Origin of the sequence: Streptomyces durhamensis, assembly GCF_000725475.1 — a bacterium.
GTDB classification, from domain to species: domain Bacteria; phylum Actinomycetota; class Actinomycetes; order Streptomycetales; family Streptomycetaceae; genus Streptomyces; species Streptomyces filipinensis.
Genome location: NZ_JNXR01000031.1, coordinates 1 through 87103, shown reverse-complemented (window position 1 = coordinate 87103; position 87103 = coordinate 1). Strand labels below are relative to the sequence as shown.

77 protein-coding genes, 1 tRNA gene and 3 pseudogenes are annotated in these 87103 nt (G+C 71.6%); 31 read left to right on the top strand and 50 right to left on the bottom strand.

What is annotated here, in order from left to right; all coding sequences use genetic code 11:
• The 13 genes and pseudogenes from IO33_RS51845 to IO33_RS0134990 all read right to left on the bottom strand — a co-directional run.
• Nucleotides 1-255: pseudogene (locus IO33_RS51845) on the bottom strand (hypothetical protein); the annotation flags it as partial.
• 322 nt (nucleotides 256-577) lie between these two features.
• Nucleotides 578-1480: an alpha/beta hydrolase gene (locus IO33_RS0135045; protein ID WP_031172628.1), complete on the bottom strand. Its 903-nt coding sequence runs from the start codon at nucleotides 1478-1480 to the stop codon at nucleotides 578-580.
• 644 nt (nucleotides 1481-2124) lie between these two features.
• Complete coding sequence (kynU, locus tag IO33_RS0135040; protein WP_031172626.1) at nucleotides 2125-3315, bottom strand: kynureninase; 1191 nt, start codon at nucleotides 3313-3315, stop codon at nucleotides 2125-2127.
• A complete protein-coding gene (locus tag IO33_RS0135035) occupies nucleotides 3308-4189 on the bottom strand; it encodes a tryptophan 2,3-dioxygenase family protein (RefSeq protein WP_031172624.1) in 882 nt (293 codons plus the stop codon). Before IO33_RS0135035 ends, kynU begins: the two co-directional genes overlap by 8 nt.
• A 162-nt stretch (nucleotides 4190-4351) precedes the next feature.
• Entirely contained in the window at nucleotides 4352-4765 is a 414-nt protein-coding gene (locus IO33_RS0135030) for a DUF3151 domain-containing protein (RefSeq protein ID WP_031172622.1), read from the bottom strand.
• 247 nt (nucleotides 4766-5012) lie between these two features.
• Nucleotides 5013-6470: an MFS transporter gene (locus IO33_RS0135025; protein WP_031172620.1), complete on the bottom strand. Its 1458-nt coding sequence runs from the start codon at nucleotides 6468-6470 to the stop codon at nucleotides 5013-5015.
• A gap of 84 nt (nucleotides 6471-6554) precedes the next feature.
• Nucleotides 6555-7577: a class II fructose-bisphosphate aldolase gene (gene fbaA, locus IO33_RS0135020; protein WP_031172618.1), complete on the bottom strand. Its 1023-nt coding sequence runs from the start codon at nucleotides 7575-7577 to the stop codon at nucleotides 6555-6557.
• A 143-nt stretch (nucleotides 7578-7720) separates the two neighbouring features.
• Entirely contained in the window at nucleotides 7721-8269 is a 549-nt protein-coding gene (pyrE, locus tag IO33_RS0135015) for an orotate phosphoribosyltransferase (RefSeq protein WP_031172616.1), read from the bottom strand.
• A 10-nt stretch (nucleotides 8270-8279) separates the two neighbouring features.
• Nucleotides 8280-9068 carry an aldose epimerase family protein gene (locus IO33_RS0135010; protein WP_031172614.1) on the bottom strand — a complete coding sequence of 263 codons (789 nt, stop codon included), beginning with the start codon at nucleotides 9066-9068 and terminating at the stop codon, nucleotides 8280-8282.
• Nucleotides 9069-9307: 239 nt separating this feature from the next.
• Complete coding sequence (locus IO33_RS0135005; RefSeq protein ID WP_031172612.1) at nucleotides 9308-10102, bottom strand: SRPBCC family protein; 795 nt, start codon at nucleotides 10100-10102, stop codon at nucleotides 9308-9310.
• A 54-nt stretch (nucleotides 10103-10156) separates the two neighbouring features.
• Complete coding sequence (locus IO33_RS0135000; RefSeq protein WP_031172611.1) at nucleotides 10157-11794, bottom strand: polyamine aminopropyltransferase; 1638 nt, start codon at nucleotides 11792-11794, stop codon at nucleotides 10157-10159.
• Between the two features lie 80 nt (nucleotides 11795-11874).
• Nucleotides 11875-12417 (bottom strand): DUF2617 family protein, encoded by a 543-nt coding sequence (locus tag IO33_RS0134995; RefSeq protein ID WP_031172608.1) that lies wholly within the window; start codon nucleotides 12415-12417, stop codon nucleotides 11875-11877.
• Between the two features lie 316 nt (nucleotides 12418-12733).
• Nucleotides 12734-13081, bottom strand: a complete 348-nt coding sequence (locus tag IO33_RS0134990) for a hypothetical protein (protein ID WP_031172606.1) — start codon at nucleotides 13079-13081, stop codon at nucleotides 12734-12736.
• A 118-nt stretch (nucleotides 13082-13199) separates the two neighbouring features.
• Here IO33_RS0134990 and IO33_RS0134985 point away from each other — a divergent pair, with 118 nt between their 5' ends.
• Both IO33_RS0134985 and IO33_RS0134980 read left to right on the top strand, forming a co-directional pair.
• Nucleotides 13200-14393 (top strand): pyridoxal phosphate-dependent aminotransferase, encoded by a 1194-nt coding sequence (locus IO33_RS0134985; protein WP_031172603.1) that lies wholly within the window; start codon nucleotides 13200-13202, stop codon nucleotides 14391-14393.
• Between the two features lie 90 nt (nucleotides 14394-14483).
• Complete coding sequence (locus IO33_RS0134980; protein ID WP_078964015.1) at nucleotides 14484-15665, top strand: hypothetical protein; 1182 nt, start codon at nucleotides 14484-14486, stop codon at nucleotides 15663-15665.
• Between the two features lie 15 nt (nucleotides 15666-15680).
• Here the strand turns inward: IO33_RS0134980 and IO33_RS0134975 are convergent, their stop codons facing one another.
• Entirely contained in the window at nucleotides 15681-16211 is a 531-nt protein-coding gene (locus IO33_RS0134975) for a type III secretion system chaperone family protein (protein ID WP_031172599.1), read from the bottom strand.
• Between the two features lie 115 nt (nucleotides 16212-16326).
• The gene (clpB, locus tag IO33_RS0134970) at nucleotides 16327-18924 is read right to left on the bottom strand and encodes an ATP-dependent chaperone ClpB (protein WP_031172597.1); all 2598 of its coding nucleotides are present in this window, start codon (nucleotides 18922-18924) and stop codon (nucleotides 16327-16329) included.
• 128 nt (nucleotides 18925-19052) lie between these two features.
• On the opposite strand from clpB, the gene IO33_RS0134965 reads away from it, so the two are divergent.
• Entirely contained in the window at nucleotides 19053-19445 is a 393-nt protein-coding gene (locus IO33_RS0134965) for a PPOX class F420-dependent oxidoreductase (protein WP_031172595.1), read from the top strand.
• Nucleotides 19446-19593: 148 nt separating this feature from the next.
• Here IO33_RS0134965 and IO33_RS0134960 read toward each other — a convergent pair whose 3' ends face one another.
• Nucleotides 19594-19929: a Rieske (2Fe-2S) protein gene (locus IO33_RS0134960; protein ID WP_031172594.1), complete on the bottom strand. Its 336-nt coding sequence runs from the start codon at nucleotides 19927-19929 to the stop codon at nucleotides 19594-19596.
• Between the two features lie 377 nt (nucleotides 19930-20306).
• Between IO33_RS0134960 and IO33_RS0134950 the strand changes: the two genes are divergently transcribed.
• Nucleotides 20307-21251 carry a helix-turn-helix domain-containing protein gene (locus IO33_RS0134950; protein ID WP_245235953.1) on the top strand — a complete coding sequence of 315 codons (945 nt, stop codon included), beginning with the start codon at nucleotides 20307-20309 and terminating at the stop codon, nucleotides 21249-21251.
• Nucleotides 21252-21255: 4 nt separating this feature from the next.
• Nucleotides 21256-22308, top strand: coding sequence for a helix-turn-helix transcriptional regulator (locus IO33_RS0134945; RefSeq protein WP_107069457.1), 1053 nt, complete (start codon nucleotides 21256-21258; stop codon nucleotides 22306-22308).
• Here IO33_RS0134945 and IO33_RS0134940 read toward each other — a convergent pair.
• The 11 genes from IO33_RS0134940 to lxmA form a co-directional block, all read right to left on the bottom strand.
• Entirely contained in the window at nucleotides 22271-23317 is a 1047-nt protein-coding gene (locus tag IO33_RS0134940) for a helix-turn-helix transcriptional regulator (protein ID WP_078964014.1), read from the bottom strand. The genes IO33_RS0134945 and IO33_RS0134940 overlap by 38 nt on opposite strands.
• Before the next feature lie 358 nt (nucleotides 23318-23675).
• Complete coding sequence (locus IO33_RS0134935; RefSeq protein ID WP_031172585.1) at nucleotides 23676-24782, bottom strand: sugar ABC transporter substrate-binding protein; 1107 nt, start codon at nucleotides 24780-24782, stop codon at nucleotides 23676-23678.
• A gap of 237 nt (nucleotides 24783-25019) precedes the next feature.
• A complete protein-coding gene (gene lxmJ, locus IO33_RS0134930) occupies nucleotides 25020-26033 on the bottom strand; it encodes a F420-dependent peptide dehydroalanine reductase LxmJ (protein WP_037686747.1) in 1014 nt (337 codons plus the stop codon).
• A 10-nt stretch (nucleotides 26034-26043) separates the two neighbouring features.
• Nucleotides 26044-27303: a M16 family metallopeptidase gene (locus tag IO33_RS0134925; RefSeq protein WP_051927137.1), complete on the bottom strand. Its 1260-nt coding sequence runs from the start codon at nucleotides 27301-27303 to the stop codon at nucleotides 26044-26046.
• On the bottom strand, nucleotides 27300-28658 hold the full coding sequence (locus IO33_RS44725) for a M16 family metallopeptidase (RefSeq protein WP_037686745.1): 1359 nt from the start codon (nucleotides 28656-28658) through the stop codon (nucleotides 27300-27302). Before IO33_RS44725 ends, IO33_RS0134925 begins: the two co-directional genes overlap by 4 nt.
• Nucleotides 28655-29542 carry a class I SAM-dependent methyltransferase gene (locus IO33_RS0134915; RefSeq protein WP_031172580.1) on the bottom strand — a complete coding sequence of 296 codons (888 nt, stop codon included), beginning with the start codon at nucleotides 29540-29542 and terminating at the stop codon, nucleotides 28655-28657. The genes IO33_RS44725 and IO33_RS0134915 overlap by 4 nt, the downstream gene beginning before the upstream one ends.
• On the bottom strand, nucleotides 29539-30492 hold the full coding sequence (locus IO33_RS44720; protein WP_245235952.1) for a T3SS effector HopA1 family protein: 954 nt from the start codon (nucleotides 30490-30492) through the stop codon (nucleotides 29539-29541). Before IO33_RS44720 ends, IO33_RS0134915 begins: the two co-directional genes overlap by 4 nt.
• A 602-nt stretch (nucleotides 30493-31094) precedes the next feature.
• Complete coding sequence (lxmK, locus tag IO33_RS0134905) at nucleotides 31095-32249, bottom strand: class V lanthionine synthetase subunit LxmK (protein ID WP_031172575.1); 1155 nt, start codon at nucleotides 32247-32249, stop codon at nucleotides 31095-31097.
• Nucleotides 32246-33445 (bottom strand): hypothetical protein, encoded by a 1200-nt coding sequence (locus tag IO33_RS0134900; protein WP_245235951.1) that lies wholly within the window; start codon nucleotides 33443-33445, stop codon nucleotides 32246-32248. The genes lxmK and IO33_RS0134900 overlap by 4 nt, the downstream gene beginning before the upstream one ends.
• Nucleotides 33442-34050, bottom strand: a complete 609-nt coding sequence (gene lxmD, locus IO33_RS0134895; protein WP_209438969.1) for a flavoprotein — start codon at nucleotides 34048-34050, stop codon at nucleotides 33442-33444. The genes IO33_RS0134900 and lxmD overlap by 4 nt, the downstream gene beginning before the upstream one ends.
• A gap of 100 nt (nucleotides 34051-34150) precedes the next feature.
• The gene (lxmA, locus tag IO33_RS0134890; protein WP_031172570.1) at nucleotides 34151-34369 is read right to left on the bottom strand and encodes a lexapeptide family class V lantibiotic; all 219 of its coding nucleotides are present in this window, start codon (nucleotides 34367-34369) and stop codon (nucleotides 34151-34153) included.
• A gap of 206 nt (nucleotides 34370-34575) precedes the next feature.
• Here lxmA and IO33_RS0134885 point away from each other — a divergent pair, with 206 nt between their 5' ends.
• A complete protein-coding gene (locus tag IO33_RS0134885; RefSeq protein WP_031172568.1) occupies nucleotides 34576-36345 on the top strand; it encodes an ABC transporter ATP-binding protein in 1770 nt (589 codons plus the stop codon).
• Between the two features lie 92 nt (nucleotides 36346-36437).
• Nucleotides 36438-37088 (top strand): hypothetical protein, encoded by a 651-nt coding sequence (locus tag IO33_RS0134880; RefSeq protein WP_342448380.1) that lies wholly within the window; start codon nucleotides 36438-36440, stop codon nucleotides 37086-37088.
• Nucleotides 37089-37155: 67 nt separating this feature from the next.
• Here IO33_RS0134880 and IO33_RS0134875 read toward each other — a convergent pair whose 3' ends face one another.
• The gene (locus IO33_RS0134875) at nucleotides 37156-37401 is read right to left on the bottom strand and encodes a helix-turn-helix domain-containing protein (RefSeq protein WP_031172565.1); all 246 of its coding nucleotides are present in this window, start codon (nucleotides 37399-37401) and stop codon (nucleotides 37156-37158) included.
• Between the two features lie 252 nt (nucleotides 37402-37653).
• Between IO33_RS0134875 and IO33_RS0134870 the strand changes: the two genes are divergently transcribed.
• Entirely contained in the window at nucleotides 37654-38661 is a 1008-nt protein-coding gene (locus IO33_RS0134870) for a helix-turn-helix transcriptional regulator (protein WP_037686741.1), read from the top strand.
• Here IO33_RS0134870 and IO33_RS0134865 read toward each other — a convergent pair.
• Nucleotides 38632-38919 carry a hypothetical protein gene (locus IO33_RS0134865; RefSeq protein ID WP_031172561.1) on the bottom strand — a complete coding sequence of 96 codons (288 nt, stop codon included), beginning with the start codon at nucleotides 38917-38919 and terminating at the stop codon, nucleotides 38632-38634. The genes IO33_RS0134870 and IO33_RS0134865 overlap by 30 nt on opposite strands.
• A gap of 294 nt (nucleotides 38920-39213) precedes the next feature.
• On the opposite strand from IO33_RS0134865, the gene IO33_RS0134860 reads away from it, so the two are divergent.
• The gene (locus IO33_RS0134860) at nucleotides 39214-40890 is read left to right on the top strand and encodes a PA14 domain-containing protein (protein WP_031172559.1); all 1677 of its coding nucleotides are present in this window, start codon (nucleotides 39214-39216) and stop codon (nucleotides 40888-40890) included.
• A 52-nt stretch (nucleotides 40891-40942) separates the two neighbouring features.
• On the opposite strand, the gene IO33_RS0134855 is transcribed toward IO33_RS0134860, so the two are convergent.
• The 9 genes from IO33_RS0134855 to IO33_RS0134815 form a co-directional block, all read right to left on the bottom strand.
• The gene (locus tag IO33_RS0134855) at nucleotides 40943-41215 is read right to left on the bottom strand and encodes a DUF6406 domain-containing protein (RefSeq protein WP_031172557.1); all 273 of its coding nucleotides are present in this window, start codon (nucleotides 41213-41215) and stop codon (nucleotides 40943-40945) included.
• A complete protein-coding gene (locus IO33_RS0134850) occupies nucleotides 41212-42942 on the bottom strand; it encodes a type IV secretory system conjugative DNA transfer family protein (protein WP_031172555.1) in 1731 nt (576 codons plus the stop codon). Before IO33_RS0134850 ends, IO33_RS0134855 begins: the two co-directional genes overlap by 4 nt.
• A 4-nt stretch (nucleotides 42943-42946) precedes the next feature.
• Nucleotides 42947-44365 carry a PQQ-binding-like beta-propeller repeat protein gene (locus IO33_RS0134845; RefSeq protein WP_031172553.1) on the bottom strand — a complete coding sequence of 473 codons (1419 nt, stop codon included), beginning with the start codon at nucleotides 44363-44365 and terminating at the stop codon, nucleotides 42947-42949.
• Entirely contained in the window at nucleotides 44366-46432 is a 2067-nt protein-coding gene (locus IO33_RS0134840) for a peptidoglycan DD-metalloendopeptidase family protein (RefSeq protein ID WP_031172551.1), read from the bottom strand.
• Between the two features lie 6 nt (nucleotides 46433-46438).
• Nucleotides 46439-47113, bottom strand: a complete 675-nt coding sequence (locus IO33_RS0134835) for a hypothetical protein (RefSeq protein ID WP_031172549.1) — start codon at nucleotides 47111-47113, stop codon at nucleotides 46439-46441.
• A gap of 261 nt (nucleotides 47114-47374) precedes the next feature.
• A complete protein-coding gene (locus tag IO33_RS0134830; RefSeq protein ID WP_031172547.1) occupies nucleotides 47375-47740 on the bottom strand; it encodes a DUF4913 domain-containing protein in 366 nt (121 codons plus the stop codon).
• Nucleotides 47737-48759: a hypothetical protein gene (locus IO33_RS0134825; RefSeq protein WP_031172546.1), complete on the bottom strand. Its 1023-nt coding sequence runs from the start codon at nucleotides 48757-48759 to the stop codon at nucleotides 47737-47739. The genes IO33_RS0134830 and IO33_RS0134825 overlap by 4 nt, the downstream gene beginning before the upstream one ends.
• Nucleotides 48756-49370, bottom strand: a complete 615-nt coding sequence (locus tag IO33_RS0134820) for a hypothetical protein (protein ID WP_051927133.1) — start codon at nucleotides 49368-49370, stop codon at nucleotides 48756-48758. Before IO33_RS0134820 ends, IO33_RS0134825 begins: the two co-directional genes overlap by 4 nt.
• A gap of 30 nt (nucleotides 49371-49400) precedes the next feature.
• Nucleotides 49401-49946, bottom strand: a complete 546-nt coding sequence (locus tag IO33_RS0134815; RefSeq protein WP_031172542.1) for a hypothetical protein — start codon at nucleotides 49944-49946, stop codon at nucleotides 49401-49403.
• A 315-nt stretch (nucleotides 49947-50261) separates the two neighbouring features.
• Here IO33_RS0134815 and IO33_RS49725 point away from each other — a divergent pair, with 315 nt between their 5' ends.
• The 12 genes from IO33_RS49725 (at nucleotide 50262) to IO33_RS0134755 (ending at nucleotide 63575) form a co-directional block, all read left to right on the top strand.
• Entirely contained in the window at nucleotides 50262-51899 is a 1638-nt protein-coding gene (locus IO33_RS49725; RefSeq protein ID WP_107069455.1) for a conjugal transfer protein, read from the top strand.
• A gap of 62 nt (nucleotides 51900-51961) precedes the next feature.
• A complete protein-coding gene (locus IO33_RS0134805; protein ID WP_031172539.1) occupies nucleotides 51962-52225 on the top strand; it encodes a TrbC/VirB2 family protein in 264 nt (87 codons plus the stop codon).
• A 40-nt stretch (nucleotides 52226-52265) separates the two neighbouring features.
• Complete coding sequence (locus IO33_RS0134800) at nucleotides 52266-52748, top strand: hypothetical protein (protein WP_031172537.1); 483 nt, start codon at nucleotides 52266-52268, stop codon at nucleotides 52746-52748.
• Between the two features lie 54 nt (nucleotides 52749-52802).
• Nucleotides 52803-55790, top strand: a complete 2988-nt coding sequence (locus IO33_RS0134795) for an ATP-binding protein (protein ID WP_031172535.1) — start codon at nucleotides 52803-52805, stop codon at nucleotides 55788-55790.
• A gap of 63 nt (nucleotides 55791-55853) precedes the next feature.
• Nucleotides 55854-56462 (top strand): hypothetical protein, encoded by a 609-nt coding sequence (locus tag IO33_RS0134790; protein ID WP_031172533.1) that lies wholly within the window; start codon nucleotides 55854-55856, stop codon nucleotides 56460-56462.
• Between the two features lie 19 nt (nucleotides 56463-56481).
• Entirely contained in the window at nucleotides 56482-58689 is a 2208-nt protein-coding gene (locus IO33_RS0134785; protein WP_031172531.1) for a hypothetical protein, read from the top strand.
• A gap of 39 nt (nucleotides 58690-58728) precedes the next feature.
• The gene (locus IO33_RS0134780) at nucleotides 58729-59346 is read left to right on the top strand and encodes a hypothetical protein (protein WP_031172530.1); all 618 of its coding nucleotides are present in this window, start codon (nucleotides 58729-58731) and stop codon (nucleotides 59344-59346) included.
• 28 nt (nucleotides 59347-59374) lie between these two features.
• Nucleotides 59375-59986: a hypothetical protein gene (locus IO33_RS0134775; protein ID WP_031172528.1), complete on the top strand. Its 612-nt coding sequence runs from the start codon at nucleotides 59375-59377 to the stop codon at nucleotides 59984-59986.
• Nucleotides 59983-61095, top strand: a complete 1113-nt coding sequence (locus IO33_RS0134770; protein WP_031172526.1) for a hypothetical protein — start codon at nucleotides 59983-59985, stop codon at nucleotides 61093-61095. Before IO33_RS0134775 ends, IO33_RS0134770 begins: the two co-directional genes overlap by 4 nt.
• A 5-nt stretch (nucleotides 61096-61100) precedes the next feature.
• Nucleotides 61101-61706 carry a hypothetical protein gene (locus IO33_RS0134765; RefSeq protein ID WP_031172524.1) on the top strand — a complete coding sequence of 202 codons (606 nt, stop codon included), beginning with the start codon at nucleotides 61101-61103 and terminating at the stop codon, nucleotides 61704-61706.
• Nucleotides 61707-61866: 160 nt separating this feature from the next.
• Nucleotides 61867-63270 carry a WhiB family transcriptional regulator gene (locus tag IO33_RS0134760; RefSeq protein ID WP_078964016.1) on the top strand — a complete coding sequence of 468 codons (1404 nt, stop codon included), beginning with the start codon at nucleotides 61867-61869 and terminating at the stop codon, nucleotides 63268-63270.
• A 38-nt stretch (nucleotides 63271-63308) separates the two neighbouring features.
• Nucleotides 63309-63575 (top strand): hypothetical protein, encoded by a 267-nt coding sequence (locus IO33_RS0134755; protein WP_031172520.1) that lies wholly within the window; start codon nucleotides 63309-63311, stop codon nucleotides 63573-63575.
• 9 nt (nucleotides 63576-63584) lie between these two features.
• Here the strand turns inward: IO33_RS0134755 and IO33_RS0134750 are convergent, their stop codons facing one another.
• Nucleotides 63585-64148, bottom strand: coding sequence for a hypothetical protein (locus IO33_RS0134750; RefSeq protein WP_031172518.1), 564 nt, complete (start codon nucleotides 64146-64148; stop codon nucleotides 63585-63587).
• Nucleotides 64149-64205: 57 nt separating this feature from the next.
• Between IO33_RS0134750 and IO33_RS0134745 the strand changes: the two genes are divergently transcribed.
• Nucleotides 64206-67025, top strand: coding sequence for a hypothetical protein (locus IO33_RS0134745; RefSeq protein ID WP_031172516.1), 2820 nt, complete (start codon nucleotides 64206-64208; stop codon nucleotides 67023-67025).
• A gap of 64 nt (nucleotides 67026-67089) precedes the next feature.
• Here the strand turns inward: IO33_RS0134745 and IO33_RS0134740 are convergent, their stop codons facing one another.
• From IO33_RS0134740 to IO33_RS0134720, 5 genes are all read right to left on the bottom strand, one after another.
• The gene (locus IO33_RS0134740; RefSeq protein WP_031172514.1) at nucleotides 67090-67542 is read right to left on the bottom strand and encodes a heat shock protein transcriptional repressor HspR; all 453 of its coding nucleotides are present in this window, start codon (nucleotides 67540-67542) and stop codon (nucleotides 67090-67092) included.
• Nucleotides 67543-67547: 5 nt separating this feature from the next.
• Nucleotides 67548-68720 (bottom strand): molecular chaperone DnaJ, encoded by a 1173-nt coding sequence (gene dnaJ / locus IO33_RS0134735; RefSeq protein ID WP_031172512.1) that lies wholly within the window; start codon nucleotides 68718-68720, stop codon nucleotides 67548-67550.
• A 36-nt stretch (nucleotides 68721-68756) separates the two neighbouring features.
• A complete protein-coding gene (gene grpE, locus IO33_RS0134730; protein ID WP_031172510.1) occupies nucleotides 68757-69428 on the bottom strand; it encodes a nucleotide exchange factor GrpE in 672 nt (223 codons plus the stop codon).
• Nucleotides 69425-71272, bottom strand: coding sequence for a molecular chaperone DnaK (gene dnaK, locus IO33_RS0134725; RefSeq protein ID WP_031172508.1), 1848 nt, complete (start codon nucleotides 71270-71272; stop codon nucleotides 69425-69427). Before dnaK ends, grpE begins: the two co-directional genes overlap by 4 nt.
• A 94-nt stretch (nucleotides 71273-71366) precedes the next feature.
• A complete protein-coding gene (locus IO33_RS0134720; RefSeq protein WP_031172506.1) occupies nucleotides 71367-72386 on the bottom strand; it encodes an MraY family glycosyltransferase in 1020 nt (339 codons plus the stop codon).
• A gap of 199 nt (nucleotides 72387-72585) precedes the next feature.
• On the opposite strand from IO33_RS0134720, the gene IO33_RS0134715 reads away from it, so the two are divergent.
• From IO33_RS0134715 to IO33_RS0134705, 3 genes are all read left to right on the top strand, one after another.
• Complete coding sequence (locus IO33_RS0134715; RefSeq protein ID WP_031172505.1) at nucleotides 72586-74853, top strand: (Fe-S)-binding protein; 2268 nt, start codon at nucleotides 72586-72588, stop codon at nucleotides 74851-74853.
• Between the two features lie 298 nt (nucleotides 74854-75151).
• Complete coding sequence (locus tag IO33_RS0134710; protein WP_063765843.1) at nucleotides 75152-75820, top strand: VC0807 family protein; 669 nt, start codon at nucleotides 75152-75154, stop codon at nucleotides 75818-75820.
• Nucleotides 75821-75852: 32 nt separating this feature from the next.
• Nucleotides 75853-76596, top strand: a complete 744-nt coding sequence (locus IO33_RS0134705) for an SDR family NAD(P)-dependent oxidoreductase (RefSeq protein ID WP_031172501.1) — start codon at nucleotides 75853-75855, stop codon at nucleotides 76594-76596.
• Between the two features lie 431 nt (nucleotides 76597-77027).
• On the opposite strand, the gene IO33_RS0134700 is transcribed toward IO33_RS0134705, so the two are convergent.
• A complete protein-coding gene (locus IO33_RS0134700; RefSeq protein ID WP_031172500.1) occupies nucleotides 77028-77351 on the bottom strand; it encodes an antibiotic biosynthesis monooxygenase family protein in 324 nt (107 codons plus the stop codon).
• Nucleotides 77352-77622: 271 nt separating this feature from the next.
• Between IO33_RS0134700 and IO33_RS0134695 the strand changes: the two genes are divergently transcribed.
• Nucleotides 77623-79104, top strand: a complete 1482-nt coding sequence (locus IO33_RS0134695) for an FG-GAP and VCBS repeat-containing protein (RefSeq protein WP_031172499.1) — start codon at nucleotides 77623-77625, stop codon at nucleotides 79102-79104.
• A gap of 168 nt (nucleotides 79105-79272) precedes the next feature.
• Complete coding sequence (locus IO33_RS0134690; protein WP_107069454.1) at nucleotides 79273-80337, top strand: Yip1 family protein; 1065 nt, start codon at nucleotides 79273-79275, stop codon at nucleotides 80335-80337.
• A gap of 70 nt (nucleotides 80338-80407) precedes the next feature.
• Here the strand turns inward: IO33_RS0134690 and IO33_RS0134685 are convergent, their stop codons facing one another.
• Both IO33_RS0134685 and dcd read right to left on the bottom strand, forming a co-directional pair.
• A complete protein-coding gene (locus IO33_RS0134685) occupies nucleotides 80408-80905 on the bottom strand; it encodes a phosphoribosyltransferase (protein ID WP_031172497.1) in 498 nt (165 codons plus the stop codon).
• 14 nt (nucleotides 80906-80919) lie between these two features.
• On the bottom strand, nucleotides 80920-81495 hold the full coding sequence (dcd, locus tag IO33_RS0134680) for a dCTP deaminase (protein ID WP_031172495.1): 576 nt from the start codon (nucleotides 81493-81495) through the stop codon (nucleotides 80920-80922).
• 578 nt (nucleotides 81496-82073) lie between these two features.
• Between dcd and IO33_RS0134670 the strand changes: the two genes are divergently transcribed.
• Nucleotides 82074-82147 (top strand) — tRNA-Gly (locus tag IO33_RS0134670).
• A 339-nt stretch (nucleotides 82148-82486) separates the two neighbouring features.
• Nucleotides 82487-82743: pseudogene (locus IO33_RS44710) on the top strand (SCO5918 family protein).
• A gap of 127 nt (nucleotides 82744-82870) precedes the next feature.
• Here the strand turns inward: IO33_RS44710 and IO33_RS0134660 are convergent.
• Entirely contained in the window at nucleotides 82871-83245 is a 375-nt protein-coding gene (locus IO33_RS0134660) for a hypothetical protein (RefSeq protein WP_031172494.1), read from the bottom strand.
• Nucleotides 83246-83883: 638 nt separating this feature from the next.
• Between IO33_RS0134660 and IO33_RS0134655 the strand changes: the two genes are divergently transcribed.
• Complete coding sequence (locus IO33_RS0134655) at nucleotides 83884-84234, top strand: MerR family transcriptional regulator (protein ID WP_031172492.1); 351 nt, start codon at nucleotides 83884-83886, stop codon at nucleotides 84232-84234.
• Nucleotides 84235-84570: 336 nt separating this feature from the next.
• On the opposite strand, the pseudogene IO33_RS0134650 reads toward IO33_RS0134655, so the two are convergent.
• Nucleotides 84571-84777: pseudogene (locus tag IO33_RS0134650) on the bottom strand (DNA-binding protein); the annotation flags it as partial.
• Nucleotides 84778-85162: 385 nt separating this feature from the next.
• Here IO33_RS0134650 and IO33_RS0134645 point away from each other — a divergent pair.
• Complete coding sequence (locus tag IO33_RS0134645; protein ID WP_425347991.1) at nucleotides 85163-86869, top strand: RICIN domain-containing protein; 1707 nt, start codon at nucleotides 85163-85165, stop codon at nucleotides 86867-86869.
• Nucleotides 86870-86941: 72 nt separating this feature from the next.
• Here the strand turns inward: IO33_RS0134645 and IO33_RS48155 are convergent.
• A partial coding sequence (locus IO33_RS48155) for a non-reducing end alpha-L-arabinofuranosidase family hydrolase (RefSeq protein WP_342448383.1) occupies nucleotides 86942-87103 on the bottom strand: 162 nt, incomplete at its 5' end.

The following is an 87103-nucleotide window of genomic DNA, read 5'->3' as shown; positions in this document are numbered from 1 at the left end:
GATCTGGGGGCGGGCGGCGCCGGCGAGAGGGGCGGCTATGGCTGCGGTGAGAAGGGTGGCCAGGAGGGGGCGGTGCCACTTCTTCGGGGGGCGGGGGGGCTTGGGCGTGGGCTCGTGCGGATTCGGGTGCGGGTGCGGGGTCGAGTGCGGGTGCGGGGTGAGGTGCGGGTGCGACGTGAGGTACGGGTGCGGGTGCGCCATCGGGTGCGGGTTGGTGGGTGGGCACCCGGCCTCCGGCCGGGTTTGGGTGCCCACTCGCACCACCTGTGCCGCTTTCGTCGTCAGGTGCGGGTGACCCTCGTGGGGCGCACCCGCCGTCGGCGACTGCCCGTCCGTGGCGCTGGAAGGCGGGGCCGACAGAGGATCCCTGTCCGGGGAAGGGGAAGGTGCGGCCGGGGATGGCTGGGTCGTGCGGTCGGCGTGCCCCATGGTCGGGTTCCTTTCAGGTCGCCCGGCCATCGGGCTTCTCTGAGAAGGAAGTTAGGGATCGGGGGCCGTCGTCGGCGTCCCGCCAGGGAGCTGTCCTGCGGGGTAGCTCTCAGGTACTACGGGTATCACCGGGGCCGAAGTCGACCGGTCACCAGGCCAGTTGGGCGATCTCCTCCGCCACCACCGCGCACGCGTCCGCCGCCGGGTCGATCAGCGGGAAGTGCCCCACGTCCTCCAGCAGCGTCAGACCCACGACCTCCCCGGCCTTCGCCGCCGCGTCCGCGTAGGACTCGGCCACCGCCTGCGGCACCACCAGATCCGTACGCCCCTGGACGAGGGTCGTCGCGATGCCCGTCGGCAGCAGCAGGACGGGGTCGGCGTAGGGGCGGCGCTCGGCGAACGCCTCCTGGCCACCGAGGAGTTGCAGACTCGCGTTGCCGCACACGTCCAGCTTCTCCGCGGCCTCGAAGTCCGCGATCGGGGCGAGGGCGACGACCCCGCGCAGCGGTGTCGGCCGGCCGGTGCGCCAGGGGGCGTCCGCGGGCAGGACGTGGCGGGCCGCGGCCCACAGGGCGAGGTGGCCGCCGGCCGAGTGGCCCGTCAGCACCATGCGGCGCGGGTCGGCCTGCGGGAGTGCCTCGCGGACCAGGGCGGGCAGCGCGTCCAGGGCGGCGGCTACGTCGTCGAAGGTGTCGGGCCAGCGGCCGGCCGGAGGGGTGGCGTCCCCCGGGTGACCGCCCGTGTTCTGCCCGGGGATCAGGGGGTCGCCGCCGCGCCGGTACTCGACGTTGGCCACCGCGAAACCCCTGCGGGCCAGGTAGTCCGCGAACGGGGTGATGTGCCGGCGGTCGTAGCGGGCGCGCCAGGCGCCCCCGTGCAGGACCACCACCACCGGGGCCGGCGTGTCCGAGGCGGTCCGGGGGGCGTAGAAGTCGATCACCTGGTCGGGGTGACTGCCGTACGCGGACGTGGCGTCAGGGTCCACCGGGGGGTGCGAGAAGGCCGACTCCTCCTCGGCGGCGTCCCGTGCTGCTGCGGCGTCGTCCGGCATGCTTCAACCTCTCAGCGATGCAACGTTTCTGGCGGACCCAGTAAGACGGACCAGGTGGAGACAATCGGCCGTTGGCGGGAAGGTATCAGGCCGATGACGTGCGCGGACACGGGGTTGTGGCCCAGCGGCCGGCACCGCGCGGGAACCGTCCGCCGGAGCCGCGCGGGACACCCGGACCGGCGCTCGGCGCCCTGCGGGCAACACATCGGGTACGGCGGAGAGGGCCGACGCGGCGGGTACGGCAGCAGGGCCCCCACCTCGGGTACGGCGGTCCGGGTGGCGGCGTGCGTCGAGGAGTGGCGTGCGGCGGCGTGAGCCGGGGCGGGCGGTGCTTTCCGTCGCCCGTCGTCGGTGGTGGGGTCTGTGGTGGCGGGCTCTTCGGTGACGCACCGCTGCCGCAGGTCCTTCGCTGCCGGGCTCTCGGCTGCCGGATCCTCCGCCGCCGGGGTCGGCGTGCCGGAGGCGGCTTTGCCGGGGTGCCGGTGGGTGTCCCCGGGTGCCGGGTGGACCCACCACCGCAGAACCACCACCGCAGAACCACCACCGCAGACCCCGCTGCGAAAGACCCGCGGCAGTGGGCCGGCCGCGGGCACGGGGCGGCCGAGGCCACCACGCGCCCCGCGCCCGTCACCGGCCCACGCCGGCTACGCCCCGTCCAGCACCTCCCCCAGCACCCGTGCCGCCCGCTCCACATCCGCGAAGCCCACGTACAGCGGGGTGAAGCCGAAGCGCAGGACGTCGGGGGCCCGGAAGTCGCCGACCACCCCCCGCTCGATCAGCCGCTTCATGGCATCGCCCGCGTCCGCGCACCGCAGCGCCACCTGGCTGCCGCGCTCCTCGTGAGCGACCGGCGTCAGGGACTCGACGCGCCCCTCGGGCACATACGCCGCGACGCACTCCAGGAAGAAGTCGGTCAGCGCCAGCGACTTGGCGCGCACCGCGTCGACCGACACCCCGTCCCAGACCTCCAGCGCCGCCTCCAGCGCCAGCGTCGACAGGATGTCCGGCGTGCCCACGCGCCCTCGCAGCGCGCCGGGCGCCGGGGCGTACTCCGGCCGCATCCCGAAGGGTTCGGCGTGCGAGTTCCAGCCGGGCAGCGGGGAGTCGAAGCGGGGCTGCAGCTCCTTGCGCACGTACAGGTAGGCCGGTGCACCCGGGCCGCCGTTCAGGTACTTGTAGGTGCAGCCGACCGCCAGGTCGACACCGTGCGCGTCCAGGCCCACCGGCAGGGCGCCCGCGCTGTGGCACAGGTCCCAGACCGCGAGGGCGCCCACGGAGTGGACGGCCGCCGTCAGCGACGGCAGGTCGTGGAGGCGGCCGGTGCGGTAGTCGACGTGGTTGAGCAGGACCGCCGCCGTACGGTCGCCCAGCGCCCCGGGCACCTCGGACGGCGTCACGGCACGCAGGGTGCGGCCGGTCAGGCGGGCCGCCGACTCGGCGATGTATCCGTCCGTGGGGAACGTGGTGGCGTCCACCAGGATCTCGGTGCGGTCGTCGTCCGCCATGCGGACCGCCGCGACCAGTGCCTTGAAGACGTTGACGCTGGTGGAGTCGCCCACGACGATCTGTCCGGGCGCCGCGCCGACCAGCGGGGCGATCCGGTCGCCGATCCGCTCCGGCGCCGTCCACCAGCCGCTCTCCTCCCAGGACCGGATGCGCAGCTCGCCCCACTGGCGGCGGACCACGTCGGACACCCGGTCGGGGACATGTGCGGGGAGCGCGCCGAGCGAGTTCCCGTCCAGGTAGACCGCGTCATCGAGGACGAAGCGGTCCCTGAGCGGCGCCAGCTCGTCCGCCGCGTCCAGCTTCTCCGCGCGCAGGGGCAGTTCAGACATGGGACCTCGCCGTCCACAGCTCCGGGAACACGTTCTTGCGGGCCCGCTTCTCCAGCCAGGCCACGCCGGCCGAGCCGCCCGTGCCCGACTTGGCGCCCATCGCGCGGCGGGTGGCGACCAGGTGGTCGTTGCGCCAGCGCCAGATCAGTTCGCCGACGTCGGTCAACGCCTCGCCGAGGCGGGCGAGTTCATCGCTCTCGTCGCCCGCGTAGACGGCGGTCCAGGCCGCCTCCACGGCGTCCGCGGGTTCGTAGCGCAGGGTGACGTCCCGGCGCAGGACCGAGGCCGGGATCGGGTGGCCGCGGCGGGCGAGGAGGCGTACGACCTCGTCGTACAGGCTCGGCTCGTGCAGGGCCTTCTCCAGCTCCGCGTGGACGCGGGGGGCGCCGCGGTGCGGGACCAGCATGGACGCGGACTTCTCGCCCAGCAGGAACTCCATGCGGCGGTACATCGCCGACTGGAAGCCGGAGCCCTCGCCGAGGGCGGAGCGGTACGAGTTGAACTGTGCCGGGGTGAGCTGTCCGAGCGGCTTCCAGGAGGCGTTCAGGGCCTCCAGCTCCCGTACGGAACGCTTCAGGGCGGCGATCGCGGTCGGTACGTCGTCCGAGCGCAGGGCGTTCGCCGCGGTCTCCCACTCGTGCACGATGACCGTGAACCACAGCTCCATGACCTGGGTCGTCACAAGGAAGACCATCTCTCCGGGGTCGTCGGAGAGGGTGTGCTGGAGGTGGGTGAGCACGTCCGCCCTGACGTAGTCCTCGTACGGCGTCGTACCCGCGAAGTCGAGGTTCGGGTCGAGGGTGCCGTCGGGGTTCTGTTCGAGATGCGGGGTCTCGGGCTCAGCGGCCTCGTGGGGGTGAGCCTGTTGGGACATCGCTGTCTCCTGTTGTTACTCCGGGTAGCGGTCCGCCCCTGCCGATTCCGGCACGGGGGCCCCGGTCCCCACCCGGAATCCTCCGCAATCACCTCGGATACGGCAAGGCCCGTCTGCTGCCAGACGGGCCACACCGGTGACTCCCGTAGGGGCCGGGGGCGGTCAGCCCAGGGTCTGGGCCGCCGTCGGGGAGGAGTCCTTCAGGAACTGCGCGCAGCGCTCGTACTCCGCCTGCTCACCGATCGCCTGCGCGGCGCGGGCGAGGGCGTGCAGGGCGCGCAGGAAGCCACGGTTCGGCTCGTGCTCCCAGGGGACCGGGCCGTGACCCTTCCAGCCGCTGCGGCGCAGGGCGTCCAGGCCGCGGTGGTAGCCCGTACGGGCGTAGGCGTACGACTCCACGACCGCGCCGCGCTCGAACGCCTCGTCGGCCAGCTGGGCCCAGGCGAGGGAGGAGGTGGGGTACTTCGCGGCGACGTCCGCGGGGGCGGTGCCGTTCGCGAGGAGTTCGCGGGGCTCCGGGTCGTCGGGGAGGTGGGTCGGGGGCGGGCCGCCCAGGAGGTTCTCGTGAATCGTCATGGGTTCAGTTTCTCGCACAGGTGCATGTGCGGGCTCGTCCTGCCGGGTGCTCGGTGCTGCGGGACCGCTCCGAGGCGGACGGCCCCGCGACGCCGCCACGAGCCGGACGAGAGGCGGGCACGATCTGGAAGGGATGCGGGCACGATCCGGAGGAGACGTTGCACGGTCCGGAAGAGACGCGGCCACGGTCCGGAAGAGATGCGGCCACGGTCCGGAAGAGACGCCGGCACGAGCCGGAAGACAGGCTCTAGCGGACCCGCCGTTCCCCCTCCAGCGGCGGGCTCGTCACGTTGCCGTGGGTCCGGCACTCGGGGCGGCGGCAGCCCGGGGCCGGGCGGCGGACCAGGGCGAACGCCACGACCGAGCCCAGCAGCAGCGTCCCCGCCAGGATCGGCATCGCCCGGTCGAACGCCGTGTCGAAGGCCGTGGGCGACCGGTACGCCTCCGGCCCCATCCCCGCCAGCAGCGGGAGCGCGGCGACCGCGAGCAGGCCCGCCGCCCGGGCCGCCGCGTTGTTGATGCCGCTGGCCAGGCCGGCCCGGGCGGTGTCCACCGAGGCGAGCACCGTGGCGGTCAGCGGGGCGACGAGGGTGACCATGCCGGCGCCCATCACCAGCAACGCGGGCAGGACGTCCGTCAGGTAGTCCGCGTCCGGCCCCACCCGCAGCATCAGCAGCATCGCCGCCGCGCACAGCAGGGGGCCGACGGTCAGCGGCAGGCGTGGGCCCGTGCGGTCGGCGAGGGCGCCGGAGCGGGCGGAGAACAGCAGCATCAGGGCCGTGGTCGGCAGCAGCGCCGTACCGGCGGCCAGCGGCGAGTAGCCCGCCACCACCTGCAGCTGCAGCGCGGTGAGGAAGAAGAAGCCGCCGAACGCGGCGTACACGCACAGGGTGACCAGGTTGACCGCGGTGAACTGGCGCGAGGCGAAGATGTCCGGCGGGAGCATCGGGTCCGGGCGGTGCCGCTCCACGTACACGAAGGCCACGGCCGCGGCCACGCCCGCCACCGCCGTCAGGGTCACCCCCAGGGAGCCCGACCGCGCCTCGATCAGCGCGTAGGTCAGCAGGGCCAGCGACAGGGCGCCCAGCGTCGCGCCGAGGACGTCGAAGCGCCCCGTGTGCTTCCCGGCGGACGACTCCGGCACGTGCCGCACCGCCACGGGCACGCACAGCAGCGCCAGCGGGACGTTCAGCAGGAACACCCAGCGCCAGCCGGGTCCGGCCACCAGCCAGCCGCCGAGGAAGGGGCCGACCGCCGCGCCGATCCCGCCGAAGCCGGACCACAGGCCGACGGCCCGGCTGCGATCGTCGGGGTGGAAGGACGCCTGGATGAGGGCGAGGGAGCCGGGGGTGAGGAGCGCGCCGCCGATGCCCTGCAGCGCCCGCGCGGCGATGAGGATCCCCGGATTCGGCGCCATGCCGCACAGCAGGGAGGCCGCCGCGAACCACACCACGCCCAGCAGGAAGATCTTCCGCCGGCCGTAGCGGTCGCCGAGCGAGCCGCCGAGCAGGATCAGACCGGCCAGCGTGACCATGTACGCGTTGACCGTCCACTGCAGCGCGGCGAGGTTCGCGCCCAGGTCCCGCCCGATGCGCGGGAGCGCCACGTTGACGACGGTCGAGTCCAGCATGGCCATGCTGGAGCCGAGGATCGTGGTGAACAGGATCCACTTGCCCTGGGGGGAGGCCAACCGGACGTCGGGCACGCACCCAGGTATACAGCGGGCCCGGCGGCATGCACAGCCACCGGGCCCACCACGGAGTAAGCCGCGCGCGAGCGGCCCTACCGCTTACTTGATCTTGTTGCCCGCCGAACGCAGGTTCTGCGTGGCCTCGACGACGCGCGCGGCCATCGAGCCCTCGGCCAGCTTGCCCCAGGTGCGCGGGTCGTAGGCCTTCTTGTTGCCGACCTCGCCGTCGACCTTCAGGACGCCGTCGTAGTTCTGGAACATGTGGGCGGCGACCGGACGGGTGAAGGCGTACTGGGTGTCCGTGTCGAGGTTCATCTTCACGACGCCGTTCTCCAGCGCGGTCAGGATCTCCTGCTCGGTGGAGCCGGAGCCGCCGTGGAACACGAAGTCGAAGGGGGACGCCTTGCCGAACTTGGCGGCGACGCCGTCGTTCAGCTCCTTCAGCAGGTCGGGGCGGAGCACGACGTTGCCCGGCTTGTACACGCCGTGGACGTTGCCGAAGGAGGCGGCCAGCAGGTAGCGGCCCTTCTCGCCCAGGCCGAGGGCCTCGGCGGTGCGGATCGCGTCCTCGACCGTGGTGTAGAGGGAGTCGTTGATCTCGTGCGAGACGCCGTCCTCCTCGCCGCCGGTGGGGGTGATCTCCACCTCCAGGATGATCTTGGCGGCGCGGGTGCGCTCCAGCAGCTCCTGGGCGATGGCCAGGTTGTCGGCGAGGGTCTCGGCGGAGCCGTCCCACATGTGCGACTGGAACAGCGGGTTCCTGCCGGCCTTCACGCGCTCCTCGGAGACCGCGATCAGCGGACGGACGTACCCGTCGAGCTTGTCCTTCGGGCAGTGGTCGGTGTGCAGCGCGATGTTGACGGGGTACTTCTCGGCGAGGATGTGCGCGTACTCGGCGAGGGCGACCGCGCCGGTCACCATGTCCTTGCTGTACTGGCCGCCGAGGAACTCGGCACCGCCGGTCGAGATCTGGACGATGCCGTCGCTCTCCGCCTCCGCGAAGCCACGCAGCGCCGCGTTCAGGGTCTGGCTCGAGGTGACGTTGATGGCCGGGTAGGCGAACTTGCCTGCCTTCGCCCGGTCGAGCATCTCGTTGTAGACCTCGGGGGTTGCGATGGGCATCTGTCCGCTCCTTGGTGTTGCGGGTTGGCTTGGTGCGTTACGGCCCTGACCTAGACCTGGGGGGCGACGTCATCGTCGCCCACATCTTTCCAGACATGGACCGCAGGTCCATGCGTCGGTCAAGTCCAGGTCAATCCGCGTCGTCAGTCCAGACCCAGTTCATCCTTCGAGAAGGCGAAACGGTACGGAACGCCCGCGCCGGCCTCGATCTTCTCCGCGGCGCCGGTGGCCCGGTCCACGATGGTCGCGACGGCGACGACCTCGGCGCCGGCCTCGCGCACGGCCTCCACCGCGGTGAGCGGCGAGCCGCCGGTGGTGGAGGTGTCCTCGACGACGAGCACCCGCCGGCCCGCGATCTCCGGGCCCTCCACACGCCGCTGCAGGCCGTGCGCCTTCGCGGCCTTCCGTACGACGAAGGCGTCGAGCTTCTTCCCGCGCGCGGCGGCGGCGTGCAGCATGGCGGCGGCTACCGGGTCGGCGCCCATGGTCAGACCGCCGACCGCGTCGAACTCCAGATCCGCGGTCAGGTCCAGGAGCACCTGGCCGACCAGCGGGGCGGCCTCGCCGTCGAGGGTGATGCGGCGCAGGTCGACGTAGTAGTCGGCTTCCAGACCCGAGGAGAGGGTCACCTTGCCGTGCACCACGGCCTTGTCCTTGATCTGCTGCAGCAGCGCGCCGCGAACGTCCGTCATGCCGACCAGCTTAAGGGCGCCGCCAGCTCCAGGTCGTCGTCGCCTCCAGCGGCTCCAGGGGGGTGACCAGGCGCGGGAGGGTGTTGAGCCCGTTCGGCGGGCCGGTCTGCGGTTCCACGCACACGGCCTCGGCCTGCTCGTCGTAGACGACCACCCACTCCTCGCGGCTGGCCACCTTCAGCTCCAGCTGCCCCGGCCAGGTGAGGGTGACGTCGACACCGCCGGGCATGCCGAAGCAGTCGTCCCAGGGGCCCGGCTCGGGGTCGATGCGGTTGCCGGTGGGCAGGTGGTCGTCCCCGCGCTCCTCCTGCCAGGCGGGCGTGAAGTCGAGCTCCGCGTCCTGGCCGCCGAGGTTCCGGTTGAACCACGGGTGCCAGCCGATCTGCGCCGGGAAGGAGTCGTCCCGCGCCTCGACGGACATCGTCAGCGTCAGGCTGTCCTCGGTGAGCGTGACGACCTGGGTGACGCGGCCGCGGTGCGGCCAGGGGTCGACCAGGTCGTACGTGATCACCGCCTCGCTCTTGGAGGCGCGCGCGGTGCGCCAGGCGCCGTCGCGGGCGGTGCCGTGGATGGCGTGGGGCGGGGAGTTGAGCGGCAGCTCACGGACGGTGCCGCCGTCCAGGAAGCGGCCGTCCCGGGTGCGGCCGCACCAGGGCACCATCGGGAAGCAGCCGTAGCGGGGCCCCTGCCTGAGCAGTTCGAGGGAGCCGACCCTGAGGCTGCTGATCCGGCCGCCGCCTGCCGGGCTGACGCATGCTTCCGCTTCGCCGGCGGTCAGCGTGATGTCTTCGTTACTCACGGGAAGAGGCTACTGGGGCTGGCGGGGGGCGGGCGCGCTCGTGGGCGGCGCAGGCCGGCGGGGGGGTGATCGCGCGGTTCCCCGCGGACCGGCCAGGGTGATCGCGCGGGTTCCAGCAAACCGGCCGGAGCGATCACACGGTCCCCCGCAAACCGGCCGGAGCGATCACACGGTCCCCCGCGGACCGGCCGGAGCGATCACACGGCCCCCCGTGCCCCTGTCAGGGCGCCCGCAACGGTTCAGCGGCGGCGGCGGAGGGCCCGGGTCACCACGATCGCCGAGGCCAGGGCCACCGCTGCCGCCGGGGCCGCCCAGCGCAGCGCCGAGGTCGCCGACACCGTCTGGGGCGCCGGGACGGGGGCGTAGCGCCCGCGCGGCGGCGCGTGGTCGACCTCCTCCGCGCTGCGGCCGATCATCGTGCGGCGGGCGTGCGCGGCCTCGGCGGGGGGCTCGCCGGTGTCGGCGAAGTCATCGGCGAGGCGCTCGGCCGCGGGGTCCAGGGAGGGCGGGGGGACCTCGGTGCCGAAGACGGAGGCCTGCCCGGGTCCGGGTGCGGGCTCCGGCTCGGGTGCCGGCTCCCGCTCCCCCGTGGCCTCGGGCTGCTCCCCCTGCGCCCGCGTCGTCGCCAGGTTCTCCAGGAAACGGTTCAGCAGGCGCATCGCCGCCGCGCTCACCGCGTCCGCCGGCAGCTCGGCGATGCGGCCGTCCGCGTCCGCCGTGCCCTCGACGGTGACGGCCGTACCGCCCGCGGTGTCCGCGAGGCGCAGGGTGAGGGCGAGTTTCACGGCGCCGGTGCCGCGGGCCTCGGTGGCGTCGGCGTCGACGGCGTACGTGCCGTCCTCGCGGCTGACCACGCGTGCCGTGCCGCGGTAGGTGACGGAGTGTCCGCCGACGCGCAGTTTCAGGCGTCCGGCGACGGGTTCGGCACCGGCGTCCTGTTGCAGGCCCGGGACGGCGCGGGCGACCTGGGCGGGATCGGCGAGGGCGTCCCTGAGCGGCTCGACCGGGACCGGGACGAAGACCTGGTGCTCCATGTCCGCTGAGCCTACCCAGGTGTGACCGGAAAGTACCCACACGGAACGGGCGCCTCAGTACCGGGGATGCACCAGGGTCGACGCCGGCAGTCCCCCGATCCGCGTCCGTGCCGCCGCCCGGGCGTCCGCCCTCAGTTCGCGCTGGGTCAGCGTGCGCGGGTGCCAGGATCCCAGCCGCAGCGGGGGCGGCAGGCGCCCCGGCGCCGCCAGCAGGAACCCCCAGTCGTACGGCGCTCCGGACGGGCCGGCCGAGCGGTCGGGGCCGGCCGGGAACCCGGAGTCGTGGCCGAGGACCCGGTAGGGGGAGTCGGCGAAGCCGGCGGCGCGCAGGGTCGCGGCGACCGTCCAGAAGGCGAGGGGGCGGGTGGTGACGGACCCGGCGTGGACGACGAGCCGGCCGCGGGGGGCGAGGACGCGGCGGGCCAGGCCGTAGAACTCCTGGGAGTACAGCTTGGTGCTGGCGGTGATACCCGGATCCGGCAGGTCGGCGATCACGACGTCGTACGACCGCCCCCGCGCCACCCGCAGCCAGCCGAGCGCGTCGGCCGTGGTGGTGTGGACGCGGGGGTCGTCGTAGGAGTGACCGTTGGCGGCGCTCAGACCGGGGTCGTGGCGGGCCAGGCGGACCAGGCCGGGGTCGAGTTCGACGATGTCGACGCGGCGCACCCCGGGCCGGCGCAGCACCTCGCGGGCGGCCAGGCCGTCGCCGCCGCCGAGGATGAGGACGCGCGCGTGCGGGCCACCGGACAGCGCGGGGTGGACGAGGGCCTCGTGGTAGCGGCGTACGTCGCGGCCGCCGACCCGGAGCCGCCCGTCCAGGAAGAGGTCGAGGGGCCGGCCGTCGGTGCCGCCGGCGAGGACGACCTCCTGGACGCCGGTCTGTTCGGCGACCCGGACGTCGTCGCCGTAGACGGCGTGCCGGGCGGCGCGTTCGAAGTCGCCGGCGAGCGCGGCGGCGGAGGCGAGGACACCGAGGACGACGAGACCCACGGCGAGCAGCGTCCAGCGGGCCCGGCAGGTCAGGTCGCGGCGGAAGAGGCCCAGCACCAGAGCGCCGCCCGCGACCACGTTGACCGTGCCGGTGAGCAGGGCGCCGGTCAACTGGCCGAGGAACGGCAGCAGAAGGAAGGGAAAGGCGAGGCCGCCGACCAGCGCGCCCACGTAGTCCGCGGCGAACAGGTCGGCCACCGCGCCGCCCGCGTCCTGGTGGCGGATGCGCTGGATCAGCTCCATCAGCAGCGGGACTTCGGCGCCGATGAGCAGTCCGATGGCGAGCGAGAAGGCGACCAGCAGGAAGCGCGGCCCCTCGGACCACATCCCGCCCCAGCCGCCGGTCCAGGCGAAGACCGCGTACAGCGCCATCGCGCTGCACCCGCCGACCAGCGCGAGAACGGTCTCGATCGCGCCGAAGCCGGCCGCCGCGTGCCAGCGCAGCCGCTTCGCGCCGAGCGAGCCGATCCCCATCGCGAACACCATCACGGACAGCACGACGGAGGCCTGGGTGACCGAGTCGCCCATCAAGTACGAGGCGAACGCGACCAGTTCGAGTTCGTACACGAGTCCGCAGGCCGCGCAGACGAAGACGCACACGAGAACCAGGAACCGCCCGGTGCCGGGCCGGACGGGCAGCCGGGCGGGGCCTGTCCAGGAGGGCGGGGCTCCCGGGGGCGCGGGGGCGTGCGGTTCGATCACGTTGCGACGTTACGTCACATGCCCGGCACGCTTCGTCACCCACACGTGTGGAACTGGGGGCCAGTTGACGCCCCGCGGGTTTATGTCCGCGCCGAGCGCTCGGTGGACTGTGCCACACTCACCCGTGCCCCGACCCGGGTCCGGGTGGCCACCAACTGGCCGTCCTGCGGGTAGGCGTGCCAGGTGCGCCAGTGCACCTGACCCTCGTGGTGCTGGGCCAGCATCGCGGTGAAAGCGTGCGGACTGCCCGGGAAGACACCCGCGAGACCGTGCGGATGGTCGGAGACGAGGGCCAGCAACTCCTGGGCCCGGCCCGCGAACGAACCGGGGGTGAGCTCCTCGACACGCGCCGCGAACTCGTACTCCCAGTCGCCGACCCGCTTGGCGACGCCGAGCGGCAGCGGGGTGCTGGAGCCCGGGATGCACGCGACCGTCTCCGAACACAGGCCGCGTTCCTCCTCCAGCAGCACCTGGTGGGACGCGCCGAGGAGTCTCAACTGGAGCTTGGCCCCGCCGAGTTCCAGGCCGAGGGTGGCCAGGGCCGGCAGCGGCTCGCGTCCCAGGGCCCAGGCTAGGTCGGCAGCGCGCGTATCGGTGTAGGAGGTGTTCAGGGTCGTGAGCATGGATCGGCTCCGCTAACACGCGATGAGGGGGGAGATCGGCCATGTCAGCCCAGCCGGCTCGGCCGGGTGGGGAGTCTCAGGGACGTCCGAGGGGCTGCGTTGGCGATTTAGAGGGAATCATGAACAGAGGCGCCCCCACCGCGTTTTTACCCAACTTCGTGGGGTTTCCATCCCTCAGAGGGCCCCACAGTTCAACTGTTCAACCATGGCGCGCGCCCGGCGCGGAGAAGGAGACGGCGAGCGCCCGCCGGCTGCCTTCGCCGGCGGGCGCTCATGGGCCCGGATACGGTTCCCCCGAAAGCTCAGCTGCCCCGTGTCAGCTGCCTCCCCCGCATCCGCCCCCGCCGCCGCACGACGAACCGCCGCCGCAGGAGGAACCACCACCGCAGGAGGAGTGCCCCCCGCAGGAGTGACCCCCGCCGCAGGAGTGGTGGCCGCCGTGGTGCCCCCCGTGATGCCCGCCCGACGAGCCGGAGTCGACGCTGCCCGCCCACCAGCTGCCGCCGCCGTCGTACGAGGACGACGACGAGCGGTGCGACCCGGAGCGGCCGCGGCCGCCCTTGCCGAGTGAGACCCCGCGCTGACGGCGCCTGGTCCGGCCCGCCAGCACCATGAGGGTCACGAACGCGGCCACGATCAGAATGAAGAGGAAGCCGGAGTCCATGGCGTCACCCTCCTTCCGTTCCCCCGAAGCGGCCCCCCGTGGACCGCGGTGACCGGGGGATGCCCGGCCGTCCGGGGACTCAAAGCAGAGTTGAGGAACTCCAGAGCTTGGGCGCAGGATGAGCGGCATGACCTCCAGCGCACGGCCTCACCTCAACCGCCGGCTCGCCGAGTTCGGGACGACGATCTTCGCCGAGATGTCCGCGCTCGCCGTGGCGACCGGGGCGATCAACCTGGGCCAGGGCTTCCCCGACACCGACGGCCCCGAGGAGGTACGGGAGGCGGCGGTGCGGGCACTGCGCGAGGGCCGCGGCAACCAGTACCCGCCGGGCCCGGGCATCCCGGAGCTGCGCACCGCGATCGCCGCCCACCAGCAGCGCCGCTACGGACTGTCGTACGACCCCGACACCGAGGTGCTGGTCACCGCCGGCGCCACGGAGGCGATCGCCGCGGCGCTGCTGGCCCTGGTGGAGCCGGGCGACGAGGTCGTGGCCCTGGAGCCGTACTACGACTCCTACGCGGCGAGCATCGCGATGGCGGGCGGCACGCGCGTACCGGTCACCCTGCGCCCGCACGTCGAGGAGGGGGCGTCCTTCCGCCTGGACCTGGACGAGCTGCGCTCCGCCGTCACCGGCCGCACCCGCCTGCTGCTGATCAACACCCCGCACAACCCGACCGGTACGGTCCTCACCCGCGCGGAGCTGGCCGCGATCGCCGAGCTGGCCGTCGAGCGGGACCTGCTGGTGGTGACGGACGAGGTCTACGAGCACCTGGTCTTCGACGACGCCGAGCACCTGCCGCTCGCCGCCTTCCCCGGCATGCGCGAGCGCACGGTGACGATCGGCTCCGCCGGCAAGACGTTCTCCTTCACCGGCTGGAAGGTCGGCTGGGTGACGGCCTCCCCGGAGCTGACCGCCGCGGTCCGCTCGGTGAAGCAGTTCCTGACGTACGTGTCCTCGGGCCCCTTCCAGTACGCGGTCGCGGAGGCGCTCGCCCTGCCGGACACCTACTTCGAGGAGTTCCGCCGGTCCATGCTGGCCCGCCGGGACATCCTGGCGCAGGGGCTGACGGAGGCCGGTTTCGAGGTGTTCCGGCCGGCCGGCACCTACTTCGTCACCACGGACATCCGGCCCCTCGGCGAGAAGGACGGCTTCGCCTTCTGCCGCGCCCTGCCGCATCGGGCGGGCGTGGTGGCGATCCCCAACGCCGTGTTCTACGACGACCGGGAGGCCGGGGCGCCGTTCGTACGGTTCGCGTTCTGCAAGCGGGAGGAGACCCTGCGCGAGGCCGTGGAGCGGCTGCGGGCGCTTTAGCGCTCCGCTTACTCGACACAGGTGAACCCGTGACACCGACGGCCGTCACCTGCTCGCGCTCGCGCCCGCGCACTTGCAGGGTGCGGAGATGTGACCCACGCCAGCACACTCCTCGCCCCGCCCCTCAGCACGCCGAAGCCGGCGCAGCGAACCCGCACCGTGCGAGCGAGCGGGGTCGCCGTGGGCCTCTTCCTCGGGGCCCGGCTCATCGGTGCGGCCGTGCTCGCCCTCCTCGCCCACGCCGACGGCAAGCACCCGCTGACCCTGCTGTCCCGGTCCTGGGACTCGGTCTGGTACCTGGGCATCGCCGCGCACGGCTACGGCCACGACCTGCCCTCCCACGACCCCGGCCCGCACAGCGACCTGGCGTTCTTCCCGCTGTACCCGGCGCTGCTGCGGGCGGTGACCGCGCTGGTCCCCCTCGACGGGGGCCTCGCCGGGCTGCTGCTCTCGTGGACGGCGGCCGCCGTGGCCGCCGCCGGGATCCACGCGGTCGGCTCCCGGCTGCACGGGCGGGCCACCGGGATCGCGCTGGTGCTGCTGTGGGGGCTGCTGCCGCACTCGGTGGTGCTGTCGATGGCGTACACCGAGCCGGTGCTGACCGCGTTCGCGGCCTGGTCGCTGTACTCGGTGCTGGCCGGGAACTGGCTGTGGGCCGGCGCCCTCGCGGCGCTCGCGGGGCTGGCCCGGCCGAACGGGTTCACGGTGGCCGCCGCGGTGCTGGCCGCGGCCGGGGCCGAGGTGTGGCGGCGGCGCGGAAAGGTTTCCCACAGGCTGTGGACGGGCGCGGCGCTCGCCCCGCTGGGCTGGGCGGCGTACGTGCTCTGGGTCGGCCGGCGCAAGGGTGACCTGCTGGGCGGCTACTTCGAGGTGCAGCGGCTGTGGGGGTCGCGGTTCGACTTCGGGCGGGGCTCGCTGGAGTTCGTGCGCGCGATGCTGCTGCACGGCGGCCGGTTCGTGTTCCCGATGGCGCTGGTGCTCGTCGTGGCCGGCACGGTGCTGTACGCGCTGCTGCTCGTGGACCGCGCTCCGCTGCCCCTGCTCGTGCACAGCGGGACGCTGCTGCTGATCGCGCTCGGCGGGTCGGGCTTCTTCGAGTCCAAGCCGCGGTTCCTGCTGCCGGCGTTCCCGCTGCTGCTGCCGCTCGCCCGGGGCCTGGTGCGCACGGCGAGAGCCCGGCCCTGGCACGCGACCGTGCTGGTCGCGAGCCTGGCCGGGCTCAGCTATCTCTACGGCGCGTACCTGGTGGTGTACGCGCAGACGCCGCTGTAGGCCGGGCGGCGGACCTTACTCGCCGTCGTCCTCGGGCTTGTCCGCCTCGTCGACCTCCTGCTCCAGGCCGAGCTGCTCGGCGAGCCACTTGTCGAACTCGATCGCGGCCCGCACCCAGCTGACCGTGGAGGAGACGAAGTGGTTGATGTCGACGCCCGTGCCGATCAGCATCTGGGCCTCACCGATCAGACGGACGGTGCCGTCGTCATGGGTGTGGGTGTAGACCTTGGGCCACAGGGTGCGGCGGTTCCAGTCGTCGACGGACTCCAGCAGCCGGGGCTTCTCGTCGATCGGGTGGGGGCGGTCGTAGAACGTCCGCACCGAGAAGACGGCCTGGTCGGCCTCCCCGCGGAACATGAAGTAGGTGCGGAACTGCTCCCACGGCGCCGCGAGGTCGCCTTCCTCGTCGACGACGTACTTCAGCTCCATCTGGTCGAGGAGCTGCTTCACGAGGTCCTGATCCGGGAGGACGGGGCCGGCCGGTCCCTGGGGCTGCGGTTCGGGCTGGCCCCCGAAGTTCGGAATCGAGGACGGGTCGATGCTCACCGTGTTTTTCCCTTCATGGTGGATTCCGCCATCCTCCCCCATGCGGGGAGGGGGGAGGCAAGCCCCGACGCCCCCTGTCAGCCGTGGGCTGACATGATTCCGGCTGCCGTGGGCGTCACAGCGTCTTTCCCGTCGCCGGACCCACCAGCAGCCCCTCGCCGGAGCGGTCGACGCGGACCGTGTCGCCGTCCTTGACCTCACCGGAGAGGATCTCCTTGGCGAGGCGGTCGCCGATCGCGGTCTGGACGAGGCGGCGCAGCGGGCGGGCGCCGTAGGCCGGGTCCATGCCCTCCTCCGCCAGCCAGGCCAGTGCCTGCGGGGTGATGTCCAGGGTGAGCCGGCGCTCGGCCAGCCGCTTGCCGAGCCGGTCGATCTGGAGCTGCGCGATCCGCTCCAGCTCGGGCTTGGTCAGCGCCGAGAAGACGACCAGGTCGTCGAGCCGGTTGAGGAACTCCGGCTTGAAGGACGTCCGGACCGCCTCCAGGACCTGTTCCCGCTTCTCCGCCTCACTCGTCAACGGGTCGACCAGGAACTGGCTGCCCAGGTTGGAGGTGAGCACCAGGATGGTGTTGCGGAAGTCGACCGTCCGCCCCTGACCGTCCGTCAGGCGGCCGTCGTCCAGGACCTGCAGGAGGATGTCGAAGACCTCGGGGTGGGCCTTCTCCACCTCGTCCAGCAGGACGACGCTGTACGGGCGGCGGCGGACCGCCTCGGTGAGCTGGCCGCCCTCCTCGTAGCCGACGTACCCGGGGGGTGCGCCGACCAGCCGGGCCACGCTGTGCTTCTCGCCGTACTCGGACATGTCGATGCGGACCATGGCCCGCTCGTCGTCGAAGAGGAAGTCCGCCAGGGCCTTCGCCAGCTCCGTCTTGCCGACACCGGTCGGGCCGAGGAAGAGGAAGGAGCCGGTGGGGCGGTCCGGGTCGGCGATGCCCGCGCGGGAGCGGCGGACCGCGTCCGACACCGCCCGTACGGCCTCGCTCTGGCCGATGAGCCGCTTGCCCAGCTCGTCCTCCATGCGCAGCAGCTTCTGCGTCTCGCCCTCCAGCAGCCGGCCGGCGGGGATGCCGGTCCAGGCGGCGACGACGTCGGCGATGTCGTCGGAGCCGACCTCGTCCTTGACCATGGTGTCCCTGGCGACCTCCTCCTCGGCCTCGGAGGCGGCCTCCAGCTCCTTCTCCAGCTGCGGGATCTCGCCGTAGAGGAGCTTGGCGGCGGTGTCGAAGTCGCCGTCGCGCTGGGCGCGCTCGGCCGTACCGCGCAGCTCGTCGAGCTTCTCCTTCAGCTCGCCGACCCGGTTGAGGGACTGCTTCTCCTTCTCCCAGCGGGCGGTCAGGCCGCGCAGCTCCTCCTCCTTGTCGGCGAGGTCGCGGCGCAGCTTCTCCAGGCGGGCGAGGGAGGCCGGGTCGGTCTCCTTGCCGATCGCCAGCTCCTCCATCTTGAGCCGGTCGACGGCGCGCTGGAGTTCGTCGATCTCGACCGGCGAGGAGTCGATCTCCATGCGCAGCCGGGAGGCGGACTCGTCGACGAGGTCGATGGCCTTGTCGGGCAGGAAGCGGGAGGTGATGTACCGGTCGGAGAGGGTGGCCGCCGCCACCAGTGCGCTGTCGGCGATCTGCACCTTGTGGTGGGCCTCGTACCGGCCCTTGAGGCCGCGCAGGATCGCGATGGTGTCCTCGACGGTCGGCTCGGCGACCAGCACCTGCTGGAAGCGGCGCTCCAGGGCGGGGTCCTTCTCGATCCGCTCCCGGTACTCGTCCAGGGTGGTGGCGCCGACCATGCGCAGCTCGCCGCGGGCCAGCATCGGCTTGAGCATGTTGCCCGCGTCCATCGCGGAGTCCCCGCCGGCACCCGCGCCGACGACCGTGTGCAGCTCGTCGATGAAGGTGATGATCTGGCCGTCGGAGTCCTTGATCTCGGCCAGGACGGCCTTCAGGCGCTCCTCGAACTCACCGCGGTACTTCGCGCCGGCCACCATCGCGCCCAGGTCCAGCGCGACCAGCCGCTTGTCCTTCAGCGACTCGGGCACGTCACCCTTGACGATCCGCTGGGCGAGCCCCTCGACCACCGCGGTCTTGCCGACGCCGGGCTCGCCGATGAGGACCGGGTTGTTCTTGGTGCGGCGGCTCAGTACCTGCACGACCCGCCGGATCTCCTGGTCCCGGCCGATGACCGGGTCCAGCCGGCCCTCGCGGGCGGCGGCGGTGAAGTCGGTGCCGAACTTCTCCAGGGCCTTGTACTGGCCCTCGGGGTCGGCGGTGGTCACGCGGCGTCCTCCCCTGGCCTTCCGGAAGGCCTCCTGGAGCTTACCGGCGTCAGCGCCCTGCCCCTTGAGCACGTCCCCGGCCGCGCCGCCCTTCGCGGCGATGCCGATGAGCAGGTGCTCGGTGGACAGGTAGTCGTCGCCGAGCGCCTTGGCGCGCTCGGTGGCGTCCGCGATCACGGCCAGCATCTCGCGGTTCGGCTGCGGAGGCGCGACGGTGGACCCGGTCACGCTGGGCAGCCCGGCGAGGATCCGCTCGGCCCCGGAGCGTACGGCGGCCTGGTCGGCCTCGACGGCCGCGAGCAGGTCCGTGATGTTCTCGTTCTCCTGGCCCTGGAGCAGAGCCAGCAGCAGGTGAGCAGGGGTGAGGTCCGGGTGTCCCTCGGTCACGGCCCGGTTGCTGGCCGCGTTGATCGCGTCCCGGCTCCTGTTGGTCAGCTCGGCGTCCACGTCGTCCGTTCTCCTCCTCGGCCACAGGCTCTCGGCCACTCTCCAGTGCTGACTTAACCAGCGTACACAAAGTTGAGTCTATTCCGCTCAAGGTAGGGAGGTTCGCCCGTGGGGGCTAGGTTGCGGGCATGACGAAGCACCCCGAGCTGTTCCTGGACTTCTGGCGAGAACGTCACCTGTGCACGCTGACGACGCTGCGGCCCGACGGCAGTCCCCATGTGGTGCCGGTGGGGGTGACGTACGACGCGGAGGCCGGGCTGGCCCGGGTGATCACCAACGGGGCGAGCGCGAAGGCGCGGCACGTGCGCGCGGCCGGGGCCGAGGGTGCCCGGGTCGCGGTGTGCCAGGTGGACGGCCGGCGCTGGGCCACGCTGGAGGGACGGGCGCGGGTGCGGACGGAACCGGACCGGGTCGCCGAGGCGGAGAAGCGCTACGCCGAGCGGTACCAGCGGGTGCCGTCGCCGAATCCGGCACGTGTGGTGATCGAGATCGAGGTGGAGCGGACACTGGGGCGCGGCTGAGCATTTTCGGCCACCGTGGAAGCGCGCCCATCGCGCGCAAGGCCAGTCACCGTCCCGGAAAACTGCAGCGGCGTCACCGTGTTCAGGTCACGGTGACGCCGCTGCGGGGGGAAGCGCCTGAGCGATCTTTTACGACGGGGGAATCGCGTCAGGCACTGCGGGGGGTGGCCGAGATGGTCCTCAGGTCCTGGTCCGTCGGCTCGGCGAGCCGATGGTCCCGCTGGTCGAGGTTCACAAAGATCATTCCGTACCGGATCGCACACCGTACCGGCTGGGGCGCACCACGCGGCTTGCGCAGGCACCGGTACGCCCGCACATCCTCGTCGTCGTCGCGGGTGACGACGACCGGCTCCCCGAACACGGTCACCATCAACGAGTCACCGCTGTGGGGGATGGCGGTGACCAGGTCGATGAAGTGCCAGCCGGAGCGGTAGGCCGTGGCCATTTCACGACGGAAGGAACGGTCGTCGGGTGGAGTAGTCATCAGTCAGCCCCAGGTGGTGTCGTCTGCACCATCGGAATGAGCCGACCCCGTGTTGTCGGCACTCACAGCGACCGACTGAGCAGCCACTCCCCACGTGGTGTCCGCCGCGACGTCACGCTTCGCACCGGAGAGGCCACTCAGCGCGCCAATGGCCACAACGGCGGAGAAGGTGACGGCAAGCATCGACCGAAGCATTTTGTTGCGCATAGTCGGCTTCGTCCTCACTTGAAGGTCCCCTCTTCCCCCGTCGAACAAGACGATGGCTCATTTGGGCACGTCATGGCCACACAATCGATGCATCATGTTCCTGCATGTTCAGGACCCTGGGGGGTGGAGATTTGACATCGAATCGGACCAAAGTGTCACATCCCCATGCGATGAGTGAACTCTGCGAGGAGGGTAGTCGTCTCTACGCGAAGGCGCTGCGCACCGGACGTATAGCCCGTGCGGAGGTCGAACCCGCTCCCTGCCTCATGGAGTTCGCCCTTCTCCACCCCGACCCCGACGACGCGAACTGGCTGCGCCCCACCCCTCCCTCGGTGGCCCTGGCCCAGCGGCTCAACCCGATCGAGCGCGAGATCTCCGAACGCAGACGGCTGTCGGTCGAACTGACCGAGGCGTTCGAACCGTTCATGACGCTCAGCGCGCAGAGCGCCACCCCCACGCACGCCATCTCGGTCCTGGAAGGCCTCGACCGCATCAACGCGGCGCTCGACGTGGCGACGGCCGAGTGCCGCTCCGAGGTGCTCACCGTCCAGCCGACCAGCCGCCGCCTGGAACACACGCTCCTGCAGGGCCTGGAACGAGACCGGCCGCTCCTCGAACGTGGTGTGCGCATCCGGACGCTCTATCAGCACACCGCCCGCTACAGCCCCGAGACGCTCGGATACGTGTCCCAGTTCTCCGAGGGCAAGGTGGAGTACCGCACCATCGACGAGCTGGTGGAGCGGCTCATCATCTGTGACGAGGCCGTCGCCTTCATCCCCGTCCGAGACGACCGGCAGGTCGCCCTGGAACTGCGCCACCCGGGCCTCGTGCGCTACCTGATCAAGGTGTTCGAGTTCATGTGGGCCCGCGCGGTACCGCTGAGCACCGGCGCACCCTACGAGACCGCCCCGGACGGCATCACGGACATCCAGCACTCCATCGCCAAGCTGCTGGTGGAGGGCCACGTCGACGAGGCCATAGCGCGCCGCCTGGGCATGAACGTGCGCACCTGCCGCGCCCACATCGCCAAGCTCGCGCAGGCCCTGGGCAGCGGCAGCCGCGCCCAACTCGGCTATCTCATCGCGCAGTCGGGCATGCTGGACCGGGACCACTGAACCGATGACGGGGGCGAGAGGAACGCGGAAGGACACACAGCGGCAGTCCCGGCCGGCCGGGCAGGGCGAGGCCGTGACGCACCGGGAGCACGGCGTCGAGGAACTGTGCGCCGCCGGGGAGAAGCTGTACGAACGCGCCCTGCGGGAAGGGCGCGTACCCGCCGCCGACGCCGCCGACGCGCCCTGCCTGACCGACTTCGGCCTGCTCCACCCCGCCCTCGACGACCTCGCACTGCTCGAACCGGTCCCGCCCGCCGCGGCGCTGCACCGGCTGCTGCGCACCTCCGCGGCGCGCGTCGCCGAGGAACGGCGGCGCGAGGACCGGCTGGTGGAGCGGTTCGAGCGACTCCTGCGGATCGACGTACGGCAGTCACCCGACACCGGCGCGGCGATGCTGCGCCTGCTCAGCGGCACCGAGCAGATCAACCAGGCCATCACCGACGCGATGGTCGACGCCAGCGAGGAGTCGCTCACCATCCAGCCGCACGCCGGCCTCACCGGCGCGCGCGGCGAGGCGGCCCGCGACACCGCCTTCGGGCGCGACCAGGCGCTGCTGGACCGCGGTGGCCGCATCCGCGTCCTCTACCAGCACACCCTGCGCCATGTGCCGATCGTGTACGGGCCGCTGGAGTCCTTCCGGCACGGCGACACCGAGGCCCGCAGCCTGGACGAGGTGCCGGACCGGCTCATCGTCATCGACCGCAAGGTCGCCTTCCTGCCGGCCAACGACGACGGCACGCTCGCCCTGGAGGTCCGCCACCCGGCGCTGATCAAGTACTTCGTCACGACCTTCGACCGGCTCTGGCGGCTGGCCACACCGATGTTCCCGAAGGCCGTGCAACCACCGTCGGTGAACGGCGTCACACCCCGCCAGCGCGCCATCGCCACGCTCCTGGTCGAGGGCCACACCGACGCCGCCATCGCCGACCGCCTCGGCATGAACATCCGCACCGCCCGCCTGCACATCGCCAAGCTCGCCACCACCCTCGGCAGCGACAGCCGCGCCCAGCTCGGCTATCTCATCGCACGCTCGGGGATTCTTGATCAGGAGCCGTGAGCGCACCGGCCGGCAGGCCGGGGCTGCGATGGCCGTCCAGACCGACCTGGGCGATCCGCACGCCCAGTTGGGTGCGGCTGGCCGCGCCGAGGGTCTCCGACAGGCGGGCGATGTGGGCGCGGCAGGTGCGCACGCTGATGCCCAGCCGCTCGGCGATCACCGCGTCCTGGTGCCCCTCGGCGAGCAGCGCGGCGATGGACTGCTCGCGGTGCGAGATGCCCTCGATGCCGGTGTCGGGCAGCGGTGCGGTGAGCGGGATGGCGAGCCGCCACAGGCGCTCGAACACCGTCACCAGGTACTCCACGAGGGCCGGGTGGCGCAGCTCCAGGGCCATCGTGCGGTCGGTGTTGGCGGGGATGAAGGCCACCGTGCGGTCGAACAGGATGAGCCGGTCGATGACCTCGTCCAGGGTGCGGGCCTCGACCGTGTCGCCCATCAGCTCCAGGTAGTTCAGCAGCCCCTGTCCGTGCCGGGCCACGTGCGTGTACAGGTCGCGCATGCGCACGCCCCGGCCGCGCAGGGCCAACGCGCGGTGCAGCCCCTCGGTCAGCTCGGCCTCCCGGCGGATGCCGCCGGGCTGCACGGTGAGCACCTCGGTCGTGCACGCCTCGGTCGCCTCGTCCATCGCGGCCTGGATCCGGGACAGCCCGTCCAGCACCCGGATCGCACTGCCCTCGGCGGGCGCGGCCAGCGCGCCCAGCTGACGGCCGAGTCCGGCGTACCACTCGAAGGCGGCGACCGCCGAGCCCACCCGGCGCTGACTCTCGCTGACCTCGTCGTAGACCCCGCGCAGCAGCCGGGTCATGACCTCCTGCGGAGAGGTCGGCACCAGCCAGTCCATGTCGTCGGGGTCCGGGTGCAGCAGGGCCAGCTCCAGCAGGCAGGGCACCGCCTCGGCATCAGTGCGCGGCACCCGCCCACGGCGTACGGCACGGGAATACACCCGATCCCCGGCCGCGCACAGTCGGTCGGCGCCGTGTGGATGCTCCTCCGCCCCGCGCCCGGCCATCGCCCATTTCACCCCCGGTGTGCTGCCACTTCCGCAGCGCAACTATGCGCGGCGTCGGACGGGTCCGCAACACGGCTCACCCCGACAGTGCCACCATGAAAGGAGGTTATGTCCGGGTATCGGGCAGGCTCCGCCCCTCGCATTGCAACAAGCTGATGGTGGTGGGGCGGACGCCACCGAGGCATCGTTGGTCCCACTTCCCCCGGGTGTCCCTGTGGCACCCGGAGCGGCCCCGGTCAAGGCTCCCCCGCCCTCCGAGGCCGCGGCATCGCGCACACGGGGGTGGCGCGAAGCCCTCCGCGGGAAGGGCCGTGACGGTGCCGTCGTTCGACCGCGGCACCGTCGCGGCCGGCCGGGCCTACTTCAGGCCGATCGCCGCGCAGGCCGCCTTGTACTTGGCGGTGCAGATGTCGCCGACGGAGTAGATGCCGTCCGCGACGACCGTGGACTTGATGGTGCCCTTGGTCAGGGCGGTCGGCTGGATCAGCTTGGCCGATATGCCCTTGGTGGTGGGGCTGTCGACCTTGTCCTGGACGAGCGCGTCGAACTGGATGTCCTTGCCCTGCACCTTGGCGACGGCCATCTGCGCGGCGGCCTCGGCCTCGTCCGGGTAGGGCTTGTAGACGCTCATGTACTGCTCGCCGGCCACGATCCGCTGGACCGCGTCGAGTTCCGCGTCCTGGCCGGTGATCGGGGGCAGGCTGGTGACACCGGCCGCCTTCAGGGCCTTGATGACGCCGCCCGCCATGCCGTCGTTGGCGGCGTAGACGCCGGCGATGTTGCTCTTGCCGATCAGGCCGATCGCCTTGGTCATGTTGGACTCGGCGAGCTCCGGCTTCCAGTCCGTGGTGTCGTACGACTCCGCGATGGTCACCTTGCCCTTGAGCTCGGAGAGCGCGCCCTCCTTGAACTGCTTGGCGTTCGGGTCGGTGGGCGAGCCGTTCACCATGACGATCTTGTCGGAGGTGTCGGTGCCCGAGCCGAGGGCCTCCAGCAGGGTGCGGCCCTGCACCTCGCCGACGAGTTCGTTGTCGAAGGAGATGTAGGCGTCGATGGGGCCCTCGGCGAGCCGGTCGTAGGCGATGACCGGGATGCCGGCGTCCTTGGCCTTGGTCACCTCGGAGGCGACGGCGTGCGAGTCGACGGCGTCCAGCAGGATGATGTCGACCTTCTCGTCGATCATCTTCTGTATCTGCGAGGCCTGCCGGGAGGCGTCCGCGTCGGCGTTGAGGTACTCGACCTTGCCCTGCTTGCCGGTGAGTTCGGCCACCTTGTCCCGAATGATGGGGTAGTCGAACTTGTCGTAGCGGGTGTTGGCCTTCTCCGGCAGCAGCAGGCCCACGGTGATGTCGTTGCCCTTGCTCGGGCTCGCGTTCGCGCCGTCCCCCGTCGCGTCCAGCACGCCACAGCCGGCGAGCGAGAGGGTCATCGTGGACACGGCCACGGATATGGCGATACGACGCATTCGAGGGCTCACTTCAGGTGCGTTCCGGACGTAGGGCTGCCATACGACCCAGGTGTCTGAAAAGACAACGCGGAGGCCACACCCGGCGTCAAGCGGAACTACTTAACGAGTCCGCAACACCACGCTCAGCTGACCCTGTGAAGGGTGAGCGGAATCCTCTCCAAATGCTCTTTACGGACCCTTCATCCAAGGGCCGTTCAGGAGACGGCAAAGGATACGACAAGAGAACTGTTTCGATCAGACGACCGAACAGTCCCGGCCATCCGTGTCCAGCCGGCCCGGTCCGCCGGCGCCACAGGCCGCCACGATCTCCTCCAGGTCCGCGACCGCGGCCGCCACGCCCTCGGTGAGCAGCACCGCCGTCGGATTGAGCAGCACCTCGTCGACTCCGGCGGCCCGGTACCCGGCCAGGGCCGCCGCGATCTCCTCCGGGCTGCCCACCACGACCGCCCCGGCCCGCAGGAGCGCGGACGCCGGATCGGGCCCGTCGACGTCCACGCCCGCCCGGCGCAGCATGTCGGCGTAGTGCGGGGCGCCCAGATGGTCCCGGGTGGCGAGGCGGGCCAGCCGGCGCGGGTCCCGGCCCGGGCGGCGCACCGCCACGTGCACGGCGGTCGCGATCCGCGGCGGCGTGGCTCGGCCCGCCGCGGCTGCCCCGGCCGCCAACGCCGGTACGAGGGTGTCCCTCAGGTAGGCGGGCGGGGTCATCCAGGTGATCGCCACGTCCGCGGTCGCGCCCGCCGTACGGGCCATCGCCGGCCGCAGCACCCCGGCGCCGACCTCCACCGCGGCGTGCGGGCCCACCGGGGGCAGGGCGCCGTACAGCCGGTGGCCGGCCCCGTCGTGCGCCACCTCGGCACCGTCCAGCAGGGCCCGTACCGAGCCGACGTACTCCCCCACCGCGGCACGGGGGCTGCGGCACGGCTCGGACTCCAGGCGGCGCACGAAGGCGGGGCTGCCGATGCCGTACCCCGCCACGACCGGCTGCCCGGTGAGCAGGGCCAGCGACCGGGCTTGGAGAGCGGCCTCGTACGGGTGCCGCAGCGGCAGCAGCGTCACCGCGGTGCCCACCGGCACCCGGTGGCCCCGGCCGGCGAGATGGGCCAGCACCTGGTGCGGCTCGGCCCGGAACGACTGGCACAGCCACAGCCGGCGCGCGCCGCTGCGCGCGACCAGCGCGGCGAACGGCTCGACCAGCTCCGGGTGGTCGGGCTGCAGGGGGTAGAGGACGGCGGGCGGTGCCGGGGTCATGGTCCGGTTCCTACGCTTCCTGTGCGGGGGTGGTGTCGAGGGTGGCCAGCAGGGTCCGGCCGGGGGGCAGGAAACGCGCCGCGGCCGCGGCCACCTGAGCGTCCGTCACCTCCGCGAGTGCGGCCGGCCAGTGCGCCAGCCAGTCCACCGGCAGCCCGGCCGCGACGAACCCGGCCAGGGCGCTCGCCTCCTCCGCCCGGGTGGCGAGGGCGAAGCGCGCGAATCCGGCCGCGTAACGGCGCACCCGGCGTGTCTCCTCGGGCGTGGGCCCGGACGCGGCGAGCGCGCCGAGGCAGTCGGCGACCTCCCGCGCGATCCGGTCACCCGTGCCGGGCGCGCCCACGCAGTCGATCTCCAGCCAGCAGCCCGCGCGGTTCTGCCGGACCCGGGCGTCGACGGCGTACGCCAGCCCGTGCCGCTCGCGCAGGTGCCGGGTCAGCCGGGAGGAGGCGTGCCCGGCGAGGACCAGCTGGGCCAGGTGCAGCGCCGCGTGGCCGGGCTCGGGGGCCGGGACGGCCGGGCCCGCGGTCAGCAACAGCGCCTGTCCGGCCGCCGGGTCGTGCAGGGCGATCCGGCCCGGCTCGGGCTCGGCACGCGGGAACGGCGGCAGCACCAGCCCGGACGGCCCGCCCGCCCAGCCGGCCAGCTCCGCGCGAACGAGGGCCAGGACGCGGTCCGGGTCCGCACCGCCCAGCACCAGCAGGACGGCACCGCGCGGTACGACGGCCCGGCGGTGGAAGGCGTACAGCGCGTCCGTAACGGGCGCCGGCCCCCCTGCGGCGCCCTCCTCGGTCAACGGGTGCGGACCGCCGAAGGCGTGCCGGAGCTGGGCGCGGCGCAGCCGGGTGCGCGGGCCCGGGGCCGCGGGACCGGCCGGGGCCGGCGCGGTCCCGGCCGGGTCGTACACCGGGTGCACCAGCAGATCGGCGAGGAGCCGGAGCGCACCGGACAGCCCGTGCGCGAGCACGCTCACCGACAGGACCAGATGCTCTGCGGTCACCACCGTGCTCACCTCCGCGCCCAGGTCGGCCGCCCGGTCGGCGACGGCCTGCCGGTCCCGGGTGGCCGTGGCGGTGCCGAGCCCGGCGGCGACCAGCTCCTGCGGGCGCACCGAGGCGCGGTCGGCACGGGCGTACGGCAGCACCAGCCGGATCTCCGCGAGGGGGGCGCCCGGCGCGGCGACGACGACCGTGTCGAGACCGTTCGCCAGCGTGCTGCGCAGGGCTTCGCGGGGAGCGGGGGTGAGACGAGCGGGAGTGAGGGTGTTCATGCGGAAGCTGCCTCCAGGGCGACGACGGCGCGCGGGGCGCCCAGCAGGGCCTGGGCCGCGATCGAGACGTCGGTGGGGGTGACGGCGGCGAGTCGGCCGGCGACGGTGTCGGGGGCCGGGCGCTCGGCCGGCGGGAACAGCAGGGCGGCGCGGCCGTGGGCGACCGCGCGGGCTGCCGGTGCGTCGGCACGGCGGTGGCAGCCGGCCCGCAGCACGTTCACCGCGCGGCGCACCTCGTCGGCCGCGGGCGGCTCGGCGGCCAGAGCGGCGAGCGCCCGCAGCCAGCCCGCGGCGGCCTCCTCGGCAGCGGCGCCCCGAGGCCGGTGCCCCAGCACCAGCGCCAGGTCGGGCGCGGCGGAGGCCAGCCACTGCCCCTGGTACCCGCAGTGCACGCTCGCGCCGGCGGACCGGGCGCGGCGCAGCACCTCCAGGAGGACGACCTGCGCGACATACGCTCCGAGCCCCTGGCGCGGATCGGCCAGGGCGTGTCCGACCGCCACCGCGTCCCGGCCATAGGGCAGGGCGACAGGGGGTGCGACCGGCACCGCGTCCCTGCCGTACGGCACGGCTCCAGGCGGCGCGACCGGCACCGCGTCCCCGCCGTACGGCACGGCTCCAGGCGGCGCGACCGGCACCGCGTCCCTGCCGTACGGCAGGTCGACAGGCGGCGGCGCGACCGCCGCGCGGGCCTCGGCGGGGGCGGCACTCGCGCTCCCGTCAGCCGGTGCCCGCCACCCGGCGAACTCCCGCTCCACCAGCTCCCGTACCCGGCCCGCGGGCACGTCCCCGGCCACGCAGAGCACGGCCCGGTCGGGACGGTAGTGGCGCCGGAAGAACGCCTCCGCGTCGTCGGCCGTCACCCCGCGCAGTTCGGCGGGGGTGCCGTAGGCGTGCCGGGCGCCCGGGTGGACGGCGGCGAGCATGCCGTCCCACAGGCGGGTCCCGGCCCCGGCGGCGCGGATCTCCTCCGTGACGACGGCCGCCTCGGAGCGCACGGTCGCCGCGGCGGGCGCGAAGCGGAGCAGCCGCCGGGCCTCCAGGGCCAGCAGGCCGGGCAGGGCGTCGGCGGGCGCGACGGTGTGGAAGACGGTGTGGTCGCGGTGGGTCTCGGCGTCGCACATGCCGCCCGCCTCCTGCACCAGGGCCACATGACCGGCATCGGCGCCGTCCTGCTCGTCCCGCGGGAACATCAGATGCTCGACGAGGTGGGCGGTGCCGTGGCCGCCGGCCGGGTCGTCGTCGCCGCCCGCGGCCACGGTGAGCGCCACGGCGACGAGCCCGCGTCCCGGCAGCTCCTCGGTGACCAGCCGCAGGCCGGTGTCGAGGCGCGACTCGCCGTACGGTTCCGGCGTCACGGCAGCGGCCGGTAGACGGAGACACACATCTTGCGGCTGTCGCCGCCGTCGAAGGGCTGCTCGCGCCAGCCGGCGTAGCGGGCCGACAGCTCCAGGCGGGCGATCCCGGCCAGCAGGTCCAGTTCGCTGGGCCACAGATAACGCATCACCGTGCTCGCCGACCTCGGCGGCTCGCCGTCCAGGAACAGGGTGTTGTGCACCATCATGTTCTGCGAGGCGGGCAGCACCCCGATCGACTCGATCATCGCGCCGCGGCCGGCGATCGGGTACGTGGTGATGTCGTTCTTCCTCTGCACGTGGAAGTCGCTGGGGTCGAACGTCTCCACGACGACGTGTCCGCCGGGCGCGGTGTGCCGGGCCACCGCGTGGATCAGGGCGATCTGCTCGTCCGGGGAGACCGCGCAGCACAGCGCGTTGAACGGCGCGAGGACGACGTCGAAGGTGCGGCCCAGGTCCAGCGTGGCGAAGTCGGCCTGCACGGGGGTGATCCGGCCCTCGGGGTCCTTCTCGGCGAGCCGGGCGAGCATGCCGGCGGAGGAGTCGACGCCGTGCACCCGGAAGCCCTTCGCCGCGAGCGGCAGCGCCACCCGGCCGGTACCGACACCGAGTTCGAGCACGCTCGCGCCGGGGTCGGTGAGCGTACGGAGGAAATCACCGATGTCCTCCAGGTCCGGGGTACTCGGATAGATCTCGTCGTACACCTCGGCGAGCGCGTCACTGTAGGCGGTGGTGAGCGTGACGCCCAGGCCGGCGGGTTCGGTGGCGGGGGTGGTGGGTTCGGCGGCGAGGCCGGCGGCTTCGGTGGCCCGGCCGGCGGATTCCGGATCGGTCGCGGGGGATTCGGTGGCGGGGGATTCGGTGGCGGGGGCGGTCCGGTGGGTCATCGGCGGTCTCCGGGGCGGGTGGTGAGGTTGTGCTGCGGGTGGCGCGGGTCGATGCCCGCCTCAAGGAACGCCCGGACGACGTGGGCGTCCCGGTCACCGGGCTCCCCGTCGGCGAGGGCATGGGCGATGAGCCCGCTGGCGAGGGCGAACGCCCGGTGCTGTCCGAAGCTCATGCCGTCCTGGCCGGGGCGCGGATCCTCGGGGTCCCAGGCGGCGGCGATCCCGGGGGCCAGTTCCTCGGTGAACACGGACGTGTCGGGCGCGGTGGCGGTCCCGGCGTGCGGGACGAGCGCGGCCACGACCGCGCGCTCGCCCGGCCGGTGGTCGCCGTGCAGGTAGACGACGACCGAGTCCCGGCGCGGGAAGTCCTGCGGGTCGGACAGCACCTTGGCGTGGTACGACGCCCCCGCCGCCTCCAGCGCGCCGAGCGCGGCCCCCCACAGCAGGACGGCCGCGTCGGCGTCGCGCGCGTGCACGAAGAGCCGGCGTACGGGTCCGGCGGGGCGGGGCAGCGGACGGGAGCCCATGACGTAGAAGAAGCCGGGGGACAGCGCGGGGCGGGCGGCTTCCAGCGCGAGTTCGACGTACGCACCGGGCGCGGGCGGCACGGCCGGGGCCGACAGCCGGTCGGCGCGTACCCGGACGGTCGCCTCCGGCAGCCGTACCACGAGCTCGTCGCCGCCCGGGCGGGGCAGCACCTCGACCAGCCGGCCGCGCACCGGTGTGGTGGCGTGCGGTACCGCGGCGGCCAGCCGGCGTTCCAGCGCGGGGTCGCGCAGCGTACGCCGGGGCGGCGGTCCGTCGGCCCCGAACCCGCCCTGGCCGCGGCCCGCGTGGAACTCCTCGTACAGCGCGTTGGTGAGCCGGCCCCGCAGATCGCGGGGGCTGTCGGCGGTGACTGTACGCCCGCCGACGACGGCCTCCCGGCCCCCGTCCCCGACACGGACCACGCCCAACGCGCCGGCCAGCCGCGCCCCCAGCCCCCACACCGGCGCGCCGCCGGACGCGCCGGGAACCGGGGAGTCGTCGGACGCGCCAGAAACCGGAGAGCCGACGGACGCGCCGGAAACCGGGGAGCCGACGGACGGCTTCGCGACCGCCGAATCCCCGGACGGCTCCCGGGCCTCGGCACCCGCTGACAGCCGCGGGGCCGCCGAGCCTGCCGGACGTCTCGGGACCCCCACGCCAGAGGCGGGACGCGGGGCCGGGAAGTCGGCGAACGGCTCCGCGACCACCGCACCGGCCGACAACCCTTCAGCCACCGGGCCCCCGGACGACTCCCGAACCATCGAACTCCCGGACGACTCGCGGACCCCGGCGGCCGCAGACGGCTCCCGGACCCCGGCGCCCGCCGGCGGGCGCGGAGCCGAGGACGCCGCCGGGCGTCGCGGGGCCCCGATGCCAGAGGCGGGGCGCGCCGCCGGGGAGGCGGCGAACGGGTCCGCGACCAGCGCGCCGACGGACGGCTTCCGGAGCCCGGGGCCCGCCGGCAGGGGTGGTGCCGGGTGGTGCGGGGTCCCCGCGGCGGGGGTGGGGGCGGGTGTGGGCTGGGTCATCGGGGGCTCCCGTCGGGCAGGGTCAGGCCCAGGGTGTGGGCCGCGGTGGCCGGGGCGAGGAGGATCGTGCGGCCGATGCCGGCGGCGGCACGGGCGACCGGGTTGAGGGTGGCGTGCGACTCGGCGGTGGCGATCAGGCGGTCGTACAGGTGCCACCCGGCATACGCGGCGGCCCGCTCCGGCAGCCCCGGGTCGGGGACCCGGCACTCCCGATAGGCCTGCCAGAACGCGCCGATCCGCGGCAGATGGCGGCGCAGGCTCGCCGAGCCCCGGGCCACGATCTCCGCGTGCCCGAGCCCGAACCCCGCGCTCTCCCCGGCCACGGCCTCACCCGTCGGCGCGAACACCGAGTAGGTCGCGTGGAAGAGCCACTCCCCGGCGAAGGCGCCGACGTCCCGTGCGGGGTCGGCGAGCCGGAACTCCTCCCAGTCGCACAGGTGCAGGTCCCCCTGCGCGTCCCGGATGAACTGGTCGAACCGCAGGTCGCAGTGGACGGGCGCGAGCGGCACCGACGCCTCCAGCTCCCGCAGCCGGCGCAGGGCGGCGACGACCTCGCTGTCGTCCTGCACCAGCTGCCAGGCGGCGATCTGCGCCATGCTGCGTTCCAGGACGGCGCTCCAGGGCAGCGCCCGCAGCCAGGCGAGCGGCGGCAACGGGGCCTCTCCGGTGTCGAGGCGGTCGTCCGCGCCCAGCCCGTGCAGCGTGCCGACGGCGCGGCCGGCCGCCCGGCACAGCTCGTCGTCGAACTCCCCGTCCAGCGCCAGCTCGGCGCCCGAGCGGGCGTCCGGCAGCAGCCGGTGGACGCTCACCCCGGCCGCGGGGTCGGCGCCGAGGAGCTCCGGCGAGCGGAGCGGGGAGCCGGACGGCAGCCGGTCGGCGGCCAGTTCCTCGAAGGACAGGGCGCGCTGCAGTTCGGGGCAGCCGCCGTCGGGCAGCGGGGTGACCGTCTTGACGAAGACGTCCACGCCGGTGGTGGTCGGGCCGGCCCAGTTGTCGTTGCGGCCGCCGAAGGAGGTGACGGCCGTGGGGTCGAGGGAGCCGAGCCCGAGCCGGTCCAGCAGGGCGGACACGGCCGGTACGGCGTCCAGTTCGGTGGGCCGGTACCGCTGCCGGGTGCGCGGTCGGCCGCTGGTGGGGGTGGTCGTGGTCATGATGGGGCTCCCGGGACGGCGCGGCGGCCCTCCTCGTCGATGAGGTCTGCGATGAAGGCGGTGTAGGCGGGCAGTTCGTCGCTCCAGCCGCAGTACGCGGCGAAGTCCCGCTGGTGGGCGGCGATCCGTACGACGGCCGCCCGCGCGGCCCAGGTCCGGTCGGCGTCGGGCCCGTACCCGTCGAGCAGGACGCCGGACAGGTCGGCGGGGCCGGCCGGGGCGGGTGCGGACCAGGCGAGTTCGGCCAGGTCGCCCAGCAGCCAGCCGAGGTCGAGTTCGGGCCGGGCGGCACCCAGGTCCTCCCCGGTCAGCAGCGCCACCGGGGCGGGGCGCGCCGGCGGCACCAGGGTGCCCAGCGAGGCGAACCCGTGCACCAGTACCGCGTCCCGGCGTGGCTCCGCGAGCCCGTGGCACCAGGACCGCAGCCGCTCCAGCCGGGCAGGCCCCCAGGCCCGTACGACGTGCTCGCGCAGGCGGTGTACGGCCCCGCCCCCGGGCACCGCGGCCGGGTCGGCCGTGAGGTACGCGCGCAGCCGGGCCAGTGCGGGCGGGGTGTCCGCTGCGTCCGGGGCGGGCGTGGTGTGCAGGGTGCGCAGGGCCCGGCCCGCCGCGGCCAGCGCGTGCGCGACCAGTGTCCGGGCCTGCGGGCGGGGGTCACGCAGCCAGGCGGCGGCCGAGTGGGCGCCGTCGGCGAGGTGCACGAGCCCCGCCGCGCGGGGCCGGGGTACCGCCAGCCGGGCACCGGGGGTGTGCCGGGGGACGTACGCGGCGAGGGGTGCGGCGAGCGGGTCCGGCCGCAGCGGGCCGGGGCCGTGCCACCAGGTGTAGCGCCCCTCGGGCGTGCGGTGCACCCGGGTGGTCTGCAACCCGGTCGCGAACGCGGCGACGGCGACGTCGGCCGCGCCCGCCACATCGGCCGCGTCGGCCGCCTCGGACGCCACATGGGCCGCGTCAGCCACCTCGGACGCCACATCGGCCGCGTCAGCCACCTCGGCCGTGTCGACCACGTCTGTCACATCAGCCGTGTCAGCCACATCAGCCATGTCGGCCGTGTCAGCCACCTCGGTCGCGCGCGCCACAGCGACTACATCAGCCGCGTCGGCCACATCACCCGTACCGGCCACACCGGCCACACCGGCCACACCGGCCACACCGGCCACACCGGCCACTCTGGCCACACCGGCAGGGGAAGTCATCCGGCATCCCCTTCCGCCGCGCACCGCGCCCGCGCGTACGCCCCCACGCACAGCCCCATCAGCTCCGACAGCGGCATCGCGCCGCCGTCCTCCCGCTCACCGGTGCTCGCGCTGACCGCGGGCACGGTCGGCGCGACGACGACCCCGGGGCGGGACCGCAGCGCCTCCAGGTGCCCGCGCACCACGGGCTTGGACTGGGCGCCGGGCGGCAGCGAGGGGGCCACGCCCACCAGCGCGGACGTGGACTGCAGGGCGCACAGCAGCGGGGTGTCGGCGAGGCCGAGGGCGTAGCGGCCGAGGAAGTGCAGGGTGGCCGGGTGGACGAGAACCAGGTCGGGCCAGCGGGCCAGGTCCACGTGCGGGGTGGCGCCGGGTGCGGCCTCGTTCCAGTCGTCGGTGACGACGTCCCGGGCGCACAGCGCGGAGATCGCGTCCGCCGAGACGAAACGCCGTGCCGAACGGGTCAGCACGACCCGTTTCTCCATTTCCGGAAAGGTGTTGCCCAGCCAGTTGATCCAGAAGGGCAGGAAGGACACGCTGAGCGCGCCCGTGCCCACCACGAGAACCCGCCGGAATCCGGGGTCCGCGACACCGGTGGGGTCCACACCGGTGGAATCCATCCTGCCTCCTGGGGAAAGTGCGAATACTGCCCGGGGAGGGGCGGGCAGCCCCTCCCCGCGGGTCACCGGACGACGTGTCCGGTGCTCAGCACTTCTTCTCGATCGTCTTGGCGGTCAGCGAGCCCAGAGCCGCGGCGCACTGCTGCGAGGAACGCGCGGTGATGATGGTGGCGCGGATCGCCCACGGGATGGTCGGGCTGAACGCGGGCGCCGCGTCCTTGCCGTCGTACAGGCCCAGTTCCTCGGCGGAGGTGTAGGCCGTGTAGCCCTCGAACAGGTCCTTCTCGGTCTGCGTGGACTGCATTGAGAATCTCTCCCTTTTCTGCGGCGGAATGACGTGGACCGGCCTTTCCGGTCCGGTGCCGTCCGCTGCGACGAGAGAAATCTGCATGCGGTGAACCCCTTGCCGCCATTGTCAGTTACGGCATTGCCGCATCCGGCAGTACCGCCCCCGGCATTGCCGCATCCGCCAATACCGCGCACCCCCCGCCCGCACGTAGAAACGTCAGGGTGAACACACCTGAACCGGCGACCCCCCAGGACCCCCGGCCGTCCCCCCGGCCGCCGCTGCGGGCCCTGCTCGCCCACGCGCGGCCGCACCGGAGCGTCCTCGTGCTGGTCCTGGTGCTGACCCTGGCGGGCAGCGCGGCGGGACTCGCCCAGCCGATGGTCGTCGAGTCCGCGCTCACCGCGCTGATGACCGGCCACGGCCTGGGCGGTGAACTGCTGCTGATGGTGGGCCTGTTGGCGGTGTCCATCGGGCTCACCTGGACCCAGGCGCTGCTCAGCGAGCGCACCGCCGAGAAGGTCGTCCTGCATGTGCGCCGGGGGCTCGTGCACCGGCTGATCCGGCTGCGCAGCGCCGAGTTGGACCGGGTCGAGCCGGGCGGCCTCACCACCCGGGTGACCTCCGACAGCACCCTCGTGCAGCACGCGGCGACGAGCGGGGTGATCCAGCTGCTCGACGGCGGCGTCCATCTGCTGGCGACGATCGTGCTGATGGGCATGACGAGCCTGCCGCTGCTCGGCATCACCTCCGGGGTGCTGATCGTGGTCGGCGTGGCGATGGGCGTGGTGATGCCGCGGATCCGCCGGGTCACCACCCGGGCGCAGACGGCGGTGGGCGAGATCGGTGCCGCGCTCGACCGCGCGCTGGGTGCCGCCCGTACGGTGAAGGCCAACGGCGGCGAGGCGACGGAGACCGCGCGGGCCGTGGCCGCCGCCGAGGACGCCTGCCGGGCGGGCCTGGCCGGGGCCCGCTACCACGCCGTGATCGCGGTGCTGTCGGCGCTGGTCGTCCAGGCCTCCTTCCTGGCCGTCATCGGCTTCGGCGGCGCGCTGGTCGCCACCGGCACGCTCGACCTGGCCGCGCTGATCGCCTTCCTGCTGTACCTGTTCAACCTCGGTGGCCCGGTGCTGTCCCTGGTCGGCGGCACGACCTCGCTCCAGCAGGGGCTCGGCGCCCTGGCCCGTATCGAGGAGGTCCGGCACATGGAGATCGAGACGGATGTCGACGAGACCCCCGCCCGGCCGGCCGGCCCGCCCCCGCGCGTGACCCTCCAGGACGTCACGTTCGCCTACCCGGGCCGTGCCTCGACCCTCGATCGGGTCAGCCTGACCGCCCCGGCGGGCGCCGTCACCGCCCTGGTCGGCCCGTCCGGCAGCGGCAAGACGACCGTCTTCTCGCTCCTGCAGCGGTTCTACGACACCGGCTCGGGCCGCATCCTCCTGGACGGCACCGACATCACCGCGCTCAGCCGCGCCGAGGTGCGCCGCCGTATCGCCTACGTCGAGCAGGACACCCCGATGCTCGCGGGCACCCTGCGCGAGAACCTCCTGTACGCCGCGCCCGACGCCCGCGACGAGGACGTGGCCCGGGTGCTGCGGGACACCCTGCTGGACTCGCTCGTCGCCCGGCTCCCGGACGGCCTGGACACGCAGGTGGGCGCCCGGGGCCTGGCCCTGTCCGGCGGTGAGCGGCAGCGGCTGGCCATCGCCCGGGCCCTGTTGCGCCGGCCGCAGGTGCTGCTGCTGGACGAGGCGACCGCGCACCTGGACGGGGTGAGCGAGGCCGCGCTGCGGCAGACCGTGGAGCGGGCCGCCGAGCACTGCACGGTGCTGCTGATCGCCCACCGGCTGTCCACGGTGACCTCGGCGGACCACATGGTGCTGCTGGCCGACGGCCGGGTGCGCGACCACGGCCGGCACGACGAACTCCTCGGCCGCGACCGTCTCTACCGCGATCTCGCCGCCACCCAGCTGACGTCTTCGGGAACGTGAGACGTCCGTCGTCCGTCCCCCATGACGTACGACTCTTGACTTTCCCTTTACCGGCACACCGACCGGACAGCAACAGCAAAGGAACGACCCGCATGCCGAAGGACCCGGCACACAAGCCCACACCCGACGCCCGGCCCGAGGAGCACGAGCGGTACGGGGAGCACGGGGAGCAGGAGGGGTACGGGGAGCACAGGGAGCACGGGGAGTACGGGGACGAGCCGGAGGAGCGGCCCGTGGCCGAGCACGTCTCGCAGGACGACCGCTTCGGTGCGATCACCGTCCGGCTGGACGCCCGGGAGGGCGAGGTGAGCGTGACGGGCGCGTCGGTACCCCGGGTCGTGCTGCGCCGTGCGCCCGGCACGGACCCGGCGGACCATGTGCCGATCGGCACCCGGGACGGCGCCCGCCTGACGCTCACCGTCGACGGCGCCGAGGCCGAGGTGGACCCCGCGAAGGGCCGGCTGACCCGGCGTTCGTACCGCGTCGACGTCCGGCACGGGGACCGCTCCTGGCGTCTGGTGCCCGACTCGATCCCGGGCAGCCGGCTGCTGCGCGGCGAGGAACGCCTCGGGGACTTCACCTCGGAGGGGGACGGACGGGTGGGCGCCGAGTGGGACGAGGACGCCGCCGCCGACGCCACGGACGCGGCCCTCGGCTACGCGCTGGCCGCCGCGTTCGGCACCGGGGCGCAGCCGATGTGGATGATCGCGATCGAGATGGTCGGCGACATGCTTCCCGGCTGACCACCCGTCACGCACGTCCTGGGCCCCCTCCGGTGGCGTACCGGAAGGGGCCGGGGTGTCGCAGGGATCAGCCGTGGTCGGCCCGGATGTCGTCGGCGTACAGGTGCGAGACGATCGCCGCCTGGAAACGCGACGTGAGGTCGAGCTTGCGCACGATGCTGGCGGTGTGCGCCCGCACCGTCCGCTCCGCGATGCCCAGCCGGCGCGCGAGCCAGCGGTTCTGCTCGCCGGTGGCGAGCAGCAGCAGCACCTCCCGCTCCCGTTCGGTGAGCGTGGAGAAGTCCGGCGCGGCGTCCTGTACGACAACTGTCATGTGGTTCCCCCTGGGTGCGATCGGTCGTCCGGCCCTCCAGCCTGCCAACCGACGCGCGCCCGCACGGGTCCGACGGCGCGCAGCTTGTTGCAATCCGGACGACATGATCATGCGAATCCTTGACCAATGCATTACCTTGTGTTGGCATCAATTCGGTGGATTCCGCATCACCGGCGTCAGCTCGGCCCGACCAGCCGTGCCGGCCCCGTGCGCCCACCGAGCCCGGTCGGAACGGGAGAACACGGGGGAAGGATGAACAGTGCGGGCAGCATGGCGGCGTTGGGGCTCTCAGGCACGGAGGAGCGTCTCTACCGGCACTTCCTGCGCAATCCGGGGACGTCGGCGGAGGACCTCCATCTGCTGCTGCACGCCCCCCGGGGCGAGGTCCGGGGGGCGCTGGAGCGGCTGACCGGCCTGGGCCTGCTGCGGCGCGACCGGCGCACGAGCGGACACGACACGCTGACGGCGGCGGATCCGGAGGCCGCGGTCGGCCTGCTCACCGACCGCCGGCTGAACGAACTGCACCACGAGCTGCGGCAGGTCACCCGGCCCCAGCACCTGGTGGCCGAACTCCGCGCCGACATGGGTGCGCACACCCCGGCCGGCGGTGGAGTGGAGCGGATGACGAACCTCACCCAGATCCGCGACCGGATCGACGACCTGGCGTTCTTCGCCCGCCACGAGGTCCTCTCGGTCGAGCCGCACACGGCATTCACGCCCGAGAACATCGCACACGCCCGCCCCCTGGACAGCCGCTGCCTGCGACGCGGTGTACGCATCCGCAGCGTGGTGCCCAAGGAGGCGCTGGACGATCCGGCCACCGCGGCCTATCTGCGGGAACTGGGCGCCCAGGGCGCCCGGATCCGGCTCTGCGCCGACCTGACGGAACGGGTCCTGGTCTACGACCGCCACACCGCCCTGGTCCCGGCCGATCCCGCGGACACCTCCCGGGGTGCCCTGCTGGCCCGGGAACCGGGCCTGGTCGCCAGCATCCTGGCCCTGTTCGAGAAGATCTGGGACCGGGCCACCGACCTCGCGGCCCTGACCGGGGACAGCACGCCGGACGCCGGGGCGCTCTCCCCCGTCGAGCTGGAGGTCCTGAAGTCGATGTGCCGGGTCGCCAAGGACGAGATCGGCGCCCGCGAACTGGGGGTGTCCCTGCGCACCTACCGCCGGCACGTCGCCGACGTCCTGCGCACCCTGAACGCCGGCAACCGCGCCCACGCGGCCCTACTGGCCCGGGAACGCGGCTGGATCTGACATCCGCCACGCCCCCAGCGCCGGGTCGGCGAGCACCCGGGCCAGCCAGACCCGCACCGCGCCGGGGGCGGAACTCGACGGCGGCCGGATCCGCAGCAGGATCCGGCCCTCGTCCTCGTCGAGCCACCAGGTGTACGCCCAGTCGGCGGGCAGCCGGGCGGCCACCCTGATCAGGGCGGTGGCCGCCGGGGCGGGGCCGGCCGCCGCGCGGACCAGTTCCAGTTCCTGGAGACCCGCCGCGGCGACGCCCTCGTTCACTGCCAGCCGTTCACGGACGAGGAAGCCGACTCTCGCATGGTGTGTGCCGTAGCTGCGCTGCCCCAGTACTTCATGATCACGACTCTGCCACCCGTGGGTGCGGGCACTGAAGGGGAGCCGTTGTCAGGATCCTGCACAGCCCGGGACACCTTCATGCCAGCCGGCCGCCGGACCCCTCAGGAGTTCAAGGGAGGGCAAAGAGCGATACAACCAACCTCTTTACTCGCGAGTCGTGATCACCGCCAACCGAATGCCGCCCCCCTCCCCGGCCCCACGACCCGACGAGAGAACCGAATGAACCCAGCCAGACGCGTGACCGCCGCCGCCGTCGTACTCGCCGCCGCCGGCGGTCTGTCGAGCGCGGTCACCACGCCCGCCTCCGCCGCCACGGCGTGCACCTCGCCGACGTACACGCGGACGTTCTACGCGAACACCACGTTCTTGGGCACACCGAAGAAGACGGACTGCGACAGCGCCGTCGACCAGACCTGGAGCGGCGCCCCCGCCACCGGTCTGCCGAAGGACGGCTTCGGCGTCCGCTGGACCGTCACCCGCGACTTCGGCTCCGGCGGCCCCTTCACCCTCGCCGCGACCGCCCAGGACGGCATCCGGGTCTACCTCGACGGCACCCGGAAGATCGACCTGTGGAAGGACGTCTCCACCCCACAGAAGAAGACGGTCGACGTCACCGTCCCCGCCGGCCGGCACACCCTCCGCGTCGACCACGTCAACTGGACCGGCACCGCGGCCGTCTCCTTCACGTACGCGCCCCGGCTGTCGGCCACCGCCGACAGCGTCAGGCCCCTCGTGCCCACGGGCACCTCGGTGACGTACGACGCGGCGACCGGCAAGGCGAGGACCAGCTGGGCCCGGAACAAGGAGATGGACCTCGCGGGGTACCGCGTCTACCGGCGCGCGCAGGGCACGCCGTTCGGCGCCACGCCGCTCGCGACGACCACCTCCACGTCGTACACCGACGCCACCCTGCCGCGCTCGGGCGGGACCTACTACTACGAGGTCCGCGCCTACGACCGCGCCGGCAACGAGTCGGCGGGCACGACGGACCAGCCCGTGACCACCGTCGACCGGATCGCGCCGGCCGTGCCCTCCGGGGTGACGGGCAGCAGCGGCGGCAAGGGCGTGAGCCTCAGGTGGAGCGCGGTGGCGGAGGCGACCTCGTACCGCGTCTACCGTGCCACGAGCGCGGACAGCGCCTACACCCGCATCGCCACCACCGACAAACCGTCCCACCTCGACACGTCCGGCAGCCTGGGTGCGCGCTACTACTACCGCGTCACGGCCGTCGACGCCGCCGGCAACGAGTCCGGACGGTCGGCCACGGTCAGCGGCGTGCACCTGGACGAGACTCCGCCGTCCGCGGTCACCGGACTGACGGTCACCCCCACGGGCTACGGCTTCCACCTCACGTGGGACGCCAACCCGACACCCGACCTCGCCCGGTACGTCGTCTACGCCGGTGAACTCATCGGCGACGACGAGGAGAAGGTCTGCTCGGCCCACCAGGTGGAGTGGCTGTTCACCGACACCACGTCCTACGACTACCCCACCCTCCCGGACGGCGAGGAGCGCTGCCTGTTCGTCGACGCGGTGGACGATGACTGGAACTCCCACTTCGAGTGGACCCGTTCGCCGAACATCGTGGTCGCGACCGAGCGGGACACCACCCCGAGCGTGCCGACGCCCGAGGGCTCACCGGTCGACGTGGACGCCTTCGCGAAGGACGGCGTCGTCGGGCTGACCTGGAACACGGTGGCCGATGCCACCGGCTACGAGGTCTACCGCTGGAACGCGGACACGCACGCGTACGAGAAGCTGGCGGCCACCGAGCAGACGTCCTACGTGGACAACGGCGCCCCGGCCGGCACCACCCAGTACTACCGGGTGACGGCCCGGTACACGGACGGCACCGAGTCGGCGCCCGGAGCGGACCACGCGATCCTCACCCCCTGAGCGCGACGATAGGGGCCCGGCACTCCGGGCCCCTCCCTCCTGCGCCCGCCGCTCACTTCGCCCGGGCGAGCACCACCGTCCAGCGTCCCGACGGGGAGTCGAGGTCCTCGATGCGGTCGAGTTTCCATTCCTGGCCCTGGACCGGGAAGACGTCACCGGGTACGAGGTCGTGGTGGGCGCCCGCACCGCCCGAGGACACGTACAGCCGGACCGTCGGGAACTGCCCCGGGCGTCTGTTGACCTGCATGACGCTGAACTTGGCGATGCCCCACCTGAGCTGTTCGGAGGGTCGCAGGGTGACTTCTTCCGCCCCCGGCCGCGTCACCGCGCCCCCGGGTCGTACTTGCGCAGGGACGCCTGGACCTCGGCGGCGTAGGGGCCCTCCCACCACGGGATCGTCTCCACCAGGACCGGCTTGGTACCGGAGGCGAGGACCAGGGCGCGGCCGGGCGGCATCGCGCCGAGGTCGGAGACCTGCAGGACCCGCTCGCGGCGGACGGACTCGCTGACCGTGCGGGCGCCGGACCAGCCGTACGCCTCCGACTCCCGGCTGGTCTGGTACTCACGCAGCTCGAACTCGCCGGCCAGCTCGCTCAGATCGCCCAGGAAGCGGGTGTCCGAGACGCCACCGCCGTACACCCGGACGTTCGCCGCGGACCACAGCTTCTCCATGCCGCGCTCGCCCCACACCTCGATGCCCTGCGCCCAGGACTGCAGGATCGTCATCAGGATGATGCCGCGCGAGCCGTAGTGCGAGTACAGATCGGGCAGGGAGCGCCAGCGGCAGACGTTCGCCGCCTCGTCCAGGACACCGATCAACGGCAGCGGAAGGCGGCCGCCGCGCTGGGTGGTGGCGTACTCCTCCGCCGCCTCGACGACGGCCACGGTCAGCGCGGTCACCAGCGGACCCGCGCTGTCCCGGCCCTCGCGGGACAGGGAGTACAGCGTGCCGCCGGTGCGGACGAACGCGTGCGGGTCGAACTCGGGCGCCCGCGGGTCGGCGGGCGGGGTCACCCAGCGGTTGACCTCGGGGTTGATCAGGCAGGACGCCATCTGCTGGGCCACGCCGTAGATACCGCTGCGCTGCTTGTCGGGGGCGGTGATGACACCGTTCAGCCCGTCGGCGGCCATGGTGTGCCCGGCACCGCGCAGGATCCGCTCCGGGGTGTCGTCCTTGGGGTTGGACAGCCAGCTGTAGATCTGGGTGATGGGTGCCTTGGCGCAGGCGGCGGCGAGCAGCAGGTTGGCCAGCAGGTCCTGGCCGGCCGGGTCGAAGAAGGCGTCGGTGGAGGCGTTCGCGTCCCGTGAGCCGGACGCGAAGTGGTCGGCCATCTTGCGGGCCTTGGCGACGTCGGTGACGTACGACAGCGGATTCCACCACCAGCTCGGCGCCTCCGCGGCCACCTGCTGCGGGTCGAAGACCCACACCGGGCCGCGGGCGGCGCGCGGACCGCGCGTGGCGTCCACGATGTCCCGCTTGTTGGAGGTGACGAGGACCGCGCCGGGTCCGTCCAGGATCGCCGGAACCGCCCGCCGGGTGGTCTTACCGGTGCGCGGCCCCCAGATGTCGACGTGCATGTCCTCGTACGAACCGAACAGCGGCTGGCGGCCCTTGACGGACCGGCCGATGAACACGCCCGGGGTCTTCGCCTGCACGCCGAGCCGCTCGGCGGTGGCCGCCGCGCCCTTCATCGTCAGCTTGCCCAGTTCCTCGCCCTTCGCGAGGTGCTGGGCGGCGCCGTCGACGTCGGGCTTGTTCTTCCGGCGCTGCAGGAACCGGTACACGGCCAGACCGAGGATGCCGAGGACGACGGCCTCCCCGGCGGCGACCGCGCTGGCGGCCGAACCGGGCCAGCTGTAGTCGCCCTTGACCATGGCGACGAGGAAGGACAGCGGGTTGCCGGGCGGTTCGGCCGCGTGGGCGAACGACGCGCCCACCTTGGCGGCCAGCCAGGCACCGCCGACGCCCAGCAGCACGACGACGATCAGGATGACGATCTCGGTCGTCCAGTCGTCTTCGGCGCGGGGTTTCTTCTGCTGTTCTGTGGTCACCGCTCTATCCCTTCTGCGGCGCGAAGACGAAGAAGTCGCCGGCGAACAGCACACCGTAGCCGTCGGCGGTGAACTGCAGCGCCGAGCCGTCCCCCGGGCCGTCGGCGTCGCCGTCGAGATTCTTGCCGAGGACCTTCCTGGTGGCCATGTCCACAGCTGTCAGTCCGAGGTCCGGACCGGCGTCGGCGAAGAGGTTCTTGTCGGTCGGCAGTGCCAGCGGCGTGAGGCCCTGCTCGTCCTCCCCCTGCCGCCACAGCTCCTTGCCGGTGGTCACGTTCCAGGCGACCGCGCCCGCCCCCATCCGGGTGACGGCGGTGGAGCCGTCCGCGGACAGGACGGTCTGCAACCGGTCCACGTTGCCCGTGTCCACCTGCGGACCCTCGGCGAGCAGCCGGCCGGTCCTGAGGTCGACCACCGTGAGCAGCGCGCCGTGCGCGGAACCGGCCGGCAGGTCCCAGATCAGCAGGCCCTTGTCGGCGGTGAGCGGGTGCAGCACGGGCGGGTTGTCACCGTCGTCCTTGGCCAGGGCGGCGGGACGACCGACGTCGTCGAGCGTCCACATCTCCTTGCCCGTACGGCGGTCGCCGACGACCAACTTGCTGCCGCTGCCGTCCACGATGTCGTAGGTGCTGTGGACGTAGTAGCCGAAGCCGCTGCCGAGCGGGTCCTGGTCGTCGCCCCGGTCGTGCACCTGGACGGCGGCCCCGCCGCCGATCGGCGCGTACGTGCTGGTGCCGGACCCCTCCTTCAGAAGCAGATGGCCTGCTTCCGCGGTCAGATCGGTGTACTCCTCGCCGGTGTACGAGGAGCGGCCCAGGACCGCTCCGGAGGGTGCGTACGCGGTGTACGTCGTCCTGACCGTGGCCTTCTTCAGCCCGTCGGCCGGGACTTCGTCGCCGTCCACCACCAGGAGGGCCGGCGAGCCGTCCTTCCAACTGGTCACTTGGACGTACGCGGAGGCGCCGCCGGAACGCTCGGTCGGCCATGCGCCGGGGGTGTCGGTGTCGACCGTACGGCGCACCCGGCCCGTGTGCGCGTCGTACAGGCGGACGCGGTAGTGACGGTCGACCGTCTGGTTCGTGTCGTCGGTCTTGGACAGATCCTCGGTCAGGACGACGGCGTCACCGATCACGCAGGTCTGTGGGTCGTAGTCACCCGCGACATGGGCCGCGGCCTTGGCCGCCGGGTCGCCCGGGCAGCCGTTGTCATGGCGTGCCGCCACGCTCCAGACAGGTGTCCTGGCCAGTCCCGGCAGAGCGGCCCCCTTGTAGGCGGGCCAGGCCTGCCGGGTGGCGGAGGCCGATGCCCCGGCGGTGGGACGGCCGCCCGCGTCGGCCTCCTTGCCGTCGCCTCCGCCACAGCCCGTGAGCACGCCCAGGGACAGCATCACAGCGGCGGTGGCGACGAACTGACGCCTAGTCACTTACGCTCCCTTTTCCTTTCCATTGCCTTCGACCGGGTCGGTGCCCTTGGGGATCGGCACGCGGTAGACACCGGTGATCGTGTCCTGGACGTCCCAGGTGCTGAACTCCACCGTCTTGCCGGGCCGCGGAGCGTGGAGGATCTTGTGGCCCTTGGGGTCCCAGACCAGACCGACGTGCCCGGAGCGGCCGTTGCCCTCCGGCCGGAAGAAGATCACGTCACCGGGCTGCGCCTCGGAGAGCGAGACCTTGTACTTGCTGAGGTACGGCTGCTGCTCGTACGTCGTCCCACCGATGTTGATCTTCCCACCGCTGGCCATGTAGTACGCCCACTGCGTGAAGCTGGAGCAGTCGAAGCTGGTCGGGTTCTCGCCCTGCAGCCGCGGGGCCCCGTACACGTACGGCACACCGATCCCGCGCTGCGCCCAGCTCAGGACCGCCCGGACCACCGGGTCGTCGGCGTCGGGGATGACGCCGGAGGCACCGGCGCCGTCGGGCGACACGGACGCGCCTCCGTGCTGCTCGGCGCACTCCGCGTACTGTGCGTCCCTGCCCCCCTTGTCCGAGCCGGGGACGGTCCCGTAGTCGGGGTCGGCGGTGACCTTCCCCTTCATCCAGTCCTCGGGGTCGACCATGCCCGGCCCCTGGTCCTGACCGGCCACGAACGGGTTGTCGACGCCGGGCAGGAGCACCTCCCAGTGCAGATGCGGCCCGGTGACGTTGCCGGTCGCGCCGACCGTGCCGATCAGATCGCCGCGCTTGACCTGCTGCCCGACGGACACCTTGATCGACGTCTGGTGGCCGTACAGCGTCATCACGCCGCCCGCGTGCTGGATCTCCGTCATGTTGCCGTAGCTGCCACCGGGGCCCGCGTGGACGACCTTGCCGTCGGCAGGGGCGTAGATCGGGGTGCCCGCGGACGCCACCAGGTCGAGGCCGGTGTGGTAGCCGAGGCTCCACATGGCGCCCGTTTCGTGGTAGCGGGTCCCCAGCGTGTAGGTGCCCTGCTTCATGGGCCACTGCCAGTCCTTGCCGGTGGCGGCCGGCTTCTTGTCGGCGAAGGCGGCCGGCGTCACTGCGGTGGTGTACGCCGCCGGAGCCATCGCCGTGGTGACGCCGCTGTTGTCGCCGCCGTCCAGTGGCGGGGTCGACCAGGAACGGGGCGGTGAGGAGGCGATGGACAGCGCCGAGCCGGGCTGTGCGTCGTTGCCGACCGGCTCGGGGATGTCGGACTTCTTGCCGAGGGTCGGGAAGGAGGGGTTCTTGTCGATGGTCTCCTTCAGATGCGCGTACCAGCGCTTGATGAGGTCCTTGTCGCCGGTGAGCACACCGCGGTAGCGGGCGGCCTGGGTGAGGACGACCCGCGGGTAGATGGTGTTCGAGGCGGTGGAGCCCGAGTAGCCGAGGAGTGCCTTCCACGGCTGGGACTCCGCGTGCAGGGCGTGCAGGTAGTTGGCGGCGCCCCAGGCGGCGTCGTCGACGTTGTACAGGTCCTTCTTGCCGTCGCCGTTGCCGTCGGCGCCGTACTGGTTCCAGGCGGGGTGGCCGAACTGCAGGATGCCCATGTAACCGAGGGAGTTGGCGCCGCCGGGAGCCGCCGAGGGGTCCTGACCGTACTTGGTCTCCTGGTACATCTGCCCGACGATGAGCGTCCAGTCGAGGCCGTCGTAGCGCGCGGCGGCGCGCATGGCCGCCAGGATCATCTTCGGGGGTATCTCGTTCCGGGCCGTCGCGCTCGGCATGTACACCTTCCCGGCGGGCATGATCGGGTTGGTGGCGGCGGCGTCACCGGTGTTGCCGGCGCTCGCGTTGTCCGAGTAGTCCTCGCAGGAGGCCGCGGCCACACCGGCCGACATGCCTCCCAGCATGGCGCCCAGCAGCACCAAGACGAGACCGACGATCCCGGCGATCGGCAGGAAGCCGCCGCCGACGATCCACATCCACTTGCGGTTGTTCTTCTTGCCCCCCTCGGGACCCTTGCCGCCCTGACCCGCCTGCCTGGCCGCCTTCGCCGCCTTGGCGACCTTCGCCGCCCTGCTGGCGGCGGCCAGCACTGCCGGAGCAACCATGCCGGCTCACGCCCCTGAATCGTCGGAGGCGCCCACGTCACCGAGGCCGAAGACGTCGAATCCCGAGACGAGCCAATGGCCTCCGACCTCCTTGACGGACACCAGCCATCGGTTGGACTCCGTGGTGGTCCTGCCGCCCGCGGTACGCGTGGCGGTCACCCTGACCAGGCTGGAGATCGACCGGCCGCTGTCGCGCACCAGATCGTCCGAGACGACGGCGTCGCGCACGACGACGGCCGTTCCCTTGGACGAGCACCGATCGGCCCGGCAGGTCGCCCACGCCTTGCCCGTGGGCAGGGAGGTGAGCTGCTTCATCCGGATGTCGTCCGTGGTCAGACGCAGCAGCGGGGCGCTCCAGGACGCCGTGTCACTGCTGTGGTCGTAGGTGTTGAGACCGGCCATGTACTGGGCCATGGCCTCATGTGCGTCGGAGGCCTCGGCGGACGTGATGATCGGCTTGACCGCACCGCCCTTCGCGTCACCGCCGCCCTGGTCCGCGCCTCCGTCCGAGCCCGAACCGCCCTGTCCGCTCGTGAGGGTGGGCGCCGGGGAACCACCGCCCCCGTCGCCTCCGTCGCTCCCGTCGAAGACGGTGAACACGGTGAGCACGGCGACCAAGAGAACGCCGAGCACGGCCAGGGCCAGCAGCCCCGCGCGCTTGTTCTCCTCAGGCAACTCCACGTTCCCGCGCCTCCCTAGTGCGAGCCGGTACGGCGGGTGACCGGGACACGGTAGGGGGAGGTCGGCCGGCCGGGGCGGCGGGAATTCCCCGCGGGGAAAAGGGCGGGAGGGCGCGGGAAACGAGAGGAAAGCGGGTGTCCGGCGGGTGCCTTCAGCGGATGCCCGGGATTATCTTCCGGTCCACGTCATGGCGGAGCCGTGGGCGAAGGACCACGCGCGCCCCACCGGTTGGGGCACCGAGCAGAAGCCGACGCCCACCTGTCACTCCGGTCGCGCGTCCACCGGCAGAGGATCGAACGGGTACGCCGTGTGGCCGTCCTTGGGCGAACAGGCCGCGAACGGGCCGTTGTCGGGGTCCATCAGGATCCTCAGATGCGGGTCGGCGTGGTGCAGCCACCACGTCGACATGCCGAGCGCCGGGTCCTGCCGCAGGTGTTCCCAGGCCAGCCACATCGCGGAGAGCCGGGCGCCGGCCTCGGGGTGCTCCCACCACGCCGGGCACCAGGTGGTGGAGGTGCCGTTCACCCGACGGCGGATCATCTGGGAGAGGTAGTCGGAGACGAAGGCGTAGACGTCCGCGAAGTAGAACTGCGGCTCTTCCTCGGTCGGTTCTGCGGCTGCGGTCATCGCTCCACTCCAGCGGGCTGCTGCTCGGGCATCGGGGGCGGCAGGGACAGGGCCGCGGCCGGGTTGAGGACTCCGTGACCGGCGGTCGGACCACGCGGGGCCGCCGGCATGGCGACGGGGCGGATCGCGACGCCGGGCAGGAACTCGTTCACCGCGGCGGGCTGCGGTGCACTCCCCTTGGCGTTCAGTTCCTCGTAGGAATCAGCGAGTTGCAGTCGCCCCAGCGCGGCTTCATGGTCGTCGCGCAGCCGTTCCGGCACGTCGACGCCCCCGAGCTTGGCCGCGAACTCCTTCGGGGACTTCCGGGGGTCGAAGTCCTCCATGAGCACCTGCGCCCGCATCGCGTCGTCGGCGATCAAAGCGTCGATCTCCGGCGGAAGATGCTCATGCCGGGGCGCGGGCAGCGGAAACTTGATGTTGTCCTTGCCGACCTGCTCGTGGGCGAGCAGACGCGGGAGTTCGTCCTTGCCGAGGACGGAGAACGCGGCGACGTCGGTGGCGAAGGCGACGACCGGTCCCTGAGCGGCCTCGGCGTAACGCTGGGAGACGGTGGACCAGACCTCGGGCGCGAGGGCGTTCACCGCCTCCTCGTCGAGCCCGTAGTCCCGGACGAGGGCGTCCTTCACGTGGTCGTTCCAGAGCTGGTACGAGTCGAGCCGGCTCCCGGCCGGGGTGTCCTCCAGCACCTGGAAGCCACGGGAGCTGCCGCACGCCTGCGCCAGGTAGCGGTGCCCGATCGGCTCGGACGCCCCCTCGGGCTGCGACATGTACGACCAGAAGGCACGGACCTCACCGCGGTCCTCGCGGGTGACGGACCCGGTGCCCGCCACGTCCCGCACGAAGGACATCAGGTCCGGCACGTCACGGCCTTGCGCATGCGCCTCCCGCCAGTCCGTGTAGATGCGCTGGGCCACCGATTCGCCCGCCTCCTGCGACTGTGGCTCCGCCTGGCGGTAGGCACGCTGCCGGGCCTCGGCCTCCGTGATCTCCTCCCTGGTGGGAGGGGAGTCGAAGCTCACCCGGCGCCCCCGGTCACCGTGGCCGCGCGGGCCGTGAGGCAGATCATCGACCCGCCGGGCAGGTCCTGCGTCCAGGTGGGGAACGACACCGACTGGTCGAGGACGAGAACGGCCCCGTCCGCGCTCCTGGGTGCCCAGTAGGCCAGCCGGTACGGGCTGCGCTTGCTCAGCCGGGACTGCCGGTCCCTCCAGAACGCCGGCGTCGGCGGCTCCGGGAAGTCCTCGGCGTCCCAGGAGCCCGCCCACACGGGAGCACCCAGCACGCCGACCGCGGCATCCAGGTAGCCGGGCCACGCCTGGTCTGCGCTGCTCAGCACCGAGGCGTTCTCGGCCGCCTCGCCGGCCCGCACCTGCCAGGCGTCGTAGCGCACGCTGGAGACGGGGCTCCACTGACCGTTCGAGTAGAGCGTCAGCTCGCCCCCGCTGCGCCCCCGCACCACCAGCTGCCGGTCGAACGTCAGCGGCTCCCAGCCGTACCGCCCACACCACTGCCGCAGCTCGCTCCCGCCCTGCGGCGGACCCGCCCACACGGAGGCCCAGTCGACCTCCCGCAGCACGGCCAGCTCGGTGGCGAGGGCCTGCGGAGTGCGTCCCGTCGTCTCCGTCAGCATGTGGTTTCTCCCGGTCGGTCGAGCGGACGGTCAGGTCAGGAAGATACCGAGGAGCAACAGCACCACCACGATCGCGCCCATCACGATCCGCGCCGTCGGATCCTCGCGTTCCCACAGGTCATGGACGACCGCCCAGCCGGTCAGCCGCGCGGCGCGGCCGCCGTGGAGACGGTCCCCCAGGCTCTGCTCCTCCTCGTCCTCCGCGTCCGCGGCGGGCGCCTCCGCGGCGGGATCCGTGTCGATGCCGACCGGCAGCCCCTGCTGCTCCTGCGCCACCAGCACCATCTGTTCGAGGAGTTCGGGGATGGTGTGGGGGGTGAGGGGGTGGGCGAAGATCCCGTACGGCGTCTGCACGCACAGGCGGGCCTGCCAGGGATTGCCGGGCTCGTAGCCGTCCACCCAGGCGTGCTCGGCCGGGAAGACCTGCGGGACCTGCGCCGCCTGCGGAGCCTCGACGGCCTGCGGAGCCAGGGGGACCTGCGCGGCCGGCGGGGTGTACTGGACCGTGGGCACCTGCTGCGCTGCGCCCCAGGCGCGCGGATCGGGCTGCTGCGGTTGCCCGCTGTCGTCGCTCAACTCTCGTCCTTCGCCGGGGTCCGTGTCGGTTCCAGGTGCGGGTACGTCGGCAGAGGTACCCCGCGCATTGTGGGCCGGGCGCCGTTCCGTACACCGAAGCCCTCTCCCGGCATGTCCCCGAAAGTTTTCCCGACCGGTTTCTCCGGGACGGCGCCTCGGGAATTCCCCGACTCCCGCCGGGAAAAGCGACCACGGTCCGGACACGGGTCTTTGCCACACTGCCAGCGCACCTGGCCGGGACAGGGCCCGTCGTGCGGTGCGGTTGCCGACCCGCCCAGGCGGACGGGAAACCGACTCGCTGGAGTAACCGACTCGATGACAGACCACAACGGGCAGCCCGGGTCCTTCGGTCCTCCACAGCAGCCACAACAGCCGCAGCACCAGGCGTGGCCGGCCCAGGGAGGACAGCAGGCCCAGGGCCAGTCCACCACCCCGCAGCCGTCTCACCCCCAGCCCCAGCAGCTGCCTTCCGACGCGGCCCGGGCGCAGGTCGCCGCGGCCTGGGTGCGCAACTCGCCCCAGGCGGGGCGGGCCGCCGTCCCGACCCTGCCGCCGCGTGAGACACGTCCGCAGGGCGAGTCGAAGAAGGAGAAGCGCGAGCGGGAGCGGGCGGCGCGCAAGGCCGCCTACGAGCAGAAGAAGGCGGCGAAGGAACAGCGTAAGAAGGGCGCCCCGGCGAAGCCGGCCACCGCCCAGGCGTCCGCCGCCCATGCTCCGGCGGCGACCGCCGCTCATGTTCCCGCGGCCGCCGCAGTGACGCCTTCTGCCGCCCCCGAAGCTGCCGGTGCCTTTGCGTCCGCGCCCGCCGCCAAGGCGGGTGCGGCGACGGCGTCCCGCCCTTCCCGCGACTTCGACGTCCCCCGGCCCGGCGGCCGCATCCCCGGCGGCGGACGCCGCACACACGTCGCGCTGCGCGCCACCCTCCTCATCACCACGTGTGTCTTCGCACTGGGCTCGTGCGGTGTGATGGGGCTGGTGATCGGCAAGTCGTCGGGGGCCTCCACGGCCGGTCTCGACGCCGCCGACGCCGCCAAGTACCGGCTCACCGACTTCCCGACCCAGCAGGCGGCGACCTTCGCCGAGCAGTACGCCCTGCTGTGCATGACGTTCTCCCCCGCCAAGGCCGACGAACGGCGCAAGAACCTCGCCCGGTACGCCTCTGCCGGTGTGGACCCCGACTGCGGCTGGAACGGCCAGGGGATCCAGACCGCCGTCTCCGCCACCTGGGACGGCACGGCCGAGCAGCTTCCCGAGTACGGCGCCAACGGCCGCTACATCGGGGTGCAGGTCCGCACGAGGGACGGCCAGCTCACCACGCTCACCGTGCCCGTCTACGTGAAGGACCTCAAGACCGGCGAGGGCATGCGCGTGGCGGGTGACGTCGGCGAAATGCCGATGCCGGTCCGTGCGGACGCCCCGGATGTCAGCAAGAAGGAGGAGGCGGTGGACGACAACCTCTCGACGCAGCTCCAGCAGCAGGTGCTGCCGGGCTACTTCGAGGCCTGGGGCAAGTCCGACTCCACCGCCATGGCCCGGTTCACGGCGCCCGACGCCACGACCTTCGCCACCTCCGGCCTGGACGGACGGCTGAGCGCACCGAAGCTCGACACGGTGGAGGCGCTGGTCCCCAAGGGTGCTCAGGGCAACGGCCCGTACACCTACAAGGCCGGCCAGACCGTGGAGGTACAGGCGGTCGTCGTGTGGAGTGACGGCCTGTCCCGGACCGTGCGCCGCGCGTACCGGTTGACGGTGGTGAACACCGCGCAGGGCTGGTTCATCCAGGACATCCGCGGCGGCGTGCTGGACGCGCAGGGCGGCCGGGCGGACGACGAACAGAGCGACTCGTCCGACGGGGAGCAGACCGGCAACCAGGCCGGCGACAGCCCCTCGCCGTCCTCGTCCCCCTCCACGACCACGCAGTCCTCCAAGGACAAGCGGCCCAAGAAGTCCTGACCCACGGCCGGCCCGTCGGCCGCCGTCCCGGCACACCGAACGTCATCCCGAGAGGAACCACCATGTACCTGGCCGCCAACAACGATATGACCGGGATGTTCACCCGGATCGAGGACATCCTCCGCAACGCGGGCACGATGGTCGCCGTCATCGCCCTCCTCATCCTCGGTATCCGCATGCTCCTGTCGATGAAGCGCGGCGACGGCATGCGCGAGGCCTTCCAGGGCTTCGGCATGATCGCGCTCGCCGCGCTGATCATCGGCGGCGCCACCGGCCTCGCCTCCCTCCTCATCGGTCTCGGCAGCGACATCGGCGGCGGCAACTGACCACCACCGAGCGCCGTAAGCGGAAGGGAGGTGCGCAGCGTTGACGCAGGAAGCACCTGAGCCACTGGTCGCCTACGACCACACCGACCTGGTGAACCGCCCGAAGCGGATCTGGAACTGGGGCAACATCCCGCTTCCGGGCCTGTTGCTGCCCGCGCTGGGCGCGGCCTTCGGCTTCGGCCTGGTGTGGCTCATCACGCTGTTCACGATGTCGGCCTTCCTGCCCTTCCTGGCGCTGTCGATGTGGACGTCGATCATCTACTTCGGTCCGCCGTTCGCCGTCTACTTCGTCTGGGGCCGGCCGCTGCCTTCGGCGCTCACTCTCAGCCAGCAACTGGTGGTGTGGGCCGACTACTGGTTCCAGCCGAAGCGGTTGCAGGGGCTCGCCGCCGACCGTGAACCGGAGGAGCTGCACTGGCAGGTCATCCTCTGGACTCCGGGTTCGCCCCGCTGGCAGGAGCGGTACGACACCGCACGCCAGGCCGCCGCCGAACGCGGCACCGCGTTCTCGGCACGCCGCTGACCCGTTCGCCGGCCTCTCACTGTCCTACGTCAACTACCGCAGGGTGACTCCTCCATGTTCATGCTGATCCTTCTGGGCGCGGCGGCAGCCTTCTTCGTGGTCGCCATGATCATGGCCGCGTCGTCGAGCAACAAGAAGCAGGGCCAGGGCGGCGGCCAGACACGGTCGTCCCAGTCCCGTTCCAAGGGCTCCGACTCGTCGTCCGCCCGCAGCGAGGACCTCCGGCTGCCCTACCGCTACGCCGACGACATGATCTTCGTGCACGGCGACTCGGTGTGGACCGGCCTCGTGCTGCCCACCGCCATCGACGAGTACCTCAACGCCACCGAGCTGCAGGCCATGGCCGAGGGCCCGCCCCGCGGTCTGCTCAACCTCGCCCGCGGCGACCGCAACGTCGAGTGCCACTACCGCAAGGTGTACCAGCCGATCACCGCGCTGACCTGGGCGGAGGAGCTGAACGCCGTCGCCTGGGAGCCCACGGAGAACTACAAGGCCTACAACCTGCGCAAGGCGGAGTACCAGGAGCGCATCGGCGCCAAACGGGAGCGCAACATCCTCCTGGTGAAGCTGGGCTCCCTCAAGCGCAGCAGCGGCGGTACGGGGGTCCTGTCCCAGGACGACGAGCCCTACGACGAGCCCGGACTGCTCCAGGGCGTACGCGGCACGGCCGACCAGGCCGCTTCCGTCGCGACCGGCGTCGCGGACGAGCGCCTGTCCCCCTCCGTCCTCGCGGAGTGGACGCAGACCGCGATCGAGGTGCACGAGAGCCTGGAGGGCCTCAAGGGCACCCCGCTCACCCGCGAGGAACTCGTCTGGCTGATCCGCAAGCCGCTGCACGGCGACCTGCCCGTGCCACCGGAGCCGATCCTGGGCTCGCGTGCCTGGGGCCCGGACCAGTTCGACCTGGTCGTCGACTTCTCCGGTGAGAACCGCAAGACGCACATCGTGCTGCATCAGTACGACGAGGTCACGGGCGAACAGCAGACCAGCTACACCACCACCCTGGTGGCCGCCAACTGGCCGGCCGAGACCCGCTTCCGCCAGTCGACCGCGTGGGCCCGCTACGCCTCCCAGCACGTGGAGTTCCCGGTCGAGATCGACATGCGGTTCACGCTCATCCCGTACTCGAAGTTCAAGGACCGCGCCGACAAGATCCGCGGCAACCTCGTGGACGAGATGAACGACATGGCCAACTCCGGCCGCACCCCCGACACCAAGCTGGCCAGCCAGGTCACCCGCGCTCAGGAGCTCGTCGATGACATCGAGGAGCACAAGATGCCGGGTATGGAGGCGCAGATCCGCTTCACGATCTCAGCCCCCGACGTCAAGGAGCTGGAGCGCCGCCGCCGCGTCCTGGAGATGCAGTTCAAGCAGGACCTGAAGGTCACGCTGCTGCGTCCGACCCGTCAGCAGTGGCGCCTGCTGCAGTCCCAGCTGCCCGGTGACGCGCCCAAGCTGCCGATCGCCCCCTACCTGCGGCTGCAGGAGGTCGAGCAGCTCGGCGCCGGCCTGCCCACCGCGGGCACCGAACTGGGTGACAACCCCGAGACCCGCTCCGGCAAGCGCCTGGGCTGGGTCGGCAACCTGGTCGGCTGGGCGGGCAAGATGCCGGTCCACTACTCGCTGCACGTCGGTCCGGCCCGCAACGACGGCGGTGGCCTGGCCATCGTCGGCGCGTCCGGCGGTGGCAAGTCCTCGCTCGCGCTGCAGAAGTTCTACGAGGAGTCGGAGTCGGGCGTCCGCTGCCTGGTCATCGACCCCAAGACCGACTTCGCCCAGATGTGCTACTACCTGGCCTTCGGCGCCCAGGTGAACGACCCGGCGTTCCCCGCCGACGCGGAGGCCGGCATCCTCGGCACTCCGCAGAGCGCGTTCCAGCCGGTCAACCCGGAGTTCTGGGCGGAGACGGAGGTCGTCGACCTCCTCAAAGGCCAGGCAGGCGTACTGGACCCGTGGGTGATCGCCCGCGATGTGCCCGCGGGCCGGCTCCTCGCCGAGTCGATGCTGCGCGGCTTCCTCGGAGACGAGGACTACCAGCGCGTACGGCTGCCCGTCATCGAGGGCATGGCGACGGTCGTCGGCCGCTACAACTCCGCGATACGCCAGGCGGTCGAGCAGGGCTACTCGGCCCGCGAGGCCGAGCAGCAGGTGCCCCGGCCGACCCTGTGGCAGGTGGTCGACGAGGTCGTCGCAGCCTACGACCACGCCGTCGCGACGGGCGACAGGGAGGCGACGAAGGACCTCAAGCTCGCCCAGATGCTCCTCACCGAGCTGCGCACCCTGCCGTACGCCCGCCTGTCGTTCGCGGAACGCCCGCAGCCCCTGTCCAGCATGCGCAAGCGGCGTACGGTCATCACCATGCGCGGCTTCCAGTCGCCGGCGGCGTCCGACCCGCGCAACTGGAACCCGGCGGAACGTCTGGCGGCGACGGCCCTGATGGCGGTCGTGGAACTGGGCAGCCAGATGCTGGACGTCGGCTACGAGAAGAACCCGGTCACCGGTCAGGTCGGCCTGCGCCCCAAGGCCCTCTTCGTCGACGAGGCGTACGTCGTCACGGCGACGGAGTCGGGCCGGGACCTGATGCGCCGGGCCCTGAAGCAGGGCCGTTCCTACCTGGCCGTGACCGTCCTGATCACCCAGCAGGCCATCGACCTGGTCCAGATCGAGGACTCCGAGGCCCGCAGCGGTGGCGCCAACCAGATCCACACGGTGTTCGCGTTCAAGCAGAAGTCGGCCCAGGAGGCCTCTCTGGTCGCCCCGCTCCTCGGCCGCCCCGAGAACGACCCGAAGGTCATCGCCGCCCTGCAGGAACTCCGCACCGGTGTCTGCCTCCAGCGTGACGCCGACAAGCGGGTCGGCACGGTCGCCGTCGACCTGGTGTTCAAGGAGATCCTCGCCGCGACGGACACCAACGGCACGACCCGCCCGACCCGGCAGGGCGTCAATCCGCCGCTCAGCGTCTGGGACTGGACGTTCCTGCAGGAGGCGGAGGAGGACCCGGCGCAGCCCACTGCCGTGGCGGCGGAGTCGGCAGCCGTATGACCCCCACGACCCGAAACGCGTCCTGACCGACCACGTCCCCCAGTAAGGCAGAAGGACATCATCATGCGACTCAAGCGAGCCCTGGCTGTGGGCGCCCTCCTGGTCTTGTCGACGTCCGTGGCCGCGTGCGGCGACGACAACAAGGACAGCGGCGGTGTGGCCGCCGGGGCTGGCAACAGCGACGGTGACGGCAAGTCAACCGGCGGCGCCGCCGCAGGCGGACTGCCCTCGGCCACCAGCGTCGCCGACATCTCCGACATCCTCAATCAGCACGGCTCCTGCCTGGACCTGCAGTCGGGCGACAAGTACGACGCGGGAAGCTTCAGCGGCACCGATCCGGCCTGGGACATCCCCGACGAGCGACCGGCGGCAGTCTGGGGCGTCAAGGAGCGTTACGTCTGCAGGGACAACTACTCCGACTCCACCACGATGGCCCTGGTGGACATGAAGAAGTTCCAGGCCGCTTACAAGACCAGCGGCCTCACCAGGGGCGTCCTGGTCGGCAAGAACTTCCTGGTGGTCCCCGGTGGCGCCGAAACGGCCCACGATCTGCAGGCGTCCGGCCTCAAGTACTTCACATGCGATCCGAAGTTCCAGATGCCCAGCGGCTACAAGAAGGAGCCCGCGCTGGTGGACGGGTGCGTTGTGACCAACTACTTCTCCCGCTTCTGATCCGTCCTAAGGACATCGCATGCTGACCCACCCCCTGCGCAAGGCAGTCATCAGTACCGGTGTCGCCGCGCGCGCCATTCTGTTCGTGGTGCTCGGCGTGATCGCGCTGTCTCTCTCCACACCGCAGTCCGCCAATGCCATGTTCGGCACGAGCGCCTGCGACTGGGTGGACCAGAGCATCAACCAGCGGGCGGACGTGCCGGGCGCCGGCGGAGAGAACATCTTCCCTGCGGTAAAGCAATGGGACAGCTCGCACGGTCTGATCTCCGGGGCCGAACCGATGCCCAGGACCCCCGCGGACTACACGCTCTACGAGATCGACGGCATGCGGGGTCTTAACTGGGCTGCCACGCAGCAGAGCCAGGATGAGGCAAGGGACGGCCGCGACGGTGACCACGCCGACGACTGCAGCATCCAGAACGCGATCAGCAACACCATCGCGCAGGCGATCTTCGACATCAGCAAGTTCGTCAGCCGGGCCGCGATCAGCCTCAAGGAGATCGCGTCCAACCCGAGCCCGCTCGCCGCGCTTTACCAGCACACCGTCGAGGGACACGACAGCGTCGTCGACCGCCTGAACAACAGGGTGTTCAAGGTGGCCGTCCCCACCATGATCCTGCTCACCGGTCTGTGGGTGTTCGGCAAATGGCGCAAGGGCGACATGCGCGAGGTCTGGTCGGGCGTGGGATGGGCCGCCTTCGTCGTGATCGCGGTGTCCGCCTTCCTGGTCGACAACAACTACACGACGGTGGTCCAGAAGGCCGACTCCGGAATCGCGCAGGGCAACGCCGCACTGGCCGAGGCGGTACTGAGCAGTGCGACGGGCGACATCAGTCCCCCCTGTGCCCTGCCGAACGGCGTGCCACGGCGCGGCATGCGTATATCCACTTGCGCCATGTACGACACCCTGGCTTTCCGCCCCTGGGCCATAGGCCAGTTCGGCGACAAGGGCAAGACACCCATCCCCTGGAAGGACGGCAACGACCACGTCAAATGTGATCTTGCAAAGACTTATTGCGACGATTTGCGTGTCAGGCAGGTCTCCGTTCAGTCGCTGAACAACTTCGAGCTGTATCCCGACGGCAGCAAAAAGCAAGTCACCGACCAGGTCATGAAGGACAAGGAGCATGATTACGGATGGGTTCGTAACTACGTCGCCAAGAACGAGCCCCCCGACGTCTACGAGATGTGGAGCGGCGACAAGCCCGGCGCCCGCATCAGCATGGGCGTCTACGCCCTGGTCGCCTCGCTGATCGTCGGCATCATGGTGATGGTGCTCAGCGCCCTCACGCTGCTGTGGCACGCGGTCACGCTGATCATGGTGATCCTGCTGCCCCTGATCGCGACCATCGCGATCCACCCGACCCAGCAGAAGCTGCTCAGGGGCTGGTGGCAGACCTTCGTCCACAGCTTCGTGCTGCGCGCCGGCTTCGGCGTGATCCTCACCATCCTGCTTCTCTTCTACCAGCTGATCCTCCCGCTCCCGGAGCCGCTGGGCGTACAGCTGCTGATGCTCCTCCTGGTCACGATCGCCGTGGTCGTGCTGCTCAAGAACCTGCTGTCCGGGAAGTTCACCCCGCAGGTGGCGGGAGCGGACGACGCGCTGGGCATCGGGGACGCGGCGAACAAGGCGGCCGCCATGGCACCGGGGGCCGTATCGGGCACGGCCAAGACGTCCGGCCGTGTCGTGGCTTCCACGGCCAAGGGTGCCGCCTGGACCGCGGACCGTGTCGTCGCCAAGGGCCGAGGCCGCGACAAGCTCCAGCAGTGGGGCTGGATCGGCCAGTCGAAGCGGGAACAGCGGCAGACGGCCAAGCAGCAGGCGGAGACGGCGAAGATGGTCAACGAAGAGACGCGGGAGCGCCGCGAGGCTGCGGCTGCGGCTGCGGCGCAGGAGGCACCCGTTGTCCCTCCCGCCCGAGGCCGACGGGTCAGTGGCTCCAGCGGTCAGAAGACCCTCCAGCCCACGGCACAGCCGGAACCGCGCCAGCCCGCCGCGCCGGCACAGTCGGGCGCGTCGCAGCCGCAGCCGCAGCCGCCCCGGCCGACCGTCCAGACACCGCCGCCCGCACGGCAGCACATGGCGCCGCATCAGCCCGCGCCGCAGCAGCCGACCGTGCCACGGCCGTCCACGCCGCGCACCCCGGCGCCCGGGTCCCCGGCCGCCCCGCGTCCACCGGCGCCGACCCCACCGAGGGACCCGCGCGGCCCCAACGGCCGCGTCTGACCCCGCCCACCGCCCACCCCGACCCCGAGGAGCCGCTCCATGCCCGTCCTGACCGCCTCCCGCACCCCAGCCCAGTTGCTGGCGGAGCTGGAGCGGCTCGTCGAGGTGGACTGGTCCACGGTGTGGGCGGGGGTGCCGGAGGAAGCGGACCAGCGCACCTCCTGGTGCACGGCACTCGGCTGGCAGCCGCTGTGGTTCCAGGCGGGCCTGTGGGTGCGCACGGCGGGCGGCACCCGCCTCCACGTGGCCGCCTCTGCTCCCGGCCGTGCCGTGATCCGGGTCGAGCACACGGTGTGGGCGGCGCGGGCTCGCGACGTCGTCGAGAACGATCGCGTGACCCGGCTGGCCCTGGGCAGCTTCACAGCCCACCTCGCCGCCCTGCGCGGTGTCATGGGCGAGCCCATCGGGAACGGCATCCAGGAGGACTCAGACTTCCCGGAATCCCCCGGCCCCCGCCCCGAGCGACGCGAGGAGCAGCCCCATCCGCACCGCACCGCGGTCTGGCGCTTCCGCACACCCGGCGCACCGGTCTTCGAACTGAGGTCGGACCTCGGGCTGGGTTCGCAGACGGCTCCCGTTCCGGCTGATGCGAGGATCGCACTGATATGCCACAGCCCTCGGGAGCAGCCCATGCCCGGACCGGACCGGCACGCCTGAGGGACGAGAGAAGAAAACGGGAGCAGACATGTCCACGTTGCTGATCGACGAGTCACCGCAGCGGTTGGCCACCGAGCTGACCGGCCTGGAGCACGTGGACTGGCCCGCGGTCTGGGCCGGTCCGCCCGTCCCCGGCCAGGCCCTGGACGACTGGTGCGCCCTGTTCGGCTGGAAGCCCCTGCCCGAGGACCGGGTCCTGGCCGTACGCACCTCGACCGACGGCCGACTGACCCTCACGCCGGTCGTCGGAGGCGGTTGGAGCCCGGTCCAGTCCCTGGGCTGGACCACCTGGCAGGTACGGGCGGACAGCCCCGAGGAGAACGAGCACGTGCTGGACATCGCCGCCGATGCCTGGCCGGCGTATGAGACGGCAGCCAAGGAGGTGCTCGGCACACCGAGCTTCTCCGGCGCATGGGACGCACCGGATTTCCCCGATTCCGGCAACCCTCCCCACTGGCTCCCGTCTCGCGAGCGACGCCTTCGGACCCGCAACCCGTACCGGATCGCGATCTGGCGGAGCGCTGACCCCGAAGGACCGGTCGTTGTCCTGAAGGCGTTCAGCGGCGGCGTCACCTCGACGGGCGTGGGCCGACGCGGCGTCATGATCAGCTTGAACTGCTACCCCCAGGAGCTGGAGTGAGCGACGGGACAACCACCGAGACAGCCACGGAGCGTGCGCTGGATCGGCAGCGTGAGGCCGGCGCTGCGCTGTCCGAGGAGGAGGTGGAACACGCCGCCGATATGCTCCTCGCGGGGGCCGAAAAGGCGGGAAGCCTCGAGAAGTACCTCCTCGACTACATCAGCGAGCTCGACGTCAGCCCGCCGCACCCGGGCATGAAGTCGGCCTTCTGGTCCCACGGCATTCCTCACCCGTCCCTGCCGCCGGACAAGGTGCTGAGCAATCAGTACATAGCCGAAATCTGGTCCGAGGACGAGAACGCGGTCGAATCGGGCTCAGCACGCTACCTGGAGGGCACACCGGGCGGACAGCTCCTGGACAAGCTCCATCTCTGGCGTCCGGAAGTCCGGGAGATCCTGCAGCTCGATGAGGCCAGCGGGAACGCCCTGGCCCGGAAGGCCTGGGCCGCGCTGTCCGAGAAGTACGCCCAGAGCGTGGACGGCGAGGTCATCGCGTTCACCGCGACCATGGCACCGTGGAGCGTCGCGTACGAGACGGAGATGCCCCAGCTGCGCCAGGGCACAGGCCCCGAGAACATCCACTTCGCCTACGACCTCCCGGAGGAGGTCCTGAAGGGACTCCCCCCGGAGACACACCAGTTGCTCTCCGACGAGGCGATCCGCTCGCACCTGCACTTCTTCGCCCCGGACCCGGACAACCCGCCTACACAGAAGTACTGGACCGCCGGCTATCTGGATCTGGACCACCTCCGGTCCCTTCCCACCGTCGAGGCCCAGCGCGCCGCCGTTTTGGAAGTATGTGCGCGAGTGGCGCAGCTGGACGGACGGGACGCCGCCGCAGAGCAGTTCACCGAGGAGGTTCTCAGCCTGCGGGCGCAGCAGGAGGTGACCGCCCCCGCCGTGGAGGAACAGCAACCCACGGCAGTCAGTACCGAACAGGCACCACCTGCCAAGGCCCTCGTCAGCGGTTTCCACGGGGTCAACTGGATGCCAGGTGTCGCCGTGGAGGCACGCCAGGTTGTCGTCCCGGCCGGACACTCCGGTCCCGTCGAGCCCGCCCAGACGCCACCCGTTCCGGCCAAGACACACAGCACGGGGATCGGAGAGTGAGCCGCATGCACCCCGATCACCCCCTGCGCCGTCTCCTGCGCCAGGACAAGGCCGACTCCTGGGCCGTGCGTCTGCTCCCCCGCGTCGTGTTCGGTGTCGCCGCCCTCTACACCCTGTTCACCATCGCCTCCCAGAGCGGCTCCGCCTTCGTCGCGATCTGCGCGCTCGCGGTGTTCGGCGTGAGCCTCTGGCTGCTGCGCCGCCGCACCCAACTGCTGATGGCGCTCGCCTCCACGGTGGTCACCCTCGCGCTCACCGGTTACTGGGCGACCACCGCCGACATCGCGCGAGGCGTGAAGGCGACCCCGCTCACCGGACAGGCCGTCTTCGGCTACTGGGCGCTCGCCGGTATGGCCCTCCTCGGCGCCTGGATGGTGAAGGAGCACCCCGGGCGGCGCGGTGTGACCGTGGTGGTCGCGGATGTGATCCTCGTCATCGCCTCGGTCATCGGGATGTTCACGCCCGAGGCCGGCATCCCGATCGGTTTCCTCGGCGTACTCGGGGTGCTCGCGTTTCGCGGCAGCACGGCGAAGAAGCTGCTCACGCGGCTGCGCCGGGTGCCGACCACGGCTGCCCCCGGCGGCAAGGCCACAAAAAACCCGGATAGTTGAGGCTGCTGTGAACGTTTCGTCGCGTCACTGTCTCAACTCTGTACGTGGTTTGCGGGTGCGTTGCACCCCTTTTGCAACGTGTTTTAGAGTCCCCCACGCTCAAAGAAAAACACGGGGGACTTCACACATGCGCTCGCCGCGTTCCACAACGCTGCCCGCGATGCCCGCGCCACGTGCGCACGAGCAGCATCGGGGGCCGTACATACCTGACGCGGCACTGCCCTGCCGCCGCCGCCCCGACGTCTTCCAGCACCCACTGCTGGAGAGGCCGCCGGAGACCGCCGAGGTCTCCGGCGGCCCACCCGAACAGCGCCGTCAGCACCTCGTTCTGCTGCGTACCGCCCGTGATCTGTGCGCCTCCTGCCCGTTGTGGGCGGAATGCCTCCAGGACGCCGTCGCCTACGCCGAGCCGTACGGGTACGCGGCGGCGACCACCCTCGCCGACCGCCGCCGGCTGCGTCGCGCGCTCGGCATCGGCGACGCATCGGGCGATCTGCCGGCCCGGGTCGCGGACGGCGCCGACGATCAGGCCCGACGGCTCGCACGGCTTCGTTCACGCACTGCCGAAACGATCCGCCGCCCTTCCGAGCACGGGCTGCCCACCCTGGAGCAGATCCTCGACGCCTTCGACCTCCTCCAGGACGAACCACCGCCCGCCCAGGGACCGGGGCTCTTCCCGAACAGCCCGGCACAGCCGGCCCACGAAGCCGCGCGACCAACAAGAGCAGCACACGATCCCGGGAGGGCCGGGCACACGGAAAGCGGGAACGAGGACATGTCAGCGGCGGGAGCCGGGCAGCGGATCGCCTTCTCCTACGAGGATCCCGCCCAGGCCGTACGACAGGCACTGCTCGGCCCGCTGGTGCGCTCCACGCTGCCCGCGCTGGCCAGCCTGGAGCAGTTCCTCACGATGCTGGCGTGCCTGCCCGGCGGCGAGGTGCGCCCGGAGGCCCTCGGCGAGGTCCGGGCCGTACACTCCGCCGTGGCCTCCCTTGTTCCCGAGGACGGCGACGACGACGCCGTGCCCGTGGCGCGCCTGCTCAGCGGATCCGTCTCGGTGGAACTCGCCACCAAGGACCCCGTGGCCGCGCTGCGGCGGGACGTCCTCGGCCCGCTGCTGCGGGAACTGGCCGACAGTCTCGGCAACATCGAGAAGGTCGCGACGATGCTGGCCGCCACGACCGACGGCGACGAGGACCGGCTGACGACGATCCGCACGGCCCTGCACAAGCTGCGCGCCCACCTGCCCCACCCGGCCCCCGACGGCCCCACCGTCCACGGCACGGGCACGGCCGGCGCGCCGGAGCCGCGCCGCCGGCCGGCCAGCGCGCCCAGCATCCGTGCCGCCGTGGAGCGCGCCGTGGAGGCGTTCCCCGGCCCGTTCTGCGCCCGTGACGTACGGCGCGCGCTGCCGCCCGGCGTCTACGGCGACCCGTCGAAGACCATCAGCAACGTCCTGTCCTCGCTGGTCAAGGCGGGCCTACTGCAACGGCTGTCGCGTGGCACGTACCAGCGGGCCGGGCGCGACGGCACCACCGGCCCGGACACGACGAGGACCGCCTGACCCACTGTCCCGACCTGACGGCACCCTGCGAGGAACCGATGACCGAACCCACGCCCCTCCACCCCACCCCGGGCAACGAGACCGACGCCCAGGTCCACGTCTTCTCCCCGAACGCCGGCCTGATCGACGGCGTCCCGGTCACCGCTCCGCCCTACGGCGACATCCAGGACGTCATCCTCTCCATCCTCCAGCAGCGTGCCCAGCAACTGGGCGGGCCCACTCCGGCGACGATCAACGACAAGCGGTACGGGGGCGTCATCCGGCTGCTGGTGCATCCGGACGGGGTGACGGAACAACTGGGGTGATGCAGGGCTTTACTGGGGATTCTGCGGCGGACGGCCGGCCTTGTCGATGTCGGCGAGGACGGCGCGTGCGTTCTTGACGCTCAGTTCGAGTACGTCACGGCGGAAGTTGCCTGGCTCGCTCTGGTAGCGCGTCCGGCCCACTTCAGATGTGAAAGCGCTGGCCGGGACGGCGTTCTGGCCCGGCGGGATGAATTTCAGGACCTCCTCATAGGCGGCAAGCGCATACGCCACGGCACCCCGATAGGTGTGCTGCTCGGAGTCAGGGGCGTTGAGGAGACGCACTCCCGTCGTTTCCGCGATCCGGAAGGCGACGTCGAGGAACTCCCCTGGATCGATGATCTGCGAGGGCTCGGGTCCTCCGAAGGCCGGCGGCGGCGGGGGAATGTCCTCGGCCATGAGGAACGTGAACCGGCGAATACGGCCACACTGCCGGCAAACGCCCTCATACACGGCCACGATGTCGTTTCCGAGCTGTTCGAGCCGATGTCCTCGTTCGAAGTCGACTGATCCGCACTCGCAGGGGTGCAGGTCCATGTACAGATGTGCTTCGGACGATGAGCGCGCTGGCAACATGCCATGATCCTAATGGGCGTTCAAGAAATTCGTCCGTCAAAGCACGGGGGAGGAAACGTGGACGGGACGGTCACCAACACGCCGTTGCAAGCTCAGCAGGCCGCCTTGATCGCCGCCGCCAAACGCGAACTGGGCATCGTGGCGTCCGTCGTCCTGGGCGAGCGCTTCGCCTCGGTGCGAACCGCGCAAACGCGGGACCGGCGTGAGTACTTCGTCATCGAGGACACGCAAGGCGGTACGGCGGACCTCTGGATGGACGCCATCCCCCTGGAGTCGGGGGCTCTCGCCCGCACGGCCGTGAACACGACGTCCAACCAGTACATCGTGCAGCTGTCGGACCGCCTGCCGGTCGAACATCTGACCCGTGTCCTCGCCCACGAGGTGGGAGAAGTGATCGCGGTACGCGACCGGTCCGGCCAGGCGCTGGCGCCGGTCCGCGAAAGCCTGCTGCAACAAGAAGCAGACGTCAGTGACCGGATCGAACTGTCCGATCAGGACCACGGCCGGATCGGGGAACTCAACTGGCTCGCGCATCGCAGCGCCGGTACTGATCTGTCGGAACAGGAGCGGGCGCAGGCCCGGGCCGATTTCTCGGCCATGCTCGACCCGACTGGCCTGCGCCCGGTGGCTGCCCTGACCGACAACGAAGAGTTCGCAGTGCAGAGCACAGCGGCCCGAAGGCGTTTCTTCGCGGCTGCCCCTCATCTCTCACCCGATGCACGGCTCCTGATCGACACCCTCGCCCACCCCATAGAACACCTCAACCCCGCCGACGCCGCCGCCCTTCAGGCGAGCCGGGACGCCGCTCTGCGGGCCCAGCGGCAGGTCGAGGCGTTCATCGGGCGGCGGGACGTGAGCATGCCGATGCCGGGGTACGACCAGAACGGACTTCCGCTGCCGCGCGACCAGTTGGGGGCCGTGGCCGAGCAGTGGGCGGACTACCGTGCCCAGGTCAGCGAGGGCACCGTGCGCGGTCTTGAGGGGCAGCTGGCCGCCGGGCAGCTGCCGCGGCGCCGGGTGGTGATCGGCGGCGGTGCCAGCCTCACCGGGCGCGACCCGGACGCGCTGCTGGTGGACGCGGTGGGCCGCTGGCACCTCGACCCCGGCGAGGGCATCGTGCAGTCGGCCGACCAGGACCGGGACCTCGCCCAGTGGATGGGCGTCGATCCGTACGGGACGGTCGACGACCCCCGTCGGCGCGTGCCCATCGAGGCCGTGCGGATCTGGGAGGACCACCTCGCCACCCAGGGCGACGTCGTCAACGGCCACGCCCGGTTGCGGCTCGGCCGCGACGGTGAACTCCTCGCGGAGGTCCAGCCGTTCGACCGGGACGGCAAGGAGCGTGCGGATCCGCTGCGGGTGGCGTGCGACGGTGTGCCGATCATCGCCACCGGTCTGACCCCCGAGGTGGTGCCGGGGATGCCCCGGCGTGACGGCCCGGTGGAGAGCCGCAGCGAGGCCGTGCGGCTGATCGGCGAGCGGCTGCGGGAACTGGAGGGCCAGGAGGTCGCCGGCGCGCGGGAGATGCGCGACTGCCTCGTGCAGGCGGAACGCGGGGGCGTGGACGCCCGTACCGTGCTGGGCGCTCTGGAGGACTCCCCGTGGAAGGAGACGCTCAAGGCCGGCCTGGACGGAACAGGCGCTTCCCGCATCGACAACTGCTTCACCGCCCTCGCCGCGACCGAGAAGTGGGAGGCGGCTCGTGAGGCCGCACCGGGACGGGTGCTCCTCGGTGACGAGGTCGCCGAGAGCCGCTTCGACCCGCACGCCGCCCAGCACTGGATCGTCGCCGGTTCCGGCGGCACCGGGGTGGCCAACGCGGAGATCATCCTGCTGCAGAACCCCGAGGCCCGGGTCACCATCGTCGGCAACGACCCGCCGTCGGCGCTGATGCATCAGGTGCAGTTCCCGCAGATGCGGAAGGATTACGGTCCCAAGGATAAGGGTGGCGACGGGCGGCTCACCTTCCGCCGCTGCGAGGTCGGCGCGATCGAGACCTACCAGGACGAGACCGGCCGTACCTGCTTCCGCGTGCCCTACACGGAGAAGGACGAAGCGGGCATCACGCATCAGGGGACGGTCGAGGCCGACGGCTACATCACCAGCCTCGGCCGTACCAATCCCCTGCCTCCCGCCCTGCAGGAGCTGGCCGGCGAGGTGCGCGACCGGGGCGGGGAGATCTCCGGTGACCTGCTGTTCGACCGGGACGACCAGTACATCGGCTACGGGCTCACCTTCTCCGTCGAGGGGCGAGAGCACCGCGTCGACGTGGACGGGGCCGCGTCCTGGCAGCTGCCGCGCGAGGTGTTCCCGCCGGAGTCGGGCATCCAGCGGGAGCTGAACGCCATGGGTGTGCGGGGGCTGCCCGCCGAGACCGGCAACGCCGCCCCGGGTTTCTCGCCCATCGCCCGGCAGAGCGCCCTGCGCGCCCGCGCGGTCGCGGCGGCACAGGAAGGCGACGCCACCGCCGTACAGCGCCGGTCGAGCGTCCCGGAGCGGTGGCGGCGCCCGGAAGCGGGCACGGGGACCACTCGGTCGGCCGGGGGCCCGGAGAACCCACCGCCCTCCCCCGAGCGGGCCGCCGGTGCGGACCGGGGCCCGAGGCCCGACGCCCGGCCGACGCAGGCCCCGGACCTGACGGACCGGGAACCGAACTCCGCCACCCCCCAGCCCACTCAGACCCCGGACGTGGCGGAGCAGGACCCGAAGGCCCCCATCCCCCGGCCGTCACCGGCCGCGAAGGTCCCCGGCTCGGACCTGTGGCTGCGCGGGGTCCCGACCGACCGCTCGGGCCGGTCCGCCGCTCCGGCTCAGCAGCCCCAGCAGCTCCCGCCGGACCACCAGCGGCCCGGACCCGGACTCGGCATGGGCGACTGACACCAGCCGCGGGCATGCGTGAGGGGCCCGGAGAATCCTCCGGGCCCCTCACGTACCGCGCTGTTCAGTCGTTGTGCTGCTGCCGCTTGGGCCGCCACACCACCAGCGCACTGGTCTGCTGCACCTCCTGGTACGGGACCAGGTCGCGGCGGTAGGAGGCGTGGACTGCGGCCTCGCGCTGCTGCATGGTGGCCGCCGCGCCGTCCAGGGCCGCCTGCAGTTCCGCGACGCGGGACTGCAGGGCGGCGACCTGGTTCTCCAGTTCGATGATGCGCTTGATGCCGGCCAGGTTGATGCCCTCGTCCTGCGACAGCGCCTGCACCTGGCGGAGCAGTTCGATGTCGCGGGCCGAGTAGCGGCGGCCCCGGCCCGCGGTGCGGTCCGGGGAGACCAGGCCCAGGCGGTCGTACTGGCGCAGCGTCTGCGGGTGGAGTCCGGAGAGCTGGGCCGCCACCGAGATGACGTAGACCGGGGTCTCCTCGGTCAGTTCATACGGGTTACGTCGACGGCCGTCCATCTCTGTCAGTCTCCCTTCGCGGCCTCGAACAGGTCCGCCCGCGGGTCTTCGCCCGCGGTCGCCTCGCGATACGCCTCCAGTGCGTCACGAGCCTTCCCCGACAGGTCCTGGGGGACACACACCTCGACGGTGACCAGGAGGTCTCCGCGGGTGCCGTCCTTGCGGACCGCGCCCTTGCCCCGCGCCCGCATGGTGCGGCCGTTGGGGGTGCCGGGCGGCAGTTTCAGGGTGACGGGCGGGCCGCCGAGGGTCGGGACCCGGACCTCGCCGCCGAGGGCCGCCTCGGGATACGTCACCGGCACGGTGACGGTGAGGTTGTCGCCCTTGCGTCCGAACACCGGGTGCTCGCCGACGTGCACGACCACGTACAGGTCGCCCGCCGGGCCGCCCCGCTCGCCGGGCGCGCCCTTGCCGCGCAGCCGGATGCGCTGCCCGTCGGTCACCCCGGCCGGGATGCGGACCTGCATGGTGTGCGAGGACTTCGCGCGGCCGCTGCCGTTACAGTCCAGGCAGGGGTGCTCGGCGATCAGGCCGCGGCCCTTGCAGTCGGGGCAGGGGTCGGTCAGCGAGAAGCCGCCGCCGGAGCCCCGCGCCACCTGCCCGGTGCCGACGCAGGTCGGGCACACGCGCGGTGTGCCGTTCTTGTCGCCGGTGCCGGAGCAGGCCTTGCAGGGCGCCTGGGAGGACATCCGCAGCGGCACCGTGGCGCCCTCGATGGCCTCCGTGAAGCTCAGCGTGACCTCGGTGTCGATGTCCTGGCCGCGCCGCGGCTGGGTACGGGTCGTCCCGGTGCCGCCGCGGTTGAACAGGCCCCCGAAGACGTCACCGAGTCCGCCGCCGAAGCCTCCGCCCTGGGCGTTTCCGCCTCCTCCGAAGAGGTCTCCCAGGTCGAAGTTGAAGGAGCCGCCGGCGGCGCCCGGCCCGGGGCGGAAGCCGCCGTTGCCGAACAGGGCGCGTGCCTCGTCGTACTCCTTGCGCTTCTTGGGGTCGCCGAGGACGTCGTTCGCCTCGGAGATCTCCTTGAAGCGCTCCTCGGCCTTGACGTTGCCCTTGTTGGCGTCCGGGTGGAACTCGCGGGCGAGCTTCCGGTACGCCTTCTTGATCTCGGCCTCGGTGGCGTCCTTGGGGACGCCGAGGACCTTGTAGAAGTCCTTCTCGATGAAGTCCTTGGTGCTCATCCCCGACGCCCCTCCTTCCTGTCTGCGGTGATTACGTCAGCCCTCCTCAGGGCCACCGTTCTCCTCGTTGTCGGTGGCACCGGCCGCCTTGCCCTCGGTGTTCTCCTCGGCGCCCTCGGCCTTGACGGTCTGCGCGCCGGGCTGCGGCTCGGCCACGGCCACCCGCGCGGGGCGGATGGTGCGCTCGCCGATGCGATACCCGGGCTGCAGGATCGCCACGCAGGTCGTCTCGGTGACGTCCGGCGCGTAGGAGTGCATCAGGGCCTCGTGGATGGTCGGGTCGAAGGGCTCGCCCTCCTTGCCGAACTGCTGCAGGCCCATCTTGGCCGCGACGGTCTCCAGCGACTCGGCCACCGACTTGAAGCCGCCGAGCAGCTCGCCGTGTTCCCGTGCGCGGCCGATGTCGTCGAGCACGGGCAGCAGCTCGGTCAGGAGGTTCGCGATGGCGATCTCCTTGACCGCGATGCGGTCCCGCTCGACGCGGCGGCGGTAGTTCTGGTACTCGGCCTGGAGGCGCTGGAGGTCCGCCGTGCGCTCGTTCAGCGCCGTACGCACCTGGTCCAGCTGGGCCACCAGACCCGCGTCTGCGTGTGCGTCCCCGGCCGGGGCCGCGCCCTCCTCGGGCGCGGCCTTCGACTCGGCGTCGTCGGGGGTGGCGCCGGAGGGGACGTCGGGCTTCTCTTCAAAGCCCGGGGTCTCCTCCGTCACGCGGCACCGTCCTTGCGCTCGTCGTCCACGATCTCGGCGTCCACGACGTCGTCGTCAGCGGCCTTGCCGCCCTGGGCGGCGCCCTCCGGGCCTCCGGCGGCCTGCGCGGACTGGGCGTCGGCGTACATGGCCTGGCCCAGCTTCTGCGAGACGGCCGCGACCTTCTCGGTGGCGGTGCGGATCTCGGCGGTGTCCTCGCCCTTGAGCTTCTCCTTCAGCTCGGCGACGGCCTCCTCGACCTCGGTCTTGATCTCGCCGGGGACCTTGTCCTCGTTGTCCTTGAGGAACTTCTCGGTCTGGTAGACGAGCTGCTCGCCCTGGTTGCGGGTCTCGGCGGCCTCGCGGCGGCGGTGGTCCTCCTCCGCGTACTGCTCGGCCTCCTGGCGCATGCGGTCGACCTCGTCCTTCGGCAGCGAGGAGCCGCCGGTGACGGTCATCTTCTGCTCCTTGCCCGTGCCCAGGTCCTTGGCGGTCACGTGCATGATGCCGTTGGCGTCGATGTCGAAGGAGACCTCGATCTGCGGGACGCCGCGCGGCGCCGGCGGCAGACCGGTCAGCTCGAACATGCCGAGCTTCTTGTTGTACGCCGCGATCTCGCGCTCGCCCTGGTAGACCTGGATCTGCACGGACGGCTGGTTGTCCTCGGCCGTGGTGAAGATCTCCGAGCGCTTGGTCGGGATCGTGGTGTTGCGCTCGATCAGCTTGGTCATGATGCCGCCCTTGGTCTCGATACCGAGGGACAGCGGGGTGACGTCGAGCAGCAGGACGTCCTTGACCTCGCCCTTGAGGACACCGGCCTGGAGCGAGGCGCCGATGGCGACGACCTCGTCCGGGTTCACACCCTTGTTGGCCTCCTTGCCGCCGGTCAGCTCCTTGACGAGCTCGGCGACGGCGGGCATACGGGTGGAGCCACCGACGAGGACGACGTGGTCGATCTCGTTGATGGAGATGCCGGCGTCCTTGATGACGTTGTGGAACGGCGTCTTGCAGCGCTCCAGCAGGTCGGCCGTCAGCTGCTGGAACTGGGCGCGGGTGAGCTTCTCGTCCAGGTGCAGCGGGCCCTCGGCGGACGCGGTGATGTAGGGCAGGTTGATCGAGGTCTCCGTGGAGGAGGACAGCTCGATCTTGGCCTTCTCGGCGGCCTCGCGGAGGCGCTGGAGGGCCATCTTGTCCTTGGCGAGGTCCACGCCGTGACCGGACTTGAACTGCTGCACCAGGTAGTCGACGACGCGCTGGTCCCAGTCGTCGCCACCGAGGTGGTTGTCACCGTTGGTGGCCTTCACCTCGACGACGCCGTCGCCGATCTCCAGCAGGGACACGTCGAAGGTGCCGCCACCGAGGTCGAAGACGAGGATCGTCTGGTCGTCCTTGTCGAGGCCGTAGGCCAGCGCGGCGGCGGTCGGCTCGTTGACGATGCGCAGGACGTTCAGGCCCGCGATCTCGCCGGCCTCCTTGGTCGCCTGGCGCTCGGAGTCGTTGAAGTAGGCCGGGACGGTGATGACCGCGTCGGTCACCTTCTCGCCCAGGTAGGCCTCGGCGTCCCGCTTCAGCTTCTGCAGGATGAAGGCGCTCATCTGCTGCGGGTTGAACTGCTTGCCGTCGAGCTCGATCTTCCAGTCCGTGCCCATGTGGCGCTTCACGGAGCGGATGGTCCGGTCCACGTTCGTGACCGCCTGGCGCTTGGCGACCTCGCCGACGAGCACCTCGCCGTTCTTGGCGAAGGCGACGACGGACGGCGTGGTCCTGGCGCCCTCGGCGTTGGTGATGACGGTGGGCTCGCCGCCCTCCAGAACGCTGACGACGGAGTTAGTCGTGCCCAGGTCGATGCCGACCGCACGTGCCATGGTTGATTCCTCCAGCTGACTTGAGTGGAACGGACTCAAGTGTGCATGACGTCCACCGCTGGGTCAACAGACCTGAGTCGCGGGGACTCAAGTCTTATCCGTTCCTTACACGCAACTGGCCTCTGACCTGCGATGATTCCGTGCGTCTGGGTGACTGGACAGGCATGCGAAGGAGGACGAGCACCACCAGCAGCGCCGCTCCGGCCACCCAGAGCACGGCCCCCTCCCCCGTCCACCCGGTGTGCACGAGCACCCCGACGAGTACCGAGGAGAACGAGCCGGCGCCCAGCAGCACGACGGATCCGGGCGGGGTGAGCCCGAGCGGCCGCATCCGGTGCGCGAGATGGTCGGGACCGCGCCGCAGCAGCGGACGCCGGGCCAGCCCCCGGGCCAGGACCACGAGGACGGCGTCGGCGATCGCCACCGCGCCGAGGCAGAACACCACCGCCGCGCTCGGCAGGAGTTCGTACCCCGCGCGCGTGAAGACGAGGGACGACGCCAGCAGGAATCCGGTGAACAGCGAGCCGCAGTTGCCGAGCCCGATCCGGGCGGGGTGCCAGTTGTGCATCAGGAAGCCGGTGAGGGCGGCGGCGAACACGCTCAGCAGCACGGCGAGCCCGTCCATCACCTCGGCGGCGGCGCAGGCCCCGGCACCGAAGGCGGTGACGACACCGACGGTGCCGGCCAGCCCGTCCGCGTGATCGAGCCCCTTGAAGGCGAGGGAGGCCGCGACGATCCACGCCAGCGCGAGCAGCCCGCCCAGCACGCCCGTCTCGTCGTACGGCACCACACAGGCCGCCGCCACGGCCGTACCGGCGACGAGCACCCGCGCGCGCAGCCGCCACACGTCCGCGACCAGACCCAGCGCGGCGACCGAGCAGGCGGCGACCAGCAGGCGGCCGACCCCCTCGCCGAGCGGGGCGACCCGGGTCCACTGGCCCGTCCAGGCGACCAGAGAGGTGACGACCACCACGGCGAGGCCGCCGAACAGCGGCAGCCGCCGCTGTCGGCGCCGGTCGACGATGCCGGCCCGCAGCGCGGGAACCCTGAGCAGCGCCGCGAGGACGGCGGCGAGGAGCAGGGCGGCGGTGGCGGCGGCGATCCCGTAGAGCACGGCTCTAAGGTAGGGGCGAATGTAGCAATTCGGTATGAATAACACGATCCGATGACCCGTGGGATGATGCGCATCACCCCGCGCCCGGCTGCATCCCGCAGGAAGATGGGGGTAGTCTCAGACGGACTGCATAAGTTACCGCTTAGTAATGTAGCCGTTTAAGTCGCTCAGTCAGTTCGAGGCCGCCTCAGGAGCCCCAATGCAACTCGCCGCGATCATCGTGTCGCTGGTCCTGATCGTGGTCGGCGTGGCACTGTTCGGCCGCGCCCTCCTCCAGATCTTCAACTTCATGCGCCTCGGCCAGCCGGTGCCGGCCGGAGCGCGGACCGACGACCCCGCGCAGCGCACCCTCACCGTGGTCAGGGAGTTCCTCGGCCACACCCGGATGAACCGCTGGGGCGTCGTCGGTGTGGCGCACTGGTTCGTCGCGGTGGGCTTCTTCACCCTGCTGCTGACGATCGTCAACGCGATCGGCCAGCTGTTCAAGGCGGACTGGATCCTGCCGGTCATCGGCGAGTGGGCGCCGTACAACGTCTACGTCGAGTTCATCGGCACGATGACGGTCGTCGGCATCCTCGTCCTGATCGCGATCCGTCAGCTGAGCCACCCCCGCCGCCCGGGCCGCAAGTCCCGCTTCGCCGGCTCCAACTTCGGCCAGGCGTACTTCGTCGAGGCCGTCATCCTCATCGTCGGCGTCTGCATCTTCATGCTGCACGCCCTGGAGGGCGCCCAGCACCACGTCGACGGCTACGAGGCCTCGTTCTTCATCTCGTACCCGGTGGTGTCCTGGCTGAAGGGCATGAACGTCTCCACGCTCCAGAACCTCACCTACTTCTTCGCCGGGCTGAAGATCGCGACCTCCTTCATCTGGATGATCACGGTCGCCCTGAAGACTGACATGGGCGTGGCCTGGCACCGCTTCCTGGCGTTCCCGAACATCTTCTTCAAGCGCAACGCCACCGGTGAGACCTCCCTCGGCGCCCTGCTCCCGATGACCTCGGGCGGCAAGCAGATCGACTTCACCGACCCCGGCGACGACGACGTCTTCGGCGTCTCCCAGGTCGAGCAGTTCTCCTGGAAGGGCCTGCTGGACTTCTCCACCTGCACCGAGTGCGGCCGCTGCCAGTCGCAGTGCCCCGCCTGGAACACCGGCAAGCCGCTCTCCCCGAAGCTGCTGATCATGTCCCTGCGGGACCACGCCCACGCCAAGGCGCCGTACCTGCTGGCCGGCGGCGGCAAGACCATGGAGGGCGAGGAGAAAGCCTCCGAGGAGCAGCTGGCCGGCGTCCCCGCCGCCGCGCTCGCCGAGGCCGAGCGCCCGCTGATCGGCACCGCCGAGGAGAACGGCGTCATCGACCCGGACGTCCTGTGGTCCTGCACCACCTGCGGCGCCTGCGTCGAGCAGTGCCCGGTGGACATCGAGCACGTCGACCACATCGTCGACATGCGCCGCTACCAGGTGATGATCGAGTCCGCGTTCCCGTCCGAGGCGGGCACGATGCTCAAGAACCTGGAGAAGAAGGGCAACCCCTGGGGCCTGGCGAAGAAGCAGCGCCTGGAGTGGACCAAGGAGGTCGACTTCGAGGTCCCGGTCGTCGGCAAGGACATCGAGGACCTCACCGAGGTCGAGTACCTGTACTGGGTCGGCTGCGCCGGCGCCCTGGAGGACCGCGCCAAGAAGACCACCAAGGCCTTCGCGGAGCTGCTGCACATCGCGGGCGTGAAGTTCGCGATCATGGGCGGCGACGAGAAGTGCACCGGTGACTCCGCCCGCCGCCTCGGCAACGAGCCCCTGTTCCAGGAGCTCGGCATGGAGAACGTGGCCGCGCTGAACATGGCCTTCGGCGAGGATGACGAGGACGAGTCGACCAAGAAGCCGAAGTCGGCCAAGAAGATCGTCGCCACCTGCCCGCACTGCCTCAACACGCTCGGCAACGAGTACCCGCAGCTCGGCGGCGACTACGAGGTCATCCACCACACCCAGCTGCTGCAGCACCTGGTGGACGAGGGCAAGCTGATCCCCGTCACCCCGGTCGAGGGCATCATCACCTACCACGACCCGTGCTACCTGGGCCGCCACAACAAGATCTACACGCCCCCGCGCGAGATCATCGGCAAGGTCCCGGGCCTCAGGAACGAGGAGATGCACCGCCACAAGGAGCGCGGCTTCTGCTGCGGCGCCGGCGGCGCCCGGATGTGGATGGAGGAGCGGATCGGCAAGCGCATCAACAACGAGCGCGTCGACGAGGCTCTCGCCCTCAACCCGGACATCGTCTCCACCGCCTGCCCGTTCTGCCTCGTCATGCTGACCGACTCGGTCAACGGCAAGAAGAACGACGGCAAGGCCAAGGAGTCCATCCAGGTCGTGGACGTCGCCCAGCTGCTCCTCGACTCCGTCCGCACGCCGCTCGACCCGGCCGGCGAGCCGGAGAGCGAGAGCGAGCCGGAGCCCGAGCCGGCCAAGTGACAGCGGCTCCCTGACGGACGGCGCCCCCTGCTTCGCACAGGCAGGGGGCGCCGTCGTTCACACGGTCCCGTTCAGATGGGCCGGCACCGCCGGCGACGCCTCCGACGGTCGTGGTCATGGGTCACCGGTGTGGCCCGTACGGAGGCCGGACGGGGTGGGTCCGGACCCCGTACGGAGGTGGGCCCAGCCCCACCCCCTCCCGGCACCTGGACCCCGTGTGCACGCCCCCTCGGCTCCGTAGCGTCGAAGGCACCGGGAACACACCCGGCCGCCACGAACGACGACGAGGGTGAAGGACATGACGGGGACGCACACCGGCAGCGAGCACGCGGGATCGTCGAACAGGCTGCTGGTGCAGAGCCTGGCGCTGAACGTCGCCGCGCCGCTGGCCGTCTTCTACGGCCTGCGGGCCGCCGGGACCGGCCTGTGGTGGGCGGTGCTGGCGAGCGCCGTACCGCCGGTGCTGGAGGCACTGCTGACGGTGGTGCGGGAACGGCGCGTCGGGATGCTGGGCGCCCTGGTCCTCGCCCTGGTCGCGCTCGGCGCGGCGCTGTCGGCGGTGACGGGCAGCCCGCGGTTCATGTTCGCCAAGGACGGCTGGATGACGGGGATCGTCGGGCTGGTGTTCCTGGCCACGCTGCGCGGACAGCCGGTCATCCACCGGCTCCTGTCGTCGGTGGCGCGGGGCGAGCGGCGCGCTCAGCTGGAACACGACTGGCAGGCGTCGCCGACGTTCCGCCACCTGATGCGGCTGCTGACGGCGGTCTGGGGCGCGGGCCTGCTGCTGGACTCGGGCGTACGGGTGGTGCTCGCCTACACGCTGCCCGTCGACTCGGTGATGCTGGTGACCACGCTCCAGTACGTGGCGCTGTTCGTGGGCCTGGAGGTCTTCAGCCGCCGCTACGGCCGCAGGCCCGCCCGGATCGCCGCTATCCGGCACGAGGCCGCGACGGCCACGGCGGCCTGACACCCCACCGGAAACCATCAGGGAGCGGGAACATGACACAGGTCGTCGTGGTCACGGGGGCGGCGAGCGGAATCGGTGCGGCGGTGGCGCGGCACTTCGCCGGGCTCGGGGCACGCGTCGTCGTCGCGGACATCGACGAGGCCGGCGGTGCGGCCGTCGCCGAGGAGGTGGGCGGGCTGTTCGTCCGGTGCGACACCACCGGCGAGGAGGACAACCGGGCGCTGATCGACACCGCCGTGCAGACGTACGGCGGGCTCGACCTCGTCCACCTGAACGCCGGGATCGGCGACGGCGGCGGATTCGGCGAGGACGACTACGACACCCGGCGCCGGCACCGCGTCCTGGCGGTGAACCTGCACGGCGTGATGTTCGGGCTGCACGCGGCGCTGCCCGCGCTCGCCGCGCACGGCGGAGGCTCACTGCTGGTGACCTCCAGCATGGCCGGGGTCGGCGCGGCGCCCTTCGACCCCGTCTACGCGGCCACCAAGTACGGCGTGATCGGGCTCGTCCGCTCGCTGGCCCCGGCCTGGCAGGAGAAGGGGGTACGGATCAACGCCCTCTGCCCGGGCTTCGTCCGGACCCCGATCCTGTCACCGGAGGCCGTCGCCTACCTCGTCGGCGAGGGATACGCACTGGCCGAGCCCGCCGAGATCGCCGCGTCGGCCGCCGGGATCGCGGCGGGCGAGGAGACGGGGCAGGCCTATGTGCTGCAGGCAGGCCGCGCCCCGGAACCGGTGGCCTTCCCACGGCTGGACCTGGCACGCACCCACGCCTGACAGCGAGCGGTCCTGCCGGTGCCGTCACAGATCCGGCCGCTGCCTTCTCCTGCTGATGTGCGCGCGGGCGCACCGGGTTCCGGCGGGTGCCGCCAGCATCCGCGGACGGCGGATCACCGCAGCGGCGAACGGAGACAGTGACGGAGACCGTGGTCATCGGCGGCAGACCGCACCGCCTGCACGGACACGAGCCGGAAACCGCATCCGCCCCATGGACACGAGCCGCAAACCGCATGCCCCCGTGGACACGAGCTGCAAACCGCACCGCCTGCACGGACACCAGCCGCAGACCGCACGTCCCTCCGTGGACACCAGCCGCAGACCGCACGTCCTCCGTGGACACCAGCCGCCTTCGTGCGCGGGCGCCCCGCCGCCGATCCGCCCGCGCAGGGGGGCCTACGACGGCGGGGCTTGCGGCGCACGCGGCGGCGCTACGCGCTCTTCGGACCCGCCTGCTGGACCACCTCGAAGGACCACAGCGTGGACCCGGAGGCCGCCGGCTTCGGCCGTTCCCCTTCCGCGCCGCCCTGGTGCGCGGCCTTCATCGGTCCCTCCATCCACGCCTGGAACGACTCCTCGTCACGCCAGCGCGTGTACACGAGGTACGTGTCGGTGCCCTCGACGGGCCGCAGCAGCTCGAACCACTCGAAGCCGTCGGAGTTCTCCACCGCGTGGGCCCGCGAGGCGAACCGCTTCTCCAACACCTCCCGCTGCTCGGCAGGGACGGTCAGCACATTGATCTTCACAACGCTCATGGCCCCATCCTGGCCCACCGTCGCCCGGCCGGCGCACTCGCGGGGTGTCGGCGCGCTCGGAGTTCCCGAGGCCATGGCGGCGCAACCCGACGCGCCAGGCGGTCCCGTGAATTTACCGATCTCACGTACAACCCTTACGCACCCCGAGGGGTCTCCTGATCGCCGACCGCCCGGTGAACCGTGGGACAACCCACGGCGAACAGGGGCGGACCGCACCCCATCGACTGTGGATGCCCGCCAGGCATCCCCGCATGCAGCAGGAGAAACCCGCATGCACAAGCCCCTGCGACTCGCCCTCGCGACGGCCACCGCGGCCGCGCTGACGGGCGGTCTGCTCACGTTCTCGGCCGTGACCGCCACGGCCGCGGACTCCACCCGTGTCCCGCAGGCCGACTTCAACGGCGACGGGATCGGCGACGTGGCCTTCTCCGCCGACGGCGCCTACGTGAACGGCAGGAGCGGCGCCGGCCAGCTGGTCGTCCTCTACGGCTCCAGGACCGGCGGCGTCTCGTCCGCCAAGCGCTCCACGATCAGCCAGAACACCGCCGGCAACCCCGGTACCGCCGAGGCCGGCGACCACTTCGGCGCGGAGACCGCCTACGCCGACTTCAACGGCGACGGCTACGACGACATCGCCGTCGGCTCCTGGGGCGAGGACGTCGGCAGCGACAAGGACGGCGGCGGCCTGGCGATCCTGTGGGGCTCGGCCTCCGGCATCACCGGCAAGGGCGTCACGGTCGCCGACCCGGCCCCCACCGCGCACGACTACTGGGGCAAGAACCTCGCCGCCGGCGACTTCGACGGCGACGGCAAGGCCGACCTGGCCGTCGGCAGCTCCGCCGCCACCATCTATGTCCTCAAGGGCGGCATCAACGCCTCCGGCGTGCCCGGCGGCACGTACACGATCAAGCCCCCGATCATGGGCACCGACGCGGGCGGACCGCTGAACCTGACCGCCGGCAACATCAACGGCGGCCCCGAGACCGATCTGGTGATCGACGGCTACGAGACCGCGACCGACCAGGGCTGGAACAAGAACTACTACGTTCCCGGCTCCTCGACCGGTCTGAGGATGTCCTGGTCCGAGACGCTCAAGCCCGGCGTGATCACCGCGATCGGCGACATCGACGGCGACGGCTACGGCGATGTCGTCAGCGGCGCCTACTGGAACCCGACCGACGCGGACGGCACGGCGGTCCCCGACTCCGGCAAGGGCGGCAAGGTCTGGATCACCTACGGCTCCGACGGCGGACCGATCACCACCAACCCCACCGGCATCACCCAGGACACGGGCAACGTCCCCGGCACCGCCGAGGGCAACGACTTCTTCGGCTACGAGCTGGACCTGGGCGACATCAACGGCGACGGCTTCCTCGACCTCGCGATCGGCGTGGCCGGCGAGAACATCGGCACCGCGACGAACGCCGGCGCCGTCACGGTCCTCTACGGCACGGCCAAGGGCCTGGACACCGACTCCGGCGCCCAGGGCTTCGCCCAGTCCGCGCCCGGAGTGCCCGGCAACGACGAGAAGGACGACTACTTCGGCACGGACGTCAAGCTCGACGACGTCACCGGCGACGGCAAGGCCGACCTCATCGTCGGCTCCCAGGAGAACGCCGGCAACGGCGCGGTGACCTACCTGCCCTCCGACGGCAAGAAGATCACCACGACCGGTTCCCGCACCGTCTCCCCGAGCACCTCGGGCGTCTCGACGACGGGTACGCCGTACTTCGGCGCCAACTTCGCCGACTGATCCGCCGCAGCCGGCACCGGCCGCACACACCCGCCGCCGGGCCCGCCGACGCCTCCTTCGGATACACCGTCCACCCGCGTGACCTGCCGGACGCGGGCGGGACAATGCGGGAAACCGGGGGAAACCCCTGACGGCCCCCTGGTCGACGCGCTGACGGTCCCTTAGGGGATGTCACAGGTCGGCCGCAAAGCCGGGCCCGGAAGCCCGGGCCCGGCACGTCACTCTCCGGGACCAGGTACGTTCGTTGACGTGGCTGGATTCAGGATCGGACGCGGGGGCCGGGACAACCGCACCCCCCAAGGACAGCAGGCGCCGCAGGGACCGTCGTACGGCCGGCCCGGACCGCAGCAGGGGCAGCCCGCGGGGCCGTCGTACGGGCAGCCCGCGGGGCCGTCGTACGGGCAGCCCGCGGGGCCCTCGTACGGCTACCCGCAGGCGCCGCAGCGGCCGTACCCGCAGCAGGGGCAGCCGTACGGGAGGCAGGGCCAGTCGTACGGACACCCGGGCCAGGGCGACGACGGCCCGGAGTACTTCGGGGACGGCGGCGGCTACCCGGGCGGTGCCGGGCACGACCCGTACGCGGCCAACAACCCGGGCCACACCCAGGCGTTCTCGGTCGACGAGGCCGCCGGCTACACCCAGGGCGCGACCTACCAGGCCGGCTCGGCCGCCGCACCAGCCGCTCCGCTCGGCCCGCCCCTGCACTGGAAGGAACTGCTGAAGGGGATCGTCCTCTCCCCCGACCAGACCTTCCTGCGCATGCGGGACTACACGATGTGGACCCCCGCCCTCATCGTCACCTTCTTCTACGGCCTGCTCGCCGTGTTCGGCTTCGACGGCGCCCGCAAGGAGGCGATCAGCGCCACGCTGTCCAACGCGGTGCCGATCGTGCTGATCACGGCGGTCGTGATGGTGTTCGGCCTGTTCATCCTGGGCGTGGTCACGCACACCCTGGCCCGTCAGCTCGGCGGTGACGGCGCCTGGCAGCCGACGGTCGGCCTGTCCATGCTGATCACGGCCCTCACGGACGCGCCCCGCCTGGTCGTCGCCATGTTCTTCGGCGGCGACGCCGGCTTCGTGCAGCTGCTCGGCTGGGCCACCTGGATCGGCGCGGGCGCCCTGCTGACCCTGATGGTCTCCCGCTCCCACGACCTGCCCTGGCCGAAGGCGCTGGGGGCGTCGGCGATCCAGCTGATCGCCCTGCTGTCGATAGTGAAGCTGGGTACGTTCTAGCGGCCCGCGACCGACACGGGAGAGGCCCCCGGCGCCGCGGCGCCGGGGGCCTCTTTCCTGTCCGGGGTTCTCAGGCGTCGAGGACCTGCCCCGCGCGCTTCACCACGGGCGGCTCGACGCTCCACGGGAAGTTGATCCACTCGTCGGTCCGCTTCCAGACGTACTCGCATTTCACGAGGGAGTGGGACTTCTCATAGATCACCGCGGAGCGCACCTCGGCGACGGTGTCGAGGCAGAAGTCGCGCACGAGCTTGAGCGTCTTGCCGGTGTCGGCGACGTCGTCGGTGATCAGTACCTTCTTGTCGGAGAAGTCGATCACGTTGGGGACGGGCGCGAGCATGACCGGCATTTCCAGGGTGGTCCCCACACCGGTGTAGAACTCCACGTTCACGAGGTGGATGTTCTTGCAGTCGAGGGCGTAGGCGAGCCCACCCGCGACGAAGACCCCGCCCCGGGCGATGCTGAGCACGATGTCGGGCTCGTACCCGTCGTCGGCGATGGTCTGCGCGAGCTCGCGGATGGCGCCGCCGAACCGCTCGTAGGTCAGGTTCTCCCGAACGTCACTCATGTCTGTGGCTGCCCTCACACCTGGGTCCGATGGAAATTGACGTAGGACCGCGAGGCGGTGGGTCCGCGCTGCCCCTGGTACCGGGAGCCATAGCGCTCGCTGCCGTACGGGAACTCGGCGGGCGAGCTCAGCCGGAACATGCACAGCTGGCCGATCTTCATCCCCGGCCAGAGCTTGATCGGCAGCGTGGCGAGGTTGGACAGCTCAAGGGTGACGTGGCCGCTGAAGCCGGGGTCGATGAACCCGGCGGTGGAGTGCGTGACCAGGCCCAGCCGCCCGAGCGAGCTCTTCCCCTCCAGCCGCGAGGCGAGGTCGTCGGGCAGCGAGATGACCTCGTAGGTGGAGGCGAGTACGAACTCCCCGGGATGGAGGATGAACGGCTCGTCCCCCTCCGGCTCCACCAGCCGCGTCAGATCGGACTGCTCGACGGAGGGGTCGATGTGCGGGTAGCGGTGGTTCTCGAACACCCGGAAATAGCGGTCCAGCCGCACGTCGATGCTCGACGGCTGCACCATGGATTCTTCGTAGGGATCGATCCGTACCCGCCCGGCGTCGATCTCGGCCCGGATGTCCTTGTCTGAGAGAAGCACGTAGCGAGGATACGCAAGGCGCGCGGAGCCGTGACAATCGTGACGACTCCGCGCGCCTGTGTTACCGCTGCGGCGGGTGTGCGCCGCGCTGTCCGTGTGACCTCTGCGGCCCGTGTTGCCGCGCCGCCCGCTCCCGCCCTAACGCTTTTCCAGGGCGACCGGCACCACACTGCGGAGCCGGGCGCACCGGGGACACCTCATGAGCCGGCGGGGGCCGAGCCGGTCGGCCCGCTGCATCGGGAACGAAGCGGTGCTGAAGACGTGCCCGTCCGCGCAGCGGACGACGGTGCGTTCCATCAAGTCCCTTAAGTCCCTTCCCCAAGAGCCTCGTCGGGCTTCCCACCCCGACGACAAAAGCCACATTACGGGATCAAAGAGACGACTCTCCAGGCGGCACTCCGGCCCCACCGGGACCCTCCGCGAGGCCTCCACGGTACGCCCCAACTCCGCCCGCCCGCAGCCGGATCCCACCCCTGAAACGGACTCAGACCCCGGCGCCCGGGCACCAGGGGTCTGCGATGATGTACAGTGAGCAAGCGTCCGGACACCAACTCCACGAGGGCCGTGGCCGTACTTACGCGGGTGTAGTTTAATGGTAGAACATCAGCTTCCCAAGCTGAGAGCGCGAGTTCGATTCTCGTCACCCGCTCCATAAGAACCCCCAGGTCAGAGACCCGGGGGTTGTTTGTTGTCCAGGGTGCCTTGGATGCCGACTCTCGGACCGGGGCCGCGATCGAGCAGCACTGGCGACCCTCGGAACGCGGGACACCGAAGCCGAGCACGCCATCTACGCCAGGTGCAGGTGGGCGAACGAGCGCTCCGCGCCCCAGCGTTGGGTGCCGAGGCCGGAACCATGCTCGGTGTCGCGCCGGGCTATCACCGGTTGCACGTCAGGGCCCCGAGCCGGCCGACGGTATTTGTCATGGCCGTGTCCGCAGTCTGCTCGGGGACGACGAGAGCACAGGCTTGATCACCCGGGGTTCTGGCCTCGATGAAGGGCGTCAGGCCCGAGCTCGCCACGGGGGCGTCCGTGACCATCGGCCGCCGCCGCTACCCGTCAAGCAGGTGGGCCGGGTCATCACGCGACTGGACCCCGACCTCACCGCCGGCGAGGTCGTGCGGGCCATGACGCGTCTCGGCTTCGCCTGCCACGACCGCCCCGAGGGCGCGCCCGTGGGCGAGGGCGGACCCGCTCTCCTCCACACCGCGTCCGCACTGCTCGGCGGCACCGGCCCCGTGGCCGTGTGAGGACGGGCGGGAGACCGCCCTCAGGATCCCGGTGGGGCCCTGCCGGCGCGCGCCGGCAGGGCCCCACCGCTGTGTCGCCGTCCGCTCGGAAAGCGCGCCGGCCGGGCACCGGGGCGCAGGCAGCGTCTCACCGGTCGAAGTGGATGAGATCTCCTACGGTCCATGCGCTGACGTCCTTGATCGCGACTCGGTACATGCCGCCCGTCTCCGGGATGCCGAGGCTGCCCTGCAGGATCCGAGCGAGATGAAAGTGCAAATGCGTGGGCGCCTCGCCGCGACCGGGCCGGTTCCCTCGCGGACCGCGCGCAAAGACGTCCGAGAACGGGCCGAGACGGTCCGAGTCCTTCAGGACCTCCGCCACCCGCTCCCTCCACACGGCCTCCGGAGCCAGCCGGCCGGTGATGACGGCGCCGCCGACGACCACGGTCAGCGACATCTGATTGCTTCGCTCCGACTCCACCGCGGCGGAGATGGCGACGAGCAGCTCATCAGGGTTCGACATGACAGCACAGCTTATTCGGCCCACCTGGATCAGGAACCGCCCGTGGGGCTGAAGCGGCTGCGCGCTCGGCAGGAGGCGGCTTCCGCCCACCGGTGAGGCCCGATCGCGGCAGGCTTCTTCCTTCCCCAGAAGGGTGAAATCTACTTCTGTACGAGTAGATTTTCGTTCCTGACATGGGTACGCTTCTTCTCGTAGACAAGGTCGACGAGACCCGCCAGACACGAACTGGCGGGTGGCTGGATACGAAGTACGCAGGTCAGTGCGGCTCTCGAGCCTCGAAGCCAGAGTGTTCCCAGAACGGTGACGGGACTGAGAGCCGCACTGGGCGGCTCGCACGTCGAGGAGCTGCCAACAGCAGTACCGGTTCACAGTGATTGGTTCAGAGAGGAACGGAGGAGCAGACGCCATCAGGATCGCCCGGCCCGAGCAGCACTCGGCCCGGGTACCGCAAGACCCCGGAAATGGATGGTGGTCCCCGGTCAAGCAGCTGCGATCCCCCCGCACCCCCCTCTGCCGGGCCGGGTAGCGGAAACAGAAGGTCGGCACAGCAGTAGGGCCGACCGATGGTGTTCAATTTCCTTCGGGGCCCTGGTGCCGTACGCACCAGGGCCCCTCGACGCGTTGCACAACGAGGTGACATGACATCGGACAACCCCCTGAATGATCGTCTGGACGACGACGACTACCCCGCGTACACGATGGGCCGGGCAGCCGAGATGCTCGGCGCCACCCCGGCCTTCCTCCGGGCCATCGGTGAGGCTCGTCTGATCACTCCGCTCCGCTCGGAGGGAGGACATCGCCGGTACTCCCGCTACCAACTGCGGATCGCCGCGCGCGCCCGGGAGCTCGTCGACAAGGGGACTCCGATCGAGGCCGCGTGCCGCATCGTCATCCTCGAGGACCAGCTCGAGGAAGCGCAGCGCATCAACGCCGAGTACCGTCGTGCCGCCAACGAATCGGCGGGCCGTGCCGGCTCCGCCTCCGCCTGAACACGCGGGCGCGTGCCGTATCCGGAACGCCGTCTTGCGGCCGAAGGAGAGCACGGCAAGGAGAGCACGGCTCGGAAAGTCGCCGGTCCGCTGCTGCCGAACCGACGCCGCCCTGGCGTCAGCCAATCATCTCGGATGGCGAGTTCCTGAGTGAACAGCGGGCCGCAGTGGCCCAGTGCTCGCAGCGCCCAGGACGCCGGTGGTGCTGCAGTCGCCGCCGTCGGCCAGGAAGCTCGCGGTGCCGGTCACTTGCACACCCGGTGTTCTCTCCAGCGTGGCAGCGGTCCTCTCGGCAGGCGGCAGGGACCGCGCCGGCTGGTGACGCGGCTCTGTTCCTCACACCTTCTCGGCCAGCACACGTGGATGCCCGGCGGTGAGCAGACCGATGTCCTCGACATCAGACGTCAGGATCGTCACCCGGCCAGGATGCTGCGGGGCGGTCGCGCACAGCATGGCCTCGATGGCGTACTTGTGACCGTGCAGCCCCGCAGCCCGCAGCAGAGCAGCGGCGGACTGCGCAACCGTCTGGGGCACCGGCAGGGCCGCCAGGGGCGGCCGCACACCTCCCAACACGGCCATGTCCGCCCGACGCAGAGCCGGACCCCGCGTGGATATCGGGGATCGAGTGGTGGTCAAGACGATGATTGCCCGCAGGGATTATTTTGCAGTTCTGCTTCCTTGCCCATCCCGCAGTCGGCTGCCCCACCCCCGCCGATCGGCGGGTGTGGGGGTGCGTCACCCGCCGAACCACCCTTCACCCTGCGCAGGCGGAAAAGATCTGTGGATCTTCGCGGCAACCTTTTCGGCCTCTCGGACCACTGAGTGTTGTCCGGCCAAGTGGTCCGGTCAGATGCAACGGCTGAAAGAGAGCACAGGCATGTCCCTGGAACGAGAGCACAGACATGTCCCCAGCCCACCCACGTCATCGGTGGCGTCCCGCACCGGCGGTGGTCGCCCGAAGCATCGTGGCCGTCGGTTGCTCGCGCGTCGGGGTTTCTGGGCGGGCCTCGTCATGGTGGTCGTGGCCGGCTCCGCCGTTGTGGTCAGCCAGGCTTCGGCGCAGCAGACCCTGGATCTGAAGAAGTGGTACGTGCTGGTCAACCGCAACAGCGGCAAGGTGCTGGACGACCGCGGCTTCGCCACGAACGACGGCGCGGCGGTGGTGCAGTGGACGCGCCACGGCGGGGCCAACCAGCAGTGGCGGTTCATCGACGCGGGTGACGGGTACTACCGGCTGCAGAACCGGAACTCCGGCAAGGTGCTGGACGACCTCGGCTGGTCGAAGACCGCCGGCTCCGCCCTCGTGCAGTGGAAAGACCTGAACGGCACCAACCAGCAGTTCAAACTGGCCAAGGCGCCGGACGGCCACGTGCGTTTGATCAATCGCTTCAGTGGCATGGCCGTCGAGGTCCACAACGCCGCCAAGGCCGACGGGGGCGACGTCGTCCAGGATCGCGACCGGGGCGGCGCCGATCAGCAATGGCAACTCGTCCCCGCCGGGAGTGCCGGCACGCAGCCGTCGTCAGCACCGTCTCCCGCGGCCGGTGGCGGCAGCCCGACGACACGTTTCATGGGCAGCAGCACGGTGCTCATCGGCGGCTCGATGACTGACGCCTCGGCGACCGCCGCGCCGTTCGACATGCGCTACGCCTATGTACACAGCCGGCCCGCGCCCTCGTCGGCCGCCTATTCGGCAGCGCGCTGCCAGGACGGATGGTCGAGCTGGTGGGGCTGCTGGAACGGCAGCACCACGGCGCCCGGCACTTACGTGACCTGGCGGGACACCGTGGCGGCCCACGCGACGTACAAGGGCAGCCCGCGCCCGCAGAAGATGCTCTGGACGTGGTACTCGTTGCGCGACCTCGGGGATCTGGCAGGCGAGGGCGACGGCCCGGGCGAGGTCAAGGCCATCAACAGGCTCGACCTGCTCACCCGGTACATGAACGACTACCGTTTCTTCCTCCAGAAGATCGGCAGGTCGCACGACGCGATCGACCTTGAGCCCGACTTCTGGGGCTACGTCCGGTCGCTCGGCGATCCGCACCAGGTTGCCGCACAGGTCTCGGCCGCCAACCCGACCGATTGCGGATCGCAGGAGAACAGCGCCGCCGGACTCAGCCGCTGCCTGATGTCGATGGCGCGCAAGTACGCGCCGAACGCCGCCGTGGGGCTCCACCTCACCTGCTGGGACTGGCAGACCAACACACCGGCATGCGTCAAGGACTACGCAAAGCTCGGGGCACAGAACGCCGACTTCCTGGTCACCGATGTGTCGGACCGCGACGCAGGCTGGTACGCACAGCCGGCCCACGGCGGCCGTGACGCCTTCTGGACCGACCAGAAGGCCGCCGCCGCGCTGAAGTTCTACAAGACGATGGCCGAGTCCGTGGGCAAGCCGGTGGTCCTGTGGCAGGTTCCCGTGGGCAACATGGCGCAGAACAACACTCTCAACCATTACAAGGACGACAAGGTGGACTGGTTCTTCGCGCACATGGACCAGGTCGCGAACGCCCATGTCGCCGGCCTGCTCTTCGGTCCAGGGCAGCAGGAACAGACAACGGCCGAGTCCGACGGCGGAAACCTGATCCGCAAGACGATCGGCTATCACAACTCGGGCGGTACAGCGCTCAAGTAGGCGAAGGCACGAATGCGCCCCCATCTCTCCGATGGGGGCGCATTCGTCATCTTCGCCGGGCTCAGCGGCGGGTCAGCGCTGGAGGGTGAGGACACCCGGCCGCCACGGCAGTCGGTCGTAGGGGCCGCTCGCGGAGGGGGACTTGCCCTGGTAGAGGAACTGCAGGTTGCAGGGGTCGATGGTCATGGTCTGGTCGGGGTTGGTGCGGACCAGGTCGCCGTGGCTGATGTCGTT

What these genes read in the sequence shown, in the direction of transcription:
- IO33_RS0135045 (WP_031172628.1), bottom strand. Translation starts at nt 1,480, where the DNA reads ATGCCGGACGACGCCGCAGCAGCACGGGACGCCGCCGAGGAGGAGTCG.
- kynU (WP_031172626.1), bottom strand. Translation starts at nt 3,315, where the DNA reads ATGTCTGAACTGCCCCTGCGCGCGGAGAAGCTGGACGCGGCGGACGAG.
- IO33_RS0135035 (WP_031172624.1), bottom strand. Translation starts at nt 4,189, where the DNA reads ATGTCCCAACAGGCTCACCCCCACGAGGCCGCTGAGCCCGAGACCCCG.
- IO33_RS0135030 (WP_031172622.1), bottom strand. Translation starts at nt 4,765, where the DNA reads ATGACGATTCACGAGAACCTCCTGGGCGGCCCGCCCCCGACCCACCTC.
- fbaA (WP_031172618.1), bottom strand. Translation starts at nt 7,577, where the DNA reads ATGCCCATCGCAACCCCCGAGGTCTACAACGAGATGCTCGACCGGGCG.
- pyrE (WP_031172616.1), bottom strand. Translation starts at nt 8,269, where the DNA reads ATGACGGACGTTCGCGGCGCGCTGCTGCAGCAGATCAAGGACAAGGCC.
- IO33_RS0135005 (WP_031172612.1), bottom strand. Translation starts at nt 10,102, where the DNA reads ATGGAGCACCAGGTCTTCGTCCCGGTCCCGGTCGAGCCGCTCAGGGAC.
- IO33_RS0134995 (WP_031172608.1), bottom strand. Translation starts at nt 12,417, where the DNA reads ATGCTCACGACCCTGAACACCTCCTACACCGATACGCGCGCTGCCGAC.
- IO33_RS0134990 (WP_031172606.1), bottom strand. Translation starts at nt 13,081, where the DNA reads ATGGACTCCGGCTTCCTCTTCATTCTGATCGTGGCCGCGTTCGTGACC.
- IO33_RS0134985 (WP_031172603.1), top strand. Translation starts at nt 13,200, where the DNA reads ATGAGCGGCATGACCTCCAGCGCACGGCCTCACCTCAACCGCCGGCTC.
- IO33_RS0134965 (WP_031172595.1), top strand. Translation starts at nt 19,053, where the DNA reads ATGACGAAGCACCCCGAGCTGTTCCTGGACTTCTGGCGAGAACGTCAC.
- IO33_RS0134960 (WP_031172594.1), bottom strand. Translation starts at nt 19,929, where the DNA reads ATGACTACTCCACCCGACGACCGTTCCTTCCGTCGTGAAATGGCCACG.
- IO33_RS0134950 (WP_245235953.1), top strand. Translation starts at nt 20,307, where the DNA reads ATGAGTGAACTCTGCGAGGAGGGTAGTCGTCTCTACGCGAAGGCGCTG.
- IO33_RS0134945 (WP_107069457.1), top strand. Translation starts at nt 21,256, where the DNA reads ATGACGGGGGCGAGAGGAACGCGGAAGGACACACAGCGGCAGTCCCGG.
- IO33_RS0134940 (WP_078964014.1), bottom strand. Translation starts at nt 23,317, where the DNA reads ATGGCCGGGCGCGGGGCGGAGGAGCATCCACACGGCGCCGACCGACTG.
- IO33_RS0134935 (WP_031172585.1), bottom strand. Translation starts at nt 24,782, where the DNA reads ATGCGTCGTATCGCCATATCCGTGGCCGTGTCCACGATGACCCTCTCG.
- lxmJ (WP_037686747.1), bottom strand. Translation starts at nt 26,033, where the DNA reads ATGACCCCGGCACCGCCCGCCGTCCTCTACCCCCTGCAGCCCGACCAC.
- IO33_RS0134925 (WP_051927137.1), bottom strand. Translation starts at nt 27,303, where the DNA reads ATGAACACCCTCACTCCCGCTCGTCTCACCCCCGCTCCCCGCGAAGCC.
- IO33_RS0134915 (WP_031172580.1), bottom strand. Translation starts at nt 29,542, where the DNA reads ATGACCCACCGGACCGCCCCCGCCACCGAATCCCCCGCCACCGAATCC.
- lxmK (WP_031172575.1), bottom strand. Translation starts at nt 32,249, where the DNA reads ATGACCACGACCACCCCCACCAGCGGCCGACCGCGCACCCGGCAGCGG.
- IO33_RS0134900 (WP_245235951.1), bottom strand. Translation starts at nt 33,445, where the DNA reads ATGACTTCCCCTGCCGGTGTGGCCAGAGTGGCCGGTGTGGCCGGTGTG.
- lxmA (WP_031172570.1), bottom strand. Translation starts at nt 34,369, where the DNA reads ATGCAGTCCACGCAGACCGAGAAGGACCTGTTCGAGGGCTACACGGCC.
- IO33_RS0134880 (WP_342448380.1), top strand. Translation starts at nt 36,438, where the DNA reads ATGCCGAAGGACCCGGCACACAAGCCCACACCCGACGCCCGGCCCGAG.
- IO33_RS0134875 (WP_031172565.1), bottom strand. Translation starts at nt 37,401, where the DNA reads ATGACAGTTGTCGTACAGGACGCCGCGCCGGACTTCTCCACGCTCACC.
- IO33_RS0134870 (WP_037686741.1), top strand. Translation starts at nt 37,654, where the DNA reads ATGAACAGTGCGGGCAGCATGGCGGCGTTGGGGCTCTCAGGCACGGAG.
- IO33_RS0134860 (WP_031172559.1), top strand. Translation starts at nt 39,214, where the DNA reads ATGAACCCAGCCAGACGCGTGACCGCCGCCGCCGTCGTACTCGCCGCC.
- IO33_RS0134840 (WP_031172551.1), bottom strand. Translation starts at nt 46,432, where the DNA reads ATGGTTGCTCCGGCAGTGCTGGCCGCCGCCAGCAGGGCGGCGAAGGTC.
- IO33_RS0134830 (WP_031172547.1), bottom strand. Translation starts at nt 47,740, where the DNA reads ATGACCGCAGCCGCAGAACCGACCGAGGAAGAGCCGCAGTTCTACTTC.
- IO33_RS0134820 (WP_051927133.1), bottom strand. Translation starts at nt 49,370, where the DNA reads ATGCTGACGGAGACGACGGGACGCACTCCGCAGGCCCTCGCCACCGAG.
- IO33_RS49725 (WP_107069455.1), top strand. Translation starts at nt 50,262, where the DNA reads ATGACAGACCACAACGGGCAGCCCGGGTCCTTCGGTCCTCCACAGCAG.
- IO33_RS0134805 (WP_031172539.1), top strand. Translation starts at nt 51,962, where the DNA reads ATGTACCTGGCCGCCAACAACGATATGACCGGGATGTTCACCCGGATC.
- IO33_RS0134795 (WP_031172535.1), top strand. Translation starts at nt 52,803, where the DNA reads ATGTTCATGCTGATCCTTCTGGGCGCGGCGGCAGCCTTCTTCGTGGTC.
- IO33_RS0134790 (WP_031172533.1), top strand. Translation starts at nt 55,854, where the DNA reads ATGCGACTCAAGCGAGCCCTGGCTGTGGGCGCCCTCCTGGTCTTGTCG.
- IO33_RS0134785 (WP_031172531.1), top strand. Translation starts at nt 56,482, where the DNA reads ATGCTGACCCACCCCCTGCGCAAGGCAGTCATCAGTACCGGTGTCGCC.
- IO33_RS0134780 (WP_031172530.1), top strand. Translation starts at nt 58,729, where the DNA reads ATGCCCGTCCTGACCGCCTCCCGCACCCCAGCCCAGTTGCTGGCGGAG.
- IO33_RS0134775 (WP_031172528.1), top strand. Translation starts at nt 59,375, where the DNA reads ATGTCCACGTTGCTGATCGACGAGTCACCGCAGCGGTTGGCCACCGAG.
- IO33_RS0134765 (WP_031172524.1), top strand. Translation starts at nt 61,101, where the DNA reads ATGCACCCCGATCACCCCCTGCGCCGTCTCCTGCGCCAGGACAAGGCC.
- IO33_RS0134760 (WP_078964016.1), top strand. Translation starts at nt 61,867, where the DNA reads ATGCCCGCGCCACGTGCGCACGAGCAGCATCGGGGGCCGTACATACCT.
- IO33_RS0134755 (WP_031172520.1), top strand. Translation starts at nt 63,309, where the DNA reads ATGACCGAACCCACGCCCCTCCACCCCACCCCGGGCAACGAGACCGAC.
- IO33_RS0134750 (WP_031172518.1), bottom strand. Translation starts at nt 64,148, where the DNA reads ATGTTGCCAGCGCGCTCATCGTCCGAAGCACATCTGTACATGGACCTG.
- IO33_RS0134740 (WP_031172514.1), bottom strand. Translation starts at nt 67,542, where the DNA reads ATGGACGGCCGTCGACGTAACCCGTATGAACTGACCGAGGAGACCCCG.
- dnaJ (WP_031172512.1), bottom strand. Translation starts at nt 68,720, where the DNA reads ATGAGCACCAAGGACTTCATCGAGAAGGACTTCTACAAGGTCCTCGGC.
- dnaK (WP_031172508.1), bottom strand. Translation starts at nt 71,272, where the DNA reads ATGGCACGTGCGGTCGGCATCGACCTGGGCACGACTAACTCCGTCGTC.
- IO33_RS0134715 (WP_031172505.1), top strand. Translation starts at nt 72,586, where the DNA reads ATGCAACTCGCCGCGATCATCGTGTCGCTGGTCCTGATCGTGGTCGGC.
- IO33_RS0134710 (WP_063765843.1), top strand. Translation starts at nt 75,152, where the DNA reads ATGACGGGGACGCACACCGGCAGCGAGCACGCGGGATCGTCGAACAGG.
- IO33_RS0134705 (WP_031172501.1), top strand. Translation starts at nt 75,853, where the DNA reads ATGACACAGGTCGTCGTGGTCACGGGGGCGGCGAGCGGAATCGGTGCG.
- IO33_RS0134700 (WP_031172500.1), bottom strand. Translation starts at nt 77,351, where the DNA reads ATGAGCGTTGTGAAGATCAATGTGCTGACCGTCCCTGCCGAGCAGCGG.
- IO33_RS0134695 (WP_031172499.1), top strand. Translation starts at nt 77,623, where the DNA reads ATGCACAAGCCCCTGCGACTCGCCCTCGCGACGGCCACCGCGGCCGCG.
- IO33_RS0134690 (WP_107069454.1), top strand. Translation starts at nt 79,273, where the DNA reads ATGTCACAGGTCGGCCGCAAAGCCGGGCCCGGAAGCCCGGGCCCGGCA.
- IO33_RS0134685 (WP_031172497.1), bottom strand. Translation starts at nt 80,905, where the DNA reads ATGAGTGACGTTCGGGAGAACCTGACCTACGAGCGGTTCGGCGGCGCC.
- IO33_RS0134660 (WP_031172494.1), bottom strand. Translation starts at nt 83,245, where the DNA reads ATGTCGAACCCTGATGAGCTGCTCGTCGCCATCTCCGCCGCGGTGGAG.
- IO33_RS0134655 (WP_031172492.1), top strand. Translation starts at nt 83,884, where the DNA reads ATGACATCGGACAACCCCCTGAATGATCGTCTGGACGACGACGACTAC.